The 111118-nt window shown below is 73.2% G+C and carries 117 protein-coding genes (2 of these 117 cut by a window edge); 77 read left to right on the forward strand and 40 right to left on the reverse strand.

All coding sequences use genetic code 11. The features are described 5' to 3' along the window. On the reverse strand, positions 1-459 hold the 5' portion of the coding sequence (locus HP550_RS12620; protein WP_175348021.1) for an ROK family protein. The gene continues 300 nt to the left of window position 1, outside the view; the window shows 459 of its 759 coding nt (coding positions 1-459); it begins with the start codon at positions 457-459; its stop codon lies beyond the left edge, outside the window. Positions 460-493: 34 nt separating this feature from the next. Between HP550_RS12620 and truA the strand changes: the two genes are divergently transcribed. Next, complete coding sequence (gene truA / locus HP550_RS12625; protein ID WP_343048152.1) at positions 494-1438, forward strand: tRNA pseudouridine(38-40) synthase TruA; 945 nt, start codon at positions 494-496, stop codon at positions 1436-1438. An 18-nt stretch (positions 1439-1456) separates the two neighbouring features. On the opposite strand, the gene HP550_RS12630 is transcribed toward truA, so the two are convergent. Further along, positions 1457-1894 carry a DUF5709 domain-containing protein gene (locus HP550_RS12630; RefSeq protein ID WP_175348022.1) on the reverse strand — a complete coding sequence of 146 codons (438 nt, stop codon included), beginning with the start codon at positions 1892-1894 and terminating at the stop codon, positions 1457-1459. Positions 1895-1999: 105 nt separating this feature from the next. Between HP550_RS12630 and HP550_RS12635 the strand changes: the two genes are divergently transcribed. Beyond that, positions 2000-3682 (forward strand): ABC-F family ATP-binding cassette domain-containing protein, encoded by a 1683-nt coding sequence (locus HP550_RS12635; RefSeq protein WP_175348023.1) that lies wholly within the window; start codon positions 2000-2002, stop codon positions 3680-3682. Between the two features lie 18 nt (positions 3683-3700). Here HP550_RS12635 and HP550_RS12640 read toward each other — a convergent pair whose 3' ends face one another. Further along, entirely contained in the window at positions 3701-4297 is a 597-nt protein-coding gene (locus HP550_RS12640; protein WP_175348024.1) for a LysE family transporter, read from the reverse strand. A 70-nt stretch (positions 4298-4367) separates the two neighbouring features. Between HP550_RS12640 and HP550_RS12645 the strand changes: the two genes are divergently transcribed. The 7 genes from HP550_RS12645 to HP550_RS12675 all read left to right on the forward strand — a co-directional run bounded on the left by HP550_RS12645 (position 4368) and on the right by HP550_RS12675 (position 10276). Beyond that, complete coding sequence (locus HP550_RS12645; protein ID WP_175348025.1) at positions 4368-5303, forward strand: ArgP/LysG family DNA-binding transcriptional regulator; 936 nt, start codon at positions 4368-4370, stop codon at positions 5301-5303. Between the two features lie 242 nt (positions 5304-5545). Then, positions 5546-5995 (forward strand): 50S ribosomal protein L13, encoded by a 450-nt coding sequence (rplM, locus tag HP550_RS12650; RefSeq protein WP_175348026.1) that lies wholly within the window; start codon positions 5546-5548, stop codon positions 5993-5995. Positions 5996-6033: 38 nt separating this feature from the next. Further along, the gene (gene rpsI, locus HP550_RS12655) at positions 6034-6522 is read left to right on the forward strand and encodes a 30S ribosomal protein S9 (protein ID WP_056088985.1); all 489 of its coding nucleotides are present in this window, start codon (positions 6034-6036) and stop codon (positions 6520-6522) included. Positions 6523-6658: 136 nt separating this feature from the next. Continuing rightward, positions 6659-8008 (forward strand): phosphoglucosamine mutase, encoded by a 1350-nt coding sequence (glmM, locus tag HP550_RS12660; RefSeq protein WP_175348027.1) that lies wholly within the window; start codon positions 6659-6661, stop codon positions 8006-8008. Next, positions 8008-8673 carry a peptide deformylase gene (locus HP550_RS12665; RefSeq protein WP_425484448.1) on the forward strand — a complete coding sequence of 222 codons (666 nt, stop codon included), beginning with the start codon at positions 8008-8010 and terminating at the stop codon, positions 8671-8673. Before glmM ends, HP550_RS12665 begins: the two co-directional genes overlap by 1 nt. A 185-nt stretch (positions 8674-8858) precedes the next feature. Then, positions 8859-9542: a DedA family protein gene (locus tag HP550_RS12670; protein ID WP_246280830.1), complete on the forward strand. Its 684-nt coding sequence runs from the start codon at positions 8859-8861 to the stop codon at positions 9540-9542. A 137-nt stretch (positions 9543-9679) separates the two neighbouring features. After that, complete coding sequence (locus HP550_RS12675; protein WP_175348028.1) at positions 9680-10276, forward strand: hypothetical protein; 597 nt, start codon at positions 9680-9682, stop codon at positions 10274-10276. 1 nt (position 10277) lies between these two features. Here HP550_RS12675 and coaA read toward each other — a convergent pair whose 3' ends face one another. Next, a complete protein-coding gene (gene coaA, locus HP550_RS12680; RefSeq protein WP_175348029.1) occupies positions 10278-11228 on the reverse strand; it encodes a type I pantothenate kinase in 951 nt (316 codons plus the stop codon). A 74-nt stretch (positions 11229-11302) separates the two neighbouring features. On the opposite strand from coaA, the gene glmS reads away from it, so the two are divergent. Further along, positions 11303-13159, forward strand: coding sequence for a glutamine--fructose-6-phosphate transaminase (isomerizing) (gene glmS, locus HP550_RS12685; protein ID WP_175348030.1), 1857 nt, complete (start codon positions 11303-11305; stop codon positions 13157-13159). An 18-nt stretch (positions 13160-13177) separates the two neighbouring features. Continuing rightward, positions 13178-13531, forward strand: coding sequence for a holo-ACP synthase (locus HP550_RS12690; protein ID WP_175348031.1), 354 nt, complete (start codon positions 13178-13180; stop codon positions 13529-13531). A gap of 4 nt (positions 13532-13535) precedes the next feature. Here HP550_RS12690 and HP550_RS12695 read toward each other — a convergent pair whose 3' ends face one another. After that, entirely contained in the window at positions 13536-14522 is a 987-nt protein-coding gene (locus HP550_RS12695) for an LLM class F420-dependent oxidoreductase (protein ID WP_175348032.1), read from the reverse strand. Positions 14523-14610: 88 nt separating this feature from the next. Between HP550_RS12695 and HP550_RS12700 the strand changes: the two genes are divergently transcribed. Genes HP550_RS12700 through HP550_RS12730 form a run of 7 tightly spaced genes read left to right on the forward strand, consistent with a single transcriptional unit; the run spans position 14611 to position 20445 of the window. Further along, positions 14611-16104, forward strand: coding sequence for an NAD(P)H-hydrate epimerase (locus tag HP550_RS12700; RefSeq protein ID WP_175348033.1), 1494 nt, complete (start codon positions 14611-14613; stop codon positions 16102-16104). Continuing rightward, entirely contained in the window at positions 16101-16715 is a 615-nt protein-coding gene (locus tag HP550_RS12705; protein WP_175348034.1) for a nucleoside/nucleotide kinase family protein, read from the forward strand. The genes HP550_RS12700 and HP550_RS12705 overlap by 4 nt, the downstream gene beginning before the upstream one ends. Positions 16716-16738: 23 nt before the next feature. Then, on the forward strand, positions 16739-17899 hold the full coding sequence (alr, locus tag HP550_RS12710) for an alanine racemase (RefSeq protein ID WP_425484449.1): 1161 nt from the start codon (positions 16739-16741) through the stop codon (positions 17897-17899). Next, on the forward strand, positions 17896-18429 hold the full coding sequence (gene tsaE / locus HP550_RS12715) for a tRNA (adenosine(37)-N6)-threonylcarbamoyltransferase complex ATPase subunit type 1 TsaE (RefSeq protein WP_175348035.1): 534 nt from the start codon (positions 17896-17898) through the stop codon (positions 18427-18429). The genes alr and tsaE overlap by 4 nt, the downstream gene beginning before the upstream one ends. A 5-nt stretch (positions 18430-18434) precedes the next feature. Then, the gene (gene tsaB, locus HP550_RS12720; protein WP_175348036.1) at positions 18435-19118 is read left to right on the forward strand and encodes a tRNA (adenosine(37)-N6)-threonylcarbamoyltransferase complex dimerization subunit type 1 TsaB; all 684 of its coding nucleotides are present in this window, start codon (positions 18435-18437) and stop codon (positions 19116-19118) included. Next, positions 19115-19597 carry a ribosomal protein S18-alanine N-acetyltransferase gene (rimI, locus tag HP550_RS12725; RefSeq protein WP_175348037.1) on the forward strand — a complete coding sequence of 161 codons (483 nt, stop codon included), beginning with the start codon at positions 19115-19117 and terminating at the stop codon, positions 19595-19597. The genes tsaB and rimI overlap by 4 nt, the downstream gene beginning before the upstream one ends. Continuing rightward, positions 19594-20445, forward strand: a complete 852-nt coding sequence (locus HP550_RS12730; RefSeq protein ID WP_175348038.1) for a sulfurtransferase — start codon at positions 19594-19596, stop codon at positions 20443-20445. The genes rimI and HP550_RS12730 overlap by 4 nt, the downstream gene beginning before the upstream one ends. Before the next feature lie 10 nt (positions 20446-20455). On the opposite strand, the gene HP550_RS12735 is transcribed toward HP550_RS12730, so the two are convergent. Further along, on the reverse strand, positions 20456-21097 hold the full coding sequence (locus tag HP550_RS12735) for a malonic semialdehyde reductase (RefSeq protein ID WP_175348039.1): 642 nt from the start codon (positions 21095-21097) through the stop codon (positions 20456-20458). Between the two features lie 87 nt (positions 21098-21184). On the opposite strand from HP550_RS12735, the gene tsaD reads away from it, so the two are divergent. Together tsaD and HP550_RS12745 are read left to right on the forward strand one after the other, a co-directional pair. Beyond that, entirely contained in the window at positions 21185-22225 is a 1041-nt protein-coding gene (gene tsaD, locus HP550_RS12740; protein ID WP_175348040.1) for a tRNA (adenosine(37)-N6)-threonylcarbamoyltransferase complex transferase subunit TsaD, read from the forward strand. Between the two features lie 90 nt (positions 22226-22315). Then, positions 22316-22870, forward strand: coding sequence for a hypothetical protein (locus HP550_RS12745; RefSeq protein ID WP_175348041.1), 555 nt, complete (start codon positions 22316-22318; stop codon positions 22868-22870). On the opposite strand, the gene HP550_RS12750 is transcribed toward HP550_RS12745, so the two are convergent. The 4 genes from HP550_RS12750 to HP550_RS12765 all read right to left on the reverse strand — a co-directional run bounded on the left by HP550_RS12750 (position 22867) and on the right by HP550_RS12765 (position 26136). Then, a complete protein-coding gene (locus tag HP550_RS12750; protein ID WP_175348042.1) occupies positions 22867-23400 on the reverse strand; it encodes a hypothetical protein in 534 nt (177 codons plus the stop codon). The genes HP550_RS12745 and HP550_RS12750 overlap by 4 nt on opposite strands. Next, positions 23397-23744 (reverse strand): PadR family transcriptional regulator, encoded by a 348-nt coding sequence (locus HP550_RS12755; RefSeq protein ID WP_175348043.1) that lies wholly within the window; start codon positions 23742-23744, stop codon positions 23397-23399. The genes HP550_RS12750 and HP550_RS12755 overlap by 4 nt, the downstream gene beginning before the upstream one ends. A 62-nt stretch (positions 23745-23806) precedes the next feature. After that, positions 23807-24955 carry a glutamate--cysteine ligase gene (locus tag HP550_RS12760; RefSeq protein WP_175348044.1) on the reverse strand — a complete coding sequence of 383 codons (1149 nt, stop codon included), beginning with the start codon at positions 24953-24955 and terminating at the stop codon, positions 23807-23809. Continuing rightward, on the reverse strand, positions 24955-26136 hold the full coding sequence (locus tag HP550_RS12765) for a class I SAM-dependent methyltransferase (protein WP_175348045.1): 1182 nt from the start codon (positions 26134-26136) through the stop codon (positions 24955-24957). The genes HP550_RS12760 and HP550_RS12765 overlap by 1 nt, the downstream gene beginning before the upstream one ends. Before the next feature lie 204 nt (positions 26137-26340). Here HP550_RS12765 and groES point away from each other — a divergent pair, with 204 nt between their 5' ends. Further along, entirely contained in the window at positions 26341-26637 is a 297-nt protein-coding gene (groES, locus tag HP550_RS12770; protein ID WP_056089045.1) for a co-chaperone GroES, read from the forward strand. Positions 26638-26782: 145 nt separating this feature from the next. Here the strand turns inward: groES and HP550_RS12775 are convergent, their stop codons facing one another. Continuing rightward, positions 26783-27079 (reverse strand): WhiB family transcriptional regulator, encoded by a 297-nt coding sequence (locus HP550_RS12775; RefSeq protein WP_056089049.1) that lies wholly within the window; start codon positions 27077-27079, stop codon positions 26783-26785. A 251-nt stretch (positions 27080-27330) separates the two neighbouring features. Here HP550_RS12775 and HP550_RS12780 point away from each other — a divergent pair, with 251 nt between their 5' ends. From HP550_RS12780 to guaB, 3 genes are all read left to right on the forward strand, one after another. Continuing rightward, a complete protein-coding gene (locus HP550_RS12780) occupies positions 27331-28257 on the forward strand; it encodes a MerR family transcriptional regulator (protein WP_175348046.1) in 927 nt (308 codons plus the stop codon). A gap of 156 nt (positions 28258-28413) precedes the next feature. After that, a complete protein-coding gene (locus tag HP550_RS12785; protein WP_175348047.1) occupies positions 28414-29142 on the forward strand; it encodes a response regulator transcription factor in 729 nt (242 codons plus the stop codon). Between the two features lie 41 nt (positions 29143-29183). Further along, the gene (gene guaB, locus HP550_RS12790; RefSeq protein WP_175348048.1) at positions 29184-30695 is read left to right on the forward strand and encodes an IMP dehydrogenase; all 1512 of its coding nucleotides are present in this window, start codon (positions 29184-29186) and stop codon (positions 30693-30695) included. Between the two features lie 25 nt (positions 30696-30720). On the opposite strand, the gene HP550_RS12795 is transcribed toward guaB, so the two are convergent. Beyond that, positions 30721-30993 (reverse strand): helix-turn-helix domain-containing protein, encoded by a 273-nt coding sequence (locus HP550_RS12795; protein WP_175348049.1) that lies wholly within the window; start codon positions 30991-30993, stop codon positions 30721-30723. A 67-nt stretch (positions 30994-31060) separates the two neighbouring features. Between HP550_RS12795 and map the strand changes: the two genes are divergently transcribed. Together map and HP550_RS12805 are read left to right on the forward strand one after the other, a co-directional pair. Next, positions 31061-31825 (forward strand): type I methionyl aminopeptidase, encoded by a 765-nt coding sequence (map, locus tag HP550_RS12800; protein ID WP_175348050.1) that lies wholly within the window; start codon positions 31061-31063, stop codon positions 31823-31825. 38 nt (positions 31826-31863) lie between these two features. After that, positions 31864-32196, forward strand: a complete 333-nt coding sequence (locus HP550_RS12805; RefSeq protein WP_343048153.1) for a MazG nucleotide pyrophosphohydrolase domain-containing protein — start codon at positions 31864-31866, stop codon at positions 32194-32196. Here HP550_RS12805 and HP550_RS12810 read toward each other — a convergent pair. Together HP550_RS12810 and HP550_RS12815 are read right to left on the reverse strand one after the other, a co-directional pair. Next, entirely contained in the window at positions 32193-33767 is a 1575-nt protein-coding gene (locus tag HP550_RS12810; RefSeq protein ID WP_175348051.1) for a helix-turn-helix domain-containing protein, read from the reverse strand. The two genes, HP550_RS12805 and HP550_RS12810, sit on opposite strands and share 4 nt — an antisense overlap. Before the next feature lie 111 nt (positions 33768-33878). Continuing rightward, a complete protein-coding gene (locus HP550_RS12815; protein WP_175348052.1) occupies positions 33879-34598 on the reverse strand; it encodes an exonuclease domain-containing protein in 720 nt (239 codons plus the stop codon). A gap of 130 nt (positions 34599-34728) precedes the next feature. Between HP550_RS12815 and HP550_RS12820 the strand changes: the two genes are divergently transcribed. The 9 genes from HP550_RS12820 to HP550_RS12860 all read left to right on the forward strand — a co-directional run bounded on the left by HP550_RS12820 (position 34729) and on the right by HP550_RS12860 (position 44855). Beyond that, the gene (locus HP550_RS12820; protein ID WP_175348053.1) at positions 34729-35853 is read left to right on the forward strand and encodes a GuaB3 family IMP dehydrogenase-related protein; all 1125 of its coding nucleotides are present in this window, start codon (positions 34729-34731) and stop codon (positions 35851-35853) included. A gap of 304 nt (positions 35854-36157) precedes the next feature. After that, positions 36158-36919 carry a DeoR/GlpR family DNA-binding transcription regulator gene (locus HP550_RS12825; protein WP_175348054.1) on the forward strand — a complete coding sequence of 254 codons (762 nt, stop codon included), beginning with the start codon at positions 36158-36160 and terminating at the stop codon, positions 36917-36919. 38 nt (positions 36920-36957) lie between these two features. Then, positions 36958-37998, forward strand: coding sequence for a zinc-dependent dehydrogenase (locus HP550_RS12830; RefSeq protein ID WP_175348055.1), 1041 nt, complete (start codon positions 36958-36960; stop codon positions 37996-37998). 54 nt (positions 37999-38052) lie between these two features. Beyond that, the gene (locus HP550_RS12835; protein WP_175348056.1) at positions 38053-39681 is read left to right on the forward strand and encodes a PTS mannitol transporter subunit IIBC; all 1629 of its coding nucleotides are present in this window, start codon (positions 38053-38055) and stop codon (positions 39679-39681) included. Next, positions 39678-40112, forward strand: a complete 435-nt coding sequence (locus HP550_RS12840; RefSeq protein ID WP_343048154.1) for a PTS mannitol transporter subunit IIA — start codon at positions 39678-39680, stop codon at positions 40110-40112. The genes HP550_RS12835 and HP550_RS12840 overlap by 4 nt, the downstream gene beginning before the upstream one ends. An 86-nt stretch (positions 40113-40198) precedes the next feature. Further along, entirely contained in the window at positions 40199-41182 is a 984-nt protein-coding gene (locus tag HP550_RS12845) for a 1-phosphofructokinase family hexose kinase (protein ID WP_175348057.1), read from the forward strand. 56 nt (positions 41183-41238) lie between these two features. Next, positions 41239-41511, forward strand: coding sequence for an HPr family phosphocarrier protein (locus HP550_RS12850; RefSeq protein ID WP_175348058.1), 273 nt, complete (start codon positions 41239-41241; stop codon positions 41509-41511). Next, positions 41508-43184 carry a phosphoenolpyruvate--protein phosphotransferase gene (ptsP, locus tag HP550_RS12855; RefSeq protein ID WP_175348059.1) on the forward strand — a complete coding sequence of 559 codons (1677 nt, stop codon included), beginning with the start codon at positions 41508-41510 and terminating at the stop codon, positions 43182-43184. Before HP550_RS12850 ends, ptsP begins: the two co-directional genes overlap by 4 nt. 39 nt (positions 43185-43223) lie before the next feature. Next, on the forward strand, positions 43224-44855 hold the full coding sequence (locus HP550_RS12860) for a succinic semialdehyde dehydrogenase (protein WP_175348060.1): 1632 nt from the start codon (positions 43224-43226) through the stop codon (positions 44853-44855). A gap of 3 nt (positions 44856-44858) precedes the next feature. Here the strand turns inward: HP550_RS12860 and HP550_RS12865 are convergent, their stop codons facing one another. From HP550_RS12865 to HP550_RS12875, 3 genes are all read right to left on the reverse strand, one after another. Continuing rightward, positions 44859-46154, reverse strand: coding sequence for an acetate/propionate family kinase (locus HP550_RS12865; protein ID WP_246280831.1), 1296 nt, complete (start codon positions 46152-46154; stop codon positions 44859-44861). After that, complete coding sequence (gene pta, locus HP550_RS12870) at positions 46151-48223, reverse strand: phosphate acetyltransferase (protein WP_175348061.1); 2073 nt, start codon at positions 48221-48223, stop codon at positions 46151-46153. The genes HP550_RS12865 and pta overlap by 4 nt, the downstream gene beginning before the upstream one ends. Before the next feature lie 81 nt (positions 48224-48304). Continuing rightward, a complete protein-coding gene (locus HP550_RS12875; protein ID WP_175348062.1) occupies positions 48305-50782 on the reverse strand; it encodes a phosphoketolase family protein in 2478 nt (825 codons plus the stop codon). A gap of 278 nt (positions 50783-51060) precedes the next feature. Between HP550_RS12875 and HP550_RS12880 the strand changes: the two genes are divergently transcribed. Further along, positions 51061-52002, forward strand: a complete 942-nt coding sequence (locus tag HP550_RS12880) for an SURF1 family protein (protein ID WP_343048155.1) — start codon at positions 51061-51063, stop codon at positions 52000-52002. Here the strand turns inward: HP550_RS12880 and arfB are convergent. The 5 genes from arfB to HP550_RS12905 all read right to left on the reverse strand — a co-directional run bounded on the left by arfB (position 51968) and on the right by HP550_RS12905 (position 57005). Beyond that, positions 51968-52396 (reverse strand): alternative ribosome rescue aminoacyl-tRNA hydrolase ArfB, encoded by a 429-nt coding sequence (gene arfB / locus HP550_RS12885; RefSeq protein ID WP_175348063.1) that lies wholly within the window; start codon positions 52394-52396, stop codon positions 51968-51970. The two genes, HP550_RS12880 and arfB, sit on opposite strands and share 35 nt — an antisense overlap. 1 nt (position 52397) lies before the next feature. After that, on the reverse strand, positions 52398-54131 hold the full coding sequence (locus HP550_RS12890) for an ABC transporter ATP-binding protein (RefSeq protein WP_175348064.1): 1734 nt from the start codon (positions 54129-54131) through the stop codon (positions 52398-52400). Beyond that, on the reverse strand, positions 54128-55975 hold the full coding sequence (locus HP550_RS12895; protein WP_175348065.1) for an ABC transporter transmembrane domain-containing protein: 1848 nt from the start codon (positions 55973-55975) through the stop codon (positions 54128-54130). Before HP550_RS12895 ends, HP550_RS12890 begins: the two co-directional genes overlap by 4 nt. 91 nt (positions 55976-56066) lie before the next feature. Further along, positions 56067-56483 carry a hypothetical protein gene (locus tag HP550_RS12900; protein ID WP_175348066.1) on the reverse strand — a complete coding sequence of 139 codons (417 nt, stop codon included), beginning with the start codon at positions 56481-56483 and terminating at the stop codon, positions 56067-56069. A gap of 201 nt (positions 56484-56684) precedes the next feature. Then, positions 56685-57005, reverse strand: coding sequence for a DUF192 domain-containing protein (locus HP550_RS12905; protein ID WP_175348067.1), 321 nt, complete (start codon positions 57003-57005; stop codon positions 56685-56687). 199 nt (positions 57006-57204) lie between these two features. Between HP550_RS12905 and HP550_RS22370 the strand changes: the two genes are divergently transcribed. From HP550_RS22370 to HP550_RS12985, 16 genes are all read left to right on the forward strand, one after another. Continuing rightward, complete coding sequence (locus HP550_RS22370) at positions 57205-58017, forward strand: hypothetical protein (protein WP_175348068.1); 813 nt, start codon at positions 57205-57207, stop codon at positions 58015-58017. Continuing rightward, positions 58014-58742 (forward strand): Flp pilus assembly protein CpaB, encoded by a 729-nt coding sequence (gene cpaB / locus HP550_RS22375; protein WP_175348069.1) that lies wholly within the window; start codon positions 58014-58016, stop codon positions 58740-58742. Before HP550_RS22370 ends, cpaB begins: the two co-directional genes overlap by 4 nt. Next, on the forward strand, positions 58742-60328 hold the full coding sequence (locus HP550_RS12920) for a CpaE/TadZ family protein (RefSeq protein WP_175348070.1): 1587 nt from the start codon (positions 58742-58744) through the stop codon (positions 60326-60328). The genes cpaB and HP550_RS12920 overlap by 1 nt, the downstream gene beginning before the upstream one ends. Next, positions 60325-60675: a TadE/TadG family type IV pilus assembly protein gene (locus HP550_RS12925; protein ID WP_175348071.1), complete on the forward strand. Its 351-nt coding sequence runs from the start codon at positions 60325-60327 to the stop codon at positions 60673-60675. Before HP550_RS12920 ends, HP550_RS12925 begins: the two co-directional genes overlap by 4 nt. Further along, positions 60675-62099: a TadA family conjugal transfer-associated ATPase gene (locus HP550_RS12930; protein ID WP_175348072.1), complete on the forward strand. Its 1425-nt coding sequence runs from the start codon at positions 60675-60677 to the stop codon at positions 62097-62099. The genes HP550_RS12925 and HP550_RS12930 overlap by 1 nt, the downstream gene beginning before the upstream one ends. Then, positions 62096-63019, forward strand: a complete 924-nt coding sequence (locus HP550_RS12935; RefSeq protein WP_175348073.1) for a type II secretion system F family protein — start codon at positions 62096-62098, stop codon at positions 63017-63019. Before HP550_RS12930 ends, HP550_RS12935 begins: the two co-directional genes overlap by 4 nt. Then, on the forward strand, positions 63016-63918 hold the full coding sequence (locus HP550_RS12940; protein ID WP_175348074.1) for a type II secretion system F family protein: 903 nt from the start codon (positions 63016-63018) through the stop codon (positions 63916-63918). Before HP550_RS12935 ends, HP550_RS12940 begins: the two co-directional genes overlap by 4 nt. Then, a complete protein-coding gene (locus HP550_RS22380) occupies positions 63915-65081 on the forward strand; it encodes a histidine kinase (protein ID WP_175348075.1) in 1167 nt (388 codons plus the stop codon). Before HP550_RS12940 ends, HP550_RS22380 begins: the two co-directional genes overlap by 4 nt. Next, a complete protein-coding gene (locus HP550_RS12950; protein ID WP_210768022.1) occupies positions 65071-65760 on the forward strand; it encodes a response regulator in 690 nt (229 codons plus the stop codon). Before HP550_RS22380 ends, HP550_RS12950 begins: the two co-directional genes overlap by 11 nt. A gap of 167 nt (positions 65761-65927) precedes the next feature. After that, a complete protein-coding gene (locus HP550_RS12955; protein WP_175348076.1) occupies positions 65928-66131 on the forward strand; it encodes a hypothetical protein in 204 nt (67 codons plus the stop codon). Positions 66132-66275: 144 nt separating this feature from the next. Further along, on the forward strand, positions 66276-67337 hold the full coding sequence (locus tag HP550_RS12960) for an OmpA family protein (protein ID WP_175348077.1): 1062 nt from the start codon (positions 66276-66278) through the stop codon (positions 67335-67337). Continuing rightward, on the forward strand, positions 67334-67954 hold the full coding sequence (locus HP550_RS12965; protein ID WP_175348078.1) for a hypothetical protein: 621 nt from the start codon (positions 67334-67336) through the stop codon (positions 67952-67954). The genes HP550_RS12960 and HP550_RS12965 overlap by 4 nt, the downstream gene beginning before the upstream one ends. Further along, complete coding sequence (locus tag HP550_RS12970) at positions 67951-68718, forward strand: hypothetical protein (protein ID WP_175348079.1); 768 nt, start codon at positions 67951-67953, stop codon at positions 68716-68718. Before HP550_RS12965 ends, HP550_RS12970 begins: the two co-directional genes overlap by 4 nt. Positions 68719-68852: 134 nt before the next feature. Next, positions 68853-70256: a hypothetical protein gene (locus HP550_RS12975; protein ID WP_175348080.1), complete on the forward strand. Its 1404-nt coding sequence runs from the start codon at positions 68853-68855 to the stop codon at positions 70254-70256. A 53-nt stretch (positions 70257-70309) separates the two neighbouring features. After that, positions 70310-70912, forward strand: coding sequence for a hypothetical protein (locus HP550_RS12980; RefSeq protein ID WP_175348081.1), 603 nt, complete (start codon positions 70310-70312; stop codon positions 70910-70912). After that, positions 70905-71468, forward strand: coding sequence for a hypothetical protein (locus HP550_RS12985; protein WP_175348082.1), 564 nt, complete (start codon positions 70905-70907; stop codon positions 71466-71468). Before HP550_RS12980 ends, HP550_RS12985 begins: the two co-directional genes overlap by 8 nt. A gap of 30 nt (positions 71469-71498) precedes the next feature. Here HP550_RS12985 and HP550_RS12990 read toward each other — a convergent pair whose 3' ends face one another. Further along, positions 71499-71921, reverse strand: a complete 423-nt coding sequence (locus HP550_RS12990; protein WP_175348083.1) for a hypothetical protein — start codon at positions 71919-71921, stop codon at positions 71499-71501. 163 nt (positions 71922-72084) lie between these two features. Here HP550_RS12990 and HP550_RS12995 point away from each other — a divergent pair, with 163 nt between their 5' ends. From HP550_RS12995 to HP550_RS13030, 8 genes are all read left to right on the forward strand, one after another. Further along, positions 72085-72501 (forward strand): hypothetical protein, encoded by a 417-nt coding sequence (locus tag HP550_RS12995; protein ID WP_175348084.1) that lies wholly within the window; start codon positions 72085-72087, stop codon positions 72499-72501. Beyond that, on the forward strand, positions 72498-73910 hold the full coding sequence (locus HP550_RS13000) for a hypothetical protein (protein ID WP_175348085.1): 1413 nt from the start codon (positions 72498-72500) through the stop codon (positions 73908-73910). Before HP550_RS12995 ends, HP550_RS13000 begins: the two co-directional genes overlap by 4 nt. After that, positions 73907-74374 (forward strand): hypothetical protein, encoded by a 468-nt coding sequence (locus tag HP550_RS13005; RefSeq protein ID WP_175348086.1) that lies wholly within the window; start codon positions 73907-73909, stop codon positions 74372-74374. Before HP550_RS13000 ends, HP550_RS13005 begins: the two co-directional genes overlap by 4 nt. Then, the gene (locus tag HP550_RS13010) at positions 74371-74925 is read left to right on the forward strand and encodes a hypothetical protein (protein WP_175348087.1); all 555 of its coding nucleotides are present in this window, start codon (positions 74371-74373) and stop codon (positions 74923-74925) included. The genes HP550_RS13005 and HP550_RS13010 overlap by 4 nt, the downstream gene beginning before the upstream one ends. 79 nt (positions 74926-75004) lie before the next feature. Continuing rightward, positions 75005-76591, forward strand: a complete 1587-nt coding sequence (gene guaA, locus HP550_RS13015; protein WP_175348088.1) for a glutamine-hydrolyzing GMP synthase — start codon at positions 75005-75007, stop codon at positions 76589-76591. 24 nt (positions 76592-76615) lie between these two features. Next, on the forward strand, positions 76616-77008 hold the full coding sequence (locus HP550_RS13020; protein ID WP_175348089.1) for a DUF3817 domain-containing protein: 393 nt from the start codon (positions 76616-76618) through the stop codon (positions 77006-77008). A 51-nt stretch (positions 77009-77059) separates the two neighbouring features. Continuing rightward, a complete protein-coding gene (locus HP550_RS13025) occupies positions 77060-78220 on the forward strand; it encodes a glycosyltransferase (RefSeq protein WP_175348090.1) in 1161 nt (386 codons plus the stop codon). Between the two features lie 75 nt (positions 78221-78295). Then, positions 78296-78766, forward strand: coding sequence for an aromatic ring-opening dioxygenase LigA (locus HP550_RS13030; protein WP_175348091.1), 471 nt, complete (start codon positions 78296-78298; stop codon positions 78764-78766). A 51-nt stretch (positions 78767-78817) separates the two neighbouring features. Here HP550_RS13030 and HP550_RS13035 read toward each other — a convergent pair whose 3' ends face one another. Continuing rightward, positions 78818-79309: a hypothetical protein gene (locus tag HP550_RS13035; RefSeq protein WP_175348092.1), complete on the reverse strand. Its 492-nt coding sequence runs from the start codon at positions 79307-79309 to the stop codon at positions 78818-78820. Further along, complete coding sequence (locus HP550_RS13040) at positions 79309-80697, reverse strand: PspC domain-containing protein (RefSeq protein ID WP_175348093.1); 1389 nt, start codon at positions 80695-80697, stop codon at positions 79309-79311. Before HP550_RS13040 ends, HP550_RS13035 begins: the two co-directional genes overlap by 1 nt. A gap of 158 nt (positions 80698-80855) precedes the next feature. Here HP550_RS13040 and HP550_RS13045 point away from each other — a divergent pair, with 158 nt between their 5' ends. The 3 genes from HP550_RS13045 to HP550_RS13055 are packed head-to-tail and all read left to right on the forward strand — an operon-like array spanning position 80856 to position 83223. Continuing rightward, positions 80856-82163 (forward strand): PspC domain-containing protein, encoded by a 1308-nt coding sequence (locus tag HP550_RS13045; protein ID WP_343048158.1) that lies wholly within the window; start codon positions 80856-80858, stop codon positions 82161-82163. Next, positions 82160-82816, forward strand: coding sequence for a LuxR C-terminal-related transcriptional regulator (locus HP550_RS13050; protein WP_175348094.1), 657 nt, complete (start codon positions 82160-82162; stop codon positions 82814-82816). The genes HP550_RS13045 and HP550_RS13050 overlap by 4 nt, the downstream gene beginning before the upstream one ends. Then, on the forward strand, positions 82816-83223 hold the full coding sequence (locus HP550_RS13055; RefSeq protein WP_210768023.1) for an NUDIX hydrolase: 408 nt from the start codon (positions 82816-82818) through the stop codon (positions 83221-83223). Before HP550_RS13050 ends, HP550_RS13055 begins: the two co-directional genes overlap by 1 nt. Here HP550_RS13055 and HP550_RS13060 read toward each other — a convergent pair. Then, on the reverse strand, positions 83220-84350 hold the full coding sequence (locus HP550_RS13060; RefSeq protein ID WP_175348096.1) for a serine hydrolase domain-containing protein: 1131 nt from the start codon (positions 84348-84350) through the stop codon (positions 83220-83222). The genes HP550_RS13055 and HP550_RS13060 overlap by 4 nt on opposite strands. Positions 84351-84444: 94 nt before the next feature. On the opposite strand from HP550_RS13060, the gene HP550_RS13065 reads away from it, so the two are divergent. From HP550_RS13065 to HP550_RS13075, 3 genes are read left to right on the forward strand one after another with little or no spacing between them, the layout of a single operon-like run. Further along, a complete protein-coding gene (locus HP550_RS13065) occupies positions 84445-85554 on the forward strand; it encodes an alcohol dehydrogenase catalytic domain-containing protein (RefSeq protein ID WP_175348216.1) in 1110 nt (369 codons plus the stop codon). Further along, positions 85551-86300, forward strand: a complete 750-nt coding sequence (locus tag HP550_RS13070) for an SDR family oxidoreductase (protein WP_175348097.1) — start codon at positions 85551-85553, stop codon at positions 86298-86300. The genes HP550_RS13065 and HP550_RS13070 overlap by 4 nt, the downstream gene beginning before the upstream one ends. Then, positions 86297-86755 (forward strand): MaoC family dehydratase, encoded by a 459-nt coding sequence (locus HP550_RS13075; RefSeq protein ID WP_175348098.1) that lies wholly within the window; start codon positions 86297-86299, stop codon positions 86753-86755. Before HP550_RS13070 ends, HP550_RS13075 begins: the two co-directional genes overlap by 4 nt. A gap of 69 nt (positions 86756-86824) precedes the next feature. On the opposite strand, the gene HP550_RS13080 is transcribed toward HP550_RS13075, so the two are convergent. Both HP550_RS13080 and HP550_RS13085 read right to left on the reverse strand, forming a co-directional pair. Next, positions 86825-88048 (reverse strand): acetyl-CoA C-acetyltransferase, encoded by a 1224-nt coding sequence (locus HP550_RS13080; protein WP_175348099.1) that lies wholly within the window; start codon positions 88046-88048, stop codon positions 86825-86827. Beyond that, positions 88048-89241, reverse strand: a complete 1194-nt coding sequence (locus HP550_RS13085) for an acyl-CoA dehydrogenase family protein (protein ID WP_343048159.1) — start codon at positions 89239-89241, stop codon at positions 88048-88050. Before HP550_RS13085 ends, HP550_RS13080 begins: the two co-directional genes overlap by 1 nt. A gap of 100 nt (positions 89242-89341) precedes the next feature. On the opposite strand from HP550_RS13085, the gene HP550_RS22385 reads away from it, so the two are divergent. Genes HP550_RS22385 through HP550_RS13105 form a run of 5 tightly spaced genes read left to right on the forward strand, consistent with a single transcriptional unit; the run spans position 89342 to position 94279 of the window. Continuing rightward, the gene (locus HP550_RS22385; protein WP_246280832.1) at positions 89342-89983 is read left to right on the forward strand and encodes a QsdR family transcriptional regulator; all 642 of its coding nucleotides are present in this window, start codon (positions 89342-89344) and stop codon (positions 89981-89983) included. Then, a complete protein-coding gene (locus HP550_RS22390) occupies positions 89980-90390 on the forward strand; it encodes an acyl-CoA thioesterase (protein WP_343048160.1) in 411 nt (136 codons plus the stop codon). Before HP550_RS22385 ends, HP550_RS22390 begins: the two co-directional genes overlap by 4 nt. 58 nt (positions 90391-90448) lie before the next feature. Next, positions 90449-91498: a phosphotransferase family protein gene (locus HP550_RS13095; protein ID WP_210768025.1), complete on the forward strand. Its 1050-nt coding sequence runs from the start codon at positions 90449-90451 to the stop codon at positions 91496-91498. Further along, the gene (locus HP550_RS13100) at positions 91498-92697 is read left to right on the forward strand and encodes an acyl-CoA dehydrogenase family protein (RefSeq protein WP_175348100.1); all 1200 of its coding nucleotides are present in this window, start codon (positions 91498-91500) and stop codon (positions 92695-92697) included. The genes HP550_RS13095 and HP550_RS13100 overlap by 1 nt, the downstream gene beginning before the upstream one ends. 1 nt (position 92698) lies before the next feature. Further along, positions 92699-94279, forward strand: coding sequence for a long-chain-fatty-acid--CoA ligase (locus tag HP550_RS13105; protein WP_175348101.1), 1581 nt, complete (start codon positions 92699-92701; stop codon positions 94277-94279). 59 nt (positions 94280-94338) lie between these two features. On the opposite strand, the gene HP550_RS13110 is transcribed toward HP550_RS13105, so the two are convergent. The 9 genes from HP550_RS13110 to HP550_RS13150 all read right to left on the reverse strand — a co-directional run bounded on the left by HP550_RS13110 (position 94339) and on the right by HP550_RS13150 (position 102190). Continuing rightward, a complete protein-coding gene (locus HP550_RS13110) occupies positions 94339-95604 on the reverse strand; it encodes an ABC transporter substrate-binding protein (protein WP_175348102.1) in 1266 nt (421 codons plus the stop codon). Positions 95605-95609: 5 nt separating this feature from the next. After that, positions 95610-96701, reverse strand: a complete 1092-nt coding sequence (locus HP550_RS13115) for a branched-chain amino acid ABC transporter permease (protein ID WP_175348103.1) — start codon at positions 96699-96701, stop codon at positions 95610-95612. After that, a complete protein-coding gene (locus HP550_RS13120; RefSeq protein WP_175348104.1) occupies positions 96698-97576 on the reverse strand; it encodes a branched-chain amino acid ABC transporter permease in 879 nt (292 codons plus the stop codon). Before HP550_RS13120 ends, HP550_RS13115 begins: the two co-directional genes overlap by 4 nt. Continuing rightward, on the reverse strand, positions 97576-98286 hold the full coding sequence (locus HP550_RS13125) for an ATP-binding cassette domain-containing protein (protein WP_175348105.1): 711 nt from the start codon (positions 98284-98286) through the stop codon (positions 97576-97578). The genes HP550_RS13120 and HP550_RS13125 overlap by 1 nt, the downstream gene beginning before the upstream one ends. Continuing rightward, positions 98283-99026 (reverse strand): ABC transporter ATP-binding protein, encoded by a 744-nt coding sequence (locus HP550_RS13130; RefSeq protein WP_175348106.1) that lies wholly within the window; start codon positions 99024-99026, stop codon positions 98283-98285. The genes HP550_RS13125 and HP550_RS13130 overlap by 4 nt, the downstream gene beginning before the upstream one ends. A 99-nt stretch (positions 99027-99125) precedes the next feature. Next, positions 99126-99860, reverse strand: coding sequence for a glucose 1-dehydrogenase (locus HP550_RS13135; protein WP_175348107.1), 735 nt, complete (start codon positions 99858-99860; stop codon positions 99126-99128). Beyond that, positions 99857-100834, reverse strand: a complete 978-nt coding sequence (locus tag HP550_RS23075; protein ID WP_175348108.1) for a zinc-binding dehydrogenase — start codon at positions 100832-100834, stop codon at positions 99857-99859. Before HP550_RS23075 ends, HP550_RS13135 begins: the two co-directional genes overlap by 4 nt. A gap of 4 nt (positions 100835-100838) precedes the next feature. Further along, entirely contained in the window at positions 100839-101414 is a 576-nt protein-coding gene (locus HP550_RS13145) for a TetR/AcrR family transcriptional regulator (RefSeq protein WP_175348109.1), read from the reverse strand. Between the two features lie 23 nt (positions 101415-101437). Next, on the reverse strand, positions 101438-102190 hold the full coding sequence (locus HP550_RS13150; RefSeq protein ID WP_175348110.1) for an SDR family oxidoreductase: 753 nt from the start codon (positions 102188-102190) through the stop codon (positions 101438-101440). 95 nt (positions 102191-102285) lie between these two features. Between HP550_RS13150 and HP550_RS13155 the strand changes: the two genes are divergently transcribed. Genes HP550_RS13155 through pcrA form a run of 3 tightly spaced genes read left to right on the forward strand, consistent with a single transcriptional unit; the run spans position 102286 to position 105649 of the window. Further along, positions 102286-102633 (forward strand): hypothetical protein, encoded by a 348-nt coding sequence (locus tag HP550_RS13155; protein ID WP_175348111.1) that lies wholly within the window; start codon positions 102286-102288, stop codon positions 102631-102633. A 16-nt stretch (positions 102634-102649) separates the two neighbouring features. Continuing rightward, positions 102650-103132: a DUF456 family protein gene (locus HP550_RS13160; RefSeq protein ID WP_175348112.1), complete on the forward strand. Its 483-nt coding sequence runs from the start codon at positions 102650-102652 to the stop codon at positions 103130-103132. A gap of 60 nt (positions 103133-103192) precedes the next feature. Further along, positions 103193-105649, forward strand: a complete 2457-nt coding sequence (pcrA, locus tag HP550_RS13165; protein WP_175348113.1) for a DNA helicase PcrA — start codon at positions 103193-103195, stop codon at positions 105647-105649. Positions 105650-105735: 86 nt separating this feature from the next. Here pcrA and HP550_RS13170 read toward each other — a convergent pair whose 3' ends face one another. The 3 genes from HP550_RS13170 to HP550_RS13180 form a co-directional block, all read right to left on the reverse strand. Continuing rightward, the gene (locus HP550_RS13170; RefSeq protein ID WP_175348114.1) at positions 105736-106284 is read right to left on the reverse strand and encodes a Clp protease N-terminal domain-containing protein; all 549 of its coding nucleotides are present in this window, start codon (positions 106282-106284) and stop codon (positions 105736-105738) included. Continuing rightward, the gene (locus tag HP550_RS13175; RefSeq protein WP_175348115.1) at positions 106284-106496 is read right to left on the reverse strand and encodes a helix-turn-helix transcriptional regulator; all 213 of its coding nucleotides are present in this window, start codon (positions 106494-106496) and stop codon (positions 106284-106286) included. Before HP550_RS13175 ends, HP550_RS13170 begins: the two co-directional genes overlap by 1 nt. 175 nt (positions 106497-106671) lie before the next feature. After that, the gene (locus HP550_RS13180) at positions 106672-107364 is read right to left on the reverse strand and encodes an AAA family ATPase (protein WP_210768026.1); all 693 of its coding nucleotides are present in this window, start codon (positions 107362-107364) and stop codon (positions 106672-106674) included. Between the two features lie 267 nt (positions 107365-107631). On the opposite strand from HP550_RS13180, the gene sucC reads away from it, so the two are divergent. The 3 genes from sucC to HP550_RS13195 form a co-directional block, all read left to right on the forward strand. Beyond that, positions 107632-108813 (forward strand): ADP-forming succinate--CoA ligase subunit beta, encoded by a 1182-nt coding sequence (gene sucC, locus HP550_RS13185; protein ID WP_175348116.1) that lies wholly within the window; start codon positions 107632-107634, stop codon positions 108811-108813. Positions 108814-108855: 42 nt separating this feature from the next. Beyond that, the gene (sucD, locus tag HP550_RS13190) at positions 108856-109743 is read left to right on the forward strand and encodes a succinate--CoA ligase subunit alpha (protein ID WP_175348117.1); all 888 of its coding nucleotides are present in this window, start codon (positions 108856-108858) and stop codon (positions 109741-109743) included. 130 nt (positions 109744-109873) lie between these two features. Then, positions 109874-111118 carry the 5' portion of a cell division protein PerM gene (locus tag HP550_RS13195; protein WP_175348118.1) on the forward strand. 30 nt of this gene lie beyond the right edge of the window, so only the first 1245 of its 1275 coding nucleotides appear in the window; the start codon lies at positions 109874-109876; the stop codon falls past the right edge of the window.

The following is a 111118-nucleotide window of genomic DNA, read 5'->3' on the forward strand; positions in this document are numbered from 1 at the left end:
GCCGTCGAACAGGGCGGTGCCCAGTCCTGTGCCGAGCGTGAGGACCAGCTCGATGCCGGTCCCGGAGATGACGCCGGCGCCGTGCACCTCCGCGTCGTTGAGGACGAGCGTGGGCAGACCGAGGCGCTCCTGCACGGCCGCGCGGATGTCGCAGCCGGCCCAGGCCGTGAACAGGTCAGGGTCGACCGCGGTGCGCGGTCCGGAGCGCGTGACGTAGTGCGGGGTGGCGACGACGACACCGTGCCGGATCATCCCCGGCATCCCCACGGTGACGCGGTCCGCGGCCGGTAGACCGGCGGCGATGTCCGCGATCGTGGACACGAGGCGCTCCGGGGGGAGGGGGTACGGCGTCGGCACGCGCACGGCCGGGGCGTGCAGCGTGCCCGCGGCGTCCAGCACCGATGCCTTGATGCCGCCGCCGCCGCAGTCGACGGCGAGGGTGAACGGGTTGCTGGGCACGGGCCCACGCTAGCGCCGAGTACCGTGTGGGCCCGTGAGCGAACGCCTGGACCCCGCAGTGCACGCCCCCGTGCAGCCCGACGAGCAGCCGTCCGTGCGGTTGCGGTTGGACCTGGCCTACGACGGGACCGGGTTCGCCGGCTGGGCGATCCAGCCGGACCTCCGGACCGTCCAGGGGGTCCTGGAGGTGGCGCTGGGCACGGTCCTGCGCACCGACGGGCCGCCGCGCGTCACGGTGGCGGGGCGGACGGACTCCGGGGTGCACGCGCGCGGTCAGGTGGCGCACGTCGACATCCCGGTCGGGCTGATCGAGAAGTCCCGCGGGCGGTCGCGCCGGCCGGTCGACGAGGTGCTGCTCACCCGGCTCGGCGGCATCCTGCCCCCGGACCTGGTGGTGCACGCGCTCACCCGTGCGGCGGACGGCTTCGACGCACGCTTCTCGGCCCTGAGCCGGCGCTACGCCTACCGGATCTGCGACGACTCGGCCCGTCGCGACCCGCTGTCCCGCACGCACGTGCTGTGGCACCGTCGCACCCTGGACGTCGACGCCATGGCGGCGGCCGCGAAGCCCCTGGTCGGCCGGCACGACTTCGCGTCCTACTGCAAGCCGCGCCCGGGCGCGACGACGATCCGGACGCTCGAGGCGTTCTCGTGGTCGCGACCCGTCGACGGACCGGACGCCGGGCTGGTGGTCGCCACGGTGCAGGCGGACGCGTTCTGCCACTCGATGGTGCGCTCGCTCGTCGGTGCCAGCCTGGCCGTGGGTGAGGGGCGCGAGGGGTCCGGCTGGCCGGCCGAGATGCTCGCCGCCAGGCGCCGCGGGGCGGGGGTGCACGTGGTCGCCCCGCACGGGCTCATGCTCGAGGAGGTGAGCTACCCGGCCGACGAGGAGCTGGCGGCGCGGGCGGTGCTCACGCGCGCGCGGCGAGCAGCCGAGGACCTGCACCACCCACCGGTCGGCGGCGGGTGCTGCGGCTGAGCAGGTCGGTCCTCGTCGTCAGTCCTCGTCGTCGTCGCGGTACCGGCGGTCGTCGACGTACTCCTCCTCGATGACGTGCACGGCGGCCTCCTCGGCGCTCGCGGCGCCGCCGGAGATGCCGGCGTCGATGGCGAACCCGTCGGTGCCGCCCGCCTCGACGGCGTCGTCGTCCTCGACCAGCCGGCCGGCGCGGAACTCGTCGCGCTCGGGCCGCGGACGCGCCTCCCAGACCTCGGGCTCCTCCTGGCCGATCCGCTGGTCGATCGTCTCCCGGTGCGCCTCTTCCCACGGCGTCTCGCCGTAGTGGTTCGAGCGCGGCCGCAGCGGGACGGTGTAGCCCTCGTCGAGGAGGTCCTCGACGCCGCGGTCCATCAGCGTGTCCTCGCTGGACAGCTGGTCGGTGTCGCCCTCGCTGTCGAGCTCGGGGTCGGGACTGGTACCGGAGGTGTCGCTCATGCCTCCGACGATAGACCGAGCGCCTCCGCTCGGCAGCGAGGCCGTGCGTCGCGCGCCACAGCCAATGAGGTGGGCCGCGGCGGTGGCGGCAGGGACACTGGATGCATGGGCCACCTCGACATCGGCGGCATCGGGTACTTCCTGCCCGACGGACGCCCCCTGCTCGACGACGTGACGTTCCGGGTGGCCGACGGTGCGCGCGTCGCCCTCGTCGGCCCCAACGGCGCCGGCAAGACCACCCTGCTGCGGATCGTCGCCGGGGACGAGGCGCCGCACGCCGGCTCGATCGGACGCAGCGGCGGCCTGGGGATCATGCGCCAGGACATCGGTCGCATCGACGACGACCGGTCGATCCGGGACCTGCTCGCCTCGCTCGCGTCGCCGGCCGTCCGGGACGCGGCGGTCGAGCTCGCGGCTGCGGAGCTGGCGATCATGGAGACCGACGACGAGCCCGCGCAGATGCGGTACGCCCAGGCGCTCGTCGACTGGGCCGACGTCGGCGGGTACGAGTCCGAGGCCGGCTGGGACCGTGTGACCGACGCCGTCCTGTCCATCCCGTTCGACGCCGCCCAGCACCGCGAGGTGCGCACCCTGTCCGGTGGCGAGCAGAAGCGGCTCGTCCTCGAGGCCCTCCTGCGCGGCCCCGACGAGGTGCTGCTGCTCGACGAGCCGGACAACGCCCTGGACGTGCCGACGAAGCGGTGGCTCGAGGACAAGCTGCGGGCCTCGAACAAGACCGTGCTGTTCGTGAGCCACGACCGCGAGATGCTCGCGCGCGTGGCCACGCAGGTGGCGACCCTGGAGCCGGGCGTCATGGGGGCCGCGGTCTGGGTGCACGGCGGCGGCTTCGCGTCCTACCACCAGGCGCGCGAGGACCGGCGCTCGCGGCTCGAGGAGCTGCTGCGCAGGTGGGAGGAGGAGCACGCCAAGCTCAAGGACCTCGTGCTCACCCTGCGCACCAAGGCGGCGTTCAACGACGGGCTCGCGTCGCGGTACTCCGCCGCGCAGACCCGGCTGCGCAAGTTCGAGGAGGCCGGCCCGCCGACGTTGCTGGCCCGCGAGCAGAACGTCAAGGTCCGGCTGCGAGGGGGTCGCACCGCCAAGCGCGCGGTGGTCGCGACGGGCCTCGAGCTCACCGGCCTGATGCACCCGTTCGACCTGGAGGTCTGGTTCGGCGAGCGCGTGGCGGTCCTCGGGTCCAACGGGTCGGGCAAGTCCCACTTCCTGCGGCTGCTCGCCGCGGGCGGGAGCGACCCCAGCCCGGAGCACGAGCCTGCGGACGACACCCCGGTGGAGCCCGTGAAGCACACCGGCAAGGTGGTGCTGGGGCCGCGGGTGCGACCCGGCTGGTTCGCGCAGAACCACGGGCACCCGGAGCTCGTCGGACGCACGCTGCTCGAGATCCTGCACCGCGGCGAGGGCCACCGGGCCGGCCTCGGCCGCGAGCAGGCCAGCAAGGCCCTCGACCGGTACGAGCTCGTCTCTGCGGCCGAGCAGCGCTACGAGACCCTCTCCGGCGGCCAGCAGGCGCGTCTGCAGATCCTGCTGCTGGAGCTCGGGGGAGCGACGCTGCTGCTGCTCGACGAACCGACCGACAACCTGGACCTGCACTCCGCCGAGGCGCTCGAGACCGGGCTGGCGGCGTTCGAGGGGACCGTGCTGGCGGTGACCCACGACCGCTGGTTCACCCGGACGTTCGACCGGTTCCTCGTGTTCGGTGCGGACGGCGACGTGGTCGAGACGCCGGAGCCGGTGTGGGACTCCGGCCGGGTGGACCGGGTCCGCTGACCGCTCGTCCGCTGGCTATCAGATGAGGAGCAGGACGGCGAGCGTCGCCATCACCACCGCGATGGCGACGTCGAGCACCTGCCACGCCCGCGGACGGGCGAACACCGGCCGCAGGTAGGTCGCGCCGAACCCGAGTGCCGTGAACCAGGCGACGCTCGCCACCATCGCGCCCGCGCCGAAAGCCCACGCGCCGGGGTCGTGCTGGTGCGCGAGCGAGCCCAGGAGCACGACGGTGTCGAGGTAGACGTGCGGGTTGAGGAACGTGAGTGCCAGGCACGTCGAGAGCACGGCTCCCAGGGCGGCGGGCCCCTCGGTGGCGGGGTCCAGACGCTCCGGGCGGCGCGCTCGGAGGGCGGCGCCGACCGCGAGCACGAGGAGGAACGCGGCGCCGGCGTACCGGGTGACCGCCAGGACGGTCGGGTGGGAGGTGACGAGGGCGCCCAGGCCCGCGATGCCGGCGGCGATCAGCAGCGCGTCGGCGGCCGCGCAGACCGCCACGACCGGCAGCACGTGCTCCCGGCGGATGCCCTGCCGGAGCACGAAGGCGTTCTGCGCGCCGATCGCGACGATGAGGGACAGGCCGGTGAGGAAGCCCGCGAGGGCGGCGGAGGTCACGGGACGACGGTAGGCAACCCGCGCACTGAAGACCAGTTCAGGTTCCTGGAGAACCGTTAGGATCTCTCATGTGGCGTTCGATGCGGACCAGCTGAGCGCCCTCGCGGCCGTGGTGCACGAGGGCAGCTTCGACGCGGCCGCGCGCCGCCTGCACGTGACCCCGTCGGCGGTCAGCCAGCGCATCAAGGCGCTCGAGCAGCAGGTGGGACGCGTGCTGGTGCTGCGCACGCGGCCGTGCCGGCCCACCGAGGACGGCGAGGTCCTGGTGCGGTTGGCGGGCCAGGTCGAGCTGCTGGGGCGCGACGCGATGGGCCTGCTGGTCCCGGCACCGGGTGGCACGCGCGCCCGGCCGGCCACGCGCCGGCTCCCCGTGGCCGTGAACGACGACTCGATGTCCACGTGGTTCCCCGCCGCGGTCGCCGACCTGCCGCCCGACGTCCTGCTCGACCTGCGGCGCGAGGACCAGGACCTGTCCGCTGACCTGCTGCGCGACGGGACGGTGATGGCTGCGGTCACCGCCGACCCGCGTGCGGTGCAGGGCTGCCGGGTCCGCCGCCTGGGCGCGATGCGGTACCTCGCCGTCGCGGCGCCGGAGCGGGCGGAGCGCTGGTTCGCCGACGGGCTCGGTGCGGAGGTGTTCGCGGCGGCGCCGCTCCTGGCGTTCAACAGGGAGGATGGCCTGCAGGAACGCTTCGTGGCCTCGGTCGTCGGCCGGCGCACGGTGACCCCGCGCGTGCACTACGTGCCGTCGCAGTCGGCGTTCGTGGGGCTGGTCGAGGCCGGGCTCGGGTGGGGGATGGTGCCGGAGGTGGCTGCGGCCGAGCGGATCGCGGCAGGCGCCCTGGTGGAGATCCGTGCCGGTCGCCACCTCGACGTGCCGCTCTACTGGCAGCACTGGGCGCTGCGCACGCCGACGCTGGACGACCTGACCGAGCGGGTGGTCCAGGCGGCGTCGGCTGCGCTTCGGCCGGTGCGACGCCACGGGCCGCCCGCCACGGCTGGCTGACCGCCCCGCCACCCCGACGCGTTTTGACCCCCTGGCGGCACGGCGGTTACCCTGGTGACTCGTTGTGCGTCCCCGTTCCGGCGGCTGCCAGTGCCTCTCAGCACTCAGCACCGAGCCAGAACGGCAAGGCTGGTGCGTTCCCGCTCGCCGCCCGGATGCCGACGTGAGCATTCCATCGGCGGACCCGCACCCTGCGGAGTCCCGCCGCGACAAGACTCGCAACGAAACGAAGGCTGACGACCGTGCGCACGTACACACCGAAGCCCGGCGACGTCGAGCGGACCTGGCACATCATCGACGCGAACGATGTCGTCCTGGGTCGCCTGGCCACACATGTGGCCACGTTGCTGCGCGGCAAGCACAAGGCCACTTTTGCCCCCCACGTCGACGGCGGTGACTTTGTCATCGTCATCAACGCGGCCAAGGTGGCACTGACCGGCAACAAGCGCGAGAACAAGCTCGCGTACCGCCACTCCGGATACCCGGGTGGCCTGCGCGCCGTGGCCTACTCCGACCTTCTGGAGAAGCACCCCGAGCGCGCGATCGAGAAGGCTGTCCGCGGCATGCTCCCCAAGAGCTCCCTCGCGCGCCAGCAGCTCACCAAGCTCAAGGTCTACGCCGGTGCGGAGCACCCGCATGCGGCGCAGCAGCCGAAGCCCTTCGAGATCACCCAGGTCTCTCAGCAGGCGTGAGCCGGCTGAGTACAGAGAACAAGGACGCGAGGACACCAGTGGCAGAGACCACGGTCGACATCGACCTCGAGGGCGATGACACCCCCACCAGCTACACCTCCGAGACGGCAGCCCCCACGGGCCGCGGTCAGAGCATCACGGCACCGGCGAACGCGCTCGGCCGTCGCAAGGAGGCCATCGCGCGAGTGCGCCTGGTCCCCGGCACCGGTCAGTGGAAGGTCAACGGGCGCACGCTCGAGGACTACTTCCCGAACAAGGTGCACCAGCAGCTCGTGAACTCCCCGTTCAAGCTCGTCGACGTCGAGGGTCGTTTCGACGTCGTCGCGCGCATCACCGGCGGTGGCGTGAGCGGCCAGGCCGGCGCGCTGCGCCTGGGCATCGCCCGTGCGCTGAACGCGATCGACGAGGAGCACAACCGCCCGGCCCTGAAGAAGGCCGGCTTCCTGACCCGCGACGCCCGCGTCGTGGAGCGCAAGAAGGCCGGTCTCAAGAAGGCCCGCAAGGCACCGCAGTACTCGAAGCGCTGATCACGCGTCTTCGGCCCGATGGCTCCGCCGGTCTTTCGACCAGCGGGGCCATCGGCATGTCTGCGACCATCAGCGAGGGCGGACGCGCGGGGCATGCATCAGCAGCGCCGTGCCGCCAGGACGAAGGAGTCTGACCATGGGCCGACTGTTCGGTACCGACGGCGTGCGCGGGCTCGCCAACCGGGACGTCACCGCCGAGCTGGCGCTCGACCTCTCGGTCGCGGCCGCCCACGTCCTGGGCTCGCTGGGCCAGTTCGAGGGGCACCGTCCTCGCGCGATCGTCGGGCGTGACTCGCGCGCGTCGGGGGAGTTCCTCGCCGCGGCCGTGTCCGCCGGTCTGGCGTCGGCCGGCGTGGACGTCAACAACGTCGGCGTGCTGCCGACGCCCGCGGTCGCCTTCCTCACCGCGGCGCTCGGCGTCGACATCGGCGTGGTGCTCTCGGCGTCGCACAACCCGATGCCCGACAACGGGATCAAGTTCCTGGCGCGCGGCGGGCACAAGCTCGACGACGAGCTCGAGGCCGCCATCGAGGCGCGCATGGGCGAGGACTGGGAGCGGCCGCTCGGCGGGGCCGTCGGTCGCATCCGCGTCGACACCGGCCGCGCGGGCGAGCAGTACATCGAGCACCTGGTCGGCACGATCGACGTGCCGCTGACGGGCCTGCGCATCGCGGTCGACTGCGCGAACGGCGCCGCCAGCGAGGTCGGGCCGGCGACGCTGCGGGCGGCGGGCGCCGACGTCGTCGTCATCAACGCCTCGCCCGACGGGCGCAACATCAACGAGAAGTGCGGCTCGACGCACCCCGAGCAGCTCCAGGCCGCGGTCGTGGCCTCGGAGGCGGACCTCGGCGTCGCGTTCGACGGCGACGCGGACCGGTGCCTGGCGGTCGACGCCGCAGGGAACCTGGTGGACGGCGACCAGATCATGGGGATCCTGGCGATCGCCATGCGCGACCGGGGGGACCTGGTGGACAACACCCTGGTCACCACGGTGATGAGCAACCTCGGCCTGAAGCTGGCCATGACCGAGGCCGGGATCGCCACGATCGACACGGCCGTCGGCGACCGGTACGTGCTCGAGGCCATGCGCGCCGGTGGCTACTCCCTCGGCGGTGAGCAGTCCGGTCACATCATCATGGCGGCGCACGCGACCACCGGCGACGGCGTGCTGACCGCCCTCCAGCTGGCCGCGCGCGTGGCGGCGACCGGATCGACCATCGCCGACCTGGCGGGCGTCGTCCGCCGCCTGCCGCAGACGCTGGTCAACGTGCCGGGGGTGGACAAGGGCCGCGCGAACACCGACGCTCGGCTGCTCGACGCGGTCCGGTCCGCGGAGGAGGGCCTCGGTCGGACGGGCCGCGTGCTGCTGCGGTCGTCGGGCACCGAGGACCTCGTGCGGGTGATGGTCGAGGCAGGCACCCAGTCCGAGGCGGACCGCGTCGCCCGCGAGCTCGCCGACGTCGTCCAGCACCGGCTGGCGCTCTAGTGCCGTCCGGGCCCCAGTGGGACCAGGCGCTGCGCGACGTTGCGCTCTGGATCATCGAGTCGGGCACGCGCTCGCCCGAGGGCGTGGCGCCGATCGTGCAGGCCGGGCACCCGGCGCTGCGCGCGGTGGCGACGCCGTACGACGGGCAGCTGTCCGACGAGGAGCTCGCGGTGCTCGTCGACGTCATGCACCGGACCATGCGGGCGGCGCCCGGGGTGGGGCTCGCCGCGCCGCAGCTCGGTCTGCCCCTGGCGCTCGCCGTGCTCGAGGACCCGGGCTCGATCTCGCCGGAGCACGCGGAAGCGCGGGAGCGTGAGCCGCTGCCGTTCCGCGTCCTGGTGAACCCGAGGTACACGCCGCTGGACGAGGACCGCGTCTCGTTCTACGAGGGCTGCCTCAGCGTGGTCGGCTACCAGGCGGTGGTCGCCCGCGCGCGTCGGGTGCACCTGACCGGTGCGGACGAGCACGGCGCCGCGGTCGACGAGGTCGTCGAGGGCTGGTCCGCGCGGATCGTCCAGCACGAGACCGACCACCTGGGCGGGACGCTGTACCTGGACCGCGCGGAGCTGCGCTCGCTCGCGGCGACCGATGAGCTCGGCGCGCGGTGGTCGGCCGAGCCCAGCCCCGAGGCGGCCGCCCGTGCGCTCTCCTTCCCCCTGGCCTGAACAAGGGCCCGAGGGGGGACCCCGGGTCCGACCCCGGGAGGAATAGGGGCTGCACCAGGGATGAACCGGGGGTCACCCCTATGTCATCCGGGCATCGTCGCGACTTACCGTGGAGCACGACACCGGACGGACCGACCGACGGTGCACGACGCAGGAGCTGATGTCACGTGCTGGAGGGGTGGGCCTTGGCCCTCGTAGGTTCCCCGTGGATCTACGTCGTGCTCTACCTGTTCGCCACGATCGACGGCTTCTTCCCCCCGATCCCCAGCGAGTCCATCGTCATCGCGCTGTCGGTGGTCTCGATGGCGGAGGGCCGGCCCAACCTGGCGCTGATCATGCTCGTCGCGGCGGCCGGCGCGTGGACCGGTGACCAGATCGCCTACCAGATCGGGACCAAGGTCAAGGTGCGGGAGCTGCGGCTGCTGCGGACCCGGCGCGGTCGTGCGGCGGTCGACTGGGCGGAGACTGCCCTGGCGAACCGCGGCGCCGCGTTCATCATCGCCGCCCGGTACATCCCGGTGGGCCGCGTGGCGGTCAACATGACCGCGGGCGCCGTGCACTACAGCCGCCGCCGGTTCATGGGGCTCACCGCGATCGCCGCGCTGACCTGGGGCGCCTACTCGTCGCTGATCGGCATCGGCGCCGGCGCCTGGCTGCACGACAACACGGTCGTGGCCGTGGCGGTCGGCGTGGTCGGTGGACTGGTGATCGGCATCGTCGTCGACTGGATCCTGCGCAGGTTCACCGGGCCCCGCGCGCTCGACCGGACCGCCGCGGCCGCACCCCTGCGGACCGCAGAGGAACCCGTGCGGGAGACCGAGACGGCGCCGCCGGTCACAGGACGCTCACGATCCGACCCCGCCGCCTAACGATCCGGTCTCACCCGGTCATCTGCCCCATGACTGTGCTTACTCTCTGACTGTGCCGACGTCGCTGTCGGTGCTCCCGTGCCTGTCCACACCCCCGGGGGTGGGCATCGGCATGGGCGGAGCAGTCAGGGGGCGAGATGGGCGTACGTGCGCGGTGGGCCGTCGGCCTCGCGCTGCCCGTGGCCCTCGTGGCGGGTCTCGCGTCGTGCAGCGCGCCCGACCCCGCGAGCGACGCGCCGACCGCCGTCGTCGCTCCGGCGGCCGACTGCCTGTCCGCGCCCGTGCTCGCCGACCTGGGCCTCGTCGCGGCAGGAGGGGCAGGGGAGACCGGCACCCCGCACGCCGACGCCCCTGAGCCGGGCCGCGTCCCCGACGACTTCCGGGCAGCGAGCGTGGTCGTCTGCTCGCCGGGGGGCACCCTGCACGACTCGTCCGGCACGTGGGTGGCCCTCACCGCGAGCTGGCGCGAGGGGGATCTCGCCCCGCTCGTCGCCGCCCTGCGGCGTCCGTCGGCCCCCCGTGGCGGCACGTGCAGCACTGCCGCGGTCGTCCCGCCGGCCCTCTGGCTGGTGGACGCCCTGGGTCAGGCCATCCGGCCGGTGTGGCCCACGGACCGCTGCGGATCGCCGCAGCCGGCGGTCTCGGCCGCGCTCGACGCGCTCGAGGAGACGGACAGCGAGCAGTACCCGGTGCGGCTCATCGCGCCCGCGGAGACGCCCACCGCGCGCCCCTGAGCTACAGCTTGCGGAGCCGGACGCGCTCCACCGAGTGGTCGCTCCCCTTGGTCAGCACGAGGGTCGCCCGGCTGCGGGTGGGCAGGATGTTCTGCACCAGGTTGGGCTCGTTGATCGAGCCCCAGATCCCCTCGGCGAGCTCGACCGCCTCGTGGTCGCTCAGCGCCGCGTACCGGTGGAAGTACGACTCCGGCCGGGCGAACGCGGTCTCCCGGAGCGTCAGGAACCGGTCCACGTACCAGCGGCGGACGTCGCTGGTCCGGGCGTCCACGTAGATCGAGAAGTCGAAGAAGTCGCTGACCGCGAGGTTGGACGTGCCCTCGGCGGTCGGTCGGGCGGGCTGGAGCACGTTGAGGCCCTCGACGATGAGCACGTCGGGCCGGTTCACGACGGTCTCGCGGCCCGGGATGATGTCGTAGGTGAGGTGGTCGTACACCGGCGCGCGGACCTCGGGGCGACCGGCCTTCACCTTGGACACGAAGCGCAGCAGGGCGCGGCGGTCGTACGACTCCGGGAAGCCCTTGCGGTCCATCAGCCCGCGGCGCTCCAGCTCGGCGTTGGGGTACAGGAAGCCGTCGGTGGTGATCAGCTGGACGCGGGGCGTCGCGGGCCAGCGGGCGAGGAGCTCGCGCAGGAGTCGCGCGGTGGTGGACTTGCCGACCGCGACGGAGCCGGCCACGCCGATGACGAACGGGGTCCCGCCGACGTCCTCGCGCAGGAACGTGCTCGACGCCGCGTGCAGACCGCGGGTGGCCTCGATGTGCAGGTCCAGCAGGCGGGAGATCGGCCGGTAGATGGCGTCGACCTCGGCCAGGTCGATCGGGTCGCCGAGGCCCGCGAGGCGCTCCACGTCCGCGTCGGTCAGGGGCAGCGGGGTGGACGCGGAGAGCCGCGTCCAGGCGTCGCGGTCCAGGTCGACGTAGGGCGTGGCCGGGGTCAGCGACGGTGGCACGGTGACGATTGTGCCTGAGCGGCGAACAGGAGGCGCACCGGGAGACCGTCGGGCGCCCCGGTAGACTCCCCGCCATGTGTGGAATCGTCGGTTACGTCGGTAGCCAGGTAGCCAGCGATCATCCGCTGGACGTCGTGCTGGAGGGCCTGCGGCGGCTCGAGTACCGCGGGTACGACTCCGCGGGCGTCGCGCTCGTCAGCCCGGACGGCAAGCTCGCGACCGCGAAGAAGGCGGGCAAGCTGGCCAACCTGGTCGAGGAGCTCGACCTGCGCCCGCTCCCGGTCTCGACCGCGGCCATCGGGCACACCCGGTGGGCGACGCACGGCGGCCCGACCGACGTGAACGCGCACCCGCACGTGGCCGGCAAGCTCGCGGTGATCCACAACGGCATCGTGGAGAACTTCGCCTCGCTCAAGGCCGGTCTGCTGGCCGAGGGCGTCGTGTTCCTCTCCGAGACCGACACCGAGGTCGCCGCGCAGCTCATCGCGCGCGCCTACGAGGTCACCGGGGACCTGACCGCGGCGATGACCGAGGTCGCCCGCTCGCTGCACGGCACGTTCACCCTGCTGGCCGTGCACGAGGACGCGCCGGACGTCGTGGTGGGCGCCCGGCACGACTCCCCGCTGGTGGTCGGCATCGGTGAGGGCGAGAACTTCCTCGGTTCCGACGTCGCGGCGTTCATCTCGCACACGCGCGAGGCCCTCGAGCTGGGGCAGGACCAGGTGGTGACCATCACCCCCGACTCCGTCTCGGTCACCGGGTTCGACGGGCTGCCGGCGCAGGCGCGCCGGTACACCGTCGACTGGGACGCCGCCGCCGCCGAGAAGGGCGGCTTCGCGTCGTTCATGGACAAGGAGATCCACGACCAGCCGCACGCCGTCGCGGACACGCTCCTGGGCCGCACTGACGCCCGCGGGCGCCTGGTGCTCGACGAGGTGCGGATCGACGAGTCGGTCCTGCGGTCGGTCGACAAGATCGTCGTCGTCGCCTGCGGCACCGCCGCCTACGCCGGCCACGTGGCCAAGTACGCGATCGAGCACTGGTGCCGGATCCCCGTCGAGGTGGAGCTGGCGCACGAGTTCCGGTACCGCGACCCCGTGGTCAACGAGCGGACGCTGGTCGTCGCCGTGTCGCAGTCCGGGGAGACCATGGACACGCTCATGGCCGTGCGGCACGCGCGCGAGCAGGGCGCCAAGGTGCTGGCCCTGGTGAACACGCACGGGTCGACCATCCCGCGCGAGGCGGACGCGGTCCTCTACACGCACGCCGGCCCGGAGATCGCGGTGGCGTCCACCAAGGCGTTCCTGGCCCAGATCACGGCCGCGTACCTGCTGGGGCTGTACCTCGCGCAGCTGCGCGGCAACAAGTTCGCCGACGAGGTGGCGGAGATCCTCACCGAGCTGCGGGCCATGCCCGACAAGATCCAGCAGGTGCTGGACCGCGCGGACCGGGTGCGGCAGACGGCGCGGTCGATGGTGGACACCACGTCCGTGCTGTTCCTGGGTCGGCACGTCGGGTTCCCGGTGGCCATGGAGGGTGCGCTCAAGCTCAAGGAGCTCGCCTACATCCACGCCGAGGGGTTCGCCGCCGGGGAGCTCAAGCACGGCCCGATCGCGCTGATCGAGGAGGGGCAGCCGGTGTTCGTCATCGTGCCCTCGCCGCGCGGTCGCGACTCGCTGCACTCCAAGGTGGTCTCCAACATCCAGGAGATCCGCGCCCGTGGTGCGCGCACGCTGGTGATCGCCGAGGACGGCGACACGGACGTGCTGCCGTACGCGGACGAGGTGTTCTACGTCCCGCAGTCGCCGACCCTGCTGGCGCCCCTGCTGGCCGTGGTGCCGCTCCAGATCTTCGCGTGCGAGCTGGCCACCGCCAAGGGGCTCGACGTGGACCAGCCGCGCAACCTCGCGAAGTCCGTCACGGTCGAGTGATGTGCGCATGAGCCCAGCGTGATCATCGGCGTCGGGATCGACGTCGTCGACGTCGCGCGGTTCGTCGACACCCTGCACCGGGTGCCCGCCCTGCGCGACCGGCTGTTCACGCCCGAGGAGCGGCAGATGCCGGAGACCTCGCTGGCCGCGCGGTTCGCGGCCAAGGAGGCGATCGCCAAGGCGCTCGGCGCTCCCGCGGGGATGAGCTGGCAGGACGCGACGGTGCGCCGGATCTCCGGTGCGCAGCCGGTGGTGGAGGTGGTCGGCACGGTCGCCGCCGCTGCGGCCGCGCTCGGCGTGGACCGGTTCCACCTGTCCATCTCCCACGACGCCGGCATCGCGTCCGCCGTGGTGGTCGCCGAGCGCGACTGACGCCTCAGCGCAGCGCGGGGACGACCTCGTTCTCGAACAGCTCGATGCCCGAGCGGTCGTAGGCGGCCTCCGCGAAGTAGGTGATCGCGTAGGTCATGCCGAGCGCCTGGAGGGCCTGGAGCTTCTCGACGATCTGCTCCGGGGTGCCCACCAGCGGGCCGTTGCGGAAGTCCTCGGCGATCCCGGCCGCCTTGGCGGGCACGGTGGTGCTCAGGTGCTCCTCGACCCAGGCGATCCGGTCGTCGACGTCGGCCTGCGTGGCCCCGATGACGACGTTGTAGTTGGCCGAGCGGGTGATCTCCTCGAACGGGCGCCCGATCGCCTCGCAGTGCCCGCGCAGGATCTGCGACTTGTGCGCGAACCCCTCAAGGGACCCGTCGAAGTTGGTGTACGTCGCGTGCTCGGCCGCGATGCGCAGCGTCTTCTTCTCGCCGCCGCCCGCGATCCACAGCGGCGGTCCGTCCACCTGGAGGGGCAGCGGCGACAGCTGCGCGCCGTTGACCTGGTAGTGCTCGCCGTCCAGCGTCGCGGTGCCGTTGGTCCACATCTGCTTGAAGATCTGCACGCCCTCGTCGAGCATCGCGATCCGGGTGCCGGCGGACGGGAAGCCGTAGCCGTACGCGAGCCACTCGTGCTCGTACCAGCCGGCGCCGATGCCCATCTCCACGCGGCCGCCCGAGATGATGTCGGCCGTGGTGGCCACCTTGGCCAGGTAGGCCGGGTTGCGGTACGCCATGCAGGTGCACATCTGGCCCAGCCGGACGCGGCTGGTCGAGGCGGCGAACGCGTTGATGAGGCTCCAGGCCTCGTGGGTGGCCTCGCCGTTGGGCTCCGGCACCGCGTGGAAGTGGTCGTAGACCCAGATCGAGTCGTAGGCGGTGCCCTCGTCGGCGTGCTTGGCCAGACCGCTCATGGTCTGCCAGTGGTCGTGGGGGTCGATGCCGGTGAGGTCCTGCCGCCAGCCCTGAGGGATGAAGAGTCCGAAGCGCATGCCGGGCACGTTACCTGCGCATCCGGCGGCGTGCCCCCGCTCCGGTCGAATCGATCCGAACAGACAGCCGGTCCGCCGACCCACCAGGATGAGAGTCGTGCTGCAGACCTGGACCTCCGCGCAGGTGCGCGCTGCCGAGCAGCCCCTGCTGGCTGCGGGCGTCCCGTTGATGGAGCGCGCCGCGTTCGCCCTGCACGTGCACACGGCCGCCGCGCTGCGGGAGCTGCGGGGCGGCGTGGCAGGCGCGCGGGTGGTCGTGCTCGTCGGGCCGGGCAACAACGGGGGCGACGCCCTGTACGCCGGGGCGCTGCTGGCCCGCCGCGGCGTCGCCGTCCACGCGGTGCTGACCGCGACGCGCGCCCACGAGGCGGGGCTGGCCGCGCTCCTGCGGGCCGGCGGCCGCGCGGTGCAGCTGGCCGAGCCGGTCGACGAGGTCGCGGCGCTCGCAGCCGGCGCCGACGTCGTGCTCGACGGCGTGCTCGGCATCGGGGCGGACGGCTCCGGGCTGCGCGGGGTCTCCGGCGCGCTCGTCGACGCGATCGTCGCGCGCGGCCGCCCGTACGTCGTCGCGGTCGACCTGCCGTCGGGACTCGGGGTCGACGACGGGCGTCGCGACGGCGTCGTGCTCGACGCCGACCTCACGGTGACGTTCGGCGCCGCGAAGCCCTGCCTGCTGCTTCCCCCGGGTGCCCGTGCGGCCGGGCGGGTGGTGCTGGTCGACCTCGGCCTCGACCCGGCCGGAGCCCCCGAGGTGGTCCGGCTCGACCCGTCCGACGTCGCCGCCCTCTGGCCCGTGCCGGCGCCGGACGCGCACAAGTACACCCGGGGCGTCCTCGGGGTGGTGGCGGGTTCGCGCGCGTACCAGGGCGCCGCCGTGCTGACCACGGGTGCGGCCGTCCGTGCGGGTGTCGGGATGGTGCGGTACCTGGGCGACGCGGGGGACGCCGTCGTCGCGGCGCACCCGGAGGTGGTCGTCGGCCACGGGCGGGTGCAGGCGTGGGTGTTCGGGCCGGGGGTCTCGCCGGACGACGCAGGCCAGCGACGGCGGATCGAGTACGCGTTCGAGCACGTGCTGGAGCGCGGGGAGGCCGCGGTGGTCGACGCCGGTGCCCTGGAGCTGCTGCCGCCGCACGTCGGGCCCCACGCGGTGCTCACCCCGCACGCGGGGGAGCTTGCTCGCGTGCTGACCCTGCGGGGTGAGCAGGTCGACCGGGCCGGGGTCGAGGCGGAGCCGCTGCGCTGGGCCCGCCGCGCCCACGAGCTGACGGGCGCGACGGTCCTGCTCAAAGGGCCGGTGACGGTCGTCGCGGGGGCGCACGGGGCGGTCTACGCGCAGGCGGACGCGCCGGCGTGGCTCTCGACCGCGGGGGCAGGGGACGTGCTGGCGGGACTGCTGGGCGCCCTGCTCGCCGGCCGCGTGGACGACGTGCACGACGACCCTTCGCTCGCCGCGGCGCTCGCGGCGACGGCTGCACTGGTGCACGGGCGCGCCGCGCACCGCGCCAACCCCGACGGCCCGATCAGTGCCCGGGCGGTGGCGGACGCCCTGCCGGGCACGATCGCGGAGGTCCTCGCCGGATGACGCTCACCCCCGAGCTGCTCGCCCGCGTGGACGCTCTGCTGGCGAACGGCCCGCGCCGGCTCCTCGGCATCGTCGGGGCGCCCGGCGCCGGGAAGTCGACGGTGGCCGCGGACGTGGTCGCCGCCGTCGGGAGTACCGCGGTCGCCGTGCCGATGGACGGGTTCCACCTCGCGCAGACCGAGCTCGAGCGGATCGGCCGCGCGGACCGCAAGGGGGCGCCGGACACGTTCGACGCGGACGGCTTCGTCGCGCTGCTGACCCGCCTGCGGGACCCGGCGCGCACCGTCTACGCCCCCGAGTACCGCCGCGACCTGCGCAACCCGGTGGCCGGCGCCATCGCGGTCCCGCCCGCAGTCCGGCTGGTAGTGGTCGAGGGGAACTACCTGCTGCTCGACGACCACGGGTTCGGCCCCGTGGCGGACCTGCTCGACGAGACGTGGTTCCTGGCGCCCGACGACGGCCTGCGGCTGGACCGGCTGGTGGCGCGGCACGAGGCGTTCGGCAAGTCCCCCGAGGCCGCCCGCGCCTGGTCGCACGGCCCGGACGAGCGCAACGCCCGGCTCGTCGCGGCGACCGCCGGGCGTGCCGACGTGATCGTCCGTCCCGCCTGACGGACGGTGCGAGACTGGTCGCCGTGAGCTACCCCGCACGCGCAGTCGTCGACCTCGCCGCCGTCCGCGCCAACGTCCGGTCGCTGGCCGCCCACGCACCGACCGCCCAGGTGATGGCCGTCGTCAAGGCGGACGGCTACGGGCACGGCCTCGTGCCGACGGCCACGGCTGCCCTGGCCGGGGGCGCCACCTGGCTCGGTGCCGCCCAGGTGGACGAGGTCCTCGCCCTGCGGCGCGCAGGGATCGCCGACGCCCGGATCCTCACGTGGCTGTACGCACCCGGTGCCGCCCTGCGCGAGGCCGTCGAGGCGGACATCGACGTCTCCGTCTCCGCGCCGTGGGCCCTGGCCGAGCTCGCCGCCGCCGCGCGGGCGTCGGGCCGGACCGCGCGCGCCCACCTCAAGGTCGACACCGGCCTGGGCCGGAACGGGCTGACGCCGGGCGACCTGGCGGACGTGCTCCCCGAGGTCCTGCGCCTGCGGGCGGAGGGGGCCGTCGAGGTGGTCGGGCTCTGGAGCCACTTCGCGTTCGCCGACGAGCCCGAGCACCCGACAGTGAAGCTCCAGGCCGAGGTGTTCGCGGAGACCCTCGAGACGGTCGAGCGCGCCGGCGTGACCCTCGAGGTCCGGCACCTGGCCAACTCGGCGGCCACGCTCACCACGCCGGCCGCGCACTACGACCTGGTGCGGCCGGGCATCGCGGTCTACGGGCTGTCGCCGGTGCCGCAGCTCGGGGGACCCGACGACTTCGGGCTCGTGCCCGCGATGACGCTGGAGGCCGAGCTGGCGAACGTCAAGCGCGTCCCCGCCGGGCAGGGTGTCTCGTACGCGCACCAGTACGAGACCCCGCAGGACACCGTGCTCGGCCTGGTGCCCCTCGGGTACGCCGACGGCATCCCGCGGCACGCGTCCGGCACGCAGGAGCGGCCCGGCGGACCGGTGCGGGTGGGCGGCCGCACGCTCGGGGTGGCCGGCCGCGTGTGCATGGACCAGGTGGTGCTCGACCTCGGCCCGGGCGCCACGGAGCAGGCCGGGGACCGGGTGGAGCTCTTCGGCACCGGGCGCGACGGCGGGCCGACCGCAGAGGACTGGGCGCGCGTCGCGGGAACCATCTCCTACGAGATCGTCACCCGGGTCGGCGCGCGTGTCCCGCGGGTGCACGTCGACAGCGAGGTCCCGGCATGAGCGCCGTCACCGTCCGGCTCCCCGACGCCGACGCCACCCGCGCGTACGGCCGGGCGCTCGCGGGCGTGCTGCGGGCGGGTGACCTCGTCGTGCTCACGGGCGACCTGGGGGCGGGCAAGACGACGCTCACGCAGGGGATCGGGGTCGGGCTGCACGTGCGCGGGCAGGTGGCGTCGCCGACGTTCATCATCGCCCGCGAGCACCCGCCGGTCCCGCGCGAGGACGGCTCGACCGGTCCCACGCTCGTGCACGTCGACGCGTACCGGCTCGGCTCGCTCGACGAGGTGGACGCCCTCGACCTCGACGCGAGCCTGGAGGAGGCCGTGACCGTGGTCGAGTGGGGTGAGGGCTGGGTGGAGTCGCTCGCGCAGGACCGCCTCGAGGTCGTCCTGGCCCGCCCCCGCGGCGGCGCGCTGACCGACGACGACCTCGACGACGCGGCCGCGGGGGAGCGTGTGGTCACCGTGCGTGCCGTGGGCGCACGCTGGGCGGACGTCGCGCTGCCCGACGCCGACCCGGTGGCAGGCTGAGCGCCGTGCCCGTCCTCGCCCTCGACACCTCCGCCGCCGTCGCGGTTGCCCTGACCGACGACGCCGGGGTGGTCCTCGCCGCCCGCTCCGACGCGCAGCAGCGGCACCACGCCGAGCTGCTGGCCCCGATGATCGCGGACGTCCTCGCGGAGGCGGGCGTGGACCGGCGCGAGCTCACCGCCGTGGTCGTCGGCACCGGTCCTGCGCCGTTCACCGGCCTCCGGGTCGGGCTCGTCACGGCCCGGACCCTCGCGCTCGCGCTCGGCATCCCCGTGCACGGCGTCCCGAGCCTCGACGCGGTGGCGCTCCAGGCGTCGCGCGCCCTGCCGCCCGGCACGGACGTGCTCGTGGTCACCGACGCGCGGCGCCGCGAGGTCTACTGGGCCCTGTACCGGCTGGTCGAGCCGGGCGCGATCGACGTGCTCGCCGGCCCGGAGGTCGCGGCGCCCGCTGATGTCGCCGCCGACCCGCGCACCGTGGGCGCCGTGGCGATCGGACGGGGAGCGCTCCTGTACGCCGAGGTGCTGAGCGGTGGTGCCACGACCGACGTGCTCGACCCCGACCCCGCCGACCTCGCGCGACTGGCGCTGGCGCGGACCGCCGCGGGCCAGCCGCTCGGCACCGAGCCGCTGTACCTGCGCCGCCCGGACGCCGTCCCGCAGGCGGCCCGCAAGCGCGTGCTGGGATGACCGGGCAGCCGGTCGAGGTCGTCGTCCGCCCCCTGCGCCCGGCGGACCTGCCGGCCCTGATGCGCATGGAGGTGGAGCTGTTCGAGGCGGCCGCCTGGTCGCCCGAGAGCCTGGCCTCCGAGATCGGGGGACCCGGGCGGTGGTACGTGGGGGCGGTCGTCGACGGCGAGCTGGTCGGGTACGCGGGCCTGTGGTTCGACGGGTTCGACGCGCAGGTGATGACCATCGGCACCGACGAGCGGTTCCAGGGGCGCGGCCTGGGCCGGCACATGCTGGAGAACCTGCTGGACCGGGCCCGCACGCTGGGCGCCGCGGTGGTGCTCCTCGAGGTGCGCGTGGACAACGACCCCGCCATCCACCTGTACGAGAGCGTGGGCTTCGAGAAGCTCGGGATGCGCCGGGCCTACTACCAGCCGGGCAACATCGACGCGTGGACCATGCGCCTGGCGCTGCGCCACGACGAAGGGGGACCTGCATGACCCGGGACGCGGTCATCGTGGACGCCGAGGGGCTAGCGGCGGCGCTCGCGGGCGACGAGCCGCCCGTGCTGCTCGACGTGCGCTGGGCGCTGGGGCAGACCGACGGGCACGAGCGGTACCTGGCGGGGCACCTGCCGGGCGCGGTCTTCGTGGACCTGGACACCGAGCTGGCCGCGCCGCCGACCCCGCAGGACGGCCGGCACCCGCTGCCCGACCTCGGCCGGCTCGAGGCGGATGCGCGCCGCTGGGGCCTCTCCGGCGACCGGGCGGTCGTGGCGTACGACGCCGTCGGCGGGATGTCGGCGGCCCGCGTCTGGTGGCTGCTGCGCTGGGCCGGCCTCCGGGACGTACGGCTGCTGGACGGCGGGCTCGCGGCGTGGACCGCGGCGGGGTTCGCCCTCGAGGCCGGATCGGTGACGCCGGAGCCCGGAGACGTGGTGCTGGTCCCCGGTGCGCTGCCGACGATCGACGCCGACGAGGCCGCGGCCTGGACCGGATCCCTGCTCGACGCCCGCGCGGCCGAGCGGTACGCCGGTGACGTCGAGCCGGTCGACCCGCGGGCGGGCCACATCCCGGGGGCGGTCTCGGTGCCGACCGCGGGGAACGTCGGCGCCGACGGGACGTTCCTGCCCGACGAGCAGCTGCGCGCGCGGTTCGCCGGCGTGGCCGGTCCGGTCGCGGTGTACTGCGGGTCCGGCGTCACCGCGGCGCACGAGGTGGCCGCGCTGGCCTCGATCGGCGTCGAGGCGGCGCTGTACCCGGGCTCGTGGTCGCAGTGGTCGAACGACCCCGCACGCCCGGTGGAGACGGGGAAGGCCGCGACCCCCGAGGGGACCGCGGCCTCCTGAGCCTGGTTGGTCAGACCGAGAGCGACGCCTGCGCGTAGCTCAGGCGCTCGGCGCGCGGGTAGTGCGTGCCGGCACCCTCGACGTGCCCGACGTTCACGACGAGGAGCGACTTCCAGCCGTTCTCCGCGAAGAAGTCGGCATCGATGCCCTGGGCGTCCATGCCGCCCATGGGGCCGGCGGCCAGGCCCGCGGCGCGCAGGCCGACGATCAGGTAGCCGGCCTGGATGAGGGCGTTCATCCGAGCCATCGACTCGCGCTGCTCGGGCTGACCCTCGAGCGCGTCGGCGAGCGCGGCCATGTGCGGCGCGAGCGTCGGGATGTGCGCGTGGAAGCCGGTGTCGGCGGCGAGGACGAGCGTGACGGGGGCCTCGAGCACGCGATCGCGGTTGCCCTCGTTCATGTGGGCAGCCAGGCGTCGGCGGGCGTCGGGGGTGCGGACCACGAGCAGGCGCAGGGGGACCGTGTTGAGGGCGGTGGGGCCCCACTTGACCAGGTCGTAGACCGCGGCGAGCTGCTCGTCGCTGACCTCGTCGGGGGTGAACGCGGCGGCGGTGCGGGCCTCGCGGAACAGGAGGTCCGCGACGTCGTCGCCGACCGCCAGGCCGGAGGTGGGGAAGTCGAGGCCGTCCAGGACTGTGGCGTCAGTGGTCATGTGTCGTTGAAGCGTCAACTATCCATGGTTGTTCCGGGCAGCGAGGTGGCGGTCGTCACACCGTCGCGGCCACCTATCCTGGTGCCCATGGCTGACCCCCTCGTGCTCGGGATCGAGACGTCCTGCGACGAGACCGGCGTGGCCCTCGTGCGCGGCTACGACCTGCTGGTCGACGCCGTCGCCAGCTCGGTGGACGAGCACGCGCGCTTCGGCGGGATCATCCCCGAGATCGCCTCGCGAGCCCACCTCGAGGCCATGGTCCCGACCATCGAGCGGGCGCTGGCCACAGCCGACGTCTCGCTCGGCGCGGTCGACGCCATCGCGGTCACCGCTGGCCCCGGCCTCGTCGGCCCCCTCACCGTGGGGGCCTCCGCGGCCAAGGCGCTCGCGCTCGCGCTGGACAAGCCCCTGTACGGCGTCAACCACGTGATCGGGCACGCCGTCGTGGACGAGCTGGTGGACGGCGCGTTCCCGGAGCGGGTCATGGCGCTCGTCGTCTCGGGCGGGCACTCGTCCCTGCTGCTGCTCGACGACACCGTCCGCGTCACCGAGCTCGGCTCGACGCTCGACGACGCGGCGGGGGAGGCGTTCGACAAGGTGGGTCGCCTGCTCGGCCTGCCGTACCCCGGCGGCCCGCACATCGACCGGCTGGCCCGCGAGGGGGACCCGGCCGCCATCCGTTTCCCGCGGGGCCTCACGGCCGCGAAGGACCAGGCCGCGCACGCCGCCGACTTCTCGTTCTCCGGGCTCAAGACGGCCATCGCGCGGTGGGTGGAGGCCCGGCAGGACGCGGGCCTGGAGGTTCCGCTCCCCGACGTGGCCGCGTCGTTCGCCGAGGCCGTGGCCGACGTGCTGACCGCCAAGACGATCGCCGCCTGCCGGGCGCACGGTGTGGACACCCTGGTGGTCGGTGGGGGGTTCTCCGCCAACTCCCAGCTGCGGGAGATGGCCGCGAAGCGCTGCGCCGAGGCCGGCATCGAGCTGCGCATCCCGCCCATCCGCTACTGCACGGACAACGGCGCCATGATCGCCGCGCTCGGCTCCGCGGTCGTGCGCCGGGGGCTGCCGCCGTCGTCGCTGGACCTGCCGGTCGACTCCTCGATGCCGCTCACCCAGGTGCTCGTCTGAGGACCTTCTGCCCTGTCGCGCCGGGACGCTCCGGCGTGCTATGAGGGGACGGCGTCGCGCCGCGGCGCCGGTCCTGAGGCGGTGGGTGTGGTGCGAGGCGGACGAGTCCTGGTGGCGGTGGCGTCGGCGGCGGTGCTGACGGGCTGCGTGACGGTGAACCAGCAGCAGGCCGGTCCCGGCATGATGCACGGTCGCGGGGCGGGTGTCGCCCGCTCGGCGTGCACCCCGACCGCCGACCCGGGATCGGTAGCCATGGTCATGCTCGGCGACGGCCGCATGCTGCGCCGGATGCACGGCAGCGCCGCGGTGCTCCGGGTCATGCCCGCGTCGGTGCCGGAGGGATCGGTGACGCTGGTCGCGCGGAACATGGGGCTGCGGACCCACGAGCTCGTCGTGCTTCCCCTGGCCCACGGCGCGTCCGTCGGCGAGCTGCCGCAGGGCGCCGACGGTGCCGTGGACGAGACCGGCAGCCTGGGTGAGGCGTCGGCCCCGTGTGCCGAGGGCGCCGGCGACGGTCTGCCCTCCGGGGCGGTGGGGTGGGTCACGCTCGACCTCCCGGCCGGACGCTACGAGGTCGTCTGCAACCTGCCGCACCACTACGCGGCCGGGATGTTCGACGAGCTCGTCGTCTCGGAGGTGAGCTAGGCGACGGTCATGCGGACGGACCCCTGTGCGCTGCGTGTGCCCCACGCCCGCCACACCCGGGCGCCCAGCAGGAACGGCACCGTGAAGACGGCGGCGTAGAACACCAGCGCCTGCCAGGTCAGCGTGAAGCCCGTCGAGATCTCGCCGTCGTCGTGGGTGTAGACGACCGTGGCGCCGAGGAACTCCCGCTCGACCGTCCCGCCGCCCAGCTGGTCGAGCGTGTCGAGGGTGCCGATGGTGTACGCCACGACGAGGTAGACGACCGCGCCGACGGCAAGAGCGCCCCACACGGCTCCGGTGGTCCAGCGCGGCACCGGCCGGCCGAGCCCGCTCAGGTAGCTCTCTGCGAGGACGCGGGGGTGGCCCAGGTCCGCCACCGCCTGACGCATCCCGACCTCGGCGGACGCCGCCGTCAGCTCGGTGCGGAGCTCGCGGACCACCCGCTTGTACTTCGGGAAGTCCTGGAGGGCCCAGCTGAACCGCGTCAGGTAGCGCTCACGGATCAGGGTGTCGCGCAGCGTGGTGCTCATGAGGACTCCTTCGTGGTGGCTCGGGCGAGCAGGTGGTCGACCGTGACGGCGAGCTGTCGCCAGGCGCGAGCCGTGCTCCAGAGCTGCTCGGCACCGGTGCCGGTGGGCAGGTAGTACTTGCGGGCCGGTCCCGCGGTGGACGCGACGAGGCGCGACGAGATCTGCCCGTCGCGCTCGAGCCGGTTGAGCACCGGGTACACCGTCCCGGCGCTGAGGTCGTCGAGGCCGGCGTCGTGGAGGCGGGTGACCAGCTCGTACCCGTAGGACTCGCGCTCGGTCAGGAGCGCGAGCACGAGCATCGGGAGCACTCCCTTGAGGAGCTGGGGGTCGCGGGGCTCGTCCATGACCGACACGGTATTGCCTAGTAGTAGGCAATGACAAGTAGTGGGCGACGCTGGATTCCGGACTAGAGCGGGCGGCCGGCCTTCAGCTCCGCGACGAGCGAGCGCACGACGGCGTCGAGCTCGCCGGCGTGACGTCGGGCGACCGCGCGCTGCCGCTGGTACGACGCCCCGCGGCGCAGGATCACGCGCACCTGCTCGAGCTCGGCGGCGCACCCGAGCCGCTCGGCGACGGGGGCCAGGTCGACGAGCCAGCGACCGATCGCCTCCGTGACCAGCTCCTCGTCACCGGCGGCGTTCGTGATGATGATCGCGTCCATGCCGTACCGCGCGGAGCGCCACTTGTTCTCCTGGGCGAACCACGGCGGCAGCATCGGCAGGGGCTCGCCGCGGTCCAGCATCGACGAGAAGTGCTCGACGAAGCAGTGCGTCAGGGCGGAGATCGCCGCCACCTCGAGCAGGTTGGAGGCACCGTCGGCGATCCGCATCTCCAGGGTGCCGAACCGCGGCGCCGGCCGGATGTCCCACCGGATCTCGTCGAACTGGTCGATCACGCCGGTGTGCAGCATGTCGCCGACGTACTGCTCGAGCTGCGACCACTCCTCGAAGGCGAACGGCAGGCCCGCGGTCGGCAGCTGTTGGAACAGCAGCGCGCGGTTGGAGGCGTAGCCGGTGTCCTTGCCGCCCCAGAACGGGGACGACGCCGACAGCGACAGGATGTGCGCGAAGACGCTGAGCATGGCCCGGGAGATCGGCAGCACCTTGTCGCGGTCCTCGATGCCGACGTGCACGTGCACCCCGTAGATGAGCATCTGCCGGCCCCACCACTGCGTCCGGTCGATGAGGGTGGCGTACCGCTGCTTGTCGGTGACCTTCTGCTGCGCCCAGCGGGCGAACGGGTGCGTGGCGCCGCCCATGAGCTCGATGCGCAGCGGGGACGCGGCGGCCTCCACCTCGTCGAGCGCGCGCTGGAGGTCGGCCGTCGCCTCGGCGACCGTGCGGCACTTGCCCGAGCGGATCTCGACGGTGTTGAGCAGCAGCTCCTGCGTGATGAGCGGGTGCTCGGAGCCGTCGGCGGGCCGGACGGTCGCCAGGATCGCCTCCGCGGCCTGACGCAGGTCCCCGGAGTCCGCGTCGACGAGCGCGACCTCCCACTCGATCCCGACGCTCGACCGTTCGGAGTGCGCGAACGGCACCCGCACCGGCGCGGCCATCAGACGGGCTCCACCACGAGCACCTGCTGGCTGCCCGCGACGCGCGTGAGGATGATCGTCCCGGTCGCGCTGCCGCGCAGGTCCAGCTGCCGGCGAAGCTGCTCCGGCACCACCGCGGTCCCGCGCTTCTTGATGGTCAGCTTCCCCACGTCACGACCTCGCAGGTAGGTCCGGAGCCGCTTGAGACCGAACGGCATGGTGTCCAGCACGCGGTACGCGGTGGCGGTGGGCACCGGGACGAGCGCGTCAGAGGTCACGTAGGCGATCGTGGCGTCCACCAGGTGCCCGCGCACCTGGTGCGCCACCTCGCCGACCAGTCCGGCACGGATCACAGCCCCGTCGGGCTCGTAGAGGTAGCCGCCGACCGGTCCCACGGAGGGTCGTTCGTCGCTCGTGGGATGCACGACGTGGGCCTCACCGGAGCGCAGGACCAGGGCGGACCGGCCGGGGCCCTCGGGCGCCAGCGGGCCGAACCAGAGGCCGACCTCGACCACGTCGCCGTCGACCGAGACCCACTGGGCCTGCGCGTCGTCGGGCAGGGCGGTGTGCGGGATGCCGGGGCCCAGCTTGAGGCCGAGGGCGGGCACCCGTTCCCGCACCGCGAGCACCGCGTCCAGGGACGGCTCGTAGGCGGCGGGGTCGAAGACGCGGCTGCCCGACGAGGTCCGGCGGGCCGGGTCGGCGTACACGCCGTCGACCCCCTCGGCCTCGAGGTCGAGGGCGAGCCCGTCGCCGTGCCGCACCACGGCGTCGGGGAAGTGCCGCAGGTTCACGGTGGCGATCGCCGCGGTGGCCTCGTCGACGTCGATGGCCAGCACCCGCAGCCCGATGCCCGCGAACGCCATGGCGTCCGCGCCGATCCCCGTGGTGAGGTCGGCGACCAGGGTGCTGCCGGCGTCGCGGAACCGGCGCGCGTGGTGGGCCGCGACCGTGAGGCGGGTCGCCTGCTCGAGCCCGGCGGCGGTGAAGAGCATGCCGTCCGCGAACGTCCCGAACTTCGCGGCGGCCTTCGCGCGCAGGCGCGACTGGGTGAGTGCGGCGGCGACGAGCGCGGGGTCGATGCCCTCGTCGCGCATCCGCTCCGACAGCGCCAGCGTGCGGCTCTCGTCGTAGGGCGGCAGGGCGGACAGCAGGGCCCAGCCCGCCGGGCTCAGCAGCTGGGCGATGCCCTCGCGATCCATGCGGCGATCCTCGCACGCACAGACTCGCCAGGACGGTTCGTTGGCACTCGCCTTGACCGAGTGCTAACCGGTTCCTAGAGTGAGTGGCTGGCACTCTCCCGGTGAGTGTGCCAGCAGCGCTCCAGGCCACGGCACCCGCGACGACGTGTCCGAGAGCGCGCACGTACCTCAGAGAACTACTCACATGCGAAGGGGAGGTCCGCTGTGTCGGTCTCCATCAAGCCCCTCGAGGACCGGATCGTCGTCAAGACGCTCGAGGCAGAGGCGACGACCTCTTTCGGTCTCGTCATCCCGGACAGTGCCAAGGAGAAGCCCCAGGAGGGCGAGGTCCAGGCGGTCGGACCCGGCCGTGTCGACGACAACGGCAACCGGATCCCGCTCGACGTCGCCGTCGGCGACAAGGTGATCTACTCCAAGTACGGCGGCACCGAGGTCAAGTACGACGGCGAGGAGTACCTCATCCTCTCCGCGCGCGACATCCTCGCGATCGTCGTCAAGTGAGCTGAGGGGCGCCACGCGCCCCGCCCACTCGCGAAGGCCCCCCACGGCAGCTGCCGTGGGGGGCCTTCGCGTTCTCGGTCCGGACGGACCAGAGCCCCTCCCTCGATCGTGCCGGCGAGGGGAGGGGCTCTGGTGGTCGACGTCTTCAGCCGACGCGGCTGGCCCGACCTCGCTGCGCGAGGACGGCGGAGCGCTCGTCCTCGGAGAGGCCGCCCCACACCCCGTACGGCTCGCGGACGGCCAGCGACTGCTCGAGGCACTCCTTGATCACGGGGCACGTGGCGCAGATCGCCTTGGCCGCCTCGGCGCGACGCCGACGAGCCGAGCCGCGCTCACCCTCCGGGTGGAAGAAGAGGTCCTGGTCCTCGTCCCGGCACGCTCCGTCGAACTGCCACTCCCACAGGTCCATCACCGGTCCGGGAAGGCGCGAGATCTCGGCCATGAGTTCCTCCTCTGTCGATCCGGCGCGATCCGCCACGTGGGCGGCTGCGCAGGGAAGTCGTGAACACGGGAACCGGAGGGTGTCCACCGGGGCAACGCGTTGGAGAGGACGTTACAACCGCGCCAGAAGTTGTTCAAGACCCGTTCGCACATTGATTCGGTGGCGCGATTGTGCATGAAGGCCCTGGTCGGCGTGTCGAGGGTCGACGCGCCCGATGAGGCCGAATCGCGTCGGCCTGGCAGAATCGCGCCATGGTGACGCGCGACGACGACGAACCGACCGGACCGGCGGCACCGCCGGCCCCGGCGCTCGCCGTCGCCGCCGTCGCGCGGCGGCTCGGTGTGGCACCCGCGACGCTGCGCACCTGGGACCGCCGGTACGGGCTCGGGCCGTCGGAGCACTCCGCGGGGGCGCACCGGCGCTACTCGGCCGTCGACGTCGAGCGGCTGCTGGTCATGCGGCGGCTCACGCTGGACGGCGTGGCGCCGGCGGAGTCGGCCCGGATCGCCCTCGCGACCGACGTGACCGCCGGAACCCCCGCGCACTCCGACGACGGCGTGCCGACCACCCCGACCGCGGTCGTCGACGCCGCCCTCGCCGGTGACGTCGCCCGGTGCACCCGGCTGCTGGCGATCGACGACGTCGCCGACGTCGCACTCTGGTGGACGGGACTCGTGGAGCCGGTCCTCGCGGCCCTCGCCCGCCGCACGGTGGTGGACCCGCCCGGGGTCGACGCGGTCGCCGCGGTGCACGCCGGCGTCCTCGCCGCCCTGCGGGAGCACCCCGTACCGCTGACGGGAACCCGTCGGCCCGTCGTCCTCGTGCTCGTCGCGCCCCGGGAGGCACGGCCGCTCGTCGCGCACGCCTTGGCGGGGGCGCTCGCGGCCCACGGGGTCGACGCGCGCATCGTCGGAGGACCGGTCGGCCCGCACCACGCGGTCGAGCTCACCGCCATGACCCGGGCGCGCGCCGTGGTGACCATCGGGCAACGGTCGGACGCCGACCTCGAGGTGGTCGAGCGGCTCGCGCAGGAGCACCCGGACCTCTCGCAGTTCGTGATGGTGCCGGACGGCGCCGCGGACGCCATGCCGCTGGGCCGGTCCGTGCACCGGGCGCGGACCTTCACCGGCCTGCTCCACGAGCTGCTGGCGGTCGCGACATCGGGCGGCGAGCCCTGACGGCACGGCCGACTGGGGGAGACATTCCACGCAGGCGGCGCAGGGGCGGACGAAGCCCCGCGCGTAGCCGGGTCGTTCGACCGTGCGGCTAACTTCAGCGTGACCATCAGCCGATAGCACTCAGGTGCCCCACTCGGGGCCGAGAGGGGAACCAACATGGCGGGAGTCGTGGTCTGTCACGGCTCGGCGGTCGTTCGAGAGCGGCTCGTCGTGACCTCCATCGGCGTGCCTGCGCTCGGTCCGGTCCGTGCGGCGTCGTCGGTCGACGAGCTGCTGAGCCTGGCTCGGCGCATGCCTCCGACGGTCGTCCTGCTGGACGCGCACCTGGCTGCCCCCGGTGCGATCGAGGCGATCCGGCGACTGCGCGCGGTCGCGCCGGCCGCGGCCATCGTGCTGCTCGCGCTGCCCGACGACACCGTTGCGCTCGACCGGGCGCTCGCACTCGGTGCGCGGGGCTTCCTCGCCCCCGACGTCGGCCGGGCCGAGCTGTCCGCCGTGGCGGCGCACGTGCTGGCCAGCCCGGTCCTCCCGGCCCAGACGGCGCCGCGGTCGCAGCCCGTCGACGTGCCCAGTCAGGGCAGCTTCCGCGCCGGCGACCTGCGCACGCCGGCCGCCGGTGTGCCCGCGCTGGGCGCCCCCGACGCGAACGGTGCGCCCGTCGGCGTCCCGACCACGGGCGCGATCCCCGGCGTGCCGCTGACCAAGCGCGAGATCGAGGTGCTGACGGGCATGAGCCACGGTCGCTCGAACGCCCAGATCGGCGCCGAGCTGTACCTGTCCGAGGACACGGTGAAGACCCACGCGCGCCGGCTGTTCCGCAAGCTGGGCGCCAACGACCGCGCCCAGGCGGTCGCCATCGGGTTGCGGCGGGGCCTGATCCAGTAAGGGGGGCCCTCAGCACGCGCGCGCCCGCGTATCCTTGCCGGATGACGGAGCACTCGCCTGCCGACCCGTTCGCCCGCATCGGGCTCACCTACGACGACGTGCTCCTCCTGCCGGGGGAGACCGACGTCATCCCGAGCGAGGTGGACACGTCCTCGCGCCTGACGCGCGAGATCACCGTGCGCGTGCCGCTGCTGTCGGCCGCCATGGACACGGTCACCGAGTCGCGCATGGCCATCGCCATGGCCCGCCAGGGTGGCATCGGCATCCTGCACCGCAACCTGTCGATCGAGGACCAGGCCCACCAGGTGGACCTGGTGAAGCGCTCCGAGTCCGGCATGATCACCGACCCCGTGACGGTGGGTCCGGACGCGACCCTCGCGGAGCTGGACCACCTCTGCGGCATCTACCGCGTGTCCGGGCTGCCGGTCATCGACGAGGTCGGTCTGCTGCTCGGCATCATCACCAACCGAGACCTGCGCTTCGTGCCCGCCCAGGACTTCGAGACCCGCCGCGTGCGTGAGGTGATGACGCCGATGCCGCTGGTCACGGCGTCCGTCGGCATCGCGCGCGACGACGCGGCCGCGCTGCTGGCCAAGCACAAGATCGAGAAGCTCCCCCTGGTGGACGACGCGGGCATCCTGCGCGGGCTGATCACCGTGAAGGACTTCGTGAAGTCCGAGCAGTACCCGGACGCGACGAAGGACGGGGAGGGTCGGCTGGTCGTCGGGGCCGCCATCGGGTTCTTCGGGGACGCGTGGGAGCGGGCGACCGCGCTGGTCGAGGCCGGGGTGGACGCGCTCGTCGTCGACACGGCCAACGGGCACGCGCGGCTCATGCTCGACATGGTCCGCAAGCTCAAGTCCGACCCGTCCACCCGTCACGTCCAGGTCATCGGCGGCAACGTCGCGACGACCCCGGGCGCCCAGGCGCTGGTGGACGCGGGGGTCGACGCCGTCAAGGTAGGCGTCGGACCGGGCTCCATCTGCACCACCCGCGTGGTCGCCGGCGTCGGCGTCCCGCAGGTCACCGCCATCTACGACGCCGCCCGCGCGTGCAAGCCGGCCGGCGTGCCGGTGATCGGCGACGGCGGTCTGCAGTACTCCGGGGACATCGCCAAGGCGCTGGTCGCCGGCGCGGACACCGTGATGCTCGGCTCCCTGCTGGCCGGCTGCGACGAGTCGCCGGGCGAGCTCGTGTTCGTCAACGGCAAGCAGTTCAAGCACTACCGCGGGATGGGCTCGCTCGGCGCGATGGCGTCCCGCGGCCGCATCTCCTACTCCAAGGACCGGTACTTCCAGGCCGACGTGTCCTCCGACGAGAAGATCGTCCCCGAGGGCATCGAGGGGCAGGTGCCCTACCGCGGACCGCTGTCGGCCGTGGCGCACCAGCTGATCGGCGGCCTGCACCAGTCGATGTTCTACGTCGGGGCGCACACCATCCCGCAGCTGCAGGACCGCGGACAGTTCATCCGGATCACGGCGGCCGGGCTCAAGGAGTCACACCCGCACGACATCCAGATGACGGTCGAGGCACCCAACTACACCGGCCGCTGACCGGGGATCTCCGGCACGTGCGTCGCTAGGACGCGACCAGCCGGCGCGGTTCGGCGTCGTCTCGGATCGCGGCCCACACCTCGTCGAGCGAGATCCCCAGCGCGGTCGCGATCGCGGCGATCGTCGAGAACGACGGGGTGGGGATGCGCCCGGTCTCGATCTTGCGCAGCGTCTCGGGGGAGATGCCCGCCGTCAGCGCCACCTCGACCATGGAGCGGTCGGCGCGCGCCTGGCGCAGGAGCGCTCCGAGGCGTTCGCCGCGCTCGACCTCGGCGGGGGACAGGGGCAGTCGGACCATGCCGCCAATGATAATACCGGGATAGGATTACCGGTATATCTATCCCGTTGATCGAGAGGTGGTCCCCATGATCGAGCTCTTCAGCCCCGCCGAGCTGCCGCGTGCCCGCGCGAGCGGAGCGTTCGTCGGCGGAGTCCTGCGGCGGATGCAGGAGCGCGCCACGGTCGGTACCAACCTCCTGGAGATCGACGCCTGGGTCACGCAGCTGATCGCCGACGCCGGCGCGGTGTCCAGCTACGTCGACTACGCCCCGTCGTTCGGGAGCGGCCCTTTCGGGCACGTCATCTGCACCTCGGTGAACGACGCCGTGCTGCACGGGCTCCCGCACGACTACGCCCTGCGCGACGGTGATCTGCTCACCCTCGACCTCGCCGCGTCGCTCGACGGCATCGTCACCGACTCGGCCGTCAGCTTCGTCGTCGGTGCCGCGGTCGACCCCGCGGACCTCCGCATGATCGAGACCACCCGACGGGCGCTCGAGGTCGGCATCGCGGCAGCGGTCCCCGGCGCCCGGATCGGTGACCTGTCGCACGCGATCGGCAGCGTGCTCACCGCCGCCGGCTACCCCGTGAACACCGACTTCGGCGGGCACGGCGTCGGGTCGACCATGCACCAGGACCCGCACCTCCCGAACGCCGGCCGACCCGGCCGCGGGTACGTCCTGCGGCCCGGCCTGCTCCTCGCCATCGAGCCGTGGGTCATGGCGGACACCGCCACGCTGGTCACCAACCGCGACGGGTGGACCCTGCGCAGTGCCACGGGCGCGCGGACGGCGCACAGCGAGCACACCGTGGCGATCACCGACGACGGGCCGATCGTCCTCACGGCGTAGTCGCCCGTGGGCCCGCGCGGTTCCTCGATACTGAGCTCGTGGACTTCGGGGAGATGCAGACGCAGGCGCGTGCGGTCCGAGCGGCCTACGCCGCGCGCGAGGCCGAGCGGTTCGGGCGCAGCTGGAGCACCGAGGAGCTGATGCTCGGGTTCCTCGGCGACGTCGGTGACCTGGCCAAGCTGGTCCAGGGCAAGGCAGGCGTGCGGCCGCGCGCCGACCTCGACGAAGCGCTGGCGCACGAGCTCGCGGACTGCCTCTGGTCGGTCATCTCCTTGGCGGACGCGTACGGCGTCGACCTCGAGGCGGCGTTCGGCCGGACGATGGCGGACCTCCGGACGCACCTGGCCGGGCCCGCCACACCCGAGGGCTAGTCGCGGAAGGTCTCGATCTGCGCGCCGAGCTGCACCAGGCGGTCCTGGAGCTGCTCGTACCCGCGGGCGATGATGTCGACGTCGCGCAGCACCGAGGTGCCCTTGGCGGCGAGCATGGCGAGCAGGATGACGACCGCCGGACGCAGTGCGGGCGGGCAGGAGACCTCGGCGCCGGACCAGTGGGTCGGACCGGTGACCTGGAGGCGGTGGGCGTCGAGCAGGCGGACGTCGGCGCCCAGGCGGGTCAGGTCGGTCAGGTGGATCGCGCGGCCCTCGTAGACCCAGTCGTGGATCAGGGTGGAGCCCTCAGCGCACGCCGCGATCGCCGCGAAGAACGGCAGGTTGTCGATGTTGAGGCCGGGGAACGGCATCGGGTGGATCTTGTCGATCGGCGCGCGCAGGTCGCTGGGGTGCACGGTGACGTCGACCAGGCGGGTCCGACCGTTGGCGGCGGCGTACTCGTCGGAGAGCGTGAACCGCAGGCCCATCTCGGCCAGCGTCGCCAGCTCGATCTCCATGAACTCGATCGGCACGCGGCCCACCGTGATCTCCGAGCCGGTGACGATGCCCGCCGTGAGCAGGCTCATCGCCTCGACCGGGTCCTCCGAGACGGCGTACTCGACGTCGGCGTCGATGTCCGCCAGCCCGTGCACGCGCAGGGTGGTGGTGCCGATGCCGTCGATCCGCACCCCGAGCAGCTCCAGGTAGAAGCACAGGTCCTGGACCATGTAGTTGGAGCTGGCGTTGCGGATGGTGGTCACGCCCTCGCGCCGGGCGGCGGCCATGATGACGTTCTCGGTGACGGTGTCCCCGCGCTCGGTCAGGACGACCGCGAGGTCCTGCGCGCCGCCGCGGGTCACCAGCCCGTGGTAGTCGCCGGCGGTCGCCGTGACGTCCAGGCCGAAGGGCCGCAGGCCGATCAGGTGCGGCTCGACCGTCCGGGTGCCCAGGTCGCAGCCGCCGGCGTAGGGCAGCCGGAACTCGTCCTCGAGGCCCAGCAGGGGGCCGAGGAACATGATGATCGAGCGGGTGCGTCGCGCGGCGTCCACGTCGATCGCCTCGAGCCGGAGGTGCTCGGGGACGACGATCTCCAGGTCGCGGCCGTCCGTGGACCAGGTGGCGCGGACGCCGATCGAGCGCAGGACCTCGACGATCCGGTCGACCTCGACGATCCGCGCGACGTTCCGCAGGCGGGTGGTGCCGCGGTTCAGCAGCGACGCGCACAGGAGCGCGACGGCCCCGTTCTTGCTGGTGTTGACGTCGATCCGCCCGCTCAGGGTCTGGCCCCCGTGCACGCGCAGGTGGGTGCGCTGCGGGCCGCCGAGCGTGACGATGGGGGAGTCGAGGGCGGCACCGATGCGGGTGAGCATCTCGAGGCTGACGTTCTGCGCGCCCTGCTCGATGCGGTGGATCGCCGACTGGCTCGTGGCCAGGCGCTCCGCGAGCTGGGTCTGCGTGAGGCCGCGGTGCTGGCGGGCCGAGCGGACGAGCGAGCCGACGTGCGCGAGCTGGTCCTCGATGATCGGGAGGGCGCCCGTGCTCGTCGGTACCGGGGTGGTCGTCGTGGTCATGGGAAGACGCTAACTCATGGATGAGATATTGCCATCCCGAACGTCCGGATCGAATCGGTCAGACCCGGTCAGTCAGGCCATTGGTAACTCAGCCGCGATATGACGCGCGTCTCACCAGAGCGTGCCCACCGGCTCACGCGTGGGCCAGACGTGCGAGGCGCCGGGCCCGTCGAGACCCTGCTCGGCACGCCACGCGTTGAACCCCTCGGCCCACGCCTGGTGCGCCGTGGACTGGTACTCGTGCAGGGTGTCGAGGTCGAGCGTGGCCAGGTGCGGGAAGCGTCCGACGATCCGTTCGAGCACGTCGAGCGTCGCGACGACGTCCACGTCGGCGGTGTGCAGGGTGCCGGACTCGACCACCTGGTAGAAGCCGCAGAGGTCGACGAGCTTGCGCTTCCCGCGCCGGAGCTGGTCCTCCGCGCGGTCGAGCACGAGGGGGTCGATGACCGGCCGCGCGTCGCTGCACAGGCGGTCGGGCAGCGTCTTGAGCCGGTGGCGCCGCAGCTCCGCGTCGAGCAGGCACAGGTCGAACGCGGCGTTGTACGCGACGACCGGGACGCCGCCACGGAAGGCCTCGGCCAGGTCGGTCGCGATCTCCTCGAGCGCCTCCCGCGGCGGGCGGCCGTGCTCGCGGGCGTGTGCCGTGCTGACCCCGTGGATGGCGGCGGCTGCCTCGGGGATCGCGACGCCGGGGTTGATCAGCCAGCTGCGGACGTGGGTGCCGGACGCGTCGCGGCGGACCAGGGCGGCGGTGACGATGCGGTCGGTGTCGACGTCGACACCCGTGGTCTCGGTGTCGAAGCCGAGCAGTGGCCCGTCCGTCCAGCTCATCGCGTCCCGCTCTCGTCCTGGTCCTCGGTGTTGCACAGCCAGACTCGCACCGAGGTCAGACAATGCCGTGGAGGGTGGCCCGCGAGCCGCGGTTTCGGGTGGGCACCCCGCGCCCCGGTAGCCTGGCCCGGTGAGCAACGAGATCGAGATCGGCCGCGGAAAGCGCGGGCGCCGGGCCTATTCCTTCGACGACATCGCGGTCGTCCCGTCCCGACGGACGCGCGACCCCGAGGAGGTCTCGGTCGGCTGGCAGATCGACGCCTACCACTTCGACCTGCCGATCATCGCGGCGCCGATGGACTCGGTGATGAGCCCCGCCACCGCGGTCGCGCTCGGTCGGGCCGGTGGGCTCGGTGTGCTCGACCTCGAAGGTCTGTGGACGCGGTACGAGGACCCGGCGCCGCTGCTCGCGGAGATCGCGACCTTCGACAGCGCCCGTGCGACCGCCCGCATGCAGGAGATCTACGCCGCCCCGATCCAGGCGGAGCTCATCACCGCGCGGCTCAAGGAGATCCGGGCCGCGGGAGTCACCGTGGCCGGCGCCCTGTCCCCGCAGCGCACCAACGAGTTCTGGCGCACGGTGGTCGACGCCGGCGTCGACCTGTTCCTCATCCGGGGCACCACCGTGTCGGCCGAGCACGTGTCCGGCCGCGCGGAGCCGCTCAACCTCAAGCGGTTCATCTACGAGCTGGACGTCCCGGTCATCGTCGGCGGCGCGTCCACCTACACGGCCGCGCTGCACCTCATGCGCACGGGCGCGGCGGGCGTGCTCGTCGGGTTCGGCGGGGGCGCCGCGCACACCACCCGCCTGTCGCTGGGCATCCACGCGCCGATGGCGTCGGCCGTCGCGGACGTGGCGGCCGCGCGACGCGACTACCTCGACGAGTCCGGTGGCCGGTACGTGCACGTGATCGCCGACGGCGGTGTCGGGCGCTCCGGCGACCTGGTCAAGGCCGTCGCGTGCGGTGCGGACGCCGTCATGCTCGGTGCCGCGCTGGCCCGGGCCACCGAGGCGCCCGGTCGCGGGTGGCACTGGGGTCCCGAGGCGCACCACCCGCAGCTGCCCCGCGGGGAGCGCGTCGAGGTGGGTACGGCCGGCTCCCTCGAGCAGATCCTCTTCGGGCCGGGCCACACGGCCGACGGCACCCTGAACCTCATCGGCGCGCTGCGCCGCGCGATGGCCACCACGGGCTACTCCGACCTCAAGGAGTTCCAGCGCGTCGAGGTCGTCGTCAGCCCGTACCAGCCGCACTGACCTTCGACGTCCCGACGACGCCCGGAGACGCCCGCAGGGGCCGTCTCCGGGCGTCCTTGCGTGTGCCCTCGATGTCCGAACGTGCCCGATCCTCGAGTGTCGCGGTCGGAAGTCCTAGCGCGCCTGTGTTTGCGCCTGCTATGCGCCTGAACTGAATGTTGGTTCCGCCCCGTTTGAGTCCGAGTCTGCTTGACGATGTTTGCTTCGCTGCTGCATGCTGCATCTCGGCAGGCGTCACCGACGACGCCTGCCGGCACCCGACGTCGTCGTCGGACGTGCCGGGCACGGACGGAGAGGGCAGGGCATGTACGCACAGGAGCGCCACCAGCAGATCCTGCTCCGGGCGCGGGCCGACGGCCGTGTGGACGTCGGACAGCTGGCGGCCGAGCTGGACGTCACCCCGGAGACCGTCCGCCGCGACCTGAGCGCGCTCGAGCGGCTCGGTCTGGTGCGCCGCGTGCACGGCGGGGCCATCCCCGTCGAGCGGCTCGGTTTCGAGCCGGGCATCGCCGACCGGGAGCGCATGCTCGCGGGGGAGAAGGAGCGGATCGCCAAGGCGGCGCTCGACGAGCTGCCCGACGGCGGCGCGATCATCCTCGACGCAGGCACCACGACCGTCCGGCTGGCCGAGATGCTGCCGCAGGACCGCGAGCTGACCGTCGTCACGCACGCGCTGCCGGTCGCGATCGTGCTGGCCACCCGGCCGAACATCACGCTGCACGTCATCGGCGGCACCATCCGCGGACGCACCCTCGCCGCGGTCGGCACCTGGGCCGAGCGGGCGCTCGCCGACGTGCGCGTGGACACCACGTTCCTCGGCACCAACGGGCTGACCGTCGAGCACGGGCTGACCACCCCCGACCTGGCGGAGGCCGCCGTCAAGCGCGCGCTCGTCGCCGCCGGCCGGCGCACGGTCGTCCTCGCCGACCACACCAAGGTCGGCCGCTCCGACCTCGCCATCGTCGCGCCGCTGTCGGCCGTCGACACGCTCGTGACCGACACGGGCATCAACGCCGAGCTCGCCGACGAGATCGAGTCCGCCGGACCCCGCGTGGTCCGGGCCTGACTGACGTACCTCTGCACAGCACCGATCGAAGGAGAACGATGAAGGTCTTCCGCTTCTACGCCCCCGGCGACACCCGGCTCGAGGACGCCCCCGAGCCGACGACCGGCGCCGGCGAGGTCAAGCTCCGCGTGCGTGCCTGCTCGATGTGCGGCACCGACGTGAAGATCTCCACCTCGGGACACCAGCGCATCCGGCCGCCCCGCGTGATGGGCCACGAGATCGCCGGCGAGATCGTCGAGGTCGGCGAGGGCGTCACCGGCTGGGCGCCGGGCGACCGCGTCCAGGTCATCGCGGCGATCCCGTGCGGCGAGTGCGACTTCTGCACCGGCGGCCTGGAGACCATCTGCCCGAACCAGGTCTCGATGGGCTACGACTTCGACGGCGGGTTCGCGCCGTTCATGATCGTGCCGCCCGCCGTGCTCAAGGTGGACGGGCTCAATCGGATCCCCGACGGCGTCAGCTACGCCGAGGCCTCCGTCGCCGAGCCGTTCGCGTGCGCGATCAACGCCCAGGAGCTCATCGACGTGCACGACGGCGACACCGTCGTCGTGGTCGGCGCCGGCCCGATCGGCTGCCTGCACGTGCGCCTCGCCCGGGCACGCGGCGCCGAGACGGTCTACCTCGTGGAGCTGAGCCGCGAGCGTCTCGACCTCGCGGCCGGGGTCGTCAAGCCCGACGCGGCGATCTGCGCCGGCGAGGTCGACCCGGTGGCAGCGGTCCTCGAGCTCACCGGCGGCAAGGGCGTCAGCGTCGTCATCACCGCGGCGGCCTCCGGCGCGGCCCAGGAGCAGGCGCTCCAGATGCTGGCCCCGCGCGGTCGGTTCAGCCTGTTCGGCGGCCTGCCCAAGGACAAGCCGACGATCACCCTCGACTCGAACGTCGTGCACTACAAGGAGCTGATGCTCATGGGTGCCAACGGCTCGAGCCCCGAGCACAACCGCCAGGCACTCGCCATGATCGCGGACGGTCGCGTCCCGGTCTCCGACCTCATCACCCACCTGCTGCCGCTCGACCAGGTCGTCGAGGGCATCGACATCGTCCGTGGGGGCACGGGCATCAAGGTCACGATCGAACCCTGACGATCGCGACCGTTCCATCCGATCAACGACGATCAAGAGCGGAGTGAGCCGCACATGGCCACCACAACAGCAGGTGCTCCACCCGTGTCCCGGGGCAAGACCGCCCAGGTCCACATCCAGAGGTTCGGTGCCTTCCTGACCGGCATGATCATGCCCAACCTGCCGGCGTTCCTGGCATGGGGCCTGATCACGGCACTGTTCATCGCCGTCGGCTGGCTGCCGAACGGCGTGCTCGGCGGGTTCGGCAACGCCGACCTGCCGGGGGCCTGGTCGGGCGCGGCGACGCAGCTCGTCATGGCGGAGGACGGCACGACGTTCCACCAGTACCTCGGGCTCGTCGGCCCGATGGTGACCTTCCTGCTCCCGCTGCTCATCGCGAACGCCGGCGGCCGGATGGTCTACGGCGAGCGTGGCGGCGTCGTCGCGTCCATCGCGACGGTCGGCATCATCGTCGGCAGCACGGTCCCGATGTTCCTCGGCGCCATGATCCTCGGCCCGCTGTCCGCGTGGATCATGAAGAAGATCGACTCGATCTGGGACGGCAAGATCAGGCCCGGGTTCGAGATGCTGGTCAACATGTTCTCGGCCGGCATCGTCGGCGGAGCACTGTCGGTCGGCGCCTTCTACGGTGTCGCGCCGATCGTGACCCAGATCAGCACGTGGCTCGGCGACATCGTCGGCTGGATGGCCGACAACCACATCCTGCCGTTCATGAGCGTGATCGTGGAGCCGGCGAAGGTGCTGTTCCTCAACAACGCGATCGGCAACGGCGTGCTCGTCCCCCTCGGCGCCAGCCAGGTCGCCGAGCAGGGCAAGTCGCTGCTGTTCCTCGTCGAGGCCAACCCCGGCCCGGGCCTGGGCATCCTGCTCGCCTACACGCTCCTCGGTGTGGGTGCGGCGCGATCGACCGCCCCCGGCGCGATCATCGTGCAGTTCTTCGGCGGCATCCACGAGGTGTACTTCCCGTTCGTGCTCATGAAGCCCACCCTCATCATCGCGGCGATCGCCGGCGGCATGACGGGCATCGGGACGAACGTCGTGATGGGCAGCGGGCTCGTCGGACCGGCGGCACCGGGCAGCATCTTCGCGGTCTTCGCGCAGACGGCCCGAGGCAGCTTCCCCGGCGTGATCCTGTCGGTCGTGCTCTCCGCGACCGTGTCGTTCCTCATCGCGGCCGTCATCCTGCGGGCCACGCGCAAGCGTGACCTCGCGGCGGGCGAGAGCGGCGACCTCAGTGCCGCGATCGCGCAGACCGAGGCGAACAAGGGCAAGAGCAGCGCGGCACTGAGCGCGCTGGTCGCCGAGGAGCGCACCGCGGAGGCGGCCGAGGCCGCCCTGTCGGGGCACGGCACGACGACGGCCACGGCGGTCCGCCCGATCCGGTCGATCGTGTTCGCGTGCGACGCCGGCATGGGGTCGAGCGCGATGGGCGCCAGCGTCCTGCGCGACAAGCTCAAGAAGGCGGGCGTCGAGGGTGTCTCGGTGGTCAACAAGGCCGTCGCCAACCTCCAGGACGACGTCGACCTCGTGATCAGCCAGCGAGAGCTGACCGACCGTGCACGCAAGCACGCGCCGAACTCCCGGCACGTCTCGGTGGACAACTTCATGAACAGCCCCGTGTACGACTCGGTCGTGCAGGAGGTCAAGGAGGGCGCTGCCGACGACGGAGTCACGGCATCGTGAGCGACATCCTGACCAGGGACCTGGTCGTCGCGTCGGGGCGGGCGACCACCCGCGACGAGGCGATCCGGGAGGCCGGCGAGCTGCTCGCGTCGTCCGGGGCGGTCACCGCCCAGTACGTCGACGCAATGGCGGAGCGGGAGCGCACGGTGTCCACCTACATGGGCAACTACCTGGCGATCCCGCACGGCACGAACGCCGCCAAGGAGGCGATCGTCCGCTCGGCCCTGTGCCTTATCCGCTACGACGAGCCGATCGACTGGGCCGGCAACCCGGTGCGGGTCGTCGTCGGGATCGCCGGCGTCAACGACGAGCACCTGGGCATCCTCGGCAAGATCGCGGTGATCTTCGCCGACGAGGACGAGGTCCGCCGCGTCCTGGCCGCGACGACCGCGGACGAGCTGTACGACCTCGTCCAGCGGGTCAACACGTGAGCACCGACTGACGGCCGACGCCCCGGCGCGGGCACGACGCGCCGGGGCATCGGCACCCCTGTACCACCACTTCGACGGAGCACACCTTGATCATCACGGTCACCCCCAACCCGAGCCTCGACCGGACCTTCGACGTCGACGTCCTCGCGGTCGGCGAGGTCACCCGCGCGCACGGCACGCACGTGCACGCCGGTGGCAAGGGCATCAACGTCTCCCGGGCCCTCGCCCGGCACGGCATCGCCACGCGCGCCGTCCTGCCGGTGGGCGGAGCCGACGGGGCGGAGCTGGTCGACCTGCTGAGCGCGCTGGGCGTACCCGCCCGGGCCGTCCCGGTGCGCGGCGCCACGCGCAGCAACGTGGCGGTCGTCGACGCCCGCGGTGTGACCACGAAGGTCAACGCCGCCGGTCCGACGCTCGACGACGACGAGGCCGCGGCGCTCGTGGCCGCGGTGGAGCGCGAGCTGGACGCCGCAGGCCCCTCACGTTCGTGGCTCGTGCTCGCGGGCAGCGTGCCCCGCGGTGCCGGCGCGGACCTGTACCCCCGGCTCGTCGCGGCCGCTGCCGCGCGGGGCATCCCCGTCGCGGTGGACGCCTCGGGCGCGGCGCTCGAGGCGACCGTCCGGGCGGGCGGGACCGCACTGCTCAAGCCGAACCTCGACGAGCTCTGCGACGTGCTGGGCACCTCCCCGACCACCGTCGGCGAGATCGTCGCGGGCGCCCGTTCGGTGCTCGCTCGCGGCCACGACAGCGCGCTGGTGTCGCTCGGGGCCGACGGTGCGCTGCTCGTCACCGCCACGCAGAGCTGGTGGGCCGGCGGCTCGCCGATCGTGCCCCGCAGCACCGTCGGCGCGGGCGACTGCACTCTCGCGGGCTTCCTCGCCTCCGACGGCGAGCCGCTCGACCGCCTGCGCGCCGCCGTCGCCTGGGGTCGCGCGGCCGTGGGGCTGCCCGGCAGCGCCATCCCCGGACCCGCCGACCTCGACCTCGCCGCCGTGCAGGTCGTCACCGAACCCGACCCGACCCTGGACCCCGCGGACCTGTTCCGGACCGCCCCCGCCGGGCTCGCCTGAGAACCGGCACTCGACACTCCGCGTCTACTCGTACCGCTGATCCAAGGAGACCTGCCATGACCGAACGCACCGTCGCGATCGCCTCCGCCCAGGGCCTGCACGCGCGCCCCGCCTCGCTGTTCGCGCAGGCCGCCGGCGCCGCGGGCATCCCCGTCACCATCGCCAAGACGGGTGGCTCGCCCGTGAACGCCGCCAGCATGCTGATGGTCATGACGTTGTCCGCCGCGCACGGCGAGGAGGTCGTCCTGACCGCCGACGGTCCGCAGGCCGACGACGTGCTGGACTCGCTCGTCGGCCTCCTGGCCACGGACCTGGACGCCGAGGTATGAGCGTCGCCGCCGGACGCCGCACGCTCGCCGGTGTGGGGGTCGGGCGCGGTCTGGTCGTCGGGCCCATCGCCAAGGCCTACCCCTCGCCCGTCATCCCGCCCCAGGGCGGCGGCGACCCCGCGCAGCTCGGGCCGGCGTTCGACCAGGTCGCGACCTCCCTCCAGGCTCGCGCGCAGGCCGCGACCGGCGCGCTCGCGGCCGTGCTCGGCGCCACCGCGCAGATGGCGGCCGACCCGGCGCTGCGTGCCGAGGCCGAGCAGCGCGTGGCCGCGGGGGAGACCCCCGCCGAGGCCGTCGACCGCGCGATCGCCCGGTTCGTCGACATGTTCACCGCCGCCGGCGGGGCGCTGGCCGAGCGGGTCACCGACCTGCGCAGCGTGCGCGACCGCGTCGTCGCCGTGCTGCTCGACCTCGACGAGCCCGGCGTCCCCCCGTTGACCGAGCCGAGCATCGTGGTCGCGGCCGACCTGGCGCCGGCCGACACCGCGGCGCTCGACGTCCGGCAGGTCCTCGCGATCGTCACCGAGCGCGGCGGGCCCACCGGCCACACCGCGATCATCGCCGGGCAGCTGGGCATCCCGTGCGTCGTCCGCACCACCGGGATCATGGACCTCGAGCCCGGCACGGAGGTGGCCGTGGACGCCGTCACCGGCACCGTCACCCTCGACCCGGGCCCGGAGATCCGGGAGCAGTCGCGGGCGCGCCGGGCGGCCGCCGTGGCGCTGGAGTCCGACACGGCACCCGGGGCGACCGCCGACGGTCACGCCGTCAAGCTGATGGCCAACATCGGCACCGGCAAGGACGCCGACCGGGCCGGCGCGGTCCCCACCGAGGGTGTCGGGCTGTTCCGGACCGAGGTGCTCTACCTCGGTCGCGCGACGGCTCCGTCGCAGGCCGAGCAGGTCGCCGAGTACAGCCGGGTCCTGCGGGCGTTCGCGGGCGGCAAGGTCGTCGTCCGCACGCTCGACGCGGGCGCCGACAAGCCGCTGCCGTTCGTCACGCAGGCCGGCGAGGAGAACCCGGCGCTGGGCGTGCGCGGCTACCGCCTGGTGCGGTCGCACCCGGAGCTGCTGGACACGCAGCTCGAGGCGCTGGCCCGCGCGCAGGCCGAGACCGGCACCACCCCGTGGGTGATGGCGCCGATGGTCACGACGCCCGCCGAGGCGCGCGACTTCGCCGCCCGGGCACGGGCCGCGGGGGTCTCGATCGTCGGCGTGATGATCGAGGTGCCGGCGGCTGCGCTGCGGGCACGGGAGATCCTCGCGGAGGTGGACTTCGTCTCGGTGGGCACCAACGACCTGGCGCAGTACACGATGGCCAGCGACCGGCTCCGCGGCGAGCTGGCCGACCTGCTGGACCCGTGGCAGCCGGCCGTGCTCGACCTGGTGGACAGCACGGCTCGCGCGGGTCTGCGGGCACGCAAGCCCGTCGGGGTGTGCGGGGAGTCGGCGTCGGACCCGGTGCTGGCGCTGGTGCTCGTCGGGCTCGGGGTGACCAGCCTGTCGATGTCGGTGGGCGCCATCCCCGCGGTCCGGTACGCGCTGCGGCACCACACCTCGGCGGAGTGCGCGACGATGGCCGCCACCGCGCTCGCGGCCCAGTCGGCGGGCGAGGGGCGCGCTGCCGTGGTCGCCCTGCTGCACCCGGACGTGCGCGAGACGTTGGGCGTGTAGCGCGCGGACCAGCCGAGTGCCGCGCGTACTCTCGCCGGTATGGCGCACGACCCGGGACACATCGAGCTCCACGACCCTGAGACCGACCCGCTCGCGACCTACGTGCTGGAGCCGGACGACGTCCGGCCCCTGCTGCGGCGCGTCGTCGCCTCGCCCGGCGCGAGCACGTACACGTCGCACGCGCCGTTCACGGGCGGCCCGATCGCCGCGATCCCGCTGTCCACGCCGGAGGACGTCGTGCGCGCCGCCAAGGCCGCGCGTGCCGCCCAGCGGCTGTGGGCCGCACGGCCCCTGCGCGAGCGGACCGCGGTGCTCTCGCGTGTGCACGACCTCGTGCTCGAGCGGCAGAGCGACGTGCTCGACCTCATCCAGGTGGAGTCGGGCAAGGCGCGGGTCCACGCGTTCGAGGAGGTCTGCGACATCGCGCTGGTGGCCCGGCACTACGCCGCGCGCGCCGGTCGCTACCTCGCGCCCCGGCGGGTCCCCGGTCTGCTCCCCGGGCTGACGACGACGCGCGTGCTGCGGCACCCGGTCGGCGTCGTCGGCATCATCGCGCCCTGGAACTTCCCGCTGACCCTGACGCTCGGCGACGTGCTTCCCGCGCTCGTGGCCGGCAACGCGGTCCTCCTGCGACCCGACCCGCAGACGGCGCTGACGTCGCTGTGGGCCGCCGAGCTGCTGGAGGTCGCCGGGCTGCCCGACGGCCTGCTCCAGGTGCTGGTCGGCGACGGGCCGACCGTCGGGGCGGCCGTCGTCCAGAACGTGGACCACGTGAGCTTCACCGGCTCCACCCGCACGGGCCGGGTCGTCGCCGCGCAGGCGGGGGAGCGGCTGGTGCCGGCCACCCTGGAGCTGGGCGGCAAGAACCCGATGTACGTGGCCGACGACGTGGACGTCGAGGTCGCGGCCGAGGGTGCCGTGCGCGCGTGCTTCGTCGGCGCCGGCCAGGTGTGCGTGAGCATCGAGCGGATCTACGTGCACGAGGACGTCGCCGACGCGTTCACCGCGGCCTTCGTCCGGCGCACGAAGGCACTGCGCCTCGGCTCGGGGCTGGACTACCGCTCGGACATCGGGTCGCTCACGTCGGCCGCGCAGCTGGCCACCGTCGTCGAGCACGTCGAGGACGCCGTCGGGAACGGGGCCACCGTGCTGGCCGGCGGGGTGCACCGCTCCGACGTCGGCCCGTGGTTCTACGAGCCCACCATCCTCACCGACGTGCCGACCGAGGCGCGGCTGGTGCGGGAGGAGACCTTCGGTCCGGTCGTGACGGTCTCCACCGTGGCGTCCGACGACGAGGCGGTCGCCGCGATGAACGACAGCGACCTCGGCCTGAACGCGAGCATCTGGACCGCGGACACCCGCCGCGGCGCCGCCCTCGCCGAGCGCGTGCGGGTGGGCACCGTGAACGTCAACGAGGGCTACGTCGCCACCTGGGGCTCGGTCGCGGCACCCCAGGGCGGCATCGGCGCGTCGGGGATCGGCAGCCGGCACGGTCGCGAGGGCCTCTGGGCGACCACCCGCGTGCAGACCGTCGCGGTGCAGCACGGGGTGCACGGGGTGCTCGGTGGCCCCGGCGTGGGGCTGCACCGGATGTTCGACCTGGGCACCGAGACGTGGCCCCGCGTCTACACCGAGGTGCTGCGGACGCTCAGGGCACTGCGGCTGCCGTAGGGATCAGGCGTGCCCGGCGGCCGCCGGGGCCGGGTCGGACTCGTCGCTGGTGCCCTCGTAGCCTGCCGCCTCGACGGTGGCCACGGCCTGCCGCGCGATGGCGAGCTCCTCGTTGGTCGGCACCACCATCACCAGGGTGCTGGCCCAGTCCGGCGAGATGATCGTCGGCTCCTTCTTGCGGCCGGCGTTGCGCTCCAGGTCCACCGCGATGCCCATGGCCTCGAGCCCTTCGAGCGCGCGGGCGCGGACGATGTCGTCGTTCTCGCCGACACCGGCCGTGAACACGATGACGTCGACCCGTCCGAGCACCGCGTGGTACGCGCCGATGTACTTGCGCAGCCGGTGCACGTAGACGTCCAGCGCGAGGATCGCGTCCTCGTCGCCGGCCTCGACCAGCTTGTGCAGCTCGCGGAAGTCGTTCTCGCCCGCGAGCCCCTTGAGCCCGGACCGGCGGTTGAGCAGGTCGTCGATGTCGTCGACCGACATGCCCGCGTTGCGCTGGAGGTGGATGAGCACCGCGGGGTCGACGTCGCCGGACCGCGTGCCCATGACCAGGCCCTCCAGCGGCGTCATGCCCATCGAGGTCTCCACCGCGACGCCCCCGCGGACCGCCGACGCGGACGCGCCGTTGCCCAGGTGCAGCACGATCTGGTTGAGGTCCTCGAGCTTGCGCCCGAGCACCCGCGCCACCTTGCCCGACACGTACTGGTGCGACGTCCCGTGGAACCCGTAGCGCCGCACGTCGTGCGCCTTCGCCACAGCGCGGTCGATCGCGTAGGTGGCCGCCGCCTCGGGCAGCGTGCGGAAGAACGCGGTGTCGAACACGACGACGTGCGGCACGTCCGGCAGGAGCTCGCGCGCCACCTGGATGCCGGTGAGGTTCGGCGGCGTGTGCAGCGGCGCCAGCGGCGCGAGGGCGTCGATCTGCGCCACGACGTCGTCGTCCACGATCACGGGGGACCCGAACACGGAGCCGCCCTGCACCACGCGGTGACCGACCGCGACCACGTGCGCCTCGGCCAGGTCCGGACCGACCTCGTCGAAGAGCGCGAGGACCGCGCGCAGCCCGGCACCGTGATCGGGCACCGCGTCGGTGCGCGTCGTCGTGTTCCCGGCGTACGTGTGCTTGACCAGGCCCTCGCTCTCGCCGATGCGCTCGACGAGACCCGACGCGATCGCCCCGCCACCGACCGGGTCGACCAGCTGGTACTTGATCGACGACGAGCCGGAGTTCACGACGAGCACGCTGCCGTGCGCTCCGTGCGCCATGTGCGGGGCCGGGCGGGTGAGGGGGTTCATGCGGGAGTCTCCGTCTGGGCCTGGATGGCTGTGATCGCCACGGTGTTCACGATGTCCTGGACCAGGGCACCGCGCGAGAGGTCGTTGACCGGCTTGCGCAGCCCCTGGAGCACGGGACCGATGGCGACTGCTCCGGCGGAGCGCTGCACGGCCTTGTAGGTGTTGTTGCCGGTGTTGAGGTCGGGGAACACGAACACCGTCGCGCGGCCGGCGACGGCCGAGTCCGGCATCTTGGTCTTCGCCACGGAGGCGTCGACGGCGGCGTCGTACTGGATCGGGCCCTCGACCGAGAGGTCCGGCCGGCGCTCCCTGACCAGCGCGGTCGCGGCGCGGACCTTCTCCACGTCCGCGCCCGAGCCGGACTCGCCGGTGGAGTAGGAGAGCATCGCGATGCGCGGTTCGATGCCGAACTGCTGGGCGGTGCCCGCCGACGAGATCGCGATGTCCGCCAGCTGCTCCGCGGTCGGGTCGGGGATGACCGCGCAGTCGGCGTAGACGAGCACCCGGTCCTCGAGGCACATGAGGAACGCGCTCGACACGCTGCCGACGCCGGGCGAGGTCTTGATGATCTCGAACGAGGGCTTGATGGTGTGCGCGGTGGTGTGTGCCGCCCCGGAGACCATGCCGTCCGCCAGCCCGAGCTGGACCATCATCGTGCCGAAGTAGGACACCGACGAGACGATCTCCCGCGCCCGCTCGACCGTCATGCCCTTGTGCTTGCGCATCTCGGTGTACGCCTCGGCGAACCGCTCGAGCAGCACCGGGTCGTGCGGGTCGATGATCGCGGCCGCGTCGAGGTCGAGGCCGAGCTCGGTGGCGCGCGCGCGGATGGCGGGCTCCTCGCCGAGGATCGTGATCTGGGCGACGCCGCGCTGGAGCAGGGTGGATGCCGCCCGCAGGATCCGGTCGTCGGTGCCCTCCGGGAGGACCACGTGCTGCTTGTTGGCCCGGGCGCGGTCCAGCAGGGCGAACTCGAACATCAGCGGCGTGACCACCTCGGGCCGCTCGACGTCCAGGGCGGCCAGGAGAGCGGCCCCGTCGACGTGCTGCTCGAACAGCGACAGCGCGGTGTCGATCTTGCGCTGCGAGTCACCGGTCAGGCGGCCGTGCGTGTCCGCGACGGCGCTCGCGGAGCGGAACGTGCCCAGCTCCGTGCTGAGGATCGGCAGCTTGCTCCCGAGCCCGTTGAGCAGCCGCGCGATCAGCGGTGCCGGGCGGAAGCCGCCGTTGAGGATGATGCCGGCCAGGGAGGGGAACCCCTCGGCCTGGTGCGCCATGAGCAGGCCGAGCAGCACGTCGGCCCGGTCGCCCGGCGTGATGACGACGGCACCGTCCGTGAGCTTGCCCAGCAGGTGCTCCATGGACATCGCGCCGACGATGACGTCGAGCACCTCGCGCTGGAGCAGCGCGTCGTCGCCGGAGATGAGGGTGCCGCGCACCGAGTCGGACAGCTGCCGGACCGTCGGCGCCGTGAGCAGCGGGTTCTCGGGCACCGCCCACGAGGGCAGGCCGGTGCCGGAACGGAGCGCGTCGCGGACGCCGCTCACCGAGCCCGGGGCGCACCGGTTGGCGACGACCGAGACCACCTGGGCGTGGTTGGCGTGCATCTCGGTGACGACCACGTCGGCCACCTGCGCGATCACGGCGGGCTTGCGGTGCCCGCCGTTGACGACGAGCACCACGGGGGCGCCCAGGTTCGCCGCGATGCGGGCGTTGTAGGCCAGCTCCGTGGGCCCGGCGACGTCGGTGTAGTCCGTGCCGACGACGACGACGGCGTCGCAGCGCCGCTCCACGTCGTGGTACCGGGCGACGATCTGCGCGAGCGCCTGCTCGGGGTCGTGCAGCACCTGCTCGTAGGTCACCCCCACGCACTCCTCGTAGGTGAGGTCGACCCCGTCGTGCTGGAGCAGCAGCTCCAGGACGTAGTCGCGCACGTGGGTGGAGCGCGCCACGGGTCGGAACACCCCGACGCGCTGGACCGTGCGGGCCAGGAGGTCCACCAGTCCGAGCGCGACCATGGACTTGCCTGAATCCCCCTCGGGGGAGGTGACATAGATGCTGCGGGCCACGGTGGGCGTCTCCTGAAGGTGGTGCGGGTGGTGCGGGACCGTGGGGCGGGCGGCGTCGCCCGCCCCACGGACTGCGTCGAGCTACTCGTTGTCACCGCCGGTCGACAGCGTCGCCGCCACCTGTCCGGAGTCCGACTGGTCCTGCGCGTCGGGCCAGACCCAGTCGCGGACCTCGGGCAGGTCGTCGCCGAACGCGCGGGTGTACTCGCGGGCCCGGAGGCGCTCGTCGACCATCTTCTGCCGCAGGTTGGCCTGGGCCGTGCGCAGGTGCGGCACGTTGTCGATGACGTCGATGACCAGGTGGAACCGGTCGAGGTCGTTGAGCATGACCATGTCGAAGGGCGTCGTCGTGGTGCCCTCCTCCTTGTAGCCGCGCACGTGGATGTTGGTGTGACCCTTGCGGCGGTACGTGAGCCGGTGGATGAGCCACGGGTACCCGTGGTAGGCGAAGATCACCGGCTTGTCGTCCGTGAACAGGCCGTCGAACTGCGCGTCCGACAGGCCGTGCGGGTGCTCCCGCGCGTCCTGGAGGCGCATCAGGTCGACCACGTTGATCACGCGGACCTTAAGGTCGGGCAGCTCGCGGCGCAGGATGTCCGCCGCCGCCAGCACCTCGAGCGTCGGCACGTCGCCGGCGGCACCGAGCACGACGTCGGGCTTCTCACCGTGCACCTCCGACCCGGCCCAGTCCCAGATCCCGAGCCCGCGCGTGCAGTGCGCGACGGCCTGGTCCATGGTCAGGAAGTTCGGGGCCGGCTGCTTGCCCGCCACCACCACGTTGACGTACTGCCGGCTGCGCAGGCAGTGGTCGTACGTGGACAGCAGGGTGTTGGCGTCCGGCGGCAGGTAGACCCGCACCACCTCGGCCTTCTTGTTGACCACGTGGTCGATGAACCCCGGGTCCTGGTGGCTGAAGCCGTTGTGGTCCTGGCGCCAGACGTGGCTGGACAGCAGGTAGTTCAGGCTCGCGATGGGCCGGCGCCACGGGATGTCGTCGGTGACCTTCAACCACTTGGCGTGCTGGTTGAACATGGAGTCGATGATGTGGATGAACGCCTCGTAGCAGTTGAACAGGCCGTGCCGGCCGGTCAGCAGGTACCCCTCGAGCCAGCCCTGGCACTGGTGCTCGCTGAGCATCTCCAGCACGCGGCCGGCGCGGGCCAGGTGCTCGTCGACGTCGCCCCCGAAGAACTCGGCGTTCCACTGCTTGTCCGTGGTCTGGAACACCGACTGGAGGCGGTTCGACGCCGTCTCGTCGGGACCGAAGATCCGGAAGTTGTCGGGGTTGAGCCGGATGACGTCGGTGAGCCAGTCGCCCAGCACGCGCGGCGCCTCGCTCATCGAGCCGCCCGGCACCGGCACGTCGACCGCGTACTCCCGGAAGTCCGGCAGGCGCAGGTCCTTGAGCAGCAGGCCGCCGTTGGCGTGCGGGTTGTCGCTCATCCGCAGGTGCCCCTGGGGTGCGAGCGAGCGGACGTCGTCGTGCAGCTTCCCGCTCTCGTCGAACAGCTCGTTGATCCGGTACGACTCCAGCCACTTGCGCAGCACGTCGAGGTGCTCCGGGGTGTCCCGCGCGTTGGCCAGCGGCACCTGGTGCGCCCGCCACGAGCCGGTGGTCTTCTTGCCGTCGATGTAGTCCGGTCCCGTCCAGCCCTTGGGGGTGCGGAACACGATCATCGGCCACTGCGGGCGCTGCTCGTTGCCGGCGTGCGCGCTGCGCTTGATCTCCGCGATCTCGTCGAGCACCTCGTCGAGCAGCGTCGCGAACCGGCGGTGGATGTCCTCGTGCGACTCGTCGTCGAAGCCCGCGACGAACATGTGCGGCTTGTGGCCGTACCCGACCATCAGCGACGCGAGCTCCTCCTCGGGGATGCGCGCGAGCACCGTCGGGTTGGCGATCTTGTAGCCGTTGAGGTGCAGGATCGGCAGGACGACCCCGTCGTTCTGGACGTTGACGAACTTGTTCGAGTGCCAGCTGGTGGCCAGCGGTCCGGTCTCCGCCTCGCCGTCGCCGATGACGGTGGCGACCAGCAGGTCGGGGTTGTCGAACGCGGCCCCGTACGCGTGGCTCAGCGCGTAGCCGAGCTCGCCGCCCTCGTGGATCGAGCCGGGGGTCTCCGGTGCCACGTGGCTGGGGATGCCGCCGGGGAACGAGAACTGCCGGAACAGCCGGTGGATGCCCTCGCTGTCCTCGGTGATGTCCGAGTAGTACTCCGAGTAGGTGCCGTCGAGGTACGCGCTGGCCACCAGGCCCGGGCCGCCGTGGCCGGGACCCGTGATGTAGATGGTGGACTGCTCGCGCTCGGCGATCGCGCGGTTCAGGTGCGCGTAGAGGAAGTTCAGGCCGGGCGTCGTGCCCCAGTGGCCGAGCAGGCGCGGCTTGACGTGGTCGCGCGTCAGCGGCTCGCGCAGCAGCGCGTTGTCCAAGAGGTAGATCTGGCCCACCGAGAGATAGTTGGCGGCCCGCCACCACTGGTCGATGCGGTTCAGCGTCTCGGCGTCGAGAGCATCACCGCTCCCCGTCCGCCACGTGCCGCGTTCCGACGTCGTCGTGCTCATGCGCGCTCCCCAGTCGTCGTTCCGGCGATCACGCCGGTCCGGTGTCAGCCTGTCGTCGGACCCCGTCGCGACCGGAGGACCTAGGTCCTCCGGTTGCTGCGCGGGTCTAGTTGTCATACAACCGCACTCCGCCGTCCGGCGCAGGAGGGGCCGGTGCACGGAACCGGAACGTCTGGTGGCCGGCCGGGCACACGGGTGTGCAGGTCAGCGGGGTCGTAGGCCCCTGTGCACGGGGTCCCCGGGCGCGGTCGGGCCGTCCCTGCGAGGTACCGTGAGGGGTGACCGAACAGCGCCCCGCAGCCGTCGCGCACGACCGCGCGGCACGGTCGGCGGCAGGCAGTGACGATGGTCACGGTCGCCCGCTCGGGCGCGGCGTCGGGGTGGAGGGCGGTTCACCGTCCGGCGCGCTGTCGGCGTGGTCGCAGGCCGAGCGACGCCCGCCGACGACGATGCTGCGCGCCGCGGTCCGGCCGCGCATGCTCCTGCTCCTCGTCCTCCTGCTCGCCGCCGCCGCACTCTGCGCCCGGCTGGGTGCGTGGCAGCTGGACCGCGCGCAGGTGCACGGCACTGCCGCCGCGGAACGGCTGACCGCCGAGCTCGTCGCCGCGCCCGCGGTCCCGCTCGACGACGTGCTGGCCCCGCAGACCACGTTCACCGGCGACCTCGTGGGCCGCAAGGTGTCCGTGACCGGCACCTACGACCCCGCCGGCCAGCTGCTGGTGACCGGCCGTGCGCACGACGGGACCACCGGGCTGCTCGTCCTGACGCCGCTGACGACCACCGGCGGCGCCGTGCTGCCGGTGGCGCGCGGCTGGGTCCCGACCCCCGCCGACGCCGACGAGCCGCCCGCCGGACCGGTCGAGGTGACCGGCTACCTCCAGGCGTCCGAGCAGGCCGGAACCGGGGTGGCCGACGGCAGGACCGACGCGATCAGCTCCGCCGAGCTGCTCAACTCCTGGGGCGGGCCGATCTACACCGGGTACCTCGTGGTCTCGTCGTCCGACCCGGCACAGGCCGGCACGGTGGCGCTGCTGGACCCGCCGACGAAGCCGGGCGCCGGGCTGAACATCCAGAACCTCGCCTACGCCGCGCAGTGGTGGATCTTCGGCGCGTTCGCGGTGCTGCTGTGGCTCCGGCTCGTGCGCGACGAGGCCCGCGGCGCCGGCCCGGAGCAGGACGAGCCCGTCACCCCGGCGGAGGACGGCGCCGCAGCTGCTTGACCGCCCGGCGCTTCTGCTCGCCCTGGACCCGGCGCACCTGGGAGCCCCGGCTCGGTCGGGTGTCGCGGCGCGTCGGTCCCGGGGGAGCGAGGGCGTCGTCGAGCAGCGCCTGCGCGCGGGTGAGCGCGGCCTCGCGGTTGCGCAGCTGGGACCGGTACTCCTGGGCGCTCAGGGTGAGCGTCGAGCCGCGCAGCCGGCCCGCCAGCCGCGCCAGGACCCGGTCCTGCTGCGTCGGGCTGGTCCACGCGATCCGCGCCAGGTCGACCGTGAGCTCGACGCGGGAGTCGGTGGTGTTCACCGACTGACCGCCCGGCCCGCTGGACCGCGAGAAGCGCCACGCGAGGGCGTCGTCCGGAACGACGACACCCCCGCGCAGCACCAGTGGACCGGTCATGTCACTCGTGCTGCCACGAGTGCCACAGGGCCGCGTAGTCGCCGCCGGCCGCCACCAGCTCGTCGTGCGGACCGATCTCGGTGATCCGCCCGCCGTCGACGACCGCCACCCGGTCCGCGTCGTGCGCGGTGTGCAGCCGGTGCGCGATCGCGACGACCGTGCGGCCCGCGAGGACCGCCGACAGCGACCGCTCCAGGTGCCTCGCAGCACGCGGGTCGAGCAGCGAGGTGGCCTCGTCGAGCACCAGCGTGTGCGGGTCGAGGAGCACCAGCCGGGCCAGCGCGATCTGCTGCGCCTGCGCCGGCGTGAGCGCGGCACCGCCGGAGCCGACCTCGGTGTCGAGGCCCTGGGGCAGCGCCTGCACCCACTCCCAGGCGTCGACCGCGCGCAGGGCACGCTCGAGCGCGGGCGCGTCGGCGTCCACCTGGGCCAGGCGCAGGTTGTCGGCCACCGACCCGACGAACACGTGGTGCTCCTGGGTGACCAGGGCGACGTGCCCGCGCAGCTCCTCCAGCGGCAGGTCGATCAGCGGCACCCCGCCGACCGTCACCGTGCCCCCGCTCGGCGGGTGGATGCCGGCGAGCATGCGTCCGAGCGTCGACTTGCCCGCACCGGACGGCCCGACGACCGCCAGCCGCTCCCCGGCCGCGAGGTCGAGGTGGATCCCGTGCAGCACGTTGTGGCCCTCGCGGTACGCGTACTCCAGGTCCCGGGCGGCGATGTCCTCGTCGACCGGCGTCCCGTCGCGGGACTGACGGTCCGGCTCGACCAGCTGGACGCCGACGATGCGCGCGAGCGACGTGGCCGCCACCTGGATCTCGTCGATCCAGAAGATCAGCTCCCAGACGGGACCCGTGATCTGGTACGTGTACAGGACGATCGTGGTCACGGCGCCGACCGAGACGTGGCCCTGCGAGGCCAGGTAGCCGCCCCAGAACAGCACCGCGGCGGGCGCGAGGACGAACGTGAGGTCGATGCCCGGGAACAGGATGGTGCGCAGCCGCAGCGTCGCCCGCTCCGCGTCGAACGCCTCCGCCAGGTCCTCGTCCACCCGTCGCATCCGGCGCGCGCCGAGCCGGAGGGCGTCGACCGTGCGGGCACCCTCGACCGACTCCGTGATCGTGCCGTTGAGCACCGCGTACGCCGCCGACTCGCGCTGGTACGCGGGCGCGGCGCGCTTGAGGTACCAGCGCACGATGATCAGCAGCGTCGGCACGCCCAGGAACATGGCGAGCGAGACGACCGGCGACAGGAGCAGGCACGCCACGATCGTCAGCGAGATGGTGACCACCGCGACGATCACGCGCGGCACACCGAACCGCACGGCGTGCTGGAGCTTGTTCACGTCGTTGGTGGTGCGCGCGACGAGGTCGCCCGTGCCCGCGCGCTCCACGACCGACAGCGGGAGGGCCGTGACCTTCTCGATGAACTCCTCGCGCAGCTCGGCGAAGACCTCCTCACCGAAGATCATCGACGAGCGCTGCGCGAACCGGATGAGCACCGTCTGCGCCAGCACGGCCGCCGCCCCGACGGCGATGAGCGTGTTGACGTACCCGACGGTGGTGCCGGCGGTGACGGCGTCGATGAGCATGCCGAGCAGCCACGGCCCGGCCAGGCCCGCCGTCGCCGCCAGCGTGTGCAGGACGGCGATGAGCGTCAACGGCCGCTTGTGCTTGCGGAACAGGAGGGCGGCGTAGGCCCGGACCGTCGCCGAGTCCGCGATGGGAAGCTTCATGACTGTCCTCCTCTGGTCTCTCCGGCCGACTGGGCGGCCATCAGCTCCTGGTGCAGCCGCTCGTCCTCCGCCAGGTCCTCGACGGAGCGGAAGTCCTGCGACTCCTCGTCCATGCGCCGGCCCACGACCGCGCGGTACGCCCGCGCGACCGCGAGGTCACCGGCGCCATGCGTGAGCAGGTCGTCGTGCGTGCCGCGGGCGCGGATGACGCCGTCCTGCACGAACGCGACCTCGTCCACGTGGTCCAGCACCAGCGGGCTCGCCGTCACGACGAGCGTGGTGCGGCCCCGCCGCACGTCGGCGAGTCGTGCGGCGATCCGCGCCTCGGTGTGGGCGTCGACCGCGCTGGTCGGCTCCACGAGCACCAGGATCTCCGGGTCGATGAGCAGGGCGCGGGCGAGCGCGACGCGCTGGCGCTGACCGCCGGACAGCGAGCGACCCTTCTCGGGCAGGTCGCCGGCGAGGCCGTCGGGCACCGAGTCGAGCACGTCCTGCGCGTCGGCCGTGGCGATCACCCGCAGCAGGTCGTCCTCGGTGGCGGAGCCGCGCACGTCGAGCTCCACCTCCAGCCGGCCGGAGAACAGGTGGGGGGTGGCCTCTGCGACCACGATGCGCTCGCGGACCACGTCCTTGTCCAGCTCCGAGAGCAGCACCCCGCCCAGGCGCACCGGGGTGTCCTTCTCGGCGTCGTCGTCGAACCGGCCGAGCCGCGTGGCGATGCGCGCGGACTCGTCGGGGTCGGCGCTCACCAGTGCGACCACCCGACCGGGCTCGAGCCGCAGGTCGCTGACCTCGTCGACCAGCGGCGCGTGCCGCTCGGGAGAGTCGGCCGTGCCGGGCGTCGCGCCGGTGGCCGGGACCACCTGGAGCACCTTGACCACCTTGGTGGCGCCGATGTGCGCGCGCGTCGCCGCCTGGAGCATCTGCGTGGCGTTCTGCACGGGCCACGACAGGAACGCGGCGAACCCGTACGTGGACACCAGCTGGCCGGGCGTGATGGTGCCGGCCAGCGCCATGTGCGCGCCGAGCCAGATGAGTGTGATGACGAACGCACCCGGGAGCAGCACCTGGAGCGCGTCGAGGATCGACTGCGTCTTGGCCACCTCGACCCCGCGGCGTCGCGTCTCCTGCGACTGCGCGCGGTAGCGGCCGGTGAAGACCTCCTCGCCGCCGATGCCACGCAGGATCCGCAGGCCCGACACCGTGTCGGAGCCCAGCGTGGTCAGCCGGCCGGACGCCTCACGCTGCGCCGCCTGGCGTCGCGACAGCGGCTTGACCAGCAGGCCGAGGATCGCCGCGACCGTCGGCAGCCCGAGGACGACGACGAGCCCGAGCGGCACCGAGACGCGGAGCATGAGCACCGCGACGATCCCGTACGCCACGAGGCTGCCGAGGAAGTGGGCGGCCATCGCGAACACCTCGCCGATGCGCAGCGCGTCGTTGGCGACGGCCGAGACGACCTCACCGGTCGGCAGCTCCTTGGTGATGGTGTGGCCGGAGCGTGCGACGGTCCGGCCGACCAGCTGCGAGGAGGTGAAGGCGGCCCGGAGCCAGTTGTTGACGTCGTACCGGTGCCCGATGGCCGACGCCGTGATGATCACCGCGCCGAGCGCCAGGAGGGTGCCGCACGCCCGCCACAGGTCGGGGCCGAAGCCGCTGTCCAGCCCGTCGTCGATGGCACGGCCGACGACGTACGGGGTGAAGGCCTGGCACGCGAACATGGTGATGCCGAGGCCGACGGCGGTCAGGAGGATGCCCCACTGCCGACGCGCCAGCCACCAGAGCAGCGCGGTAGGCCCGCTCAGAGGCGGGGTACCGGGGTCGTCGAGGGGGAGAGAACGCACGAGCGGCAACGTTACGTGCCGGTACTGACACGGGTCGCCTCGTTTTCGGCGAGCGGCCAGCGGCCAGTGGCCGGCGGTCAGCAGTTGGCGGTCAGCCCGTGTAGCCGAGGGACTGGTTGCTCCGGGCCGCCGCGTGGCTGGTCACGACGCAGCTGGCCGCGCCGACCGCCATCCACAGGGCGAGGTCGACGACCCAGGCGGCGGGCAACGGGGTGAACGCCCCCGCGACGAGGGCGTCGCCCCGCCAGGCGAACGGGTTGACCAGGTAGCCCACGAGCACGCCGGCCACGGCCCACGTACGCAGCCGCGCCCGGTGCGCCTGGAGCAGCTCCTGGCGCAGCGCCCACCAGGGGACGAGCACGAGGACGACGAGCACGAGCACGGTCCGCACGGCGGTCCCGGCGGCGCCGTCGACGGTGGCGTCGGTGACCCAGGCGCCGAGCAGGGCCGCGGCGATCGCTCCGGCGGCGGTGCCGATCGCGATCCGAGCGGTGAGTGCAGCACGCATCCGTGGACCTCCCGGCGTCGATGTCCCCCTGCGCCTTCCATGGTGCGGGTGAAGTCCTGACGCGTGCGTGGGCCCCCCGGCTCATCCCGGCCGGGCCCCTGTACCCGCCCTCCTCCACCCGGCGGACCCACCCGCCCGGCACAGGTGGGCACCGTGGGCCCGGGCCGTCACGCCGCGTCCGGCCGACGATGGAGGAGTGCCTCAGGACCCCTGCGTGACGGTCGACGACCCTCGTGCCACCACGCTGCCCGGGTGCAGGCCCCACCGCTCGAAGCTCCCCCGCGGGGCCTCCACGACCGCAACGACGCCCCGACGGGGCCAGGTCAGGCCCCACGGACGCAGCACCAGGGTGTGCGTCACGACCCCGGACCCGTCGAGCAGGGCGACGTCGAGGGCCACCCGCATGCCGACGCCGTGGACGGAGCTCTCGGGCTCGAGCCAGAGCGCCTCGGGCAGCTCCGTGCGTCCCAGGAGCCCGCGGAGCCGCGCTCGCCAGGTGTCCGCGACCTCGACGGTGGCCACTGTCGAACCGTTCACCATCAAGAGTGAGCGGGTGAGCACAGCCATGGACCTCCCCCTATCATTTGCGTGGTTCGTCGCCCCCGGCACCAATTCCGGGCACGGGTGGCGGCCATCGTCCCAGGGGATCGCCCACAGCAGATCCTCGTCGCGGGCGTCGACCGCTCGATCCGGGGCCTATGACAGGGGGAGCTCCCGACCGATGGCAGCCATCGTCGTCTCTGCGCTCGTCGCGCTCGGTGCGGACTCACCCGCGCTCGGCGTGCCCTCGCGTGCCCTGGTCATCACGCCGGGGGATCTCGCCGCTCCCGACGCCGCCGACCTCGCGGGCGCCTCGCACGCGCTCGTCATCGGCGAGCGGCGGCACGAGCCGCTGGTGCGCCGGCACGCCGCCGCGCTGGCCGACCGCGGCCTGCCCGTCGCGTGGCGCGCCCTGCCCCACGGTCCGGGCGCGATCCTGCTGATCGCCAACCAGGCGGCGGCCGTGGGCCTCGACGCCGGCCGGACGGTCGCGTTCGTCGACGAGCTGGCCCGGACCACCTGGAGCGGCGCATGGACGCCGACCGTCGCCAAGCTCGAGCACCCGGCGCCGTCCGTCGGCCAGCACCTGCGCTCGTGGGCGCCGATGGGTGCGGGCTTCGTGGTGACCCTCTCGGGGACCTCGCCCGCCGTGCGTGCGGTCGGTCACGACGTCGCTCCCGACGAGCCGACGGAGGCGCGCGGCCCGCTGTACGGCGGCGCACCCGAGTGGATCCCCGAGGCGGCCCGCGCGCACCTGCTCGCGGCCAGCGGCTGCACCGAGATCGTCGAGCTCGACGCCCTGGTGCTCGACCCCGCCGAGCGGTTCGGCACGGGTCGCGCCGTCGAGCTCGTCGCGCTGCCCGCCGCCCGCCTCCAGCTGCCCGTGCCCCGCGGGGCGTGTCCCACCTGCGACACCGCCGTCGTCACCGACTTCTGCCCGTTCTGCCACGTACGCCGGACGGATCCCGTCGACTCCCGAGGAGCCATTGCGTGAACCCCCGCCAGCGACGCGGAGTTCTGTTCGTCCTGCTGTCCGCCGTCCTCGCCATCGTCGTCTTCTTCCTGGTGGCGTCCTACGTCGGGAACGTCTCGAGCCAGGTCGGCTCGGTGGTCACCGTGTACCGGGCGGCCGACTCGCTCCCGGCGTTCACCACGCTCGACAAGTCGTCGATCGTCGAGGACGAGGTCCCGGAGCGGTGGCTGTCGGGCACGGCGCAGCTGTCGTCGGACGACCTGCTGGGCCGCAAGATCGGGGTCAACCTGGAGGAGGGCACCATGCTCACGAGCGACCTTCTTGTCCCGCCGTCCGACCTGAGCCCCACCGAGCGCGAGATCGCCATCAACGTCGACGCGGTCACGGGCATCGCGGACCGCGTGAAGCCGGGTGACCACGTCGACATCTACGCCGTGTTCGCCGACGTGCCCGGCCTGCCCAAGCAGGTGCGCGTGCTGGTCCAGGACGTGCGGGTGGTGTCCGTGCGCGGCAGCCAGGTGCAGATCGACGAGAGCACGGAGACCGGGCAGTCGACGGTGGTCCCGGTGACGCTCGCGCTCGAGCCCAACGACGCCCTCGCGGTCACGTACGCGTCCGCGTTCGCCGAGGAGGTCCGCCTGGTCGGGCTGCCGGCGGGCTCGTCCGAGGACCGCACGGGGGAGCAGGACGAGTTCGACGCCTCCGACCTCGGTGGCACCGCGGTCCCGGAAGGGGAGCAGGGCTGATGGCCGGCACCGTCGTCATCGGCTGCGCCGACCAGTCGCTCGCGTACGAGCTGCGCTCCCAGCTGTCCGAGGCCGCGGAGGTCGAGGTGGTCGGCGTCGCGGAGACGACGACCGAGATGGCCGACCTCGTCCTCCAGCACGAGCCGAACCTGGTCCTCGTGCACGACCAGCTGGGTCCGGAGCCGGTCCACCAGGTGATCCGCGACCTCGGGATGCGCCGCCCGGCCAGCGCCGCGATCGTGGTCACCAGCGACGGCGAGCCGGAGGCGCTGGCCGCGGCCATGGACGCCGGTGCGCGCGGCGTCCTCTCCTACCCCCTGTCGTTCGCCGACGTCCAGCTGCGGGTCAACACGGCGCTCGACTGGTCCCGGCACATGCAGAGCCTGCTGATCAACGCGTTCGCCGACGGCGGCAACGCACGCGGTCGGGCGACCGTCGTCGCGATCACCGGGACCAAGGGTGGCGTCGGGACGACGACGCTGGTGACGCACCTGGCCTGGGACGTGCGACGCGAGCTGCCGGACCACAAGGTGCTCGTCGTCGACCTGGACCTGGAGAAGGGTGACGTCTCCAGCCTGATCGAGGCGCGCGCGCGGACGTCCGTGGCGGACCTGGCCAAGGTGGCGCAGGATCTCTCGGTCCGGACCGTCGCGGACGCGGTCTTCCAGCACGAGTCCGGCATCCACCTGCTGCTGCCCCCCGACGACGTGCGCGACGCCGAGCTGGTCACGCCGACCGCGATCCGGCAGATCGTCGGGCTCCTGCGCCAGCAGTACGACCTGGTCCTGATCGACGTCGGCGCGCACGTGACGCCGGTCCAGGCGGCGGTCGTCGAGATCGCCGACGAGGTGGTCTCCGTGATCACCCCGGACCTCATCAGCATCCGCGCCCTGCGCCGCACGCTCGGCTGGTGGGAGACGCTCCAGGTCCGCAAGCCGGACTCGGTGCACGTCCTGATCAACAAGGCGTCGCGCACCGACGAGGTGCAGCCCGAGACGGCGAAGCGGCTCTCCCCGGGGCGGATGCTCACCACGGTGCTGCCGGACATGGGGCGCAAGCTCGAGACCGCGATGAACTCGCGCGCACCCGAGCTGGTGACCGACCCCACCTGGTGGCGGTCGCTGCGCGCGCTCGGACGCGAGGTCGGCCTCGTCCGCGCCCCGGGCTCCGGCGAGCAGTCCGGGCCCGTCGAGACGTCCTCGCGCCGGTCGTCCGGCCGCCGTCAGAAGTCGGCCGCGAACGACTCCGGCTCCGCCGCGGTCGAGCTGGTCGCGCTGCTGCCGGCGATCGCCCTGGTCTGCGCGGTGCTCTGGCAGCTCGGCATGACGGGCCTGACGTACGTGTGGACGGGCTACGGGGCGTCCGCGGCCGCGCGGTCGGTGGCGCTGGGCGACTCCCCGAGCGAGGTGCGGACGGCCGCGCAGGACGCGTTCCCCGCCGGGATGCGGTCGGACGTGACGGTCGACGTCGCGTCCCCGCTGCCCTCGTCGGTCGACGTGAGCGTCCGGATCCCCGTGATGATGCCGGGCATCCTGGACACGCCGTGGACCGCCGAGGTGCACCGAGAGGTGGTGAAGGAGCCGTGAGGCGACTTCGGGAGCGGCTGCGCGGAGACGACCGCGGCTCGTCGGCCGTCGAGATCCTCGGTGTCATGCCGATCGTCGTGATCGTCGTCCTGGCGGCGCTCCAGGTGGTCGCCGTGTCGGCCACCACCCACGCGGCCAACCAGGCCGTGCGCGACGGTGCCCGGGCGATGAGCCTCGGCCGGTCCGTGCCGGCGGCGATCGACGCGTCCCTGCCGAACGGGCTGGGCGACACGCAGATCTCCTACCCGCCCGGAGCGGTCCGGATCGAGGTCCCGGTGCCCCGCATCGCGATCTTCCCCAGCCTCACCGTCACGCGTGAGGCGACCATGCCGCGGATGGTGCCCTGATGCGCGCGGGCTTCGGCGAGTGGGCGCACCGCGCGGACCCGGCGCCGACCGAGGGCACCGTCGTGCCGACGGTGTCCTCGTCCCCTGCGCGCAGCGACCTCGACGAGGGTCTGGTCTCCACCTTCAAGCGCAAGCTGCTGGACGAGGTCGACCTGCACGAGCTGGGCCGCCTGGACCCGGGCCAGCGCCGGATCCGCCTCGAGCGCGTGGTGGCCCACCTGGTCTCCACCGAGGGCGTCATCCTCACCACGCGCGAGCGCAACGCGCTCATCCGCCGGGTCGTCGACGAGTCGATCGGCCTCGGCGTCCTCGAGCCGCTGCTGGCCGACGAGACCGTGTCCGAGATCATGATCAACGGCCCGGACACGATCTACGTCGAGCGGTTCGGGCAGGTGGAGCGCGTCGCGGCGGTGTTCGCGTCCGAGGAGCAGCTCCGCCAGACGATCGACCGGATCGTGTCCACCGTGAACCGCCGGGTCGACGAGTCGAGCCCCATGGTGGACGCGCGGCTGCCCGCCGACGAGCGGATGCCCCGTGGCGCCCGCGTGCACGTGGTGCTGCCCCCGCTGGTGCTCAACGGCCCCACGGTCACCATCCGGCTGTTCCCGAAGTCGTACGGGCTCGACGAGCTGCTCAACCGCGGCAGCCTCGACCAGGCGACCGCGGAGCTGCTGGCGGCCTGCGTCCGTGCGCGGTTCAACATCATCGTCTCCGGCGGCACGTCCTCCGGGAAGACGACGATGCTCAACGCGCTCTCCGCGTTCATCCAGGGCCGGCAGCGCATCATCACCATCGAGGACGCTGCGGAGCTGTCGCTGGGGCAGGAGCACGTCGTCCGGCTGGAGACGCGTCCGGCCAACGTCGAGGGCCACGGCCAGGTCACCATCCGGGACCTGGTCCGCAACGCCCTGCGCATGCGCCCCGACCGCATCATCGTCGGCGAGGTCCGCGGTGGTGAGGCGCTCGACATGCTCCAGGCGATGAACACCGGGCACGAGGGCTCGCTCGCCACCGTGCACGCCAACTCGCCGGTCGACGCCCTGATCCGGCTCGAGACCCTCGCGTCGATGAGCGACGTCGACGTCCCCTTCCACGCCCTGCGCGACCAGGTGAACAACGCCGTCGACCTGGTGATCCAGCTGCTGCGCGGGTCGGACGGGACGCGTCGCGTGGTCGAGGTCGGCTGGGTGTCGTCGAAGCACCGCGAGGACTTCGACGTCCAGCCGCTCATGCGGTGGGACCCCGAGATCCCCAACCCGCCCGGGCCGCCCGGACGGTTCGTGCTCTACCCGGTGCCGCAGCGGGTGCTGGACAAGCTGCGGATCGCCGGCGAGCCGATCGGTCTGGCTGCCGTGCCGCTCACGGTGGCCCCCGACGTGCCAGGCGTCGCACCGGCCGCCACGGGCCGACGGGTGGCCCCGTGATCGTCCTGGTCATCCTGCTCGCGGTGATCGCGGCCGCGGCGTTCTTCGTGATCGGCGTCGGGGACCTCGGGTCCGACATCGCCCGCCGGCGCTCCCTGGTGGCCGGCGTGGTCGCGGACGAGATCGGGGCGCAGACGCGGTTCGTCGCCTGGGACCGCGCCTTCGCGCGCACGGCTCCGGGCCGGTGGGTCGCGGGGCAGCTGCTGCTGGCCGGCGAGGAGCGTCGGTCGCCGCTGCTGGTGGCCGCGGTCGCGGTCGGCGGCGGGGTCGCGGTGGGGTGGGTCCTCGCCGTGGGGCTCGCACCCGTGTTCGGGCTGCTGGGCATCGTCGCCGTCGTCGTCGGCGTCCGGGCCTATCTGTCGCGCGCCAAGGACCGCCGCAACGAGCAGTTCATCGCGCAGATGCCCGAGCTGGCCCGGGTGCTGTCCAACGCCACCAGCGCGGGCCTGTCGATCGCCTCCGCGGTCGGCATCGCGGCCACGGAGCTGTCGGAGCCCGCCGGCCCCGAGCTCGCCCGCGTCGCGTCCCGCATGCGGTTCGGCGACAGCCTCGACACGGCGATGCAGGGCCTCGAGGCCCGCCTGCCGTCGCGCGAGGTGACGGTGCTGATCTCGACCTTGCTGGTGAGCGCGCGCAGCGGTGGCTCGCTCGTGTCGGCCCTGCGGGACATCGCGGACACCCTCGAGGCCCGGCGCGAGACCCGGCGCGAGGTGCGCACGACGCTCGCGCAGTCGACGTCGACCGGCTACCTCGTGATCATGATGGGCTTCGGCCTGCTGTTCCTGCTCAACATCATCCAGCCGGGCACGGTGCAGGCGATGCTCGACTCGTGGGTGGGGCGTGCCGCGCTGCTCGTGGGCTCGTCCCTGTTCGTCGGCGGCTTCCTGCTGATCCGCCGGATGACGAGGTACGACGGATGAGCGCGATCATCCTTCTCGTCGCGGGCCTCGGGGCCGCCGGCGCCGCGATCCTCTTCATGGTCGGGTACCGAGCGATGCGCTCCGACGCGCTGGACACCCTGGCCGTCGACGACCTGAACCTGCTGCGTGGCCAGCAGCGCCGCCGCGCCGAGGGGGAGCTGCCGCTCGACAAGCTGGCGCGACGGCAGGTGCCGCGCCTGCGCCGGCTGCTGGGCCCGACCCGGGTGGCGCGGCTCCAGCGGATGATCGACGAGGCCGGCCGGCCGGACGGCCTGACCGTCGACGGCTACCTCACACGCACCGCCTGGTGGGGGATGCTGCTGCTCCCGGTGGTCGTCATCATGCTGCTCACCGGCAACCCGCTGGTCTCGCTCCTGGCGCTGGCCGTCCCCGTGGTCCTCCCGCTGAGCGTGGTGGCCGGGGCGCAGCGCCGCCGCCGCGAGCGCATCGACCGCGACCTGCCGGACTTCCTCGACGTCCTCGCGGTGACCGTCATGGCGGGCGTGAACTTCCGCGCCGCCCTGGCGCGGGTGGCGGAGCGCTTCGAGGGGCCGCTGGGCGAGGAGATCATGCTGACGCTGCACCAGATCGCCAACGGCGCGTCGGTGCGGCAGGCGTTCCAGGACCTGCGGCGGCGCAGCTCCTCGGAGTCCGTGGCGCAGTTCGTGTCGGCCCTGCTCCAGTCCCAGGAGCTGGGCGCGCCGCTGGCGGAGTCGCTCCGGCAGATCGCCGAGGACATGCGCCGGGAGAGCGGGCAGCGCCAGCGGCAGGCGGCCGCGCGCACCGCCCCGCGGGTGACCCTGGTGACGTCGATGGTCCTCGTGCCGGGCGCCCTCATCTTCATCGTCGTCGGGCTCTTCCTCGGGGCGGACGTCGACTTCGGGGCGCTGTTCGGGTGAGCACGGTGCAGCGGGACTTCACCCAGCGCGTCGTGGCCGTCGCCCTGATCGTGCGGCTCCTGGCGATCACGGTCGCGCTGTTCGGGATGATCGGCGAGCAGATCACCGGCACCATGCTGGCCAGCGTGCTGGTGCTGTCGGCGACGAGCTTCTCGTTCCTCATGTACCCCTCGGTCGCCCGGTTCGTGGTCCACCACCCGCTCGCCGTGGTGGCCGACCTGCTGCTCACCCTGCTGGTGCTGGCGGCCCTGGGCGTCGAGAGCCCGCTGGTGCTGGCCACGTTCTCCACCGCGCTGGTGATGGGGATCCTGTTCGAGCGCCGCATCGCGGTCCTCGGGGCGGCCGCGCTGGTGACCGGCTTCCTGCTGGTCGACCGGGTGCAGGGGCCGCCCACCACCGGGTTCATGATCAACCTCGGCATCCCGGCGCTGTATGTCGGCCTGGTGGCGGTCGGGTCCGTGGTCCGGCACGCCCACGAGCGCGAGGTGGCGATCGCGAGCGACCTCGTGGAGGCGAACCGCGCGGTCGCGCAGGCGGACGAGCGCGCCCGGCTGGCCCGCGAGATGCACGACTCCCTGGGCAAGACCCTGCACGGCATCGCGCTGGCGGCGGAGGCGCTCCCGGTCTGGGTCGAGCGCGACCCGCCGACCGCCGTGCGGTACGCGCACGGGCTCGCCGACGCGGCGCGGCAGGCCGCGGCGGAGGCACGTGCGCTGCTGGTGCGGCTGCGCGCGGACCAGCCCGACCGGCCGCTGGCGCAGGTGCTCGCCGACCAGTGCCGCAGCTGGGCGGCGGAGACGGGCATCGAGTGCACGTTCGTCAGCCACGGCGCCGTCGACCTGTCGACCGACGCCCGCTACGAGGCGCTCGCGATCGTCGCGGAGGCGCTCGAGAACGTCCAGCGGCACGCGGACGCGTCGCACGCGTCGGTGACCCTCGTCGGGGCCGAGCACGGTGCCGTCCGGGTGGAGGTCGTCGACGACGGCCGCGGGTTCGTCGTGCTCGACGGCGAGGTCAGCCCGCCGAACCACTTCGGCCTGACCGGCATGCGCGAGCGCGCGGCCCAGGCGGGGGCCACCCTCGCCGTCTCGTCCACGCTCGGCCAGGGGACCCGCGTGGTCCTCACCCTCGACCCGGTGAAGGAGACCTCAGGTGTCAGGTGACGGTGCCGGCTCGCCGGTGGAGGGGGTCGACGCCGACCACCCGGCGCTGACCCAGGTGACCGTGGTGATCGTCGACGACAACGCGGTCATCCGGATGGGGCTGCGCAGCCTCCTCGACGCGTCCGACCGGATCCGCGTCGTCGGCGAGGCGAGCGACGGCGAGGAGGCGGTCCGGGTGGTCCGCGCGACCCTCCCCGACGTGGTCCTGCTCGACGTGCGCATGCCCCGACGGGACGGCGTCCAGGTGGCCGCCGAGGTGCGGCAGTGGTGCAAGATCCTCATGCTCACCTACTCGGACGCGCCGGAGATCGTGCGCGCCGCGGTGGACGCGGGCGCGAGCGGCTACCTGGTGCACGGGGAGTTCGCGTCGCACGAGCTCGAGCGGTCGATCCTCGCGGTCGCCGAGGGGTCGTTCCTGCTCTCGCCGCTGGCCGCCGAGGCGCTGCGCACCACCTGGGTGATCCCCGCGGCGACCGCCCCGGAGCGTCCCGACGTGGGCCTCTCGGAGCGGCAGCGCGAGGTCATGGAGCTCATCGCCGCAGGTCGGACCAACGGCGAGATCGCCGCCACGTGCTACCTGTCGGAGAAGACGGTGAAGAACCACGTGAACCACATCTTCGCGCGGCTGGGCGTCCGGACCCGGGCGGAGGCGGTCTCCGTGTGGCTCGGTGGGGCCTGACGCCCAGGGCCTGCACGGGACGAGATGGGCCCGAGGTTGGGCCCACGGACCCGCCGAAGACGTCCGGACCGTCCGTAATGTTTCAGGTGTCAGCACGGGGACCGGATGACCGGGACCGCAGAGAATCCAACCGGTCAACCCGGGCGGCACACGTGGAGGAGCACAACATGACCCGCATGTTCGTCAACACCAAGATCCGCATGATGAAGGCGCTCGAGGCCCGCGAGGCCGGCCAGGGCACGCTGGAGTACCTCGGCATCGTCGTCGTCGTGGCGCTCCTGATCACCGCCATGATCGCCGCCTTCACCACCTGGGACCTGGGCGCCAAGCTCACGGCGGCCCTCGCCAAGATCACGACGGCGATCGGCTGACCTGTCCCACAGTCCCCGAACGGCGGCCCGGCGCTCACGCGCTGGGCCGCCGTCGTGGGTGCAGGGGGTCGGTGGAGCCGGACGCAGCAGGAGGATCCGGGCGCAGCCCCCTACTCTGACCCGATGACGAGCATGAGGAGACACGTGAGACGCGGTCTGGGGATGGCGGTCGTGGCCGTCGTGCTGGTCCTGTCAGGAGCGACCGCGGACGCGGCCGACCGGGACCCCGTGCCGTCCGGCACCGTCTCCGTCGACGGCCAGGACGTCCCGATCCTCGGCTCGTTCAGCTACCACCAGCGCAACAAGGACACGAACCCCGAGATCCGCGGGCTGGTCCACGGGGTGCGGCGCGTCGACGGTGGCACGGTGCTCTACTACTCGATCGGGTGGAACGGCTCCGACCCGTTCCAGGGCGGGTTCGCCTTCAAGGACTCGATGCACCCGTACAAGATCCTGCACGGGACCGACTTCTCGCTCGTCGACGCCGCGGGGCTGACCCTCTACCACCCGCTGGCCAGCGACGAGGCGACGTTCACCACCTACGCGCCCGACCTGGACTCGAAGTCCGGCGAGCTCCGCGTCGGCTGGGCCCTGTTCCCCGAGCTGCCGGCCGACGTGTCCGCGGTCGAGATCATCGCGCCGTACGGCACCGCGGCCGGGTCCGTCCCGGTCGAGGACGGCGCGCTCGAGCCCGTCGGCACCGATCCTGCGCCGTACGTCGGCGAGGGCTGGCCGGCGCTGCCGGATGCCTCGGAGACCGCCGCCGCCAACCCGGACGCGTTCACCTACACGCTGGTCCGCAGGTCCGGCGACGTCGCGGGCACCGCCCTGGTGGAGGAGTCCCCGGAGGCCGTCGCCGTGACCCTGGACGCGAACGTCCTGTTCGCCTCCGGTTCGGCCGAGCTCACCCCGCAGGCCGCCGACACCCTGACCGCGATCGCGGACGACATCGCGGCGCGCGGGACCGGCGAGGTGGTCGTCACCGGGCACACCGACTCCGACGGGTCCGACAGCTTCAACCAGACGCTCTCCGAGCAGCGGGCGGCGTCGGTGCTGGCGGTCCTGCAGCCCAGGTCCGGGTCGGCGGTGACCTTCGTGGCGGTCGGCAAGGGCGAGAGCCAGCCGGTCGCCGACAACGCCACCGACGAGGGCAAGCAGGCGAACCGACGGGTCACCGTCGTCTACGGCGTCCAGGGGGACTCATGAAGTGGCTCAGGTGGATCGTCGCCGGCGTGGTGGCGATCGCCGTCGGAGCCGTCGCCCTCGTGGCCTGCACCGGTGACGACGAGCCGACCCCCACGGGCACCGGGACCGCGTCGTCCTCCCCGGCCGCGGAGGGCATGACCCGCGAGGAGCTGGAGTCCGCCGTGTTCGGCAGCGACTCCGCCTCGACCGTGCTCGGCTCGGTGGAGGGCGCCGTGCGCGACCCCCTGCACCCGTTCCCCGCCCGGATCGACGTGACCGAGGTCGTGGCCGCGGAGGCGAGCACGACCGTGCGGTTCACCCTGGTCAACCTCGAGGACACCGACCCGCTGCTCCAGCTCACGGCGTTCAACGACCAGCGCCCGCTGACCATGGACATCCGTGACGTCGCGCTCGTGGACCCCACGGCGTCGCTGCGGTTCCTGCCGTACGTCGGGGCGCCGAACGCGGCCGGCGAGACGGCGAGCATCTGCGCGTGCTCCACCGCCCCGCTGCAGATGTCGGAGGTCGGCCAGCTCCTGTCCGCCACGTTCCCGCCGCTCGACCCGTCGACCGAGACGGTCACGCTCGAGATCCCCGGCTTCCCGCCCGTCGAGGGCGTCCCGGTGTCGCGCCCGTGAGGCTGCGCGCTGGACGCGTCCGGCGGGCGCTGCGCGGCGACGACGGGCTCGCGGCGACGGGGATCGTCCTGACGGTCGTCATCGGCGTCCTGTTCCTGCTGTTCCTCATCGTCATCCCGCTGCTGTCGGGCACGGAGAAGGCGGGGCGCACCCAGACGGCCGCCGACGCCGCCGCGCTGGCCGGCGCGAAGGGCGCCCGGGACCGTGCCGTGGACGAGGTCGCGGCCGCCGTCTGGGCGCTGCGCCCCGAGGCGCTCTCCGGGACGCGTCAGGTCTGGCGCTTCTCGGAGGCCGTCGCGGGCGGCAGCGGCTTCACGGGTGCCCAGCAGTACGCGCTCGCGAACAACGCGTCCGTCGACGCGTACCACCACGACGCCGCGCGGGATCGCGTGCAGGTGGACGTCCGCCTCGGCGAGCCTGCCCCGCAGGGCGGCCCCGTGCTGTCCCGTGCGGTCGCGCAGGTCGGTGTCGAGCTCGCCAGCTGCGAGGTGGCGGCCGTGCGGGAGATCACCGGGTACACCGAGCCGCCGCCGGTGGAGACGCCGACCCCCGAGCCGCCGCCGCCCTCGCCGACCCCGAGCCCGACGCCCACACCGACGCCCACGCCGCCGCCGTTCGTGCCTCAGCCGATCTACAGCGCCTGGGAGTTCGGCTTCTCCTGCGACGGCGAGCACAGCTTCGACGACTCGGACTCCGCGCTCGACCAGCTGGTCGACCGGGCCAGGTCGCGGCTCGAGGACCTCGAGCCCCGCCTCGTCTCCTGACCCACGCGACGGCTGGGCCCGTGGGCCCATGACCAGCACGGGAACCGAGCCGTGGGGCCTGCGGACAGCGCCGCGCCCGCCCGTACGGTGAAAGTGCTCGGCTGAGCAGCACCCACGGACGGAAGGTTGATCGAGTGACACCGACACGCGCGCTCCGGCGCCGCGCACCCCGGTCCGACGATCGTGGTGCGGGCACGCTCGAGTACATCGGAGTCGTCGCCGTCGTCGCCGCCCTTGTGGGTGCCCTCGTGCTGGGCTTCGCCAACAGCCACTACGGCGAGAACCTCTCCGCCCAGCTGTGCAAGATCACGTCCGCGGTCGACGGCGGCTCCTGCCCCGTCCCGCCCACCGAGCGGGCACCCGAGGACTACGTCCCGCCGGACGCGTGCGTCGTGTCGTCGAACGGCGAGGAGTCGAGCACCGGCCTCACCGTCGTCGTCGACGTCCAGGGTGGCGAGACGTGGCTCATCGAGAAGCTCGGTGACGGCACCTACCGGCTGACCCGTGCCCGCTCCGGCGGCGTCGGGATCGGCGTGGGCGTGGGGTTCGACTTCTCCGCCACGGTCGACAGCCAGACCTACGGTCTCGGTGCGACCGCGAAGGCCAACGTGGCGCTCGTCGGTGGGGGTGGCGAGTCGTACATCGCCACGTCCGAGGAGCACGCGCGCAACATCCTGGACCAGAAGCGCAACGACGAGACCAAGGACTCGCTCGTCGGCGACGACAACCCGGTCCGCGACGGCGTCGACTGGCTCAACGACCAGCTCGGCGGCAGCAACACGTACGAGCAGCTCGACCCGGACGAGTGGTTCGTCGAGGCCGGCATCGAGGGCGAGGCCTCCGCCGGCGCGAGCACCCCGCTCGGCACGGTCGGGGCCGAGGCGGCGATCGAGGCGTACCTCGGGCGCACCGACCGCGCCGACGGCACCTCGACCGACTACCTCCGCGCCGAGATGTCCATCGGCGGGGGGATGGAGGGGCGTGGCCCGAACGCCCAGGGGTACGACACGTTCATCAACTACACGGCCGAGGGCTCCGCCGGGGCGGTCATCGAGGTCGACCGCGACAAGGACGGCAACCCGGTCACGTTCCGGATCAAGAGCGTGCTGATGGGCAACGCGACCGGCGACAGCTCGTACTCGGGACCCGTCGAGGACGACCCCGAGTACACGGAGCGGACCATCGACATCCCGCTCGACTCCGCGACCGGCCGGCAGACCGCCGCGCGCGTGCTCCAGGCCGCCGGTGTCCCGTACTACCCGGGGATCACCGACACGGTCGACATCCCGCAGATCGCCCAGGACAAGCTCGACCCGACGGCGCTCGGGCGGGAGCTCGGGGCGCTCGCCGCGGCCCGCGGACACATCTCCGAGCAGACCTACACGCTGGGCACCAGCGAGGACGGGTTCAACGCCGAGGGGGACCTGGGAGTCCAGCTGGGCCTGTCGCACAGCTCGATCACCAGCAGCCGGTCCACGTCGGACTACCGGTACTGGGACGGGACTGAGATGACGGACCGCGCCGGGTGCACGGCGTGACAACCTACTCCCGGCACGCCGACCGGCGTCCCCGTCGTTCTCGGAGGTCCCCCATGCGTCGTCCTCAGCTGATCGCCGCCCGTGCGGCGGTCCTCGTCGGGGCGTTCGCCCTGCTCGCGGGCTGCACGTCGTCGTCGGGCGACGACACTGGTGGCGTGCTGACCCCTAGTGCCGCCCCGTCCGGCTGGAACGCCCAGGAGCTCGCCGGGGTGCAGCTGTCGACGCCCGCGGACTGGGAGTCCTACGAGACGGAGCCGCCGTCCGGCGGCGGTGCCGACGTCACGGCCGCGGGCATGAAGATGCCGCTCGGGCCCGACGGTGCCGGCGGCTCGGTGTACGTGGTCACCTCGGGCTCACCGACCAGGGACGCCAAGGCCTCGAGCGCCAACAGCCGGACGGTCGGCGAGGCCACGCTCGGCGCGGAGGACGTTGTCGAGGAGGACCTGACCTGGCCCGGGGCCGACGCGGCCGCGTACCTCGCGTACGAGGCGGACCTGCCGATGCCCTCGGGCGACGACGTGCGGTTCCGGTACGAGACCCTCACCCTCGACCTGCCCGACGGCAGTCAGTCGATCGTGACCGTCGTCGGTCCGGTGTCGCGGTACGACGAGACCGGCCAGCACGACGTGCTGGCGAGCGTCACGGTCGGTGAGTGAGCGCGTGGGCATCTACTCGGGCAGCAACATCCGGCGGACCGCCCGGATGTTCGGCACGGCCGCGTTGTTCGCGGCACCGCTCTTCGCCCTGCTCGGCCTCGCCGGCGTCCTGGGGCTCGGCTCCTTCGGCGGGACCGCGCCGGTCGAGATCCTCCGGTCGGCACCGGCCGGTTCGCCGGTCGAGCTGACCAACAGCGTCCACGGCGACGCCGTCTGGGGTCAGCCGGACGTCGACCTCTCGGCGGTGAGCTGCGAGGCGTCCAGCTCGGACGGTGCGAGGACCGTGGACCTCGAGGTCGGTGCCCAGGACGGGAGCCTGGCCGAGGTCGACGACGCGCAGGGCACCGGGACGTGGACGAGGCTGTCGAGCACCGACACCCTCGACGGGGTCTCGCTGGTCACGTGCAGCGGCGGCGGGCTGGAGACCGTGGGTGTCTCGGTCGACCCCGGGGACGGCACGCGCGGCGTTCCGGGTGCACAGTTCTTCGTGTTCGCGGCGTTCCTGATCGTCCTCGGCCTGGTCCTGAGGCACGCCACCGCCCCCAAGGAGCAGTGACGCGGGTCCGCTGAGGACCGCGACCGGCGGTCAGACGGCCGGCTCGTAGCCCACCGGCTCGCGGTGCGTGGCGGACCGTGTGGCAAGGAGCACGGCGCCCATGCCGACGCCGGTCCAGAGCACGAGGTCGACGACCGCCGAGGCCAGGCCGACGGGTACGAACGACTGCGCGACGAACGCGCGCCCCAGCCAGGACAGCGGGTCGAGCAGGTAGCCCAGCACCAGCCCGACCGCGGCCGAGCGGCGCAGGACGGCGCGGTCGACGTCGAGCAGGTGCCGGCGCACCGCGATCGCGGGCGCCAGCACCAGGACGAGGACGACGAGCGCGGTCCGCACGGCCACGCCGGCGCCGACGGAGAGCGTCGAGCTGCCCACCCCCAGGGCGAGCAGGCCGGCGACGAAGCCGCCGATCGCGGTCGACAGCGCCACCTGCACGGTGAGCATCGGGCGCATGGTCGGACATCCTCTCGTCGGTCGTCCGCCCCGTCGGCGGACCGCCTGGAGGGTATCCCGACCACCGGGCCCAGCAGGCCTGGGTCCCGAGGCCCAGCCCGTGGGTCCGCAGACGAACCGGGGGGCCCGAGACCGGCGCGCGGGGCCGTCCTAGCGTCGAGGCATGGACCAGATCGACCTCAGAGCAGCGGCCGCCGGCGTCGTCGCGGGCATGCTGGGCTACCTCGTCGTCGCGGTGCTGCTCGGGACGAGCGAGGCGCGGCCGCTCCTGGTCCTGGCGGGTGCGCAGCTCGGCGTGCTGGCACTGGTCGGGGCCCTGGTCGCGCTGCTCCAGCGGCGGCGGTTCGGGACCTACACCCGCACCGCCGCCCTGCGCACGGCGCTGACCGCCGGCGGGGCGGGGCTGGTCGTGGTCCTGGTCCTGGGTGCCGGTGCCTCGGCCGCCGCCGACGGGCCTGGGCTGACGCCGGCGGTGATCCTGGTCAACGCTGCCGTCTGGCTCGGCGGCACGGGCGTCGGCGCCGTCCTGGTCCGACCCGGCGAGGCCCGCGCGCTCCGCACCGTCCGCGCCGCCCAGTGAGACCGCGGCGGCTACGGCGCGACGACCGTGGCGCGAGCACGTCCGAGCTGCTCGGCGTGGTGGCGGTCGTCGCCCTCCTCGTCGTCGGCGTGATCGGCGGACTCTCCAGCTACCCGGACCGCCTCGCCGACGCCCTCTGCCGGATCGTCGCCGCGACCGGCGGCGGGAGCGGCGCCGCGTGCGGGTCGACGCCCGTCGCCGAGCCGACCGACGAGGACTACCTGCCGCCCGCCTGCATGTCCCACGAGGAGAGCGAGCAGTACTCGGCGACGGTCAAGGTGTGGTTCTTCGAGCTCGGCCAGGACTCGGGGTTCGTCGTCCAGGAGTTCGCCGACGGGACCGTCCGCGCGACCATGACCGACGGGGTGGGTCTGGGCGCGGGCGGCTCGCTCACGTCCAGCACGTTCGACCTGGGGAAGCTGGGCGGGGGCGGCAACTCGGGTCTCGACATCGACCTCGGGGGCGGCGTGACGTTCTCCTACGGCGACACCTGGGCCTTCGACTCGCCCGAGCAGTGGGGCGAGATGAAGGACCAGCTCGACGACTACCTCATGCAGCAGGAGGTGCTCAAGCACGAGGGCGGCGTCTGGGCGGCCAAGTCCATGGGGTGGAAGGACCCGCCCAAGGATCCCCAGGTGTCGTTCGCGAAGACCGAGCTCGAGCTCTCGCTCACCGCGGCGTTCGGGCTCCAGGACCCGACCGGCGCCACGGACGCGGCCGGCGACGCCGAGTTCTTCGACCCGAACGTCGGCGTGACGTTGTCCGCGACCGCGGGCGCAGCGGTGGTCATCGAGACGAACCACGAGACCGGCGAGCAGAGCTGGACGTACGAGGTGTCGGGCGAGGGTGCCGTCCGCGCCGACGTCGTCGTGGGGCACGGCGAGGCGGCCGGGAAGATCGACGGGGCGTTCACCGTGACGCGCAACAAGGACGGCGAGGTGACCGAGGTGGTGTTCCAGTCCTCCCGCGAGGGGGGTGTCTCGGGCGGGCTGGGGAACGACTCGTTCGAGCAGGCGTCGGGCGGCGGCGGGCACACCGAGTCCGACTCGCTCGTGACGACGACGCGGCTGACGGTCGACGACGCGAACCGCGATCTGGTCGACACGTGGCTCGCCGACCGCAACGACGCCGGTGTGGCGGTGTCGCTGCCGTTCGCCGCGATGGTGCCGAGCAGCCCGTCGGACGACCCGTTCCTGGACCTCCTGCACCGCAGCGCCACCACCAGCCAGATCGTGTACCGCAACGTCAAGGACTCGTGGGAGTTCGAGGCCGCCGTGAAGAAGGGCTGGCAGTTCGGGTTCGGCATCTCGGGCGAGAACGCCACCGCCGACGCCGTCGAGGCCGACTACCTCGGCGCGCCGACCAGCGACGGCACGCGGCTCTTCCTCCCGGACGAGTCGTGCGGATGACCGCGCGGCAGCGGCTGCGCCCGGCCGACCTGCTGTGGGCCTGGGCGGCGGCCCTCGTCGGCTTCCTCGTCGGTGAGTACGGCTCCGGGGTGGTGCTCGCGGCGCGCGCCGGGGCGGCGGGCACCGATGCCGTCCTCGCGCTCCTCTGGCTGCCGTGGCTCGCCGCGCCCGTGCTGGCCGGGCTGCTCGGTGCGTGGGCGCTGCCCGTCGCCCGCGTGACCGCCCGGTGGCAGTGGCTGCTCGGGACGGTCGCGATCCCGCTCGGGGCCGCCGCGGTGACCACGGCCGTGGTGGTCGTCACCGGCTCGACGGCGGCGGGGCTGCTCCTCTCGATCGTCGTGCAGGTGGTGGTGACGGCGGCCGTCGCGCTCGGGGTGGGAGCATGGCGCTCCGCCCGGCTCGCGCGCTCGCCCGGGGCGCCGCTGACGTACACGACCCCCCACCCGGAGGACCAGCTCGCATGACGTCGTACTCCCGCACCGTCGCCGCCGTCGTCGCGCTCACCCTCGCCGCGCTGGCCGGGTGCTCCGGAGGGTCCGGCGCCCCCGCCGGGTGGACCCGGGTGCAGGACGGCTGGCTCCAGGTGGACGTGCCCGACGACTGGTCCGACGGTGCGTCCCTCGACGCGCCGTGGACGCTCAGCCGCCAGGACGCCGAGGGCGACGACGCGACGATGCAGCTGGCCGGGGCGCCGACGCTGGGCTACTACCGCGCGGACGAGGGTCGGGGCACCCTGCTGGCGTCCATGCAGGTGGGCGGGTACCCGGACTTCGCGGTGGTCGACCAGTCCGACCCGGTGGACACGGGCGAGCTGGAGCTGACCCGCACGGACTTCACGTACGCGGCGCAGGACGGCGGCGACACGCTCCATGGCGTGCTGTGGGTGGGCTCCGCCCCGGACACGGGCAAGGCGGTCGCGGTGCAGCTGACAGGCACGGACCTGCCGACCGACGTCGTCGAGCAGGTGCAGGACAGCATCGCGGTGCTCGACACGGAGGCGACGCCCGCGCCGTGACCGTGCGACGCGTCACAGCGGCCGGTCCACGGGGTCGGCGGCGACGCGGCCACCACCGGGCGCCGACTACCCTGGCGTCGTGACGCAGACGCCTGACCCGGCCGCCACCACCCACCGTCCCGTGCTCGTCGTCGACTTCGGTGCGCAGTACGCGCAGCTGATCGCCCGACGGGTCCGCGAGGCCAACGTGTACTCCGAGATCGTGCCGCACACGGCGTCGGTCGCGGACCTGCTGGCCAAGGACCCGGCCGCGATCATCCTGTCCGGCGGGCCGTCGTCGGTGTACGCCGCCGGCGCCCCGTTCGTGGACCCGGCCCTGTTCGAGGCCGGTGTCCCCGTCCTGGGCATCTGCTACGGCTTCCAGGCGATGGCGGCGGCGCTCGGCGGGACGGTCGCGCAGACCGGTCAGCGCGAGTACGGCGGGACGGCCGTCGCGGTCACGTCCGCCGGGACCGTGCTGTCCGGCAGCCCCGACGCGCAGACCGTCTGGATGAGCCACGGCGACGCGGTGCACGCCGCGCCCGAGGGGTTCGAGGTGCTGGCGACGTCGGCGGGCAGCCCGGTCGCCGCGTTCGAGGACCGCGCCCGGCGCCTGTACGGCGTCCAGTGGCACCCGGAGGTCAAGCACTCGCCGCTCGGCCAGAAGGCGCTCGAGAACTTCCTCTACCAGGGCGCGGGCCTGAGTCCCGACTGGAACGCCGGCAACGTCGTCGCCGAGCAGGTGGACAAGATCCGCGCTCAGGTGGGAGACGCCCGGGTGATCTGCGGGCTGTCCGGTGGCGTGGACTCCTCGGTCGCCGCGGCGCTCGTGCAGAAGGCCGTCGGCAGCCAGCTCACCTGCGTGTTCGTCGACCACGGGCTGCTGCGCTCCGGCGAGGCCGAGCAGGTGGAGAAGGACTTCGTGGCCGCCACGGGCGTGCAGCTGAAGGTGGTCGACGCGCGCGAGCGGTTCCTGCACGCGCTCGCGGGCCACACCGACCCCGAGACCAAGCGCAAGATCATCGGCCGCGAGTTCATCCGGGTGTTCGAGCAGGCCGCCCGCGAGGTGGTCGCTGAGGCCGGTGAGGGCGAGGAGGTCAAGTTCCTCGTCCAGGGCACCCTGTACCCGGACGTCGTCGAGTCCGGCGGCGGCGAGGGCGCGGCCAACATCAAGTCGCACCACAACGTGGGCGGGCTGCCGGACGACCTCCAGTTCGACCTGGTGGAGCCGCTGCGCACCCTGTTCAAGGACGAGGTCCGCGCGGTCGGCCTGGAGCTGGGCGTGCCCGAGGGCATCGTGTGGCGCCAGCCGTTCCCGGGTCCCGGGCTGGGCATCCGGATCATCGGCGAGGTCACGGCCGAGCGTCTCGACATCCTGCGCGCGGCCGACGTCATCGCCCGCGAGGAGCTGACCCGCGCCGGCCTGGACCGCGACATCTGGCAGTGCCCGGTGGTGCTCCTGGCGGACGTGCGCTCGGTGGGCGTGCAGGGGGACGGCCGGACCTACGGGCACCCCGTCGTCCTGCGGCCGGTGTCGTCCGAGGACGCGATGACCGCAGACTGGACCCGCCTGCCCTACGACGTGCTGGCGACGATCTCGACCCGGATCACCAACGAGGTGCCCGAGGTCAACCGCGTGGTCCTCGACGTGACGAGCAAGCCGCCGGGCACCATCGAGTGGGAGTGACTGGGAGTGACTGGGAATGACACCGTGACCGAGTCCACGACGACCCTCGACCCCTGGGTGCGCAAGGCCGCAGGAGCGACGAAGCGCTACCGCGTGCTGGCCTGGATCACCGGCACCATGCTGCTGCTGCTCTGCGTCGAGCTCGTCCTCAAGTACGTGTTCCACGCGAGCGGGGTGGACGCCTCCGGCACGCCGAACCCCGTCATCGGCGCCTGGATCGCGTACGCGCACGGTTGGATCTACGTCGTCTACCTGGTCACGGTCTTCGACCTCTGGTCGAAGATGCGCTGGCGCCTCGGGCGGCTCGCCACGATGGCCGCGGCCGGCGTGGTGCCGGTCATGTCGTTCATCCTCGAGCGCAAGGTGCACGCGCAGGCGCTCGCCCGCATCGAGGCCGCCGGTGGCGCACGCGGGTGAGATGTTCCGGATCCTGGACGAACGTCCGTTTCGCGCCGATACGGTGAGCGCGTGCTGATCGTCCACGTCTCCGACTGCTACGCACCGCGCACCGGGGGGATCGAGTCGCAGGTGGGGGACCTCGCCGCGCGCCAGGTCGCCGCCGGCCACGAGGTGCACGTCCTGACGGCCACCCTGGGCGTGGGTGGCGAGCGCGGTGGGGTCGTCGACCGGGAGCACGGCGTGCACGTGCACCGGCTGGGCGCGCGGATCCCGTTCGACCTGCCCGTGAACCCCGTCGGCCCCCGCCTGGTCCGTGAGGCCTACGCCGCCCTGCGGCCCGACGTGGTGCACGTGCACGCCGGCGTGCTGTCCCCGTTCGCGTACGACGGCGCGCGGATCGCCCTCGACCTGGGCCTGCCGACCGCGATCACGTGGCACTGCATGCTCGACGGCGTCGTCGGCGCCCTGCGGGCCGCGGTGGGACGCACGCGCTGGCAGCAGACGCCCGCCGCGCTGAGCGCGGTCAGCCACGCCGCCGCGGCACGCGTGCGGCAGGTGTTCGGCACCGAGGTGTCGGTGATGCCGAACGGGATCGACCTGGACCTGTGGGCGCCTCGGACCTTCTCCGAGGGGAGGGGACGTCCGGGCGAGCAGGGCCCGCTGCGGCTCGTCTCGACCATGCGCCTGGCTCCGCGCAAGAGGGCGGTCCCGCTGGTCGAGCTGGTCGGCCAGGCCGCCCGCAGGCTGCCGCCCGACCGGCTGCGCCTGTCGATCATCGGGTCCGGCCCGGCTCAGGGCCGGGTCTCCTCCACCGTGGCGGAGCAGGGGCTCCAGCACGTCGTGGAGCTGCGCGGCCGGCTGACCCGGCCCCAGGTCCGCAGCGCGTACACCGACGCCGAGGTGTTCCTCGCCCCCGCCGAGCTCGAGGCGTTCGGCATCGCGGCCCTCGAGGCCCGCACGGCCGGGCTGGCGATCGTCGCCCGCCGCGGCACGGGCATCGAGGAGTTCGTCGAGGACGGCGTGGACGGCCTGCTGGTGGCCGACGACGCCGAGATGACCGAGGCGATCGTGCACCTGGCGCGCGACGGGCGGCTGCTCGACGGCATGCTCACGCACAACCGCGCTGTCCGACCCAGGTTCGGGTGGGACGACGTTCTCGGTGCCGCGGACGCGGAGTACGCGCGGGCTCGCGCGGCGAAATCTCCCACTTCGTCACCCGCCCCTCACTAGAGTCGTTTCGTTGGACGGTTCTGTCAGGGGCCGCACGGCACACCTGCCCGTCCTCTGGGGCTCAGAGAGGGAGACATGACGACGACGACGGGACAACCGAAATCGGTCCGCGTGCTCGGGCTGTTGACCATCATCTTCGGGATCATCTTCATCATCGCGGGCGGCATCACGTGGGGCGCCGTGGCCAGCAACCTGGCGGCCGAGCAGATCACGGTGTCCGAGGACGCGCAGGCGTTCGGCGGCCAGCTGGTCGACACCCCGTGGGAGGCCTGGTTCCAGGCCGACATCATCAACACCCACGCGCTCGAGGCCACTGACGGCCAGACCTACGCCCAGCTGGACCAGGACGACGAGCGCCGCGGCACGGTCATGACGGCGTCGTTCCTGCGCGCCTCGCTGTTCACCTCGGTGGTCGCGTTCGGCGTCGCGCTGCTCGTGGTCGGCATCGGTGTCGTGTTCATCCTCATCGGGTGGGCGCTGCGCAAGGTCGGCACCACCACCTACGCCGACACGACGGCTCCGGTGGCTCCGGACCCGGTGGTCTGACGACGACAGGGGCGACGTCCGAGGGCTCGGACGTCGCCCCTGCTCGGGCGGTCAGCGCCGGGCGCGTGCTCCGCTCACGATCGAGCCGACCAGCAGGGCGGTCCCGGCGACCGCGAGGAGCACGATCATCGCGAGCTGGAGGTCGATCGCGACCCCTGCCGCCCACGCGAGCAGGCCGACGCCGATCGCGGCGATGACCAGGCCCCAGACGACCGTCCCGACCCGCAGCCGGCGGCGGGGTGTGTCGACCGGTGCCGGCTCCGACGGTGCGGCCGCTGCGACGAACGGGTCCGGGCTGGTGGCGGGCCCGTCGATCCGCTCGGTGCGGTCCGACGGGGAGTACAGCGCGCCGATCGGGGACGTCGCCGTGGTGGGCTCGGGCGACCCGAACGGTGCCGGCTGCGACGCCGTCTCGTCCGCTGCGACCTCGTCGACCGGGATCACGGTCGTGTCGTCGGCGTCGGCGTCGGCAGTGGGCTCGGGGTCGGTGACCGGCAGGGCGAGCGTCTCGTCGTCGTCGCGGGGGGTCTTGTCGGTGGACATCAGTTCTCCTCGATGATCGAGACGTCGCCGGCGCCGATCTGCACCTGCAGCGCGAGCTGCGGGCCGTCGGAGCCGATGTCGTCGGTCGTGAACGTGCTGGGGTTGAGGCCCACCCCGTCGGAGCCCTTGCTCTGCCCGTCGACCTCCCAGCGCACGGAGCCCGCACCGGCCTCCACGTCGGCGGACACGGTCGCGTCGCTCGGCACGACGACGGTGAGGTCACCGGCCGCGAGCGAGATCGGGACCACGAGGGTCTGGGACGTCAGGGGCACGTCGGTGAGGTCGATGGTCACGTCGCCGAATCCCATCGAGAACCCGTCGGCGGCCTCGGAGCGGTCCGTGATCACGGCGACGCCGTCAGCGGCGAAGTCGTGCCGGGCGTCCGACGACCAGGTCCAGTCGGCGTTCTGCACCGCGCCGAGGGGAACGGCCACGAGGACGCCGACCACCGCGAGCCCGCCGAGGGCGCCGCTGGTCCGGCCACGCAGACCCGAGACGATGATGCCGAGGCCGGCCAGGACGATGCCGATACCCAGCGCGGTGAGTGCGACCGGTCCGGTGAAGTCGCCCGACCGCTCGGCCATCAGCAGCAGGGCGAGCGCGAGCAGGCTGAGCGCGACGACCACACCGACCGTGCCGGCACCGGCGCCGGGGGTGCGCGGACGCGGGGGGCGCGGCGGCTGCACGGGTCGGGGCGCCGGGGCCGGCTGAGCCGGGGCGTAGGACGTCCAGGCCGGGGCAGCGGCCGGCGGAGCGCCGTACGCGGAGGTCGTCGGCGTCGCGGCGGCGGTCGGGTAGGAGGCCGCGGGGTAGCTGGTCGCGGGGTAGGTGGCCGCGCCCGCCGGCGGCACGTAGGGGACGTACGGCGGGGCCGGCGGGCGGGGCCTGGACGGCTGCTGGTTGGAGACGACGGCGATCAGCGTGACGATGCCGCAGACGAGCGCGATCCAGAGGATGCCCTGGACCCATCCGGGCGGACCCCAGAAGAAGAACCAGTTGTCGCCGCGGCCGAAGCCGACGATGACGAACGCGAGGGCGCCGAGCAGCGCGATGTCGAAGCGGCCGAGGATCATCTCCTCGAGGTGGATCCGTCCGTCCCGTCGCTCGGGCAGCAGGGCCCACGCGGCGCCGTACGCCACGAGGCCGAGCCCGCCCAGCAGGAGGGTCGCGAAGAAGATGCCGCGGACCAGCAGCGGGTCGATGCCGAAGCGGTCGCCGATGCCGCCGCTGACGCCGCCGATCCAGCGGTCGTCGGCGCGGGTGATGCCGAGGCGGCGCACACCGGCGAAGAAGCTGTTCGAGGTGTGCCCAGGTGCTGCGGCGGGTGCCGGGTCCGGAGTGGCGGTGCCCGGTGCCGGCTCCGGGCCGGCGGGGGTGGTCGTGTCCATGTCTCGATCCTGCTCGCCCGGACCGTCCCGGGGCATCGGGTGGTCCCCTGAGCGCACCCTGATCCTTGGTGCTGCGGACCCCTGAACCTGGTCCGAGGAACCCTGAACAGACCCCGGAGGTGGCCCCGGAGGGCGCCGGGGCGTGTGACGATCGGACCGTGCACACGACCGCTCCTCCTCTGGCGCCCACGCGCCGGCTGCCGCTGCGCCGCCCCGCGCGCGGGCGGTGGTTCGGCGGCGTCGCGCTGGGGCTCGCCGCGCACCTCGACCTGCCGGTCGCCCTGGTGCGGCTCGCGTTCGTGGTGCTCACGCCCATCGGCGCGATCGGACCCGTGCTGTACGTGTTCTGGTGGCTGGCCGTCCCGGCGGGCGACCCGGCCGCTGCCGCGCAGGAGGTGCGTCCGAGCGCGCTGACCCGGCTGGCCCGACGGCAGGCCGTGATCGAGCCGGGCCGGCGCATCCCGGTCACCGACATCGCCATCGGCGCCGTGCTGGTGATCGCGGCCGCCCTGCTCATCGCGGTCCGGTCCGGGGCCGACGTGGACGCGGACTGGCTCCTGCCCGCGCTGATCGTGCTGGCCGGTCTGTGGCTGGCGTGGAGCCAGCTCGACGAGGTGCAGCGCGGTCGCCTGCGGGACCGGGCCGGTGGGCGGACTCCCGTCAGCCTCCTGCGGGTCGCCGGCGGGATCCTGCTCGCGGGCGTCGGCGTGCTCCTGTTCGTCGGCCTGGCGTCGGGGGAGGGCGTCGAGACGGCGACGCTCGCGCAGTCGATCGTCGCGGCGCTGGTGATGCTCGGGGGCGTGGCCCTGGTGCTCACGCCCTGGTGGTTGCGACTGGTGCGGGAGCTCGGCGACGAGCGGGCCGCCCGTGCGCGGGAGTCGGAACGCGCGGACATCGCCGCCCACCTGCACGACTCCGTGCTCCAGACGCTGGCCCTCATCCGGTCCCGGGCCGACGACTCCGCGGAGGTGGCCCGCATGGCGCGCGCGCAGGAGCGCGAGCTGCGCGAGTGGCTCTACGACGACCGCCCCGCGCCGGGCACCTCCGTGGCGGCGGCGCTGCGGGAGATCGTCGCCGAGGTCGAGGACTCGCGCTCGGGGCCGACCGGCGACCCGGTGGCCGTCGAGTCGGTGGTGGTCGGCGACCGCGTGCCCGACGCCGACACCGAGGCGCTGCTCCAGGCCACCCGCGAGGCACTCGTCAACGCGGTGGTGCACGGGCGCCCGCCGGTGTCGCTCTACCTCGAGGTGGGTGCGTCCGAGGTCGAGGTGTTCGTGCGCGACCACGGCGACGGCTTCGACCTCGACGAGGTCGGCACCGACCGGTTCGGGGTGCGGGAGTCGATCATCGGGCGGGTGCGGCGTCGCGGCGGGAAGGCGACCGTGACCAGCAGCCCGGAGCGCGGGACCGAGGTGCACCTGGTCGTACCGATCCGGTCCACGGACGAGCAAGGAGCGCAGTCATGAGCGAGGCAGTCGACGTGGTGCTGGTGGACGACCACCACATGTTCCGGACCGGCGTGAAGGCGTCGCTCGACGCGGGCGTGCGGGTGATCGGCGAGGCGGACACGGTCGACGAGGCGATCCGCCTGGTCCGCGAGCTGAAACCTCCGGTCGTCCTGCTCGACGTGCACCTGCCCGGCGGGGACGGCGGTGGTGGCGCCGAGGTGATCAAGGCGTGCACCGACCTGCTGGGCCAGACCCGGTTCCTGGCCCTGTCGGTGTCCGACGCCTCCGAGGACGTGGTGGCCGTCATCCGCGCCGGCGCCCGGGGGTACGTGACGAAGGCGATCGACGGCACCGACCTGTCGGACGCGGTGCGCCGCGTGGCCGGCGGGGACGCGGTGTTCTCGCCGCGGCTGGCGGGGTTCGTGCTCGACGCGTTCGGCGCCGCCGCGGGGGACGTGGCCATCGGCGACGACGAGCTGGACCGGCTCTCGGCCCGGGAGCGCGAGGTCATGCGGCTCATCGCGCGCGGGTACTCCTACCGCGAGGTGGCCTCCGAGCTGTTCATCTCGATCAAGACCGTGGAGACCCACGTCTCCGCCGTGCTCCGCAAGCTCCAGCTCTCCAGCCGCCACGAGCTCACGCGGTGGGCGGCGGCCCGGCGGCTGCTGTGATGCTCCGCGTCGGCGCCTACGCGGTCGTCGTCGACTCCGGTCGGGTGCTCCTGCCGCACTGGCGCGGGGACGGCCGGTGGATGCTGCCGGGCGGCGGGATCGACCCGGGGGAGGACCCGGCCGATGCCGCGGTGCGGGAGGTGCTCGAGGAGACCGGCTTCGACGTCGAGCTCGACGGTCTGCTCGGCATCGACTCGTTGGTGGTGCCGGCGAAGGACCGGATCAACGCCTCCGACGGCCCGATGCACTGGCTGCGGGTCGTGTACCGCGCGCACGTCGTCGGCGGCGAGCTGCGCGACGAGGCCGACGGGAGCACCGACGCGGCGGCGTGGTTCGACCTCGCCGAGGTGCCGGGGCTGCGCCGGGTGGAGCTGGTCGACGTCGCCCTGCGGCTGGCCGGGCACTAGAGGGAGCCGTACAGCGCCTGGAGGTAGGCGTCCGAGCGGGCCGAGCCGAGGATCCCCGGGGACATGCGGTTCATCACGTACGCGAACGTGAGCCCGCGGTCGACGTCGTTGACGACGAGCGAGCCGCCCCAGCCGCCCCAGAACGCCACGCGGCCCTCGGGGATGAACGGGGTGCTCGCCGGGTGGGAGACCGCGTAGCCGAGCCCGAACCGCAGGGGCACGCCGAGGACGAGGTCCACGTTGTCGGTGTGCTGCGCGAACACGAGATCGACCGTCTCGGGTGACACCAGACCGCCCCCGCCGTTCGTGAGCACCGACTGGACCGTCGCCACCGAGCGCGCGTTGCCGTGGCCCCCGGCGCCCCCGATCCCGGCGGCCTTCCACTCCCGGGTCCAGGTGATCGAGGCGTCGAGCACCGGTCCGCCCAGCGTGCGGCGGGCGGGGGAGTCCGGGGGCAGCTGCGCGAGGTCGACCTGCGACGGCGGCGGCGGGACGACGTGGCTGACGCGCGCATCCTGGCCGGCGGGCAGACCGAGCCAGAAGTCGGCGCCGAGCGGCTCGGCGATCTCGGCCCGGAAGAACTCGCCGAGCGACCGCCCGGTGACGCGCAGGACGAGCTCACCCACCAGGTGCCCGTAGTCGAGCAGGTGGTACCCGGACAGGGTGCCCGGCGGCCACCACGGCGCCTGGGCGGCGAGCCGGGCGGTCGCCGCGGGGACGTCGAGGATGTCCTCGGCCGTGACCGGCTGGTCCCAGCCCGAGACGCCCGAGGTGTGGTTCAGCACGTGCCGGACCAGCACGCCCTCCTTGCCGGCGGCCTTGAACTCGGGCCAGTAGGCGCCGACGGGCTCGTCGGGGTCGAGCAGCCCCCGGTCGACGAGGACGAGCGCCGACACGGACGTCATGGTCTTGGAGATCGACCAGACGTTGGTGAGCGTGTCCGCGGTCCAGGGGCGCGTCCGCTCCGAGTCGGCCCAGCCTCCCCAGAGGTCGGCCACCAGGGCCCCGCGCTCGACGACGGCAACGCTCGCGCCGAGCTCTGCTCCGCTGTCGAGGTGCTGCTGGAACGCCGCTCGCAACGCGGAGAACCGCTGCTCGGCGAAGCCCTGGACCGGTGTGCTCGTCATCGAGCCCTCCTGCGTCGGTCGATCGTGTGTACTCTGGCCTGCAACATACCGCGCGGTCGGTATGCCGACAACGTCGTCGACCCCGGAGGTGCACGTGCAGATCCTGGGCGCGGTGCTGGAACGATCCGGCGCCCCTGCGCCGTTCGCGGCGTCGCGGCCGTTCACGGTGGGCGTCCTCGAGCTGGACGGTCCGGGACCGGGCGAGGTGCTCGTCCGGATCGAGGCGGCAGGGGTCTGCCACTCGGACCTGTCCGTCGTCGACGGGAACCGCGTCCGGCCCACCCCGATGCTGCTGGGCCACGAGGCCGCGGGGATCGTGGAGCGCCTCGGTGCCGGCGTCGACGACCTGGCCGTCGGCGACCGCGTCGTCATGACCTTCCTGCCCCGGTGCGGACAGTGCCCCGAGTGCGCGACCGACGGGCGGCTGCCGTGCCGGGTGGGCAGCGCCGCCAACGGCCGTGGCACGCTGGTCGGGGACGGGATGCGGCTGCACCGCGACGGACGGCCGGTCCACCACCACCTCGGCGTCTCGGCGTTCGCCAGCCATGCGGTGGTCAGCCGGACCTCCGTCGTGCGGGTCGACCCCGACGTGCCGCCCGAGGTCGCCGCGCTGCTCGGCTGCGCCGTACTCACCGGTGGGGGAGCGGTGGTCAACGCGGGCCGGCCGCGGGAGGGTGACACCGTGATGGTCGTGGGGCTCGGAGGCGTGGGCATGGCCGCGCTGCTGGTCGCCGTCGCGCTCGGGCTCGAGGTGATCGGTGTGGACGCGCGCGCGGACAAGCTCGCCGCCGCGCGCACCAACGGGGCGGCGGCGACGTACCTGCCGGCGGACGTGCCCGTCCGAGCACCCGTGGTCATCGAGGCCGCCGGCAACGCCCGCGCGTTCGAGACCGCGTTCGCCGCGACCGCACCCGGCGGGACGACGGTGACGGTCGGCCTGCCCGCTCCCGACGCCCGCGCGTCCGTCAGTCCGCTCATCCTCACCGCCGAGGCCCGGACCGTCGTCGGCAGCTACCTCGGCTCCGCGGTCCCCTCCCGCGACATCCCGCTCTACGTCGACCTGTGGCGCTCCGGGCGGCTGCCGCTCGAGCGCCTGGTCTCCTCCCGGATCACCCTGCACGACCTCGACGTCGCCATGGACCGCCTCGCGGCCGGTGGCGAGCTCCGCCAGCTCATCGTTCTCGACGAAAGGACTACCCCGTGACTCGCACCGCCCTGGTGACCGGAGCCGCCCGCGGCATCGGCGCCGCGACCGCCCTGCGCCTGGCCGCCGACGGCTACCAGGTGGCCGTCCTCGACCTGCGCGAGGAGGACTGCGCGGCGACCGTGGAGGCGGTCCGCTCCGCCGGGGGGACCGCGATCGGCCTCGGTGCCGACGTCGGCAGCACGCAGGACGCCGTCGCCGCGGTCGCGCGCGTGGTCGAGGAGCTCGGCGCGCCCACCGTGCTGGTCAACAACGCCGGGATCCTGCGCGACAACCTCCTGTTCAAGATGACCGAGACCGACTGGGACTCGGTGATCTCGGTGCACCTGCGCGGCGCGTTCCTGATGAGCCGCGAGGTGCAGAAGCACCAGGTCGCGGCGGGCTGGGGCCGGATCGTCAACCTGTCGAGCACGTCGGCGCTGGGCAACCGCGGGCAGGCCAACTACGCGACGGCCAAGGCGGGGATCCAGGGGCTGACCAAGACCCTCGCCATCGAGCTGGGCCGGTACGGGATCACCACCAACGCGGTGGCTCCGGGATTCATCGGCACCGACATGATCCGGCAGACCGCCGAGCGCATGCACGTCACGTACGAGCAGTTCGTCGAGGCCGCGGCCAAGGAGATCCCGGTCGGTCGCATCGGGGTGCCTGAGGACATCGCGAACGCCGTGTCGTTCTTCTGCTCCGAGGCCGCGGGCTTCGTCAACGGGCAGGTCCTGTACGTGGCCGGCGGGCCGAAGTCATGATCGCGGTCGACGCCCCCGCGGGGCTGGTGGACGCCGTCGGGCAGAGCGCGACCGCCGACCGCTGGTTCACCGTCGACCAGGCGCGCATCGACGTGTTCGCGGACACCACGGACGACCACCAGTGGATCCACGTCGACCCCGTCCGTGCCGCGGCCGGCCCGTTCGGCGCGACCGTCGCGCACGGGTACCTCACGCTCGCCCTGATCCCCGCGCTCACCGACGGGCTGGTGGAGGTCGGCGGCACGGGGCCGGTGGTCAACTACGGACTCGACCGCGTGCGGTTCCTCCAGCCGGTCACGGCAGGCTCCCGCGTCCGGGCGACCTCCACGGTGACCTCCGCCGAGCCGACCCCGCAGGGCGTGCGCGCGACCTTCACGGTCACGGTCGAGATCGAGGGAGCCACCAAGCCGGCCCTGATCGCGGAGACCGTGGTGCTCTACTTCGCTGCGGCCTGACCACCGCAACGTCCGAGGAAGTGAGCGCCTGAGCAGCCACTTCCTCGGACGTTGGGTGTTCGCGGAGGGTCAGGAGACCCGCTCGACCACCATCGCCATGCCCTGGCCGCCGCCGACGCACATGGTCTCCAGCCCGAACGTCGCGTCCCGGACCGCGAGGCCGTGCAGGAGCGTGGTGGTCAGCCGGGCGCCGGTGCTCCCGAACGGGTGGCCCACCGCGATCGCGCCCCCGTGCACGTTGAGCTTGTCGTGGTCGATCCCGAGCGCGCGGGCCGACGGCAGCACCTGGGCCGCGAACGCCTCGTTGAGCTCGACCAGGTCGATGTCGTCGATCGTGAGCCCTGCGCGGGACAGGGCCATCAGTGAGGCGTCGACCGGTCCGAGGCCCATGATCTCGGGCGACAGGCCGCTGACCCCCGTGGACACGATTCGGGCGAGCGGGGTCAGACCGAGCTCGTCGACGATCCGGTCGCTGACGATCACCACGGCCGCGGCACCGTCGTTGAGCGGGCAGCAGTTGCCGGCCGTGACCGTGCCGTCGGGCCGGAACACCGGGTTCAGGCCGGCCAGCGCCTCCACCGTGACGCCGGCGCGGGGGCCGTCGTCGTGCGCCACGACAGCGCCGTCCGGCAGCGTCACCGGCGTGATCTCGTCGGCCCAGAAGCCGTCGGCCAGCGCCTTCTCCGCGCGGTTCTGGGACAGGGCGGCGAACTCGTCCTGCTCGCGGCGCGTGGTGCCGGTGAGCGCGGCGACGTTCTCCGCGGTCTGGCCCATCGCGATGTAGGCGTCGGGGAGCAGTCCGCTCTCGCGCGGGTCGGTCCACGGGTCGGCGGCGACCGCCCGTGCGGCCGTGCGTCCCACCGCCTCCGCGAACCGGGGGTTCTCCAACGAGACCCCGGGGATGTAGTCGCTGTTCCCGATGGCGGACCGGCTCACGCACTCGACGCCGGCGGACACGAACACGTCGCCCTCGCCGGCCTTGATCGCGTGGAACGCCATGCGGGTGGTCTGGAGCGACGACGAGCAGTACCGGTTGACCGTGGTGCCCGGGACCGAGTCGAGGCCGAGCAGCACCGCGACGATCCGCGCCATGTTCATGCCCTGCTCGCCGCCGGGCATGCCGCAGCCGAGCAGCAGGTCCTCGACGCGGCCGGGGTCGAGCGCCGGCACCTGCGCGAGGGCGGCGCGGACCATGGAGGCAGCGAGATCGTCGGGCCTCATCGATGCCAGGGAGCCCTTGAACGCGCGGCCGATGGGTGAGCGGGCGGTCGCGACGATGTACGCCTCGGCCATCAGACGAACGCCGCGATGCCGGTGATGGCACGCCCCACGATCAGGTGGTTCATGTCCTTGGTGCCCTCGAACGAGTACACGGCCTCGGCGTCGGCCATGTAGCGCGCGACGCCGTGGTCCAGCTGGATGCCGTTGCCGCCGAGCGTCTCGCGGCACAGCGCCACGGTCTCGCGCATCGCGGTGGTCGTGTACGCCTTGGCCAGCGCCGAGTGCTGGTCGCCCTGGCGGTCCTGGTCGCCCAGCTGGGAGGCCCGGACGCACAGGGCGATGCTCGCGGTGATGTTGCCCAGGCACCGCGCGAGCCGGTCCTGGACCAGCTGGAAGGACGCGATCGGCTTGCCGAACTGCTCGCGCTCCAGGGCGTACTTCACGGTGGCCTCGTAGGCGCCGACGGCCACCCCGACCGCCTGCCACGCCACTTCGGCCCGCGTCAGGCGGAGCACGGTGGCGACGTCCCGGAAGGAGTGGATGTTCGGCAGCCGGTCGGCCTCGGAGACCTCGACGCCGTCCAGCAGGATGTCCGCGTTCTGCACGGAGCGCAGCGCCTGCTTGCGCTCGATCTTGGTGGCGGTGAACCCGGGGGTACCCCGGCGGACGATGAACCCCTTCACCTGGTCGTCGGCGGTGTCCCGCGCCCAGATGACGGTGAGGTCCGCGAACGTGGCGTTGCCGATCCAGCGCTTGGCGCCGTTGAGCACCCACGTGTCGCCGGTGCGGTGCGCGGTGGTGCGCAGGCCGCGCGCCGTGTCGGAGCCGGACAGCGGCTCGGTGAGCCCGAACGCGCCCACCAGCTCGCCGCGGCTCATCGGCGGCAGCAGCTCGGCGCGCTGCTCCACAGAGCCGCCGACGCCGATCGCGCCCATGGTCAACCCGTTCTGCACGCCGATGAACGTGGAGAACCCGGCGTCGACGCGAGAGAGCTCGAGAGCGACCCACCCGCGGTAGACGGCGCTGTTCTCGAACCGGACCGTCTCCGGCCACATCGGACCGAGCAGCCCCAGCTCTCCGACGCGCGGGATGAGCTGGACGGGGAACTCGGCGCGGTCCCAGTAGTCGTCCGCGATCGGCCGGACCTCGGTCTCCAGGAACTCCCGGATCTCCATGACGTGCTCGTTCTCCACCGGCGTGAGGAGGTCCTGGAAGGAGTAGAAGTCGCTGGTCAGCAGCGCGTGGGTCACGTCGGTCTGAGTCACGTCAAGGCTCCGCTCGTCGATCGGCTCTGATCTCGTCCCGAGTCTGCATCATTTTCCCAGATGTTGCATACCCCCTGGGGCGCAGGAGTAGGTTGCCGCCATGTCGAACCTCGACGTCATCGAAGACGGGCTCGGACGCATCGGAACCCGCGTCGCGCCCTCGTGGCTGTCGCAGCGGCTGAAGGACGGCGAGCACGCCGAGGCGCTGCGGGCGTTCGTCGCGGCCCGCGAGACGTTCATCGAGGGCGCCCGCATCGACATGGGCCGCCTGGCGACCAAGCTGGGCGTCGACCGGACCTCGCTGTTCCGCTGGGTGGGCAACCGCGACGCCCTGCTCTCGGAGGTCCTCTGGTCGCTCGCGGTGCCCACTCTCGAGCAGGCGGAGGCCGCGACGCGCGGCACGGAGGGCGCCGCGCGGGTGGCCGGTGTCCTCACGCACTTCGCGCGCGACCTCATCACCGCCGACTACTTCCGTGGCTTCCTGCGGCGCGAGCCGGCGCGTGCCCTGCGGCTGCTGACCACCAAGGAGAGCGACATCCAGCGGCGGTACGTCGCGGTGGTCGAGGCGCTGGTCCGCCAGGAGCTGGGCGACCAGCCGTTCGGCGGGGCGGTGGGCGCGCGCGACCTCGCGTACCTGCTGGTCCGGGTCTCGGAGTCGTTCACGTACGCGGACCTGATCACCGGCGACGTGCCCAGCGCCGAGCGCGCCCGGGCGGCCTTCGAGCTGGTGCTGCGGCCGTGACCGGGCAGTACCCGCACCGTGCCGCCTTCAGCACGCGCTGGAACGACAACGACGTCTACGGCCACCTCAACAACACCGTCTACTACGAGGCGATGGACACGACGATCAACGTCTGGCTCATGACCTCGGCCGGCCTCGACCCGTCCGCGGGGGAGCCGATCGGCGTCTGCGTGTCGTCGTCGTGCGAGTTCACGGCGTCGGCCGCGTTCCCGGAGGCGCTCGAGGTCGGGCTGCGGGCCGGCCGGCTCGGGACCAGCAGCGTCACCTGGGAGCTCGGCATCCTGCGCGCCGGGGAGCTCATCGCGGAGGGCAGGTTCGTGCACGTGTTCGTCGACGACGCGACGCGCCGCCCGGTCCCCATCCCCGCGCAGATCCGAGCGGCCATCGAGCGCGACCTGATCGTCTGATCGGGTAGCATACCGACCGGGCGGTATGACGACGTGCCTCCCGGAGAGGCGGTCGACGATGACCCGACGCATGCCGGACCCGCCCGGGCTCGACGTGGCGCGACTCGAGGCGTACCTGAGGCGTGAGCACCCGTCCACGGTGGACGACGGCCCGCTGTCGGCGCGCGTGATCGCCGGGGGACGCAGCAACCTCACCTACCGGGTCGACGGCGGCGCGCGGCCCCTGGTCGTCCGCAGGCCGCCACTCGGTCACGTGCAGACCACCGCGCACGACATGGCCCGCGAGTACCGGGTCATCTCGGCACTGCACGGGTCGCGGGTGCCGGTGCCTCCGGCGGTCGCGCTGGTGGAGGACCCGGCCGCGGGCACCGGCACGGTGTTCTACGTCATGGACCTCGTCGAGGGGTCCGTGCTGGCGCACCAGGCGCAGAACACGACGTACACGGCCGACGAGCTGCGCACCGTGAGCCTCGAGCTGGCCACGCTGCTGGCCGAGCTGCACGCCATCGAGCCGGCGGACGTCGGGCTCGCGGACCTCGGGCGGTCCGACGGCTACCTCGACCGGCAGCTGCGACGGTGGCGGACCCAGCTGGACGGGTCGCGCTCGCGGCCGGTGCGCAGCCTCGACGACCTGCAGGAACGGCTGGCCGAGCGGGTTCCGACGACGCGGCGCAGCAGCATCGTGCACGGCGACTACCGGCTGGACAACGCCCTCGTCGGGGGAGTGGTCCCGCACATCACCGCGATCCTGGACTGGGAGATGGCGACCCTGGGCGACTCCGCGGTCGACCTCGGCATGCTCGGTCTGTACTGGCACATTCGCGGTATCGCCGGTGCCGAGGGCGTCGCGCCCAGCGCCGTCGACCCGGCCGCGGGCTACCCGGAGTTCGACGAGCTGGTCGACGCGTACTGCGCCCGCCTGGGCGGCCGCGTGCCGGAGCTGGGCTGGTACCGGGCGTTCGCCGCGTACAAGCTCGCGGTCATCCTCGAGGGGATCCACTTCCGGTTCCTCGGCGGGGACACGGTCGGCGACGGGTTCGACCGGATCGGGGGGCTGGTCGAGCCGCTCGCCGACGAGGGCCTGGCGCAGCTGGCGGGGGTGCGCTGATGGACTTCGCGCCCGACGCGGTGACGATCGACATGGTCGCGCGCACGCAGCGGTTCCTGGACGAGCACGTCTACCCCGCCGAGCCGGTGCTGGAGGCGGAGCTGGCGGCGACGCCGACCGAGTGGGGCACCCGGCCGGTGGTCCGGCGGCTGCAGGGGCTGGCCAGCGAGCAGGGCCTCTGGAACCTCTTCCTGCCCAGCGTCCTGACCACCCTCCAGTACGCGCCGGTCGCCGAGCTCACCGGCCGCAGCCCTCGCCTGGCCCCGGCCGCGTTCAACTGCGCCGCTCCGGACACCGGCAACATGGAGCTGCTCTCCGAGTTCGGCACGCCCGAGCAGAAGGAGGAGTGGCTGGAACCGCTCCTCGACGCCGAGATCCGCTCCGCGTTCTGCATGACCGAGCCGGACGTGGCGTCGTCGGACGCCTCGCAGATCGCCACCCGCATCGTCCGCGACGGTGACGAGTACGCGATCACCGGCCGCAAGTGGTGGTCGACCGGCGCCATGAACCCCGAGTGCGCGCTGCTGGTGGTCATGGGTGCCACGGACCCGTCGGCGGAGCGGCACCGCCGGCAGAGCATGGTGCTGGTGCCCCGGGACGCCCCGGGCGTGCGGATCGTGCGGCCGCTGACCGTGTTCGGGTACGACGACCGCGACCACGGCGGGCACGCGGAGATCGTGTTCGAGGACGTGCGCGTCCCGGTCGCCAACATCCTGGCCGGGGAGGGCGAGGGGTTCGCGATCGCGCAGGCGCGGCTCGGCCCGGGCCGGATCCACCACTGCATGCGTTCGCTCGGCATGGCGGAGCGGGCGATGGACCTGGTCGTGGAGCGTGCGACGTCCCGCACCGCGTTCGGGAAGCGCCTGGCGGACCAGGGGGTGGTGCGCGAGTGGGTGGCCGAGTCCCGGCTGCAGATCGAGGCCCTGCGCCTGCTGGTGCTCAAGACCGCCTGGCTGATGGACACGGTCGGCAACCGCGCGGCCATGACCGAGATCCAGGCCATCAAGATCGCGGTCCCACGGGCCGTGCAGCAGATCCTCGACCGCGCCATCCAGCTGTTCGGCGCGGCCGGCCTGTCCGGCGACCAGCCGCTGGCCGAGATGTTCGCCGCCGCCCGGGCCCTGCGCCTGGCCGACGGTCCCGACGAGGTCCATCTCGCCTCACTCGGGCGAGCCCAGCTCACGACGAAAGGACAATGACATGACTGATCAGGCTCTCGATGGCGCGGGCTACGCCAGCCTGTCCGTCGCGGCGATCCTCGCCGAGACCGCCCATCGCCATCCCGACCGCACGGCGTTCCTCCTGGGCGACCAGGTGGTCCGCTACGGCGAGCTGTGGGACCAGACCCGTTCCTACGCCGGTGCCCTCCGGGCTCGCGGCATCGGGCCTGGCGACCGTGTCGCCATGATCGTGCCGAACGTGCCCGACTTCGCCCGCGTCTACTACGGGGTGCTGGCCCTGGGCGCGGTCGTCGTGCCGGTCCACCTGCTGTTCAAGGCCGACGAGATCGAGTTCGTCCTGCGCGACTCGGGCGCGACTCTCCTGGTCGCGGCCGCGCCGATGCTCGCCGAGGCGGCACCCGCCGCGGCACGGGCCGGCATCCCGCTGCTCACGGTGCTGGTCCCGGACGGCATGGCGGTCCCGTTCCCGCGTCTCGAGGACGAGGCCGCGGCGGCGGACCCGGTCGACCGGTACGAGTCCGTGCACCCGATCAGCGCCGCGACGATCCTCTACACGAGCGGCACCACGGGCCGTCCCAAGGGGGCGGTCGGCTCGCACCTGTCGATCGTCGAGCAGGTCCACGTGGCCCTGATCGACCTGTTCGACATGCGCCGCGACGACGTCGTCTTCGGCGGGCTCCCGCTGTTCCACACGTTCGGGCAGGTCTCGGTGATGAACACCGCGTTCCGCCGCGGCGCCGCGGTGATCCTGCTGCCGAAGTTCGACCCGGACCAGGCGCTCGCACAGATGGTCCACCACGGCGCCACGGTGTTCACGGCGGTCCCGACCATGTACATCGGCCTCATCCAGGCCGCCGCGCGCAGCCTCGACCGGCCACCTCTGCGCTACGCGGTGTCCGGCGGTGCGGCGCTGCCGGTGGCGGTGCTCGAGGCGTTCTCCCGCGACTTCGGCGCCGAGGTGCACGAGGGGTACGGGCTGACCGAGACGTCGCCGGCCGTCGCGTTCAACCGCGTGGGCGAGCCGATCCGGCCCGGCACGGTGGGCCGCCCGCTCTGGGGGGTCGACATCGAGATCGCGGACGCGAACGTCGACGACCGGATCGTGCACCTGCCCGCCGGCGAGCTCGGCGAGATCGTCGTCCGCGGGCACGCCCTGTTCAAGGGCTACCTGGGCAACCCGGAGGCGTCGGCCGCCGCCGTGGTGGACGGCTGGTTCCGCACGGGTGACCTGGGCACCAAGGACGCGGACGACATCGTGACGATCGTCGACCGCAAGAAGGACATGATCGTCCGCAACGGCTACAACGTGTACCCGAGCGAGGTCGAGGACGTGATGATGCGGCACCCCGCGGTGGCGTTCGCCGCGGTGTTCGGGCTCCCCGACGAGGCGCGCGGCCAGGAGGTGCACGCCGCCGTGGTGCTGCTCGACGGGCACGAGGCGACGCCCGAGGAGCTGGTGGCGTTCACCCAGGAGCGCATCGCGGCCTACAAGTACCCGCGCGTCGTGCACCTGGTCGACGCCCTGCCCCTCGGCGGGAGCGGCAAGGTGCTCAAGCGCGAGCTGGTGGCGCAGTTCTCCCAGGAGCCCGTCGAGGCCTGAGACGCAGAGCGGAGGCCCGGCCCCCCTGGTGGGGACCGGGCCTCCGGTGCGTGCGGGGCTCAGGCGGTCGGGATGCCGTCGCCCTCGAGCGCCACCGGCTCGCCCGTGTACGGCACGACGTCCCCGTCGCCGCCGTCCGTGGTGAACACGTCGCCGACGTAGTCCTGGACGCCCTGGTCCACCGCGGTGATGCCCACGCCCTCGAACGCCGCGTGGCTGTCCTTGGAGAAGCTCAGGGGCACGATGCCGTTGCCGGTCAGGGCTCCCACCTCGAGGGCGTCGAGCACGCTCTCGCGCGTCGGGTCGTCGCCGGCCTTGGCCAGCGCCTGCGCGAACAGGAAGCCGACCGACATCCCGAACACGGTGTTCCCGCTGAACGGCGCGCCTCCGTTGTACTCGTCGTTGATCTCCCGGAACAGGGCGACCCACTCGTCGTCCGGGCTGAACGGCAGGTAGTTGGAGCTGACGAAGCCCTGGAGCAGCAGGGGCGCGACGTCCTCGCCGAGGTAGCCCACCAGTGTCGGGTAGTCGCCGCCGGACGACGACGACACCCACTGCGCCTGGTACTTCATCTTGGCGGCCGTGCCGAGCGCCAGGGCCGTGAACCCGTTCACCGTGGCCAGGAAGTTGACCTCGCAGCCGGCCGCCTGCATGGCGCCGATCTGCGCGACGACATCCTGCACCGAGACGGAGTAGGTCTGCGTCGAGGCGAGCCCGTCCGCGCCGAGCACGGTGATCAGCCCGGTGGTGAAGTCGGTGCCGAAGTCGTCGTCCTGGCCGAGCACGCAGTACGTCTTGCCGGGCCACGTCTCCTGCGCGTAGGTGGCCAGCGCCTTGGCCTCGACGATGTAGCTGGCGTTGTACGCGAACGTCCACGGGTACGTGCCCGGCTGGTCCCACTTGGGGCTGCCCGAGGCGACGAACAGGTCCGGCACCTCGTTCTCGTTGAGGTAGTCGACCACCGACGAGTGCGTGGGCGTGCCCAGGCCGTTGAGGACCGCGAACACCTCGTCCTCCTGCACGAGCTCGCGCACGACCGTCTGCGTGGTGGCCGGGTTGTAGCCGTCGTCCTTGACCACGTACTCGATGCTGCGGCCGTTGATCCCGCCGTTGTCGTTGACGTAGTCGAAGTACGCCTTCGTCGCTGCCGAGATGGAGGAGTAGCCCGCGGCCGCCGGGCCGGTGAGCGGTGTGTGCGTGCCGACCGTGATCGTGTCGTCCGTGACGCCGGGTGACGCCTCCGGGGTAGAGCAGGCGGACAGGCCCGCCGCGGCGAGGGCCGCGACCGCCAGCACTGCGGGGACGGACCGGGAGCGCTGTGACATCGGTGTCACCTCTGTTCTTCGGTAGGGACGAGGACCTTCTGTGGAGCGGGTTCGTCGATCTGACGGGGTGTGTCGGGGGGTCGGCGCCGGCGTCGGGACGCGAGCGCACCGTGCAGGCCCTGGGGGGCGAGCGCCATGACGGTGATGAGCAGGAGGCCGAACACCAGGACCGCGAGGTTGCCGTCCAGGCGCTGGGCGGCGTCGGTCGGCAGCCCCGCGGTGAGCCGGCCGATGAGCCACGGCAGGAGCACGATGACGGCCGAGCCGAGCGCCGCGCCGAGGATGCTGCCCAGCCCGCCGATCACCACGGCGACCACGAGCAGCAGCGAGAACCCCAGGGTGTACGCGCCCGGGCTCACGGCCTGCGCGACGAAGCACAGGACCGCACCGCCCAGGCCCGCGGCGACCGAGCTGGCCGCGAACGCCAGCACCTTGACGCGCCCCGCGGGGATACCGCTGAGCCGGGCGGCCACCTCGTCGTCGCGGACCGCCTGCATCCGCAGCCCGAACCGACCGCCGCGCAGCAGGGCCAGGCCGGTCACGACGACGGCCGCGACGACGACCGCCACCATCGCCTGCCACTGCTCGAGCGCGATGATCCGGCGCAGCGCGTCGGGCACGCCCTCGAAGTCGGTCTGAACCCCCTGGTCGCCGTGCAGCACGGTGGACCAGGTGGAGGCGACCGCGGGCAGCGCGACGACGACGGCGAGCGTCAGGCCGGCCAGGTACGGGCCGGACAGGCGCGCGGCGGCGAGCCCGAGCAGGAGACCGACGACCGCGCTCGCGGCTGCACCGGCGAGCAGGGCGACGACGAAGCGCGCCGCCCCCTCGAACGGCAGAGCGTTGCTGGTCAGGGCGTACCCGTACCCGCCGACCGCCATGAGCGCGGCGTGCCCGAGGGACAGCTGCCCGGTGGCGCCGACGAGCACCGTGAGCCCGGCGGTCGCGCACAGGTACGCGGCGACGAGGGCGAGCTGGTAGTTGCGGAACGGGTCGAGCGCGAACGTGCCCAGCAGGGCGACGGCGGTCCAGCCGGCCGCGAGCGCAAGCGTGCGGACGAGCGGTCGCTGCCCCGGCAGGCGCTGGCGGCGGTTCATGCGTGCCTCGCTGCCGCGGCCGCGAACAGGCCCGCCGGTCGGAGCAGGAGCACCAGCACCAGCAGCGCCAGGACTGCCAGCGGCACCAGCCCGGCGCCCAGGTACCCGGTCACCAGGCTCATCGCGACGCCGACCACGACGCCGCCGACCAGGGCACCGACCGGCGAGTCCAGCCCGCCGACCACCGCGACCGTGAAGCCGAGCACGAAGAGCGAGTCGGTGGCGTGCGGGTTCAGGCCCAGGCTGGTCGGCACCAGGAGCAGGGCGGCGAGCGACCCGACGACGCTGGAGAGCACCCAGCCGATGGTGACGGTGCGCGAGACCCGGACGCCCAGCAGCCGGGACACCTCGGGGGCGAACGCGGCGGCCCGCATCTGCAGGCCGAGCGAGGTCCACCGGAACAGGACGGCCAGCACGACCATGACCACGACCGCGGTGACCAGCACGAACAGGTCGTACGGGGACAGCAGCGGCACGCCGCCGACGAGCACCGCGCTGTCGTCGAACGGGACGCGTACCGGCCGGTAGTCCGGACCGAACACGATCCCGAGCGTCGACTGGAGCACCATCACCAGCCCGATCGCCAGGATGACCCCCGACAGCGGCGAGCGGGGCGACGCGAACCGCATGACCCCGCGCTCGACGGCGAACCCGAGGAGCGCCCCGGACACGAGCGCGGCCAGCAGCCCGAGCCAGTAGCTCCCGGTCAGCGAGGTCACCTCGAACGCGACGTAGGTGCTGACCACCGCCATGGCGCCCTGCGCGAAGTTGATGACGCGTGCGCCGCGCCAGATCAGCACGAGGGCGAGCGCGAACAGTGCCAGGACGGCGCCGCGCGCGAGGCCGGTGCCCAGGAGGAAGACGAGTCGGTCCATCAGAACCCCAGGTAGGCGTGGCGGAGGCGCTCGTCGGCCGCGAGCTCGTGGGCCGGGCGCGACGCCACGACCTGGCCGAGCCCGAGGACGACCCCGTGGTCGGCCACCGACAGCGCGCCGACCACGTTCTGCTCGGCGAGCAGGACGGTGAGCCCGGTCCGGTCGGCCAGGCTGCGCAGGACGCCCATGATCTGGGCGACCACGCGGGGGGCCAGGCCCAGCGACGGCTCGTCGAGCAGCAGGACCGTGGGCCGCGCGACCAGCGCCCGGCCGAGCGCGAGCATCTGCCGCTCCCCGCCGGAGAGCTGGTGGCCGGCGTGGTTCCTGCGCCGCGCCAGCGGCTCGAACAGGGCGTAGACCTCGGCGATCGCCGCCCGCCGGTCGGCCCCGCGCCACAGCCCACCGAGCCGCAGGTTCTCGTCCACGGTCAGCTCGGCCACGACGCCGCGACCCTCCGGCACGTGCGCGAGCCCGTTCCGGACGCGGTCCTCGACGCTCACCCCCGCCAGGTCCCGGCCGGCCATCCGGACGGTGCCACGGGTCGGCGGCACCAGCGCGCTGAGGGTGCGCAGCAGGGTCGTCTTGCCCGCGCCGTTGGCCCCGACGAGCGCGACGATGCTGCCCGCCGGCACGTCGAGGTCCACGTCGCGCAGCACCGGCGCGCCGCCGTACCCGACCGTGAGGCCCCGGACCTCGAGCAGCGCGCTCACGACGCCGTCACCTCGATCCCCAGGTAGGCCTCGTCGACCGCGGGGTCGCCGGCGACCTCGTCGGGGGTGCCGGACGCGATCACGCGGCCGAAGTCGAGCACCACCACGCGGTCGCACACGCCCATCACGAAGTCGACGTGGTGCTCCACCAGCAGCACGGCGCAGCCGGTGGCCGCGGTGTGCCGGACCAGGTCGCCGAGCGCCGCGATGTCGTCGGTGCCGAGGCCCCCGGCAGGCTCGTCGAGGAGCAGCAGCCGCGGTTCGGCGACCAGTGCCCGGGCCAGCGCGACCTTCTTCTGGTCCGGGTAGGGCAGGTCGCCGACGGGTCGGTCGGCGTGCTCCGCGAGTCCGAGGTCGGCCAGCTGTCGCTGCGTGTCGGACCCGGGGTCGTGCGCGTCCAGCCGGCCGGCCAGCACGTTCTCACGGACCGTGAGGCCGCGGAACAGCCCGAGCCCCTGGAGCGTGCGGGCGACGCCGCGCGCGGCCAGGCGCACCGGGTCGGGCGCCAGGGGCAGGCCGCCGACGGCGATGCTGCCCGCGCTGGGGCGCACCAGGCCGCAGACCGCGTTGAAGAGCGTCGTCTTGCCCGCGCCATTGGGCCCGATGAGGCCGACGACCTCGCCCTCGTCGACGTGCAGCGAGACGTCGTCGAGGGCGGCGAGGCCGCCGAACCGCACGCTGAGGCCGCGGACGGCAAGGCGCGGGGCACCCTCTCGGGGAGGAGCAGTCAGTGCGGACATCGGCACCTCTTCGTGTCGGTGAGGACGAACGTACAACAGAAACCGACCGGACGGTATGTCCTTCCGAGAACAGTTCTGTCACGGTCGTGCGGGGGTCGGTCAGGAGTGCGGGATGCCCGCGATCATGCCGCCGTCGACCACCAGCTCGGTGCCGGTGGTGTAGGCGGAGTCGTCGGACGCGAGGAAGACCACCGTGCCCGCGACGTCGGCCGCGACCGCGGGCCGCCCGAGCGGGATGGCCGTCGCCGTGGGGTCCAGCCGCGCGGTCATGGGCGTGAGCACGAAGCCCGGGTGGACGGAGTTGACCCGGATGCCGTCGCGGCCCAGCTCGACCGCGAGCGACTTGGTCAGTCCGCGCACGCCGAACTTGGACGCGACGTAGCCGTGCAGGTGGTCGCCGCCGCGCATGCCCTCGACCGAGGAGATGTTGATGATCGACCCGCGTCCGGCCGCCTTCATCACCGGCACCACGGCCTGCGCGCCCAGGAACACCCCGGTGAGGTTGACCGCGATGACGGCGTCCCACTTGGCCAGCGGGTAGTGGTCGATCGGCCCGGCGTTGGCGATGCCCGCGTTGTTCACCAGCACGTCGACCGCGCCGAAGGCGGCGAGCGTCCGGTCGACCGCGTCGGCCCAGCTCTCCGGGGAGGTGACGTCCAGGTGCACGGCCAGCGCGCGGTCGCCCAGCTCGGCGGCCAGCGCGGCAGCGGCGTCGTCGGCGAGGTCCGCGATCACGACGCTCGCCCCGGCCGCGTGCAGGGCGCGCGAGAACGCCGACCCGAGCCCGCCCGCCGCGCCGCTGACCAGCGCGACGCGCCCGTCGAGCGTGCTCACGAGACCCGCACCACGAGGCGCCCGGTGGTCCTGCCGTCGGCGAGTCGCTGCACCGCCGCGGGGGCGTCCTCGAACGCGACGACCTCACCGACGACCGGCCGGACGCTCCCCTGGTCGATGAGCCGGGTGAGCTCGGTGTGCGCCGCGTCCACCAGCTCGGGCCGGCGCTGCGCGTAGAGCGCCCAGTGCAGGCCGAGCACGCCGTAGTTCTTCACCAGGGCGTGCCCGGCGTTGACGGCCTGGATCGTCCCGCCCGCGAAGCCGACCACGACGATCCGGCCCTCGAACGCGATGCACTTCGTGGACTGCTCGAAGGCGGTCCCGCCGACGGGGTCGAACACCACGTCGGCACCCGCACCCGCGGTCTCCGCCTTGACCATCGCCACGACGTCCTGCGCCGACCGGTCGATCACGACCTCTGCACCGGCCTTCCGGGCGACCTCCGCCTTGGCCGCGCTGCCGACCACGCCGATCACCCGCGCCCCCGCGGCGGCCCCGAGCTGGACGGCCGCCGTCCCCACGCCCCCGGCGGCTGCGTGCACGAGCAGGGTCTCGCCCGGTTGCAGGGCCGCGCGGCGGTGCAGGCCGAACCAGGCGGTCTGGTAGCCGATGGTCAGCGCGGCGGCCTCGGCGTCGTCGAGAGCAGCCGGGGCCGGGAACACCTCGCGCTCGTCGAGCACGGCGAGCTCCGAGAGGACGCCGATCCGCGACCCGACCACCCGGTCGCCCAGCGCCACGCGCGACACCCCGTCGCTGACGCCCACCACCTCGCCGCACAGCTCGATGCCCGGGGAGAAGGGCAGCGCGGGGCGTACCTGGTACTCGCCGCGGGCGAGCAGCACGTCGGGGAAGTTCACCGCGACGGCGCGCACCCGGACGAGCACCTGCCCCGGGCCGGGCGTCGGATCGGCCACCTCGGCGAGCTGGAGGACGTCTGCCGGCTCGCCGTGCCGGGTCACGTGCCAGGCGCGCACGGGGTCAGGCCTTGATCGCGACGAGGAAGAGGTCCGTCAGCTGCTGCGCGAGGACCCCCTTGTCCTCGGCGCCCTCGGGGGAGTACCAGTTCGACAGGTAGTGGACGTCCGCGAAGAAGTGCGCGACGAGCACCGCGCGGGGGATGTCGGTCCGGTAGAGCCCCTCCTCCTGGCCGCGCTCGATCAGGCCCGCGAACACGTCGTGGTACTGCCGACGTCGGCGGGTGACCTCCTTCTGGCGCGGCTCGGAGAGCATGTGGACGCTGCGGAAGAAGACGGTGCCCTCAGGCAGGAAGTCGATCGAGGTCTCGACGACGTCGACGCACACGTCGTGCAGCGTCTGCGCGGTCGGTGCGCCGCGGCCGACGATCTCCTCGAGGTGGTTCGTCTGGAGCGTCAGCATCCGCTCGTAGATCGAGAAGAGGAGGTCGTCCTTGGACTCGAAGTAGTGGTACATCGCGCCCTTGGTGACGCCGGCCGCCTCGACGATCTGCTGCACCGAGGTGTTGGCGTACCCCTGGGTGGAGAACAGGTCGACGGCGGCCCGCGTGATGTCGTCGACGACGCTGGACGTGGCCATGGTGGTGCCTCTCTCGTGTGCGACTAGCCGACGGCGACGGCACTCGCGCCGCCGTCGATGGTGAGCGTATGGCCGGTGATCCAGGCGGCGTCGTCGGACAGCAGGAACGCGACCGGGCCGGCGACGTCCTCGGGCTCACCGATGCGGCCGAGCGGGTAGACCGCGGCGAGCCGCGCCTCGCGGTCGCCCTCGTACAGCGCCTGCGCCAGCCGCGTCCGGACGACGGCGGGGGCCACCGCGTTGACCCGGATCCCGGGCGCCAGCTCGACGGCGAGCTGCTGCGTGAGGTTGAGCAGCGCGGCCTTGGAGACGCCGTAGAACGCGACGCCCGGGCTGGCCGACAGGCCCGCGACCGAGCCGGTGTTCACGATCGAGCGGCGCAGCCCGGCCTCGACGGCCGAGCGTGTCCAGTCCAGGGCCGCCACGACGTTCACGTCCAGGATCTTGCGCACCACGGAGCTCTCGATCTGCAGCGCGGGGCCGTAGGCGGGGTTGATGCCGGCGTTGTTCACCAGGTGGTCCAGGCCGCCGAAGCGATCGCGTACGAGGGCGAGGACGTCGGCGCGGTGGTCGTCGTCGTCGGCCTTGCCCGCGACGCCCACCGCGTGTCCCTCGGCGATCGCGTCGAGCCGGGCGATCGCAGCCGTCAGCGACTCCGGCTTGCGGCCGGTGATCACCACCGTGGCACCCTCGGTGACCAGCCGTTCCGCGACGGCCAGGCCGATCCCGCGGCTGGCCCCGGTGATCAGGGCGACCCTGCCCTCGAACCTGCGCATGCCCGCCCCTTCGATACCGACTGTTCGGTATGTCGCCAGACAGTAGCGCATCGGCGATGGCCTTTATCTGACGCTGCGTCAGATAGGCTCCTCGCATGGATCTCGTCTACCACCTGCTCGTCGTCCTGCACCTGCTCGGCTGGGCCATCGTGCTCGGCGGCACCCTGGTCAACCTCCGCACCCCGAAGATCGCCACCGGCGTGCTGCACGGCATCCTCACCGCGCTGGTCACCGGCATCGCCCTGGCCGGCATCGCGTCGGCGGGGCTCGCCGGGCACGAGCCGGACACGACCAAGATCGCCGTCAAGCTCGTCGTCGCGGTCGTCGTCACCGTGCTCGTCGTGCTCGGCGTCCGCAAGCCGTCGCGCGTGACCACCGGCTACCTCGGCGCGATCGCCGGTCTGACGGCGCTGAACGTCGCGATCGCGGTGCTCTGGCGCTGACGTTACTGTCCACCCCGTGAACTCCGTCGGTGACCTCCTGGTCGGGCTCGTCGTGCTGGTCGGTCTCTTCGGGGTCGTCGTCCAGGTGCTGCCCGGCGGGCTGCTCGTCGCCGGGGCGGTCATCGTCTGGGGCGTCGTCACCGGGGGAGTCGCGGGCTGGACCGTCGTCGCGATCACGGTCCTGGTCACGGCGCTGGCGTTCGTCGGCAAGTACCTGCTGGCGGGCCGGCACCTCAAGCGCGCGGGCGTGCCGTCGTCCACGCTCGTCTGGGGCGGGATCGCGGGCGTCGTCGGGTTCTTCGTCATCCCCGTCGTCGGGCTGTTCGTCGGCTTCGTGCTCGGGATCTACGTCGCGGAGTGGCTCCGGTCGCGCGAGCCCCGGCCGGCGTGGCGCGCCACCGTCGCGGCGCTCCAGGCCACCGGCCTGACCATCCTGGTGGAGCTCGCCGCGGCGCTGGTCTCGACCGGAGCGTGGCTGACCGCGCTCGCCCTCACCTGACCGGGCGCGTCCACAGCCCAGCACGGGAATGTCGGTCCCGGCGCCTATCCTGGGAGCGCCATGACGTCGCTCTTCGAGAACCTCTCCCTGCCCCTGCCGGGCGCCTCGGCAGACCCCTCCGGCGACGCCGCGGCCGAGGCTGCCGCCGTCCGCCGCCGGGCAGAGGCCGACGCCCTGCTCAGGGGCCTCAACCCGCAGCAGCGGGAGGCCGTCCTGCACCAGGGCGGGCCGCTGCTGATCGTCGCCGGCGCGGGATCGGGCAAGACGCGGGTGCTGACCAACCGCATCGCGTACCTGCTGGCCACGGGACGGGCCCGCGCGGGCGAGGTCATCGCGATCACGTTCACCAACAAGGCCGCGGCGGAGATGCGCGAGCGCGTCGAGAGCCTCGTCGGCCCGGCCGCCGGCCGCATGTGGGTGTCCACGTTCCACTCGGCATGCGTGCGGATCCTGCGCCGAGAGGCCGCGACCCTGGGCCTGCGGTCCAGCTTCTCCATCTACGACTCGGCGGACTCGCAGCGCCTGCTCACCCTGGTGGCGCGCGAGCTCGACCTCGACACCAAGCGGTACCCCGCCAAGGCGCTGGCGAACAAGATCTCGTCGCTCAAGGACGAGCTGGTGGACCCCGAGACGTTCGCGGCGACCTCCGGCGGCGGCGCGGCGAACGACTTCGACACCGCCCTGGCGCAGGTCTACACGCGCTACCAGGCCCGGTTGAAGCAGGCGCACGCCCTCGACTTCGACGACCTGATCATGACCACCGTGCACCTGCTGCGCGCGTACCCCGCCGTCGCCGAGCACTATCGGCGCCGGTTCCGGCACGTGCTGGTCGACGAGTACCAGGACACCAACCACGCCCAGTACGCCCTGGTGCGTGAGCTGGTGGGCTCCTCGCGGGGGATCGTCGACGACTCCACGGACATGGAGCTCCCGCGCGGCGAGCTCACGGTGGTCGGCGACGCGGACCAGTCGATCTACGCGTTCCGCGGGGCGTCCATCCGCAACATCCTCGAGTTCGAGGTGGACTACCCGGACGCGCGGACCATCCTGCTCGAGCAGAACTACCGGTCCACGCAGACCATCCTGTCCGCCGCCAACGCGGTGATCAGCCGCAACCCCGGCCGGGAGAACAAGCGACTCTGGACCGACTCCGGGGCGGGCGCCCAGATCGTCGCCTACGTGGCGGACACCGAGCACGAGGAGGCGCGGTTCGTCGCTGAGGAGATCGACCGGCTGGGCGACTCCGACGGGGTCCGGCCCGGCGACGTCGCCGTGTTCTACCGCGCGAACGCACAGTCCCGCGCGCTCGAGGAGGTGCTCATCCGCGTCGGGCTGCCGTACAAGGTGGTCGGCGGCACGCGGTTCTACGAGCGCAAGGAGATCAAGGACGCGGTCGCGTACCTGCGCGCGCTGGACAACCCCGACGACGACGTGAGCGTGCGCCGCATCCTCAACGTGCCCAAGCGCGGGCTGGGGGACCGGTCGGAGGCCATGGTCGCCTCCTTCGCGGAGCGCGAGCGCATCTCGTTCGGCGCCGCTCTCGACCGGCTCGACGAGGTCCCCGGCCTCGGCACGCGCGCGATCACGGGCCTGTCGGCCTTCGCCTCGATGATGACCGACCTGCGGACGCTGGCGTCGACCGCCGGCCCGGCCGAGGTCCTCGGCGCGATCCTCGACCGGTCGGGCTACCTCGCGGAGCTGCGGGCCAGCGACGACCCGCAGGACGGCTCCCGGGTGGAGAACCTGGCCGAGCTGCACGCCGTCGCGTCCGAGTTCGAGCAGAGTGATCCCGAGGGGGTTCTCGCCGACTTCCTCGAACGCGTCTCGCTCGTCGCGGACTCCGACCAGATCCCGGACGACGACGGCGGGGACGGCGACGACGAGTCCCGCCCCGACCCCGGTGTCGTCACGCTCATGACCCTGCACACCGCCAAGGGCCTCGAGTTCCCGGTCGTGTTCCTCACCGGCATGGAGGACGGCACGTTCCCGCACCTGCGGTCGCTGTCGGACTCGCAGCAGCTGGAGGAGGAGCGCCGGCTGGCGTACGTCGGGCTGACCCGTGCGCGCGAGCGGTTGTACATCTCGCGAGCAGCCGTCCGTACGGCGTGGGGGGTGCCCAACGAGTTCCCGCCCAGCCGCTTCCTGGACGACCTGCCGGACGAGCTCATCGACTGGCGTCGGCGGGAGTCGTCGACCTCGCAGCTGCGCGGCGGGTGGGGCTCGGGCTACGGGTCCTCCGGTGGGGGCGGCTACCGGGCCTCGTCGGCACCGCGCGTCGAGCGCGAGGCGCGGCCCACGTTGCCGTCCACCGGTGCCACCTTCGGCTCGGCCAAGCCGCGCCCCGACTCCGCGATCCCGCAGCTGGCGATCGGTGACCGCGTCACGCACGACTCGTACGGACTGGGCACGGTCATCGGGCTCGAGGGTGCCGGCCCGAACGCGGTGGCCAAGGTCGACTTCGGCACCGACGGCACCAAGCGCCTGCTGCTGAGGTTCTCGCCGGTCACCAAGCTGTAGCGGTCCGCCCGGGACAGGTGGCGTGCGCGCGTGGCGAACCTGCCGCGCGCCACCACCGCAGCCCAGTCGGTCGGCATCCGGGTCCCTCAGCCCACCGGGACGTCGGCCCACACGGCGGTGACGGACTCGCGCACGGCCGCGGGTCCCACGCCGAGGGAGCTGAGCACCCGGTACGCGGTGGTGTCGTCCAGCCGCGCGACCGCGAGCAGCAGGTGCCCGGTGTCGATCCGCCGGTGCTTGCAGCGGACCGCCTCGCGCAGCGCGATCTCCAGCAGCTTCTTCGACGCGGGCTCGAACGGCAGGTGACCGGTGGAGCCGCGCGTCGGCGGCGGCGTGTCCAGCGCTCCGGGCCCGAACGAGGCCTCGACCTGTGCGCGGACGGCGTCGAGATCGATGCCCACACCGGCCAGCGCGTCGGCGTCGATCGCGTGCGCCGGCAGCGTGCGGACCGTGGCGAGCACCTCGGCGTGGTGGAGGCCCAGCCGTTCGAGCGCTCGCGCGGCGACGGTGTCGGGCGTCCGGACCATGCCCAGCAGCACGTGCTCGGTGCCGATCCTGTCGGCGCCGAGCGCGCGGCCCTCGTCCTGCGCGCGGACGACGGCCTCGCGTGCGTCCTTGGCGAACTTCTCGAACATCAGCCGAGCCTCTTCCCGTACTTCTTGTGGACCGCCTGCCGAGAGACGCCCAAGGCGTCGGCGACCTGCTGCCAGGACCAGCCGAGCCGGCGGGCGCGCTCGACGTGCAGGGCCTCCAGCCGGTCGGCGAGCGCGCGCAGCGCCCGCACGGCCCGCAGGCCCTCGGCAGGCTCGGCAGCACTCGCGGCTGCGGTCATGAGCTCATCGGACATGCCGTCAACCTACGTTGACACGCAGGAGACTGTCAACCCACATTGACAGCAACGTCCGCACTCGTGCGGGGAGGAACCCGACGGAGTGCGGACGCAGCGGCGGGAGGGGTGACGACGTCCGCACTCGTGCGGGGAGGAGGCCGCCGGAGTGCGGACGTCCGCGGGTGGGGCCGGGTCAGGGGTGGGGGATCACCTGGGGGTGGGCCAGGTCGCGGTTGTCGACGACCACCGTGGCGCGGGATGCCGGCCGGCAGGCGGCCAGGTAGCGGCGCTGGCCCTCGACGTAGCGGGTGTTCGCGGGGTGGGTGGGGTCGGGCGAGCAGCCGTCGCGGACGGCCATCCGCGCGAACGTCTCGGCGAAGTCGACGTCGAGGTACACCGACAGGTCCCACCAGGCGGCCAGCTCGTCTCGGTGCAGGAAGATCCCGTCGACCACGAGCACGGTGCGGTCGGTGCCGGCCTCGCGCGGCAGGTGCAGGGGGTTGTCGTTCGCGACGTCACGCACCGCGCGCCGGAAGCGCCGGGAGCCGCCCGGGGCGAACGGCTCCAGCACCTCGGTCCGCAGCGCGTCGTAGTCGTACGAGTCCGCCCAGAACCCCTCGGGGGAGTGCCGGCCCTGGCGGTAGCGCTCGTCACGGGGTCGGTGGAAGCCGTCGACGCAGACGCGCACCACGTCCCGGCCCTCGCGTCGCAGGTCGACGGCCAGCTCGTCGGCAAACGTGGTCTTGCCGGCGCCGTCCATGCCGTCGACCCCGACGAGGACGGGACGGCCGAGCGCGCGCGGGTCGGGGATGCGACCCGTCACCTCGCGCACGACGGCGAGGCGGGCGACCGACGCCGTGGGCGCCGTGTCCGAGGGGGCGCTCACCGCGGCCGACGCAGGGACGCCGACGAACCGCCGGGATCGAGCGTTGCAGCGACGTGCGTCACTGGGTTCATGCGGGCGAACGTAGCGGAACGTCCGGTTTGTCGGGAAGGGTTCGGGGACGCGTCGGGGAGAAACCGTGAAGAACGGGCGTTGCGCACGCCACATCTCTCGATGTGAAGAGATCTCCACCCGGCGGCTACCATCGACCGGGGCGTTTCGGCCGCACAGAGGCCGTCGAACGCCGGTTGATGAGAGGACCCAGACCAGGTGGACCTGTTCGAGTACCAGGCACGTGACATCTTCGAGAAGCACGGCGTCCCCGTGCTCGGCGGCGTCGTCGCCACCACCCCGGAGGAGGCCCGCGCCGGCGCGGAGCAGCTCCTGGGCGGTCAGCCCGGCGTCGTGGTCGTCAAGGCGCAGGTCAAGGTCGGTGGCCGCGGCAAGGCCGGCGGCGTCAAGCTGGCCAGGTCCGCGGACGACGCGGCCGAGAAGGCCACCGAGATCCTCGGCATGGACATCAAGGGCCACACGGTCCACCGCGTGATGATCGCGGCCGGTGCGAAGATCGCGACGGAGTTCTACTTCTCCCTGCTGCTGGACCGCTCCGAGCGCCGCTACCTGGCGATGTGCTCGGTCGAGGGCGGCATGGACATCGAGCAGCTGGCCGTGGAGCGTCCCGACGCCCTGGCGAAGGTGGCCGTCGACCCGCGCACCGGCATCGACCAGGCCAAGGCCGACGAGATCGTCCGCGCCGCCGGGTTCGACGCCGAGATCGCCCCCAAGGTCGCCGCGGTGCTCCAGACGCTCTGGACCGTCTACCGCAGCGAGGACGCCACGCTGGTCGAGGTGAACCCGCTGGTCCTCACCGAGGACGGCGAGATCGTCGCGCTCGACGGCAAGGTCACGCTCGACGAGAACGCCTCCTTCCGGCACCCGGAGCACGCCGACCTCGAGGACACCGCCGCGGCGGACCCGCTCGAGGCCAGGGCCAAGGCGGCGGACCTCAACTACGTCAAGCTCGACGGCGAGGTCGGCATCATCGGCAACGGCGCCGGGCTCGTGATGAGCACGCTCGACGTCGTCGCGTACGCCGGTGAGGCGCACGGCGGCGTGAAGCCCGCCAACTTCCTGGACATCGGCGGCGGCGCGAGCGCCGAGATCATGGCGGCCGGCCTGCACATCATCCTGACGGACCCGCAGGTCAAGTCGGTCTTCGTCAACGTCTTCGGTGGCATCACGGCGTGCGACGCCGTCGCCAACGGCATCGTCGCGGCGCTCGAGATCCTCGGCGACGAGGAGAACAAGCCGCTCGTCGTGCGCCTGGACGGCAACAACGTGCTCGAGGGCCGTCGGATCCTGGCCGAGGCCGGTCACCCCCTGGTCACCATCGCGGACACCATGGACGGCGGCGCCGACAAGGCTGCCGAGCTCGCCCACGCCGCCGCCTGAGACCGCTGACCCACACAGACGCAGAGAGAAGCAGACACCACCATGGCGATCTTCCTGACCGAGGCATCCAAGGTCATCGTCCAGGGCATGACGGGTTCCGAGGGCCAGAAGCACACCACCCGCATGCTCGCGTCCGGCACGGCCGTCGTCGGCGGGGTGAACCCGCGCAAGGCGGGCACCTCGGTCACCTTCGGTGAGGGGGACACCGCGACCGACGTCCCCGTGTTCGGCACCGTGGCCGAGGCCATGGACGCCACCGGGGCCGACGTGTCCGTGGTCTTCGTGCCGCCGGCCCACACCAAGGCGGCCGTCGTCGAGGCGATCGACGCCGGCATCCCGCTGGTCGTCATCATCACCGAGGGCGTCCCGGTGGCCGACACCGCCGAGTTCTTCGCGCTCGCGCTGGACAAGGGCGTGCGGCTCATCGGCCCCAACTGCCCCGGCCTGATCAGCCCCGGAAAGTCCAACGTCGGCATCATCCCGGCGGACATCACCGGCCCGGGCCGCATCGGCCTGGTGTCCAAGTCGGGCACGCTGACCTACCAGATGATGTACGAGCTGCGGGACCTTGGGTTCTCCACGGCCATCGGCATCGGCGGCGACCCCATCATCGGCACCACGCACATCGACGCCCTCGCGGCGTTCGAGGCGGACCCCGACACCGAGGTCATCGTGATGATCGGCGAGATCGGGGGCGACGCCGAGGAGCGGGCCGCCGCGTACATCGCCGAGCACGTCACGAAGCCCGTCGTCGGCTACGTCGCCGGTTTCACGGCACCCGAGGGCAAGACCATGGGCCACGCCGGCGCCATCGTCTCGGGCTCGTCGGGCACCGCGCAGGCCAAGAAGGAGGCCCTCGAGGCCGCGGGCGTCAAGGTCGGCAAGACGCCGTCCGAGACGGCCCTCCTGGCGCGCCAGCTGGTGAGCTAGCACCGGCGGACCTCGTTCGACTCTCGGCCCCGGTGAGCCAGCGCTCGCCGGGGCCGACGTGTCTCACCCGACGGCCGACGCGCCGCGCGGGGTTCGGCGCTCGGGCGAGCCAGGCGGCGACGATGGCACGGTGAGCACCACCGGCCCCCGCACGGGGGGTACCCCCGTCGTCGACCGTCGCCGTCGCCGCACCCTGGTCGACGAGCCCGCCCCGACCTTCTTCACCAGCGCGCTCGACGGCGCCCCGCGCTGGGTCGCCGGCGTGCTGTCCGCGCTCCAGGCGGCCCTCCTCTCGTTCCTCGTGCTGGCACTGCCGGCGGTCGCGGCCTACGTCGCCACCTCGGCCGACCCCTCCAACAGCGGGGTCGGCTGGTTCCGCTCCGTGGGCGTCGGGTCCGCCTTCTGGCTCCTCGGGCACGGCGTGCCGGCCCACGTCGGCCCCGTGGTGGTGTCCCTGGTCCCGCTCGGCGTGACCGCGGTCGCACTCTTCGTCTGCTACGCGTCGGCCCGACGGTCCGGGCTGGCCACCTGGTCGTCCTATGCCGCGGGCGTCGGGACGTACGTGCTGGTGACGGTCGTCGTGGCGCTGCTGTCCGGGGGCTCGCCCGGGCACGCGCTCGTCGGGGGGGCGCTGGTCTCCGCCGTCGGGCTGGGCACCGGTCTGCTGGCGCGCCCGGAGGCGCCGCCGCTGCGGACCCTCGCCCGTCCCGTGTGGTCGCGGTGCCCGGCGCCCCTGCGCACCGGCGCCGCCGGTGGCGTGCTCGGGGCAGCCGCCCTGGTGCTCGTCGCCACCCTCGTGACCACCCTGTGGGTCGTCGCGGGCCGGGCCACCATCGGGGACGTCGTGCGTGGTCTCGGTCTCGATGCGGTGGGCGGCGTCGTCCTGGCGGTCGCCGAGCTGGCCTACCTGCCCAACCTGGTGGTGTGGGCGCTGGCGTGGCTGTCCGGCGCCGGCTTCGCGGTGGGCGAGGGGACGCACTTCGGGCCCGACGGGGTGCTGGGCGGTGCGCTCCCGGCGGTCCCGCTGCTCGGTGCGCTCCCGGCTCCGGACGTCGCGGGTCCGGCGACCAGCCTCGTGCCCCTGGTGGTCGTCGGCGTGGGCGCGTTCGTCGGCTGGTACGTCCACCGTCGGCTGCCCGCCCAGCGTTGGTGGGACGCGATGGTGGCGTGCGCCGCCGCCGGGGTGACCGCCACGGTCGTGGTCGCGGTCCTGGTGACGGCGGCGAGCGGCGGGATCGGGCCGGACAGGCTGGAGGTCGTGGGCGCACAGGGCATGGTCGTCGGCCTGCGGGCCGGTGCGGGCGTGCTGGTGGGGGCGTTGCTCGTGGCGCTGCCCGGCGACGCGCTGCTGCGCGAGCAGCTCGGCCGTCGCCTC

The organism is Cellulomonas humilata (genome assembly GCF_013359775.1).
Lineage (GTDB): Bacteria > Actinomycetota > Actinomycetes > Actinomycetales > Cellulomonadaceae > Cellulomonas > Cellulomonas humilata.

Bases quoted from the DNA above. Each gene is read 5' to 3' on its own strand.
- HP550_RS22385 (WP_246280832.1), top strand. From the start codon at position 89,342: ATGTCGAACCTCGACGTCATCGAAGACGGGCTCGGACGCATCGGAACC.
- HP550_RS13105 (WP_175348101.1), top strand. From the start codon at position 92,699: ATGACTGATCAGGCTCTCGATGGCGCGGGCTACGCCAGCCTGTCCGTC.
- ptsP (WP_175348059.1), top strand. From the start codon at position 41,508: ATGAGCGTCGCCGCCGGACGCCGCACGCTCGCCGGTGTGGGGGTCGGG.
- HP550_RS12675 (WP_175348028.1), top strand. From the start codon at position 9,680: ATGGGCGTACGTGCGCGGTGGGCCGTCGGCCTCGCGCTGCCCGTGGCC.
- HP550_RS12730 (WP_175348038.1), top strand. From the start codon at position 19,594: ATGACCCGGGACGCGGTCATCGTGGACGCCGAGGGGCTAGCGGCGGCG.
- HP550_RS12775 (WP_056089049.1), bottom strand. From the start codon at position 27,079: ATGGCCGAGATCTCGCGCCTTCCCGGACCGGTGATGGACCTGTGGGAG.
- HP550_RS12850 (WP_175348058.1), top strand. From the start codon at position 41,239: ATGACCGAACGCACCGTCGCGATCGCCTCCGCCCAGGGCCTGCACGCG.
- HP550_RS13100 (WP_175348100.1), top strand. From the start codon at position 91,498: ATGGACTTCGCGCCCGACGCGGTGACGATCGACATGGTCGCGCGCACG.
- rimI (WP_175348037.1), top strand. From the start codon at position 19,115: ATGACCGGGCAGCCGGTCGAGGTCGTCGTCCGCCCCCTGCGCCCGGCG.
- HP550_RS12785 (WP_175348047.1), top strand. From the start codon at position 28,414: ATGGCGGGAGTCGTGGTCTGTCACGGCTCGGCGGTCGTTCGAGAGCGG.
- guaB (WP_175348048.1), top strand. From the start codon at position 29,184: ATGACGGAGCACTCGCCTGCCGACCCGTTCGCCCGCATCGGGCTCACC.
- HP550_RS13120 (WP_175348104.1), bottom strand. From the start codon at position 97,576: ATGGACCGACTCGTCTTCCTCCTGGGCACCGGCCTCGCGCGCGGCGCC.
- tsaD (WP_175348040.1), top strand. From the start codon at position 21,185: ATGGCTGACCCCCTCGTGCTCGGGATCGAGACGTCCTGCGACGAGACC.
- pcrA (WP_175348113.1), top strand. From the start codon at position 103,193: ATGACGTCGCTCTTCGAGAACCTCTCCCTGCCCCTGCCGGGCGCCTCG.
- HP550_RS22370 (WP_175348068.1), top strand. From the start codon at position 57,205: ATGGCAGCCATCGTCGTCTCTGCGCTCGTCGCGCTCGGTGCGGACTCA.
- tsaE (WP_175348035.1), top strand. From the start codon at position 17,896: ATGAGCGCCGTCACCGTCCGGCTCCCCGACGCCGACGCCACCCGCGCG.
- HP550_RS13170 (WP_175348114.1), bottom strand. From the start codon at position 106,284: ATGTTCGAGAAGTTCGCCAAGGACGCACGCGAGGCCGTCGTCCGCGCG.
- HP550_RS13130 (WP_175348106.1), bottom strand. From the start codon at position 99,026: ATGTCCGCACTGACTGCTCCTCCCCGAGAGGGTGCCCCGCGCCTTGCC.
- HP550_RS13115 (WP_175348103.1), bottom strand. From the start codon at position 96,701: ATGAACCGCCGCCAGCGCCTGCCGGGGCAGCGACCGCTCGTCCGCACG.
- HP550_RS12695 (WP_175348032.1), bottom strand. From the start codon at position 14,522: ATGCGCTTCGGACTCTTCATCCCTCAGGGCTGGCGGCAGGACCTCACC.
- HP550_RS13175 (WP_175348115.1), bottom strand. From the start codon at position 106,496: ATGTCCGATGAGCTCATGACCGCAGCCGCGAGTGCTGCCGAGCCTGCC.
- HP550_RS13080 (WP_175348099.1), bottom strand. From the start codon at position 88,048: ATGGCCGAGGCGTACATCGTCGCGACCGCCCGCTCACCCATCGGCCGC.
- HP550_RS13075 (WP_175348098.1), top strand. From the start codon at position 86,297: ATGATCGCGGTCGACGCCCCCGCGGGGCTGGTGGACGCCGTCGGGCAG.
- HP550_RS12635 (WP_175348023.1), top strand. From the start codon at position 2,000: ATGGGCCACCTCGACATCGGCGGCATCGGGTACTTCCTGCCCGACGGA.
- HP550_RS12955 (WP_175348076.1), top strand. From the start codon at position 65,928: ATGACCCGCATGTTCGTCAACACCAAGATCCGCATGATGAAGGCGCTC.
- HP550_RS12750 (WP_175348042.1), bottom strand. From the start codon at position 23,400: ATGAGCACCACGCTGCGCGACACCCTGATCCGTGAGCGCTACCTGACG.
- HP550_RS13155 (WP_175348111.1), top strand. From the start codon at position 102,286: ATGGATCTCGTCTACCACCTGCTCGTCGTCCTGCACCTGCTCGGCTGG.
- arfB (WP_175348063.1), bottom strand. From the start codon at position 52,396: ATGACCGGTCCACTGGTGCTGCGCGGGGGTGTCGTCGTTCCGGACGAC.
- map (WP_175348050.1), top strand. From the start codon at position 31,061: ATGATCGAGCTCTTCAGCCCCGCCGAGCTGCCGCGTGCCCGCGCGAGC.
- HP550_RS12860 (WP_175348060.1), top strand. From the start codon at position 43,224: ATGGCGCACGACCCGGGACACATCGAGCTCCACGACCCTGAGACCGAC.
- HP550_RS12700 (WP_175348033.1), top strand. From the start codon at position 14,611: ATGAGAGTCGTGCTGCAGACCTGGACCTCCGCGCAGGTGCGCGCTGCC.
- HP550_RS12835 (WP_175348056.1), top strand. From the start codon at position 38,053: ATGGCCACCACAACAGCAGGTGCTCCACCCGTGTCCCGGGGCAAGACC.
- HP550_RS13095 (WP_210768025.1), top strand. From the start codon at position 90,449: ATGACCCGACGCATGCCGGACCCGCCCGGGCTCGACGTGGCGCGACTC.
- HP550_RS12940 (WP_175348074.1), top strand. From the start codon at position 63,016: ATGAGCGCGATCATCCTTCTCGTCGCGGGCCTCGGGGCCGCCGGCGCC.
- HP550_RS13110 (WP_175348102.1), bottom strand. From the start codon at position 95,604: ATGTCACAGCGCTCCCGGTCCGTCCCCGCAGTGCTGGCGGTCGCGGCC.
- HP550_RS12930 (WP_175348072.1), top strand. From the start codon at position 60,675: ATGCGCGCGGGCTTCGGCGAGTGGGCGCACCGCGCGGACCCGGCGCCG.
- HP550_RS13035 (WP_175348092.1), bottom strand. From the start codon at position 79,309: ATGTCCACCGACAAGACCCCCCGCGACGACGACGAGACGCTCGCCCTG.
- HP550_RS12795 (WP_175348049.1), bottom strand. From the start codon at position 30,993: ATGGTCCGACTGCCCCTGTCCCCCGCCGAGGTCGAGCGCGGCGAACGC.
- HP550_RS12760 (WP_175348044.1), bottom strand. From the start codon at position 24,955: ATGGCCGCGCCGGTGCGGGTGCCGTTCGCGCACTCCGAACGGTCGAGC.
- HP550_RS12735 (WP_175348039.1), bottom strand. From the start codon at position 21,097: ATGACCACTGACGCCACAGTCCTGGACGGCCTCGACTTCCCCACCTCC.
- HP550_RS12920 (WP_175348070.1), top strand. From the start codon at position 58,742: ATGGCCGGCACCGTCGTCATCGGCTGCGCCGACCAGTCGCTCGCGTAC.
- HP550_RS12825 (WP_175348054.1), top strand. From the start codon at position 36,158: ATGTACGCACAGGAGCGCCACCAGCAGATCCTGCTCCGGGCGCGGGCC.
- HP550_RS12765 (WP_175348045.1), bottom strand. From the start codon at position 26,136: ATGGATCGCGAGGGCATCGCCCAGCTGCTGAGCCCGGCGGGCTGGGCC.
- HP550_RS12900 (WP_175348066.1), bottom strand. From the start codon at position 56,483: ATGCGTGCTGCACTCACCGCTCGGATCGCGATCGGCACCGCCGCCGGA.
- HP550_RS12705 (WP_175348034.1), top strand. From the start codon at position 16,101: ATGACGCTCACCCCCGAGCTGCTCGCCCGCGTGGACGCTCTGCTGGCG.
- glmS (WP_175348030.1), top strand. From the start codon at position 11,303: ATGTGTGGAATCGTCGGTTACGTCGGTAGCCAGGTAGCCAGCGATCAT.
- HP550_RS12815 (WP_175348052.1), bottom strand. From the start codon at position 34,598: ATGAGCTGGACGGACGGGCCACTGCTCGGCTTCGACACCGAGACCACG.
- HP550_RS13010 (WP_175348087.1), top strand. From the start codon at position 74,371: ATGACGTCGTACTCCCGCACCGTCGCCGCCGTCGTCGCGCTCACCCTC.
- HP550_RS13030 (WP_175348091.1), top strand. From the start codon at position 78,296: ATGACGACGACGACGGGACAACCGAAATCGGTCCGCGTGCTCGGGCTG.
- HP550_RS13055 (WP_210768023.1), top strand. From the start codon at position 82,816: ATGCTCCGCGTCGGCGCCTACGCGGTCGTCGTCGACTCCGGTCGGGTG.
- HP550_RS13145 (WP_175348109.1), bottom strand. From the start codon at position 101,414: ATGGCCACGTCCAGCGTCGTCGACGACATCACGCGGGCCGCCGTCGAC.
- HP550_RS13150 (WP_175348110.1), bottom strand. From the start codon at position 102,190: ATGCGCAGGTTCGAGGGCAGGGTCGCCCTGATCACCGGGGCCAGCCGC.
- HP550_RS13005 (WP_175348086.1), top strand. From the start codon at position 73,907: ATGACCGCGCGGCAGCGGCTGCGCCCGGCCGACCTGCTGTGGGCCTGG.
- HP550_RS12755 (WP_175348043.1), bottom strand. From the start codon at position 23,744: ATGGACGAGCCCCGCGACCCCCAGCTCCTCAAGGGAGTGCTCCCGATG.
- HP550_RS13040 (WP_175348093.1), bottom strand. From the start codon at position 80,697: ATGGACACGACCACCCCCGCCGGCCCGGAGCCGGCACCGGGCACCGCC.
- HP550_RS12965 (WP_175348078.1), top strand. From the start codon at position 67,334: ATGAAGTGGCTCAGGTGGATCGTCGCCGGCGTGGTGGCGATCGCCGTC.
- HP550_RS12875 (WP_175348062.1), bottom strand. From the start codon at position 50,782: ATGAGCACGACGACGTCGGAACGCGGCACGTGGCGGACGGGGAGCGGT.
- HP550_RS12865 (WP_246280831.1), bottom strand. From the start codon at position 46,154: ATGAACCCCCTCACCCGCCCGGCCCCGCACATGGCGCACGGAGCGCAC.
- HP550_RS12890 (WP_175348064.1), bottom strand. From the start codon at position 54,131: ATGAAGCTTCCCATCGCGGACTCGGCGACGGTCCGGGCCTACGCCGCC.
- HP550_RS12810 (WP_175348051.1), bottom strand. From the start codon at position 33,767: ATGACCACGACGACCACCCCGGTACCGACGAGCACGGGCGCCCTCCCG.
- HP550_RS13050 (WP_175348094.1), top strand. From the start codon at position 82,160: ATGAGCGAGGCAGTCGACGTGGTGCTGGTGGACGACCACCACATGTTC.
- glmM (WP_175348027.1), top strand. From the start codon at position 6,659: ATGGGCCGACTGTTCGGTACCGACGGCGTGCGCGGGCTCGCCAACCGG.
- HP550_RS12830 (WP_175348055.1), top strand. From the start codon at position 36,958: ATGAAGGTCTTCCGCTTCTACGCCCCCGGCGACACCCGGCTCGAGGAC.
- HP550_RS12995 (WP_175348084.1), top strand. From the start codon at position 72,085: ATGGACCAGATCGACCTCAGAGCAGCGGCCGCCGGCGTCGTCGCGGGC.
- HP550_RS12780 (WP_175348046.1), top strand. From the start codon at position 27,331: ATGGTGACGCGCGACGACGACGAACCGACCGGACCGGCGGCACCGCCG.
- HP550_RS12980 (WP_175348081.1), top strand. From the start codon at position 70,310: ATGCGTCGTCCTCAGCTGATCGCCGCCCGTGCGGCGGTCCTCGTCGGG.
- HP550_RS12990 (WP_175348083.1), bottom strand. From the start codon at position 71,921: ATGCGCCCGATGCTCACCGTGCAGGTGGCGCTGTCGACCGCGATCGGC.
- HP550_RS13060 (WP_175348096.1), bottom strand. From the start codon at position 84,350: ATGACGAGCACACCGGTCCAGGGCTTCGCCGAGCAGCGGTTCTCCGCG.
- sucD (WP_175348117.1), top strand. From the start codon at position 108,856: ATGGCGATCTTCCTGACCGAGGCATCCAAGGTCATCGTCCAGGGCATG.
- HP550_RS12630 (WP_175348022.1), bottom strand. From the start codon at position 1,894: ATGAGCGACACCTCCGGTACCAGTCCCGACCCCGAGCTCGACAGCGAG.